Consider the following 107,297-nt stretch of genomic DNA (forward strand, 5'->3'; position numbering starts at 1 on the left):
TGAGGAAATGAGCAACATAACACCAATTCTCCAAAATTGAGCAACTGTTGCTGAATCAAAGTATGAAATGCCAGCAATACCTTTCTTTTCCTTTGTTCCTTCGCGCCTTTGCGCCTTTGCGTGAGACAATTCATATTCTCAATCAGCAACGCAGAATTTTGAATTGGTATAACTTGTCAGCTTTTGCCCTCTAACTCTTAGCTTTGTTTGTCAGTATCTATCAACATGGACTCGATGGCTTTAGAACCTAGTCAGATTTTCATCTATCTTGGCCCGACTCTCTCAGTTACCCAAGCTAGTCAAATTTTACCAGCCCGTTACCTTGCTCCTGTCCGTTGTGGTGATATTCTGGCTTGCTTGCGGTTGCAACCTCGTGTGATTGCGATTATTGATGGTTTTTTTGATCGCAATGCTTCAGTGTGGCATAAAGAAATTCTTTGGGCGATCGCCGCAGGGGTACGGGTGTTTGGCGCAAGTAGTATGGGCGCACTCCGAGCTACTGAACTAGAAACCTTTGGTATGGAGGGCTTTGGGGAAATTTTTACTGCTTATCGAGATGGTAAGTATATCGGGGACGATGAGGTGGCGATTTTACATAGCAATGCAACATCCCAATACAAACCCTTGACGGATGCTTTAGTTAACATTCGCGCCACAGTTAACCATGCGGTGTCCCAAAACATTCTTGAGCCAGCGATCGCCAATTTAATTATCAATTGTGCTAAAAAGCAATTCTTCAGTCAACGATATTTGCGCCAAGCAGTGGCCGATGCTGAGGCACTGGGGGGTGATGCCAAAGTTTTAGCTCATTTTGGGGATTTTGTCGAAAATGGTGGCTATGTAGACCAAAAAAAATTGGATGCCATTGGACTGCTGAAACATCTGGTAACGATGGTTGGGGAAAGTCTTGAGCAGAATCAGGTCAACTTTCAACTCAGCAAGTCAATGTTTATAGAGGAACTCCAGGCTAGAGTAGCCATCCGTCCCCTAGCAAAAGCATATTCTTGGCTACCTCTAACGGAAAAAGTCTGTCAAAAAGCCCGATTGCTGGGCAGAGTTTACATTCAGTTACGTAATTTGGCTGGATTAATGCGATGGTGTGATGCTATAGCTCAAAGTCAAAATCTGCTACCCCTAAATGTGAATTTAGCTGAAGTGAATGTTATTTCAGATGAGTTAGAACCCGCTTTAGGAGAACGTTGGGGACGAATTCAAGCATTGCTGAAAATTTATAGTGAAGATGATGGATTTCACCAACAGGTTGAGCAACTACATGGATTTATTCTGACGATGGTTGGTAAAAATCTTTCTGTGGAAGAGGAAGAAAATCAAACTCAATCAGTATTAGTAAGTTGTGAGCGGCAATTGTACCGTTTGGTTGCGACTCTCTGGACTTTAGCAGAACGGACTCACAGCGAGTCTGAGGTAAATTTAAGACCTAGTATTGTGCAAAAAGTTACCCAAAATTTTTTACAACAACAGGGAGTGACTAACGAGGCTGAATTAGAGACTTGGCTGGAGAATAAAGGCTTGAGTGCAACTGAATTTTCGCAGATGATGACAGCGATCGCCCGCTTAGAGGGATTTGTGAATGTACCCCGATGGTGGGGTCGAGGGATGAGCGAATATTTCTCTGTTACTGAGTGTTTTCTGGCCGATGCCTTAAAGTTATCTGGGTTTTACAGCATTTTAAGCAAAACAGTACAGTCAATTGCCCAAGTTGAGCTAGAGGAAACTGAACTGAGAGATTTTTATCAACTCAATGCTTTTCCCCCAGTATGTAACAGCACCCAAGTAGCTTTTTGGTTAGATTTTAGTGAACCAGAAGATTTTGTCACGTCGCTTCTCTCTGAATTTTGAATTTTGAATTGATATTAAGCTGGTAGCCAGGTGTGTAACCAACTATCTCGACGCTGGGCAAAGTCATACAGCAAATCTGGTCTTGTTTCCCGCAAGCATTTGAGGGCTTCGTGTTGAGACATGGCGGTTTTAGCCAGTCCTTGAAGAATTGCCATTTGGCGTTTCCAGGTGGCTGCATCTTCTACCTGTTCTACAAAGCGTGTGGGTACTTGTTGTCCAACTAATAAAGTGTCATAGGAGTGATCATCCGAGAAAAATTCTGGTGGATGCAGTGTATAAAATAGGGAATTTCGGTAAGACAGAGGTGCGCGTTCTTGATACAACGCTAGACGTTCTGCTGCACCAGAAATATCTGTGTCTTTATTGGCTGCTTCCCAGAAGGGGGTAGAGAGACGGTGATTAAATTTGTAGTGAATTCCCAAAAACCAGCGTAGCGCGTCCCAACGTTCATTAATTTTGCGATTGAGTGTAGATTTAATCGCCTCATCTCTTTTGGAAGCTGGTAGGTTATTCATCAGAAGTTCTAATTCCAGCACAATCATATGTAGTGCTGTTGATTCTAAGGGTTCGACAAAACCATAGGAATTACCGATCGCTACAACATTACCACGCCAAAAATGCTCATGTCGTCCAGAGCGAAACTTCACTACCCAAGGTTCACTCATCCCTGGATTTTTCGCCCGCATTTCTGTTACTGCTTGATCCACACTACAGAATGCAGATGAAAACACATAGCCTCGATGGTCGGCATCTTCAAAGGGTATATTCCAACACCAACCATTATTCATGGTTTCCGCTAGGGTGTAAGGTTTGATAGTGCCGTTATGGGGAACAGTGGCGGCGATCGCCTGATCAGTGAAGAGTGTATCCTGATAACTGACGAATTTTGAACCAAGTTTCTGCTCTAGTAAGAAGGAACGAAAGCCAGAACAATCAATATACAAATCGTAAGCGAGTTTGCGCCCATCGTCGGTGATTAAATGGGTGATGTTTTCGCCATCAGCAGCAAGTTGAGCATCACAAATCTGCACATCTAAATGTTCAATCCCAGATGCTAAGGCTTCTTCCTTGAGATAGCCAATGAACCGCCGATTATCTAGGTGATAAGCCCAGCGCACCAGATGTAGTAATGATAACGGCTTACCATCACCCCGATCAAAAATAGGGGCGCGATCGCTACTCATTAACATTGCCCCCAAGGACTGATTATTCAACGTGGCATCATAGAGGACTGATTCTAGCAAGCGTCCCCGTTGAAAGGGAAATGTAAAATCGTAATCACCTGGTAGTCCCCATTGAAACTTAATGCCCAATTTCCAGGTAGGCGCAACCCGCCGATAAAAATCAACGATGTCCAACCCTAAAAAGCGGGGACTATGGAGGAATTTCACCAGTTCAGGGGTTGTGGCTTCCCCCACACCAATGACTGGGATGGCACTCGATTCCAGCAATGTCACTTTAATATCGGGATGGAAGGCACGAAAAGCCAAAGCTGTTAAATATCCTGCCGTACCACCACCTAAAATTCCTACTGTTTGGTAACTATCGGCGGCTGGACGGATATTAGCTTGCAGGGGATTAGGCCAAATTCTACCGATTTCCTCAGCCGCAGCTGCGATCGCACTTCGTTCTAACACTCCCAACGGTGCATCTAATTGGGGTGTACACTCTTGACATTCACCACTAGGAAACAGCCTTTTGACAATGCGATCGCCCTGACGATTAATTTTGACAACGCTAGTAGCGCGAGTTGGGGTGAAAGTAGCCAAAACTGCGATCGCTTCTTCAATACAAGTCTGGGCTATGGATGGGAAGGGTGTAGGGGTGTAGGGGTGTGGGGGTGTGGGGGAAAGAATAGGGGTTGACAGGTGCGGCAAGATATCTTTTAAAACGGAGGGAATCGCTTCCAAGGTGACGACTCGACAACCAAAACAAGCGGTTACACCTTTAATCACTGTGGGGCCGATGAGTGCTGTGTCTGGGGAAGCCGTGACAAATAAACACGGTTTCCCAGTGGTTAAGGCTGATTGATTGACATCGAAAAGGGCTTGATATGGCACACCTTCCAATGCACAGATAATAAAGTCAAATTCTGCTAAAATTTCACAGAGTTGAGCAACAGTCACAGCGTCTACATTATTGTGGGGTACTGTGAAAGAGCCGTTAAAAATTATCCGTTCTTGCTGGAAAGTAACGAATTCTGGCGTTTTACAGGAAGCGAAATCTGTAAGGTTTAAAGCACGACAGTTTTGAAACCCTGCGTCAGTAAAACTGTGAGTGAGAGTATCTAGTAATTGGTGATTGCCTAAAATAGCGATCGCTTTTTGCTTGATATCATCGGGGACTGTGGGCAATTTCCAGCCTTGATTTTGGGGTGTGACTTCAGTTGTCTGCGATTCCTCTAAGATATGCAGTTGAGTTAAAGCGGAAAGAATTTCCTGTAGGTAGTGGCGATGATATTTATTTGCTAGTTCAGCATAAATTGCTTCTAGGGTTTGCACGCCATCAATTAGTGTGAGTAACTCGCGGATAGTATCGGGCTGAATGCCTTCGAGGGCGAATACATCATTATCTACCCAACTACACACCTCACCCGCCGGATTGAGGAGTAAATGAGCATTGGGATTAATGCGAGGTACTGAGGGAATAGTATTTACGAACTCAGCCATTGACATTTCCTTTCCTTCACAACCTGAATTGCCTCATGAATTGATAAGGCGTTGTCACAATTTTTCATGAAATAGTTTTTGACTTGTCGCCAATAATCTAAATCCAGGGTTTCATGTTTGTTTTGATACTTTGTTGCTACCCGTTGACCCATCAGTAGATTCAGATAACCGTTATACCCAAAAACACTATTAGGGCGGAGGAGAATTTGACCTATGGGTGACGGCCCATTGTTTTGAAAAAAGTCTACGATCGCGGCTGCTTCACCAATATCAGTGTGCTGTTGACAGTGTTGCCAAAATTCCGATTCTACATAGTGATTGAACTTAAAGTGAATCGATAAAAAGTCACGAATATCATCCCATTTTTGAGCGATCGCCCGATTTGCCAAATTAATTAACGCTGGGGTGGGTCGTTGGTCTGAATCAATTAATACATCGCATACACATTTAATGGTTTCGCCAATCATGTGTAATCCCGTTGATTCTAGGGGTTCTACAAAACCTGACGCATTACCCACTGCGACAACATTCTTCACCCAAAATCGTTGATGTCGTCCTGATTTAAACCTAATCTGACTAAAATCATCCCTCATCAGGGGATTTTTCTGTCTCATCTCTTGCAGTGCTGCCTCATCACTGATAAAAGCAGATGAATAGACATAGCCACGATTGACACGATCCTGTAAATCAATTTGCCAACACCATCCCGCCTGCATAGTTTCGGCTGTGGTGAAAGGATAGATCGAATCATCTCGCATCCATGTGCCTGTGACGGCAGAATCACAGAATAAGCTAGTAGCGAAACTGCAAAAAGGTTCTTGGAGAATTTCCCCTAACAACGTAGAACGAAACCCAGAACAATCAATAAACAAATCACCAGTTACACTTGTTCCATCTTGCAAGCATAGTTGGTGAATATCGCCATTTTCTGCAACTGTAATATCTACAACAGGCTGATCAATAATCTTAATGCCAAGTTCTAAAGCTAGCCTTTCTAGATACGCCACAAAACTAGAATTTTCAATATGGTAGCCAAAGCGTTCATCAATGACAAATTCCCCATCTTGGCGACGGAAGCAAGGCGATTTATACTGCTCCATCAACAGAGAGTAAATACTAGAGTCTGTTGTGGAGTCTAGACAATAATAAGCCGTGCTTTTTTGCAAAACAGCCAATTTATCAGCCAAATGAGTCACAAAAGGATAGTTGAAGTGAGACTGGCTAGGATCACCCCAAATAAACTTAATTCCCAATTTCCAAACGGGTTGGGTTTCCTCGTAAAATTGCTCACGATTTAATCCTAGATACTGATGGAGAAACCAAGGTATCCAAGCGGTAGTTGCTTCACCAACTCCAATAATGGGGATTGTTTTGGAATGAACTACCACCACGTTTAAAAATGGCATTTTGAATTTGAGAGCTAAAGCAGATAGAAACCCTGCACTACCTCCGCCGAAAACTACAACATTTTGTATTATCTTTTCCACATGAATAACTCAAAAATATCAACTTATTTATCAAAAATTTTTAAGAAAAGTAGACAATTTTTGATGTCTATGTATTCATATCAGACTGACATTTGAGAAGAGAGCTAAATATAGCATAAATAAATATTTTTGCTATAACTTCATCTCACTCAATAGAAATTTTAGCTGCGGTTAAACACAACTTCATAACTTAAAATTCATTTACAAACGCTCTCTAATTAGATTTAGCAATTGTTTGTCACCAATCTTATCAATAGATTCTAGAATTTCTTCTTAAATTACTTAAAGATTTGTACTGTTCATGAGACAAATCGGCTAGGATTTGCTGACAGTATAAGATACGGAAATAACTATAATGCGTGTCACTATCTGTGGTCATGCTGCTTTATATATCGAAACTATTGATCAACGCATCTTGCTTGATCCATGCTTTGCTAATGAGCTTGTGGGCGGGACACTTATCTACTATCCCGGTCGAGTGTTTAACTTAGATAAACTGCCCAACCTGACGGCTATAGTGGTGACTCACGGACACTTTGATCACTTTCATCGTCCCACACTGGAAAAATTGCCCCGTGAACTACCTGTCATTACAGCCGATGAGCCAGAACTGTTGGCGCAGTTACAACAGATGGGATTTGCTGATGTGAGAGTCTGTCAACCTTGGCAAGCGATCGCCCTCGGACAAACTCACCTGCTCCCCACGCCTTCCGACCACGAAGAACCAGAGTTTGGGTTAGTGGTGCGGGATGTGACAGGAACATTTTGGCACATGGCAGACGCAGAAGTAACGGTAGAAATTGGCGATCGCCTCACCCAAGCCTATGGTGCAATTGATCTGATTTCTACTAAGTATCAGCCAGTAGTCCGGGCTAGCATGGGCTATCAGCATGGTATGGGGGCAACGTTTGACCGGGAAGGGGTAGTTAGTTGGTTAGAAGCAGCTTGTGCTTGCAACCCGGCTTTAATCTTCCCCTACGCTTCTGGGCTGTGTTTTAGTGGTCGTCACGCCTGGTTTAATCGTTATGCCTTCCCCTTAAGTGCAGAAGAGACGGTGCGCTTGTTGCAACGTCGCCTTGGCTCTCCAGAACGAGCAACAACGGTGCGTCCTGGTGATGTGATTGAACTTCAGGCTGGTCAGCATCCCCAGCGACATGAACAAGCAGCCGATTTCGTCCAAGTCAAGCCCTCTCCGGTATTGCGTTGGCAACCCGTCGATATCAGCACCCTCACAGGAGTACCAACACAGCAAGCACGACAGACTCTACAAACACAGCTAGAGGCATTATTACTCACAGGAAAATTTGTCTCATGGCTGCAAAGCATAGTCAAGCATACTGATACTATTTGGGCTAAGTTTCCCTCTGAGCAGGTTGTTTGGCAATTGGTAGTTCATGCTGGAGATGGCGAACTGTTAAACTATGCCATTGATTTTCGCTCCCAAGATTTGGCTGTAGTTTCCGGTGAACATCCAGAAGCTAACTTTTTTACCCACATAGCCGGACAAGCTCTAGCAGAGGTGATGACTGGTGCCAAACCAGGGCTAATTTTTTGGCTAGCTGGGGAGGTGCGGAGTTATGAAAAAGTAATCTGTCTCCGCAATGGTTGTTTTGCCGCTCCCCAGTGGCCGAATATACCTGAAGATTTCCCCTCAGATCCCCTGACTTACTATCTCCGTCATTTTGGGGCGGGAAACATCCCCAGTGAGCAGCTAGAGACAGCAGAAAATTCTCTAGCAAGTCCCGATGATATTCAGATTTTGACGCGTCTGGGGGAAAACGCAGGAGTCATCAGCAAAAAAGTTCTCTTGGCTTATTTGGCGGTGAAAGAAGCAGAACGTTTAGGGCTGAATATTTCTGATGCGGAAATTCAAGCCATGTCTGACTCCTTTCGAGAGCAATTTAATTTGCAAGATAGCCAAGCAACTGAGCAATGGTTAAAGGCAGCAGGATTAAGTCTAGAAGCATACTCAGCCGTGATGCGAGACTTTACTGCTGTCCTGAAGTTAGAGCAGCATTACACTAGCGTCATTGAGCCGTGGCTGGCCAATCATCGCCGCGTGGCTACAGCTCGTTATGCGCGATCGCATCCAGACTCAACAGACAATGAATAATCAGCCAAGATTTGAGTTTGCCCCGGCGGCTATCTTACGGGCTGCGGCTTGGCCTATCGAAACTATTCAAGGTTTCGGCAATCCAGAACTCGCCCAATTGGCACTCGCAGCCAGCCGCAGTCAGGATGCTCACATCTGGAAAGCATACACAGATGCCTATCAACAGGTACACGCCCAAGAGCGGGAAAGACTGTGGCAAATTACCGCAGGCGATTCTTGGTTTATGAAAGCATTGCTGTTGTCCAATCCATCCCTTTTTACAGAGGTACAACGTGGGCTACCACTCAGAGAAGGGAAACGCACCAAAAAAATTCGCCATTTAGAAACAGCACTGTATCGTTTTCTAGCAAGGGCGGCGGGACGCACCACACCCTATGGTTTATGGGCTGGTGTGGGTTTAGTCGAATTGGGCAAGACAGCACAACAGGTATCAACAAAGGCAGAGTATTCCTTTACACCTGATTTGCGTCCTTGGCAAAGGATATTGCGAGCGATCGCCTACCGTACAGAATACCGTCAAGCTGCAACTTGGCGAATCAATCCTACCTTAAAGCAGCAAACAGACGGCTCTTGGCGTTTTTGGGCAAGAAAGCCTGATGGGTTAGTCGAACAGCGTGAAATTGATTCCCAAGAAATTGTAGATGTTCTTTTGGAGGAACTCACAAAATTAGAACTGGGAACATTAGATCAACTGTCCACAACAGTAGCAGCTTCACCCCTATGGCACTATGCAGCTAAAATACAAGATATTCTGAATATTTTCATCGATGAGGGTGTACTTGTAGGCGGACTCGACCTACCCTATCAATTTGCAAATCCCTGGCAAGCCTTAGTTCTAGTAGCAGACAACCTGATTGAGTCAGATCGCCATCTCTGGCGCACAGCTATTCACCATCTTCAGCAACTGAGCGATACTCTAGCAGCGCAGCTTGAGGTCATGTCTGTGGATACACTAGCAGAGTGTCTACAACAAGCCAAGAGATATATTCAGGAACTCGCCCAAGGTCTTGGCGTTGAACTCATCCAGCTACCTGATCCAGTGCTGCACTGTGATTTGGGGCTACCATTGCAGATTACCCTTGATCAGACACAGCAAAATATTTTACTGCAAACACTCCGAGACTACGAAGACGGCTGGATTCAAGGCATTAGTCCAGCCTCAGCCTTGCGGATAGCCTTCCGTGAACGAATGCAACAGGAATTTGCAATGGGTGTGGCTCTTTGTGATCTAAAATCCAGCTTAACTTCCGAAATGACTAAAGCTCATAGTCATCCCGCAGTTGTCACCCGCATAGCAGAGTGGGAAAGCTATTTATCTCACGACACAGAGGAAATAGTTCTAGAAACTAGTAACAATAGGCTCAACTCCCCTCTTTCTCAAGCCCCTTTTGGTTGCTTGTTTGTCAATTTATTTGCAGGAGCAACTGTAGAGACATTGCATACAACGTCTCTACATATTCCCCTTCCCTTGTAGGGAAGGGGGTTAGGGGGTTAGGTTCTTTTAGTCACACCCCCACACCCCCACACCCCCACACCCCCACACCCCTAGAATTTTTAGTTCATGGCATTGGTGATGAACCCGTGCGAATCTTTGCCCGATTTAGCGAATTACTCAAGTGTGATCATGTACTGCATTCTTGGTTTCAAACCAGACTGGAGGATTTGTCCACCCAACATCACATTCAGGTGGCAGAACTACAAACACCCTTTGAGCATAACCCCAATGTTCTAGCTCGTCCTAATTTCGGGATTGCGCCGATTGAATTGTGGGGCGCAAGTGCAGAAACTCCATCCCTAGCTAATGCCAAAATTTTTCTTGATGCTCAAACACAGCTACCTTTCTTAAAACTGTCTGCCTTTACCAATCCAGTAGCAGTATTTTGGTTTTCCTCAGCTGCGATCGCAAATTTTGACCCCATCTGTGAACAGTTACTTTGGACTACCTTTCAGGATCACCCGATGGCTGTTTTTCGTGCTGCTACACAGCCAATGCCGATTGAACTCACCGCACCCCGATTTACTCCGCGTGTGCGACTACCAAAAAACGCTATTGTACGTCCCCGTCGGACTGTTTTGAGTGGGCAAATTTTAACAGAACTTGCTCAAATGCCTGCAATAGAGCGTTTTGCTAAGTGGCAGCAATTAGCAGCTACATATGGCTGGCCGATGCTGCTGAATCTACAAATTTCTGGTCAATATTCACTTTTAATACATCGAGATAGCCCCCTAGCAATAGAGTCCTTTTTCAAAAAAAACTTACCAGCACAAACTCCCTGGCTGATTGTCGAAGAGTTAGTCAATCAACCCTGGCTAGTTGACTCCCAAGGACAACATTACATGGCAGAACTAGCCATACCGTTTACCCGAAGTGAACACGGTTGGAGGAAATTAAAAATCTAACTTGAAAGTGCTGAGTGATGAGTGCTGTTAGCGGAAGCGGGGCGTTAGCCCGTGCTGAGTGGGGAGTTAAGAGTAATTAGTCAATTAGTCTTTGCTGCTTCTGCTCCCCATGCCCAATGCCCAATGCCCCATACCCAATATCATCTATGACACTTCGCAGATTAAGTAACAAAATTAGATTCCAACTGATTTATCAGGATGAAACAAAATTTGGCAGTGCTGTCACTGGACAATGCGACACGACTATCCGGCGTTACTGCAAAAGCATCATGGCACATCGTCAGCAATATGGACTGGCAGATGTGGTGGCGCATTCACGGGAATTACTAGCAGCAACTATGATTCCTGGTGGACTAGCAGATTTGTATACAAGTCCTGGGGTACTGCGGGAAGATTGGCTTTATCCCGATAGTCAAGCTGTTCAACCCGTCGCATTGCAATTAGAACACAATATTGGTGAAAGTATCGCCACCCTCAAACTCTCGCCCTATCTCTTATCTGATTTAGCATTGTATTTAGGGGAATGGCAACAAGGAAGTCATGCTCCGACTACAACCCTGGCTCGTGAGTTATGGGATGTGTTAAATGATTATGGCGCGCTGGTTCAAGAGGCTATGCCAGCAACGTCTCTATCAAGTCATGCTACCTTTGTGGGTCACTCAACTCTACAATTCAGTGATGGCAACTCTAGTATTTTGTTTGATCCATTTGTGTTGCCCAAGTCTGAGGTTTATCCACCCAACTATCAACCCCTCAGCCTAGAGGAACTAGGACAACCTGATGCCGTATTTATCACCCATTCTCATCCTGATCATTTTGATTTAGGCACATTGCTCAAACTTGGTGCTAACACAGCAATCTTTGTTCCTGAAGTGCAGCGAGAATCTGTATTGGCAATTGACATGGCATTGCGGCTGCGTCAGTTGGGGTTTGATAATGTTCACACCCTGAGTTGGTTTGAAGAAAGGCAAATTGGCGGGATGAGAGTTATCGCCTTGCCATTTTACGGGGAACAGGCTACCGTCGGGGATGTCCTCCACCCAGAGATTCGTAATCAAGGTAACACTTATTTGGTTGAGTATTGCGATCGCCGTGTGGCACTGACTGCCGATTCTGGACGTGATTATCTGGGAAATGTCAAAGAACTAGCAGCTACAGCCAAAGAGCGTTATGGTTCGCTTGATACTCTCTTTGGTGGTTATCGTGGTTTTGGACTCTATCCAATTCAGTACCTATTTTCCTCAGTGGCTCGGTATTTGACTTTTGTACCTGAAAAGATTTGGCAAGTCCGGCAAAAAATGATGTGCGATGCCGATGATGTCATTGATGTAGCGGAAATCTGGAATGCTCAACGTCTTGTACCGTACTCAGATGGGGGTGCGCCTTGGTTTTGGCAGCGTGGTCTTGGCCCTTGTCTAGATGGATCACAACCGCACATTATGGCAGTTGATCCTACCCCAGACCATGTTTGTCAGGTAGCAAATCAGCGTTCAGGGACTCGCAAAGATGGAGCGATCGCGTCTCCCGTCTCAATTTGTCTGCTGCGCCCTGGGGATGCTCTCATGTTTTCACAAGCAGATATTTCAGTTAAAAATCAGTCTTGGCCTTATGTAAATTATTCAGGTTTTAAAACTAGGTAATCTTAATATTTCAAACCAAGAAAATATCCTACCAATTAATTATTAAAGCTACAATACAACCCTGATTTTTTACCATTTTGATTGTAAGTAAAAACCACGAATTCCTCCACCAGCAGTAGTTTGAGGTGCGCCTCTATTGGGAGCAATAAATGGTTGATTAGTTTTTAGATGGGGCATTTTTAGCACAGGCGTTAACCCAAATTGCGGCTCTGGATTTGCTTTTGTGGATACACCAGAAATAACAGATAATCCCAAAAAAATAGAAATTGATGTCACACTTAAAATTTGATTTAGAGTATTCATATATTTTATTGCTATTAATAAACACAACACTCTTTTGCAGAGATGCAATGTCTTGCCCCCTACATAAGCGCATATTTTGTGTAGTTGAAAATCTCTATAGGAATCCGCTTTGATTCCTGAAATCATTTGCGTAGGAAGGGAACAGGGAACAGGGAACAGGTAAGAAGGAATTAAAGTGTACTGAGTTCTTTTCAAAAATCAAATAGGAATCCTATATATATTTAAATTCACCCGATAAGAAAGGTTTTACGCAAACAATAACTACCCTCTATACTTTCGGCAATAAAATATGGGCATGGGAGCAAAATTTCTCCTACACCCCCACACCCTTACACCATTTCACGAAAAATATGATACAGATGTAAATCCTGAAAACCTTGCTGCATCTGAGTTTTTTAATTGCGGTAGCGTCTCGGAGAGAAGTGGGACGTACCTGGAGGGGAAGCAAGCTACGCGTTAGCGTCTCGGAGAGAGTTTAAATAACAACGGTGACACCGATAACAATACCAAAAAAACCGACGCGAGTATAAAAGAGGACGCGTCGCTTCCTTCTAAAGCGGTTTTTCCAGAAGCACCCAACCAGGTATAAGCAATCGTCCCTGGAATGACTCCAATTAAAGTTCCAAGGGTATAAATCTTCAGGTTGATTGCGGTTAGTGCCAATAAAAAGTTAATAATATTAAATGGAGCAATCGGGGCAAAGCGCAGAGATAGAACCAAGAAAAAGGGATTGCGTTCAAGTGCTTGATGCCATTTTTGCAGCAGTTTATGTTGACCAAATTTTGCTACTGCCCAATCCCGAAATAGGTATCGAGTCAGACAAAATGCTCCTACTGCTCCCAATGTTGCGCCTAATGTAGACCAAAGGCTTCCCCATCCCAAACCAAAAACTACACCTCCAGTTAATGTATGAATTGTTATCGGTAAACCTAAGACTGTAACCAATACGTAGGTGAATATAAATAAGGGAACAGCCCAAATACCTAATCTTTGCAACCAAAATGAGAGAATCTCTTGATTGAGCAAATTCCGTAAGGGAGTTGTGAAAAAGAGTAAGATTGCACTCAGCAGTAGTAATATCTGGAAATTTTTGCGGAGTAGACGCTTTAATCTCACTGAACTACACTCCGTCCTGACTGGTTGACGAGTGCATTAATGTTTTACGTAAATCAACTGCGTGAAAGATACTCAAATATCACATTGCCAAGTTGGTAACAACAGCGTCATAGCAATTTCTTCTAAACTATTGAGCCAACAAAGTGCGATCGCAAACCAAAGGGTGTTTACGTAACCAAAACCAAATAGCCCCACTGTCGCCGCAAGTAGGGCTAATCCCCATGCTTTAGCAGTGTAGGTATGGAAACTAGGGAATTTCTGAAACTTGATTAAACTAATCGCGAACAATATTAGTTGGATAGCGATCGCGGATAATAAAGGTACTCGAAAAGCGATGATTACTTGGGGATATACTAACCAGGTACTAATAGCCACACACAAATACAAACAAATATCAGCCCAGCTATCTGCTTGACGAAGTTGGGTTGTACTAACCTTTAAGCGACGGGCAATAATACCATCAAAAATGTCTGAAAGTACGGCAATAACGTAACCAATGATGAACCAAAAACTGGTTTTATGGTCTAAAGCATCGAAAACTAGTAAAGGAGCTAGAGCGAAGCGCATCCCCACTAAAATACTCGGAAGATGTGATAGTTTGATCATCGTTCCCCACTTTCCTGAAGTTAATTAAATTAGGATAAAAACTGTAATAAAATCGACAAATTTGCTATAAGTATAACAATACAGCCGTGCAAGAGCGATGGCTTTTCCATGCTTGGCAACGCTACCGCGTTTACCACGCTTCAATAAGGCTCAGTTACTACCATAGCCTACCCCCACACCCCTTACCCTAAGCCATCTGTCGCGCCATCAAATTCGCAAATAACCCCTTTTGAGAAACTAAGTCCTCAAACTTACCTTGCTGGACAACTCGACCGGCTTCAATCACATAAATTCTGTCAGCATTGCGGATGGTACTGAGGCGATGGGCAATTACTATACGCGTGACTCCTAAATTGTCTAAGCTGTTGCTGACTATAGCTTGGGTACGATTATCTAAGGCACTGGTGGCTTCATCAAAAATCAGGATTTTGGGTTTCAATACTAAAGCACGGGCTATTAATAGTCGCTGTCTTTGTCCACCAGACAGGTTTGTACCACCTTCGGAAATGACTGTGTGCATTTCCATTGGCATTAATTGAATATCATCCGCCAACCCGGCCATGCGTGCAGCTTCCCAAGCTTCATCCATTGTTACCAATGCGCCGCTAGAAATATTCTCAAACATGGAAGCACTATTAATGCGCCCATTTTGCAGAACAACACCAATCTGTCGGCGCACTGCTGATATATCTAATCCTGATAAATCTTGACCATCGTAGTAAATTGTCCCGTCTTTTGGTGTTTCAAACCCCAACAACATCCTCATAATTGTCGATTTACCACTGCCAGAAGGCCCTACTAAGGCAATAAACTCTCCCGCTTCGGCTTCAATGGTGACATCATCTAAATTCAGGGGGCCGTCTTCTCGATAACGAAACGTCACATGATCTATCTTGACTTTACCTGTTAACCGTCCAGGATCACTTTTGTTGAGGTCAATTTCTGGTTGTGCTTGAAAGATTGGTTTGGCTCGTTCCCAAAAAATGCTGATGTCTAATATGCTAACTATGGTGTTACTCAGTTGTGTTGCACCCAAGATAAAGATAGCGAAGGCTGAGTTAAACGCTAAAAATGTCCCTGTAGATAATCCTGCGCTGCCTTGAAATGGGGCTTGTGTAATTAATACCACTGCCAGCCAAAAGATGATGATGGAAGTGATTGTTGGCATGACAGTATTAAATATAGCTAAGATGTCTTCTACTATTTCTGTACTTAGTTTGAGTTTGAGTTGCTGACTGTACTTTTTTGCCCAGTAAGCAAAGGCTCGGTCTTCGGCACTGCTAACACGCAGTTTAGATACGCCTGCAACCATCTGGACAGTAAAACCAAAAATTTCTCCTTCTATTTCTTCTAAAATACGCAATTTCTGGCGGGTAAGTATACCAGAGACAGTGGTAAAGATGATTGTCACAAGTGCTACTGCTAACACAACTAAAGCCAAACTAGAACTGTAGACAAACAACAATCCCAAATTCAGCAGGGAGAAGAAACTAGTAAAGATGGTGCGTAATACTGTGTCACCGAGTTTCTGACGAATTTGAGTGATAGCGGAAACACGAGATTGTAAATCCCCTATGGAATACTGCCGAAAGAAAGATACTCGCAAATTCAACAATCTATCCCACAGGGCAGCTTGGGAATCTAAACTACCTTTACTGTCTAGTCGCAGTCCGGCAAACCCTTGGGCAGTTTGAAAAACTACTGTGCCGAAAGTGGCTGCTAACAGACCTAAGCTGATTTGAAATAACAAGCCTCGGTCGGCATCGGGAATGACTGCATCAATGAGAATGGCGGTGGCTAAGGGCGTTAACATCCCTAGTAAGGCGGCGATTGTCCCTGTCAGGAGGATGATGATTAGTTCTCGTATCTGCCCTTTGAAAGCAAACTTTAACAAATCGATCGCAGTTAAATTTTGCTCAGGTAGGGAACGATAAAACACATAGGCAAAGGGAGCTAGTTTTTGAGCCGTATAATCATTGACAGGGATACGAGTATGATTTTCTGGGTCAAAAATTTCGTATTTTCTAGTTCCTGCTGGTAAAATCGCTACTGGGCGATTATCTTGATGCGTATATGCCAGTAGAGGACTAGTATCCTTTAGCCACCATTGATTGTTCAGTAATACTCGCCGAATCCGAATGCGGGATGCACGGGCGATCGCTTCTAGGGGTTCTTTAATCCGATTCATATCTTCGGAACGCGCCGGAGGCAAAATCTTCATCCCTAATGCTCTACCTACTGCACCTGCGGCAATTAACAGGGGTGTCCCGGCTTGTAACAGTTCTGCTTGTTTGGGTTTGAGAACTGATGCCAAATTCCCTAAAGCACCAACTTTGACTTGATGGTTAAGTTGTTCTCGTGCTTGGAATTGCTCTAATTTAGTGGCTAACTCCTCTTGTTCTATCTGCACGAGAATTTGACAAAAATCGCTGTGCAGTTGATTGAGAGTTACTTGGATGCTATCCCAATTATTCACCTTATCAGGATGGGAGAATATAGGAGGAATGACACAGCGATCGCCTACACAACTACAAATATTTTTCCCCCAAGTCTGCACTAACTCCAGCGAACCTTGAGACTGATCAGTTAATTGCCACAGTACAGTCTCTTCCATTGCTACCGCTAAAATTTTATGCGTCTGAGTGGCTATGCCAAACAATGCTTCCCCTGGATTGACAGTAAATAGATAACGGCGTATTCCGTCAATTCCTTCGTGAATGGGAATCGCAAACAGCGCGATCGCACCTGATTTCATCTGCCACACGGTGTGCGGATCGTCTAATAACAAGGACTGATTGCTGGTGAGCAATAACTGGGAATCATTCATTTGGACTTATGGCATTTTGCAATTGCACTGCTACTTCTGGGGGTATGTTAGTAAAGCGAATATAAAAACTATTTGGTTCTGCTGTTTTGTCTAAGACTTTAGCATAGATGTCTTCAGTAATTGTGGTATGAGGGGGTAGAAAAAAGTTTAATTTTAAATTGGTAAATGGTGGCAAAATTACTGAATTTGCGATGGAATCATGGCATATTTGCGCTCCTGTGGCTGACAGCTTAACTAAGTTCCCTCTGCTCACAGTTTTATCTACGTCTTTACCATCCAAAATTGCGTACTGTAGGGGAATTGCGGCTGCTAGTTGCGAAAATATTTCTGCTGCTTTTGCCAGATATAAATTGTATTCTCCAGCGATGCCACCAATTTCATATATTTTTATGGGTTGTGTCACACCTTTGGCTTGTACTTCTTTAATGTCCAAAATTTGGGCGATCGCACCAACTTCATTAATAGTTGATTCGGAAACGAAAATTTGTCCGCCCACTGTATAAGATTCAATACGATAAGTTAAATTTACTTGACTACCAATAACTCCATATTTAGTGCGTTTTTCTGAACCAATATTACCGACTACTACTTCTGCTGTATTAATCCCAATGCCCATTTCTAGTTTTGGGAATCCCATTTGCTGAATTTTTTGATTCACATCTGTCATTGCTAACTGCATGGCTACGGCACAAGCAATTGCTCTACTTGCATCATCATTTCTAGTAATGGGCGCGCCAAATAAAACTAAAATGCCATCACCCATAAACTCATCAATAGTACCTTGATATTGAGTAATGACATCTGCCATACATCCCAAATAAATATTAATAACTTTAATCACTTCTTCCGCCGATAATCTCTCAGATGTAGCGGTAAAACCCCTTAAATCAGAAGTGAGAATTGTGATTTTTTTGCGTTCTCCACCCAGTTTTAAACCTTCAGGATTTTCTAGTAAATTAGCAACTACTTCATCAGTCAGGTAACGACCAAAGGTTTTGCGAATAGCTCCCGCAGTCCTAGCAACATAAGCAGTTACAGCAATTCCCGAACCGATTAATGTCATGAATGGTGGGACGAAAGGAATCCACCATCCTGCCAAAAAAGCTAGATAACTAATACCTATGAGACTACATCCAGCCAGTGATAAGCTAATAATAGGTAACAGTGATTTTCTTTTAGAAGTGCCACTATATCTTTGTTGCCATCTTAAGGTTGCTCCTATCAATGCCCACAGAAAAATCCATAACCATTCTTGCGGTTTATTCCAAGTTTTAATTAACGGCCGATTATCTAAAGTCGCACTTAAAATTTGACTGATAGCATGAGCATGAATTGCTACGCCTGCCATGCGTTTTGGTGCTGTTAATATTGTGCTGCTGGCAGGTGTATAGAATAGGTCTTTGAGACTTTCGGCCGTGGAGCCAATTAACACAATGCGTCCCTTGAATAAATCCTGGGGTATGCGATTTTCTAACACATCTATAATTGATATTTGCTGAAAACCTGGTTGAGCATGACGATAATTGATTAGTACCTGATAACCTTGGTCTTCGGCTCGCACATAACCACCATCATTACTTTTAAATAATGGGTAAATGACATTACCTGTTTTGACTAAAAAATCATCGGTTTGTCCGACCTCTATATGGCGATCGCTCAAATCAAGATAAGCTAATTTAAAAGCAAAACTAAATATATTTTCTCCATTTTTATCAGCTAAATACAGTAAACTACGACGAACTTTTCCATCCCCATCTAAAGGAAAATCATTTGCACCTACTTGTCCGAGTTTTTTCAGTGTTGGTGGTGGTGCAACTGCTGAACTGTCATCATTTTCCGCAACTTTCTGTATCCCAACTAAATTGGGTGTAGTCTCAAAGATTTTCACTAATGAATCATGGCCAGAACCCACTGGCAAATCTCGATATAAATCTAGACCAATTGCACTGGGTTGTTGTTGTTTGATATTTCCTAAAATCTGGGAAAGTAAGCCATCTGGTAACGGCCAATTACCATTTTTACCGAGCTTCTGCACATCCGATTCATTAATTTCCACAATGACAATGCGCGAGTCTAGAGATTCTGGAGGACGTAACAGAAACATTTGATCCAGTGCAGCTAATTCTAACATCTGCAATAGTCCACTCAAGCGCAGAATGAACACAAATATACCTACGCTGGGAGCAGTAATTAAGATACCGCGCCATTGCCAAATTTGTTTCTTAATTTGACTCCACATGAGATTAAATCAAAATTTAAATAAGAGCATTTAAAGCTGACTCCCACATTCACCTTTGTGGTTTTCTTTTAGAGTCTGGACATTTTCTAGATATTGATTGAGCAAAGGTTGGGAAACTAAATCTTTTAACCCGACTGACTCTAGAAAGACTTGCCAATTGGCTGCTACTTTACGATCGCTAGGATGTGCTAAACGTTGTTGTACTAAGGTATGCAATGCTTCATGCCAAATGCCGGCATTTGCGTACACTTGGGATAGTTGCTGGGGATTTGTCCTGGCTAGCTGCTGGGATAAGGCTGGCGTGGCTGGGATACGTTCTACCCAACCATCTACAGTCATTTCTTTTTCTGCTTCTGGATTGCAGGCGATCGCCAAATACCAGTGATACTTTTTACCAACTTTCAGGCTAGATGCGTTAGATGGCAGAGTAAAACCCACAATTCCCGATTCTTTAGGAAGTTTAACAGTTGTTTCGTAGACTACACCTTGATCATCTAGTAATGAAAAGTGCGCCTTTTGTACGCTAACTTGCGGCACAAACCAGTAAAAACTAGGACGTTCAGCCAAAGTTAAACCGAATTTATTTTGCGGTATTAAGGGCTGTATAGTTTCTTTACTTGCTAACTCACAGAACCTTCCACGGCTTCCCCCACCAGCAGTTGTGCGGGGTGCTTGGCGATTTGGAGGGATAAATTTCTGGCTGATTTGCCAGTTTTGCCATCTTCGTGGTGATTCAGCTATGCCTTTGGGCAAACTAGAAATGCTTAATAATCCTAAAGAGAGGGAAACTGCTGTCAGATTTATAAATTTTTTTATCAAATTCATATTAAGTTAGGTTAATTTTCCAGCCTCTAAAAACAACAACTATATTTGCTAATGCCAAAGGTGATATTAATTTAAATTAATTACCTATATTAAAACTAATACTACCTGAATGTCCAAAAAGAAATTTTAACTTAACTATTATGACAACTTTACAAGCTGACATTTGATTGCAATAGATAACTTCATTTCACTCATCATCAATTTTAGACAATATGCTCAGACAAATACTAGCTAATTTCCCTCATTTCCTAGCTTTGGGAGATAGAGATATTGATTGGATGCTTAGTGTAAGTAAATTCATAGAATATCATACTGATGAAGTTCTTATTCAAGAAGGTCAAGCAGTTATCAATACGGTAGAAATTTTATTAGCAGGCGCATTAAGTGTTCGTGTTTCTCCCACTGGAAATATAGAAGATGCGGTGGAAATTGATCGGGTAGCGGTGGGAGAAATTGCCGAATCTCTATCTTTTATAGATCATCGTCCCCCCTCTATTAGTTGCATAGCCTTAGAAAACTCACGCGTGTTATCTCTACCTCGACTGGCATTAATTCAAAAGTTAGAGCAAGATAAAGCGTTTGCTGCTCGTTTTTATCAAATGCTGTCTCTGTCACTATCAAAGCAATTGCGACGATTAACTGATTTTCTCGCTAAAACTAACGTTTTTCCTGGTGAACCGTTACGTAAAGTTTTATTTGTATTTGCCATCTTGAATGATAGCGATATTGATTGGATGATTTCCCAAGGAATCAGAAAGCAAGTTAATCCGGGAACGATGCTAATTGAGGAAGGTAAACCTGTTGAGGCATTATATATATTATTAGATGGTAAATTAGGAATTTTTGTTAGCACACCACAGAATGAACTGGCTCAAAAGGAAATTGCTAAATCAGTCAAAGGTGAAATTTTAGGAGAAATGTCTTTTGTAGAAAATACAAATGCTTCTGCCACAGTCAAAGCCGCAGAATCTTCAGTATTATTGGCACTACCACAGGCAATATTAGCAGCAAAATTAAAGCAGGATACAGGATTTACAGCCCGTTTTTATCGAGCGATCGCGGTAGTTTTAACAGATAGAATCCGTGATCGATTATTCCGGCGAGGATTTGGCAAATTAGCTTACCAATTAGATGAACTTTTATCTGAAAATATCGAAGTTGAAGATGAAATCGACTTAGATACATTAGACAATACTGCCCTAGCAGGTGCTAGATTTGACTGGATGATTAAACGACTGAATAGGCAATCTTGAACAACAAAAGGTCAACTATACCCAATTCCAAGCTCCAAATAAATGGCTGATAAAGAGAGTATATTTCGCAAAGAATCACTGGAGCGGTTATCTTCTCCAGAAAGATTGGATCAATTAATGCAAATAGTCAACCCTTTAGATTGGCTACCTTTGGCCACTTTGGGTGCTTTTATCGTTTTGGGGTTAGTTTGGAGTATCTTTGGCCGGATTCCCATTACAGTGTCAGGTAAGGGAATACTGATTAAACCCAATCAAGTTGTCACTTTTGAGTCTCCCATCTCTGGACAATTGAAAAGTCTGAATGTGAAAACCGGACAATGTATCGAAAAAGGACATATTATCGCCACAATTGATCCTACTGATCTCAAACAACAATTGCAGCTCCAACGCTCCAAATTGGCGCAGTTGCAAACACAAGAACGGGATTCTATTTTACTTCAGCGACAACGTACCGCCAAGGAAAAAGAAGCGATCGCATCTGCTAGAGTTAGCTACATTCAACGTTTGCGAGACACCCAAACTCTCACACCTGCATTTTATGAAAAAGGCTTAAATGCGATTCGTCAACAGCGTATTAGTTTACAGCAACGCCTCAAAGATGCTACGGAACTTGTACCAGTGCTGCAAGATAGATTTCAAAAACGTCAGCAACTTTTAGACGCAGGCGCAATTGCCAAAGATACCGTGTTACAAGCAGAGCAAGAATATAAACAAGGGTTACAAACCGTCTATGATATCCAAGCACAACTCAAGCAGTTAGATGTGCAAGAAACGGAAGCACAGCAGAGATACTTAGGAAATCTCAGTTCCGTCGGTGAATTGCAAGCGCAATTAAAAGACTTAGAAACGAGGAGTAAACGTATTGATCAAGAAAACGCAGAAAATATTAATACTAAAGTTAATCAAGTTCAGGATACCAATCGAGCGATCGCCCAACTAGAAAAACAAATATTAGATAATAGTCAAATTATTAGCCTCAGTAGTGGTTGTGTATTAGAAATTTCCGCTTTTGTTGGTCAAGTTGCTAGTCCCGGAACTCCGCTTGTATCTGTCAACACCAGCGACCAAAACACTCCCCTCATTGCCATCTCTTACTTTAACGTCAAAGATGGCAAACTGATTCAACCAGGAATGACCCTACAAATCACCCCCGACTCCGTCAAAAGAGAACGCTTCGGTGGTATTGTGGCTCAAGTCACCTCCGTTTCGGCTTTACCTGTGACTAAAGAAGGTGCAAATTCGCTGATTGGCAATCCTGACTTAGTGGCAAAAATCTTACCGACTGGCGGCGGAGATATGGAAGTGCGAGCAGAAATGGTCATTGACCCATCCACCTTTAGCGGTTATCGTTGGTCTTCCTCCCAGGGGCCAAAATTAGACATTTCTGCGGGAACAACCACCACTGTGCGGGTAAAAGTAGCAGAGCAGGCCCCCATTACTTTTGTTTTGCCCATTCTCCGTGAATTTACTGGAATTAACTAAACAAATCTAGCGATTCTGTTCCCTCCCTTGAGCAATGAATTTAATCGTCTCACTTTCCCAACTCAATCCCTTTCGCAAACCAACACCACCACCAGAATTAGGAACAGCACAAAGTCAAATCCCCTCCCGTGTCAAAACTCCTACCCTCTTGCAAATGGAAGCCGTGGAGTGTGGAGCGGCGGCTTTAGGAATTATTTTGGCGTACTACCGTAAAATTGTCCCCTTAGCTGAACTGCGCCAAAGTTGCGGCATTTCCCGTGATGGTAGCAAAGCCTCGAATATGATTAAGGCAGCCAGAAATTACGGAATGCAAGCTAAAGGCTTTAAAAAGCAGTTAGAGCAATTAAAAACAGTCCGTCCCCCATATATTGTTTTTTGGAATTTCAATCATTTTTTAGTAGTTGAAGGATTTAAAAACCATTGGGTTTACCTGAATGACCCAGCCACAGGGCCAAGACGAGTTTCCTATCAAGAATTTGATGAAGCTTATACAGGGGTTGTCCTGGTCATGGAACCAGGGACAGAATTTCAACAAGGTGGTCGTAAACCTAGCTTAATTGGCTCTTTGGTAGATAGATTACAGAGTTCTTGGGGGGCTATTCTCTATTGTTTACTTGCGGGATTTTTCCTAGTTATTCCAGGTTTAGTTTTACCAGTATTTAATCAGATTTTTGTTGATAGAGTTCTTGTGGAAAACCGCACAGATTGGTTGCGTCCACTGATTTTGGGCATGGGCATCACTATATTTATTCAGGGATGGTTAACATTTTTGCAAAGACGGTTTTTAAGAAAATTAAATATTAAGTTATCAGTGGAAATGTCCAGCCAATTTATCCACCATATTTTGCGCTTGCCAGTAGGATTTTATGCTCAAAGATTTGCCGGAGAAATCAGCAGTCGGATTAATATTAATACCAAAGTCGCAGAAGTGCTATCAGGTCAATTAGCGAGGACTGTAATTGATACGGTCATGGTAGTATTTTATGCCATAGTGATGTTTGCTTATGATGGGGTATTAACGGCTATTAGTGTGTGTTTTGTGGCAATTAATATCCTGGCATTACAGTGGGTTTCGCGGCAACGCACAGATATGTATATGCGAACTATACAAGACCGGGGAAAAGTCGCAGGGACAGAAATTGCTGCACTCCAAAGTATGGAAACCCTAAAAGCCTCAGCTTTAGAGTCAGATTTCTTCTCACGCTGGTCTGGTTACTATACAAAATTGATTAATGGTCAGCAGGAACTAGGCATCACCAATCAAGTATTAGGCGTTTTACCGCCATTTTTGACTAGTTTAAGTTCACTATCAATTTTAGCGATCGGTGGACTGCGGGTCATGGATGGACATCTCAGTATTGGGATGTTAGTTGCTTTCCAAAGTTTAATGACTAGTTTTTTAACTCCGGTCAACTCTTTAGTTAACTTTGGCAGTACCCTACAAGAATTAGAGGGTGATTTGACTCGTTTGGATGATGTATTGCGAAACCCGACTGATCCAGAATTGGACAGTCAAAATACAGATATGCAGCAGGTACAGTATGCTTTACCCTGTCAACTCCGGGGATACGTAGAATTTAAAAATGTCACATTTGGCTATTCGCGCACAGATGAGCCACTAATTAAAGACCTGAGTTTTCAGCTACAACCAGGAGAAAGAGTTGCTTTAGTTGGTGGTAGCGGTTCAGGTAAATCAACAGTTGCTAAATTGTTAGCCGGACTTTACCAACCTTGGTCGGGAGTAATTCTGTTTGATGGTATTCCCAGAGAAAACATCCCCAGGTCAGTCATGTCTAATTCTCTGGCGATCGTAGAACAGGAGATTTTTTTATATGCTGGTACTGTCAGAGAAAATTTAACATTATGGGACGATACTGTACCCAATGCCCAATTAATCCGGGCTTGTAAAGATGCTGCCATTCACGAAGCTATTTTAGCTTTACCTGGGAGCTATGATAGCTACTTACTTGAGGGTGCAGCTAATTTAAGCGGAGGACAACGTCAGCGTTTGGAAATTGCTCGTGCATTAGTCCATGATCCGACAATTTTAGTCATGGATGAAGCAACCAGTGCTTTAGATGCAGAGACAGAAAAAATTATTGACCGAAATCTACGCTATCGAGGATGTTCTTGCATTATTGTGGCTCACCGTTTAAGTACCATCCGCGACTGTAATGAAATCATTGTTCTAGAAAAAGGTCAGGTAATACAGCGAGGTAATCATCAACAGATGTCACAGATGGATAGTCCTTATGCAAAATTAATTCAATTAGAGCAAACTAGTGGGTCATTCGGCACGTTTATAGCCACAGAAAAAATTTAATAGCTGATTAATGAACATATTTGCGTAGGGAGGGAACAGGGAACGGGGAACAGTAAAAAAGGGATTTATGAGTATAGTGAGTTTTTTCAGAAATCAAATATGAGTCCTATCTCAAAAAAAATCGTAACAATAGAAGGCGATCGCTATAAACTCTAATTCAGATGACAGTTACTCATAACCTACCCGACGGGCCGAAACTCCCTTATTTTGTGCGGTTGTTTAAATTCATTACTCAGCCAACTGGGTATTTAGAAGATTTTGCCCGTGTTTATGGTGATAATTTCACCATCTGGAGACAGAATAAAGAAAATCAAATAGTCTATTTCAGTCACCCCCAAGCTTTAGAGCAGATTTTCACGGCTGATGGTAAATACTTTCAAAGTGGGGGAGGGGCGGTAGTTTAAAAGTTTTGTTGGGTGATAATTCTCTGATTTTATTAGATGGCGATCGCCACCAGCGTCAACGGCAATTACTCACCCCGCCTTTTCATGGTGAAAGAATGCGGGCTTACGGTCAAGCCATTCAAGAAATAACGCAACAAGTCAGCAGTGAGTGGGAAATATTTTTACCAAAAAACTGGGTTGAAAGCCCCGTCCTTCCAGGATGGCTCTGAGTAATTGTGCTAAAATACGTTGCGTAGAAGTTTTCCACGTAAGATGCTCGTTCTAGAATTCAAAGCCAAAGGGAAAACAACTCAATACACCGCTATTAATGAAGCCATCAGAACCGCGCAATTTGTCCGCAATAAAAGTATCCGTTTTTGGATGGATAACCACGGTGTCGGACAAAAAGACCTATATCGTCTGAGCAAGATTCTTCGAGATGAGTTCCCCTTTGTCAAAGCTTTGAATTCCAGTGCTTGCCAAGCGGCTGTCGAACGTGCCTATAGTTCCATTGCTCGGTTCTACGACAACTGCAAGAAAGCCATTCCAGGTAAGAAAGGATATCCCAAGTTTAAGAAACATTCTCGCTCAGTAGAGTATAAAACCTCTGGCTGGAAACTATCTCCAACTCGGAAACAAATCACTTTCACCGACAAAAAAGGAATTGGCAACCTCAAGCTCAAAGGAACGTGGGATTTAAACTTCTACCAATTAGAACAGATAAAACGGGTGCGGTTAATTCGTCGTGCTGATGGGTATTATGTTCAATTCTTAGTTAGTGTAGACAACAAAGTAGAAACACAACCCACCGGCAAAACCATTGGTTTGGATGTGGGATTAAAAGAGTTTTACACGGACAGTAACGGATATAGTGAACCTAACCCACGGTTTTATCAAACAGCAGAACAACGACTGAAATTTTATCAACGTCGTGTATCTCGTAAACACAAAGGCTCTATCAACCGTAAGAAAGCCATTAATCAATTAGGGCGAGTACACCTCAAAATAAGTAGGCAACGTCAAGAACACGCTAAGAGAATGGCGCGTTGCGTTATCCAATCTCACGATTTGGTGGCCTATGAAGATTTGAGGATTAAAAATTTAGTGAAAAATCAATGTCTGGCGAAATCGATTAATGATGCTGGTTGGTATGAATTCAGAAAATGGTTGGAGTATTTTGGGGTGAAGTTTGGCAGAATCACTGTGGCAGTGAATCCGCGCTTCACTTCTCAAGAATGCTCTAATTGTGGTGCAGTCGTCAAAAAATCTCTATCGACAAGAACTCATGTTTGTGAATGTGGGTTGGTGATGGATAGAGATTGGAATGCGGCGATTAACATTCTGAAATTAGCCTTGAGTACCGTAGGGCATACGGGAACTTGGGTCTTAGACCCGAACGCTTCTGGAGATTCGACCGCTACTCATGCTGGAGAAATCTTGTTTGAGCAAGTTGGTTCTGTGAAGGAAGAATCACCGCCCTAAAAGTGCGGTGAGTGTCAAAAAGGCAATTTTCCCCTTATGAATATTTACCATTTAGGGGCGGGAATCGTCGGTGTATAGGTTTGGCTTTTGCTCAGTATGAAATGAAAATTGTTTTGGCGACAGTTTTAGCTCAATATCAAGTTTCTCTAGTGAATAAACTTCCTGTGCGTCCTGTGCGCCGTGGTTTAACCTTAGCTGCACCAGCCGGAATGCGAATGGTTGCAACACGGCAATTAATCTCCGTAATTAGGGGTACAAGGGTATAAGGGTGTAAGGGTATAGGGGTTGAAATTGTGGGACGGGTGTTGAAAAAGAACCCAACACGGATACCCCAGGGAGCAGGCAACCTATTCTTCCCCCTACACCCCCACACCCATGCACCCGCTTGGTAATAGTGTAAACACCGTAGTTTGACGATCGCTCTAGGCGAATGATGGCAATTGCTTCTACCCTTAAAATAAGAGGCAGGGGGCAGGGGGCAGGGGGAAATTAAAGTTACAAACCGAACTACTTTCTTCTGCTCCGCTAACACCCACAAGCGGTGTTATTTTGCTCTCTGCTCCCCTACTGTCTCATGGCGAGCATGAACTGCGTAAACCAGCACAGATGAAAAATTCCTCACCTCACCGCCCCCGATTTTTCCGCTTCTCTATCAGCAGAAGCAGGAAATCTCTGTTACTAACTTTGAGTTGGATATTGCTGTCAATTGGTACGTCAATTCTGATTATTTTGACACAACCAATAGCACCAGCCCCCGCCCAAACGCCAAATACTGAAAATAGCACCCCAGCCAACTCAGAGACATCATCGGACGAAACACTTCGGGATACACTCAGGCGATCGCGTCAATCTCCAGATATTCCCCCACCTGACCCAGCAGAAATCGCTCGGTTGCTCAAACTCCAAGAAGCCGACAAACTATATTTAGCAGGTAAAGTTGCAGAGGCGCAAAAGCTTTACCGCGAAGCCAAAGCACCTTTTAACAAAGCAGGTGAAGCCTCTCCAGAACTCAAACCAGCCATCACCGACCCAGCCCAACTTTCACCCGCAGGTAGGGTATACTGGCGCGAAGCACAAGACGGTATCGCTAAAAAGCTGCAAACCAAAGCTCTAGTACCTCTGCAATTATTAGTTGAGCAGAATCCCGAATTTATTCCTGGTCATATCAGCTATGCTGAGGTTTTAACTCAATACGATCGCACTAAGGAAGCATTAGACGTTTTAGAACGGGGTTCTTCGCTGTACCCTGACCAACCAGAATTAATTAAAGCGAGGGTGACAGCCTTAGCTAATGCAAAGAAATGGATGGAAGCATCCATCGCCGCCCGTCAATTTGCCATTCTTTACCCCCAAAGTCCCCAAGCGTCGGAATTTAACGAACTAGCAGACACCAACCTCAAACGTTACAAATCGCATATTCGCTCAGAAATTCGAGGTAATGTGATTAGTAATGTAATTACGGGTGCATTAGGTTACGCCGTTACTGGTAGTTTATTGGGGCCATTTTCCGCCCTGGATTCGACGATTTTGCTGTTACAGGGAGAAGGTTCTGTGGGGGAATCGGTGGCGAAACAGGCGAAAAAGCAGCTACCTTTAGTCATAGATGAGCCGACATTAGCTTATGTCAATGATATTGGGCATAAATTAGCCAAAATCGCAGGTAGAAACGAATTTAAATATGAGTTTTTCGTCATTCCTGAAGAAGACCTCAACGCCTTTGCACTCCCAGGGGGGAAAATCTTTATTAACGCAGGTGCGATCGCTAAAACTAACTCCGAGGCCGAATTAGCCGGATTAATCGGCCATGAATTATCTCACGTAGTTTTATCCCACGGCTTTCAACTAGTTACCCAAGGTAATCTCATTTCCAACGTTACCCAATATTTACCTTTTGGCGGCACCATCGGACAACTATTTGCATTAACTTACAGCCGGGAAATGGAACGACAAGCCGATATTCTTGGTACACGCTTAATAGTTGCTAGCGGTTATGCGGCTGATGGCTTGCGTAACTTAATGGTGACATTAGACAAACAAAAGAAATTTAGCATTCCTACTTGGTTATCCTCCCACCCAGGCGGAAACGAACGAGTCGATTATCTAGAAAAAATGATTACTCGTAATAGTTACAACCGTTATGCTTTTGAAGGTGTAGAACGTCACACAGAAATTAAAGCTAGGGTGAAGAAACTCCTCAAAGAAAGAAAAGAACAAGCAGAAAAAAAGCAACCAACTGATGAATCAAAAGACAAAATTTTGCGTCAATGAAGATATTAAACCAATTCGCAATTCGCAATTCGCAATGGACTAGCGTCCCGCTACGCTAACGCAATTACGTTTTGTAATGGGGACTTAAAACCCAGTGATCACTGATAACTGATTTAATTCCCTATTCTGTGTCCACTGGAGGAGCATTTTATGTTGTCAAAAAGCTGGAATTTAGCCTGTTTGGGTGGTTTGGGTTTGTCTTTGTTGTTAGGTAACGGTGTGGCATTAGCTCAGTATGATACATCTAGTGATGTAACCGTACCAACTGTACCTTCAGGTTCATCCACACCCACAACTACCCCTACTACAACTACACCTTATCCCACAGACACCAACGCCACCAATACACCTAATGCTGTCGGTGGCGCAAGATTTTTCTGTCAACAATATAACGGTCAATACACCGTCATGTACCAGCCAGAAAGTCAACCCGGACAATACTTCCCTTGGGCTGCGCCTGGTACTTTAGGCGGTGGTTGGAATCCCCAAGCACGTTGTCAAACTATTGCTACCCGCCTAGAATCATACCGCCCAGATGGACTGCAAGAACTCCAGATTAGTCGGGAAAATAACGAAAATATCGTTTGCGTCACCACCGAAGCCAATTCTAGATGTCGAATTGTGCTAACCGTACCTCGCAACAAAGACCCCTACACAGTCCGTAATAGTATTTTCCAAAACCTCACGTCTGCTGATAGCGGTCAACAAACCACAGCAGTCAACACCTATACTAATCGTGGCGGAGACGAACTATATAATATAGGTCGTACCTTACTAGGTAGCGGAAATCAAGTCACTTCCTTAAGAAGTGGAATTAATCTCAAGCCTTACCTTGATGTAAAAGACGGCGGAACAGGTACAAATTTAAGAAATGGCGTAGCTATTCGTCGTCCATCTCAAACAGGTGTTCGCTTAAATCCTAATAAATTCCGGTAAGGATGAAACAGGGTAAAAGTCAAAAGACAAAAGAAAAAGCAATTATTGATAGGTAAATACTGTTCACATCAGACCACAATAGTCATGAAACGATGCAGTCAAAGCATTTTTTCATGACTTTTTAATTTTTGCCTAAGTGTTGTTTCAAATCGCGGATAGCTGCGCTGGTGTTACGTTCATAAGCTATCTGCACACAACGAGCAATCAAACTTGCTAAATCAAAATCGGGAAAATAGCGGCTGTAAGTTTGCAATTGATATTCTGCACCTTGTAATTGGTAAATCAATAATTGTTGTTTTTTGAAAAACCAAACTTCAGGAACTTTAAAAGGAAGATAATCCTGTATATCAGAATAACTGGTGACATCAATCTCAATCACTAAATCGGGTGGTGGATCTTCTCCCCAGTCAATGCGTTTTTTTACCTGATACCACTTCCCAGTTGTCAATATAAAAGCAATAATCTGGCTCAATTCCGCTTTCTTGGGGTAAGCTCATAGTGACGGGGGTAAACGCATCATATTCTTTCCCATCGTGGTCTAAAAGGGTTTTAACAATATCAGCCAGTAGATTAGCATCTCGGCCGTGTACTGGTAATGGCGACATGAGCAATACTTCTCCATTGCGATATTTGAGGCGCGGGATTGAACCGTCTCCCCGTTGTTCACACAAACGCTGATATTCTTCCCAAGTCGCAGGTAAGCGCACTACAGAACCAGGAGGTAATTGAGTTTTTTCTGGGGAAACGAGAGCAAACATGGCTGATATTTCCTTTGACAGTCGCTTCTTTTCATGATAACGGCTAAAGTCTGGTGAAAAAATCAGCGCGTCAGAGTAGTGACTAATGAATAACTTTAACCATTTGCTAGCAATTTCTTAATCTAGCTGGGATAGGTTGAAATTTAGCAATCCGAATAAATACTGAATTAAGGTATATCGCTGTTTTTTGGCGATCGCCTTAATTTTCTGTGAGGGTTGAGCGATCGCCTTTGATGTCAACTGCATTTTCAATTACCCAGACGCATGAAATTTACACTTCAAATTCTCCCCAGTTCGGACTTTGAAGGTAGCATTTGTGCTGCCAATCTCCAGTCTCGTCAATGGGAATTTCCTCCCCAGCTAATGCAGATATCTACAAGGTTTAACTATCGCTCTTGTTTGCCCTCAAGCCATAGATGAAGATTTACATCCATTCCTACGTAACACTCTCTTATTTGGGGATTTTTAATTGATATTATGACTAACCCAACAATCCGCTTTTCTCAATTTAACGCGTCTCTCAACCGCAATGCGGAAGGTCAGTTAGTGAGTGATTTATCTACTCCTAATAATGCTCAAGCCAAGGCTGTGGCGGAAATTATTCAGCGCAATAACCCAGATGTGCTGTTGATTAATGAATTCGACTATGTTGCAGCTAATCCTTTAGAGCCAGTCCAATTATTTCAACAAAATTACCTCAGTGTCAGTCAAAACGGTGCAACTCCTGTTGAGTATCCCTACGTTTATATTGCACCTTCTAATACAGGAATCGCTTCAGGATTTGACTTAGATAATAGTGGCTCAGTTGGTGGTGGAAATGATGCCTTTGGCTTTGGCACTTTCCCTGGTCAGTTTGGGATGTTGTTGTTATCAAAATATCCTATAGACACTGCCAATATCCGCACCTTCCAAAATTTCTTGTGGAAGGATATGCCGGGAAATCTATTAACTAATGACCCGACAGTAGATAATCCTAATACTTCTGTAAACGAAAATCTCAACGGCTTTTATTCACCAGAAGAAATTAATATACTGCGTCTTTCTTCTAAGAGTCATTGGGATGTACCGATTCAGGTGAATGGTGAAACAATTCATGTATTAGTAAGTCATCCCACACCCCCAGTTTTTGATACTACAGAAGACCGCAACGGTAAGCGCAACCATGACGAGATTCGCTTTTGGGCAGATTATATAACTCCAGGTCAGGGCGATTATATCTATGATGATGCGGGGAATACAGGCGGTTTAGCGGCTGGTTCAAGTTTCGTGATTATGGGTGATCAAAATGCTGATCCTTACGATGGAGACAGCTACGATAACGCCGTTCTCCAACTGTTGCAAAATCCCAATATCAATACTAATTCCATTCCCACTAGTCTCGGCGCACCCCAGCAAGGGGCTTTACAAGGTGGTGCAAACGCAAATCACCAAGGAAATCCGTATTTTGACACAGCTGATTTTGCTGATGGGACTCCTGGTAACTTGCGTGCAGATTATGTTCTACCCTCTACAGATTTGCAGATTAGCAACTCAGGGGTGTTTTGGCCTGTGAATAGCGACCCAACATTTGCACCTGTAGGAACTTTCCCTTTCCCCAGTTCCGACCATCGTTTAGTGTATGTGGATGTAGAATTAGGTGCGACACCAGCAGGTAATACTGTCCCGGAAGCGGAGTTTGTAGAACAAGCAACCTTTCCTACAGGTTTTATTCCAGCAGGTACAGCAGGAACAGTTAATGGTGTACCAACTCAGGTAGGGGGTTTATCTGGTGTTACTTACGATGCGGTCAATAATGTTTATTATGCAATTTCAGACGATCGCTCGCAAATCGCCCCAGCCCGTTTTTATACATTTACTAATGATGGTGAAATTGAGTTTACCAATGTCACCACCCTTAAAGACAGCAATGGTAATACTTTTCCCACCCTCAGTCTTGATCCTGAAGGAATCGCCTTAACTAAAAATGGGACTGTATTTATCTCCTCTGAAGGGGAAGCAAATCCTAATGCTGGTCGTGTAAGTAACCCCTGGATTAAAGAATTTGACTTAATTACAGGTCAAGAATTACGCTCATTATCTGTACCTGTGAAGTTTTTACCAGTCGTCCAAGACACTAACAATGATGGGATTGTCAATGCAGGTGATACGCAGACATTAGGGGTAAGAAATAACCTAGCTTTTGAAAGTTTGACTATCTCCCCTGACCAGAAAACCTTATATACAGCTACCGAAAACGCCCTATTTCAAGATGGTGCGAGGGCTTCATTAGCTAATGGTAGCCGTTCTCGCATTCTGCAATATAACTTAGTTAGCGGTCAGCCAGAAAAAGAATATCTCTATATTACCGATGCGATCGCGGATGTTCCTAACCCATCTACAGGTGCAGCAGATAACGGTTTGGTAGATTTATTAGCCATTGATAATCGCGGTACTCTTTTGGCTGTAGAACGTTCCTTTGCTCAAGGTGTGGGTAATACCATCAAAATCTATGAGGTATCTTTGCAAGGGGCGACAGATATCAGCACTATTGACTCCTTAGCTAGTCTCACTGAAGCAGAATTAACAGCCCTCAGACCCGCTAGCAAGCGTCTGGTGTTGAATTTAAACGACCTTGATTTACCGACAGGTACAGATAACATCGAAGGGATTACTTTCGGCCCCAAATTAGCTGATGGTCGTCAATCAATTGTGTTGGTAAGTGATAACAACTTTAACTCAGCCCAATTTACCCAAATCCTTACCTTAAGTGCAGAGGTAATTCCCACCGTTACCCCGACTGTAGAAACTCGTCCCGACTTGTTCGATGATGATGATGGCAGTATCCCCGAAGTTGACCAGAACGCGGATGCTGATGACCCAGCCATTTACGTTAACGCTAACGACCCCTCAGCCAGTCTAGTGTTAACTGTGGTGAAAAATGCAGGTTTGCGGGTTTATGACTTGTCGGGAAATCTCCTACAAACCTTTAACCCTGGGGATATCCGCTACAACAACATAGATTTGCAGTATGGGTTTAACTTGGGTGGTGAATCTATCGATATCGCCGTGGCGAGCGATCGCAATAACGACAAGCTGGTAATCTTTAAAATTAACCCCAATCCCACCACCCCTGGCGAATATCTCGAAGACATCACCGATAGCAGTATCGGGACTCTCTTCCAAGGCGCACCTTTTGAGCCTCCCTACTCTTCAGATGAACGCAGTGCTTACGGTATAGCTTTATATCGCAGTCCTGTGACCAATGATTACTACGCCTTTGTCAACCGTCGGGAAACTGGCGATGTTGCCCAATTTAAACTCATCGACCAAGGTAACGGTAAAATTGGCGCGGAACTGGTGCGGGAGTTCACCATCCCCACTGAGGAAGGAATTGACCCCCAAACTGAGGGAATGGTAGCTGACCAAGAAATGGGTTATCTCTACATCGGTCAAGAAAATGTGGGGATTTGGAAATTTGATGCTGAACCAAACGGGCGCAATACCGGTAAACTCGTTGATAAAATCAAGGATTTGGGCGGTTCTTACCTCACCGACGATGTGGAAGGCTTGACTATTTACTATGGACAGAATGGTCAAGGTTACTTGTTGGTATCTAGTCAAGGTGACAATACTTTTGCAGTCTACAACCGTGGCGGTGATAACGAATATTTAGGTAGGTTCGCTGTTGGAAATAATGGCTCAATTGACAGCGTACAGGAATCTGACGGTGCAGATGTGGTCAACGTCCCACTGGGGGCGAATTTCCCCTATGGTTTATTCGTCACTCAAGACGGTTCTAACGACCCCGCCAGACTGGTAGAAGATGACGGCGAACTCGAAAACGTCAACACCAACTTTAAATTTGTTCCTTGGGAAAATATCGCCCAAGCCTTTACCAATTCCTTAATTATTGACACCGAAAGTTACAATCCGCGTAATCCCCAAGCGATGATTCCCCCAAAATTAACACTCAAAGGTTTTGCTGTCCTTCCTGCTGATAGCTTTGCAGCAGGCCCACCATCCGGTAATTTCATCACAGGTACTACTAACGGTAGACCGATCCCATTTGCTAGCCAACCCATCCAAGGCTTTAGCGCAGTCCAAGTAGCTGATGATAATTCCTACTGGTTCTTATCAGACAATGGTTTTGGTAGTAAAGCTAATAGTGCAGATTATCTACTGCGGATTCATCGCTTAGACCCCAGTTTCCAAGGTACAGAAAACGGCGACAAATCCGTCAATGTCTTAAGTTTCATTCAACTATCTGACCCAGATCAGAAAATACCCTTCCAGATTGTGAATGAAAATACTAGCGATCGCCTCCTCACTGGTGCAGATTTCGATATTGAATCATTAACGATCGCCGCCGATGGTACACTCTGGGTTGGTGATGAGTTTGGCCCCTACCTACTGCACTTTGATGCTACAGGTAAATTATTAGATGCACCCATCCCCACACCCAACATTACTAATCTCAATACTCTGACTGGCGAAGCACCGTTAGTAATTGGACACCGAGGCGCAAGCGGTGAACGCCCAGAACACACCCTGGAATCCTACAAGTTAGCAATTGAACGCGGTGCGGATTTCATCGAACCCGACATAGTGACCACCAAAGACGGCGTATTAATCGCCCGTCACGAACCCAATTTAATTAATACTACCAACGTTGCAGACTTACCACAGTTTGCAGACCGCCGCAAAACAAAAGTTGTCGATGGGTTTGCGGAAGAAGGTTTCTTTGCAGAAGACTTCACCCTCGCGGAAATTAAGACTCTACGCGCCAGAATTCAGCCGAGTTTCCGTGACCAAAGCTTTAATGATTTGTATGAAATTCCCACACTGGCTGAAATCATCGCTTTGGTAAGACAGGTAGAAGCTGATACAGGCAAAAAAATCGGCATCTATCCCGAAACCAAGCACCCGACCTACTTTTTACAGCAAGGCTACGATATCAGTCAGAAATTAATTGATACTCTCTTAGCTAATAATTTCACTGACCCAACCCGGATATTTATTCAGTCTTTCGAGACAGCCAATCTCAAAGCACTGAACAATGTTATTATGCCTGCGGCTGGGGTTGATATACCTTTAGTGCAGTTACTAGACGCATCTGATGTTAATCTTGATGGTTCATTGCAAGAGGTTCGCCCCTACGATTTTGTAGTTAGTGGTGATACTCGCACCTATGGAGATTTACGGTCAGCCGCAGGTTTAGCGGAAATTGCTACCTACGCCGATGGGATTGGCCCTTGGAAACGGATGATTAGATCAGTGCAAGGTGTCGATGCTAATGGTGATGGTAAAGCAGATGATGTTAACGGTGATGGTACAGTTAACGATGCAGATAAAACCCTGACTGCACCTACAACCTTGATTCAAGATGCACACACAGCAGGTTTATTTGTCCATGCTTACACCTTCCGTAATGAAGGCCGTTATTTAGCAGCAGACTACAACAACAACCCCGAAGCTGAGTACAGAGATTTCATTCAGCTAGGTGTTGATGGCTACTTCACAGACTTTCCAGGTACAGGCGATCGCATCCGTGATTTGTTAGCAGGTGATTTTGTGCGATCGCCTGACAACCCTGATTTCCTCACCGAACCCTCTAATCCTAACCTGTCTCGCTCCCGTGGCTTTGAAGGGATGGCTATCAGCTTAGATAAGCAAACCCTATACCCCATGTTGGAAGGGACGGTGACTGGTGATCCTGCTAATTCCCTACGGATTTATGAATTTGACGTTGCATCCAAACAGTATCAAGGTTTAGTCGGCTACTACTACCTAGAAAATCCCAGTCACGCCATTGGGGATATTACTGTTATCAACGAGAATGAGTTTCTAGTCATTGAACGTGATAATGGTCAAGGTGCGACGGCACAATTTAAGAAGTTATTTAAAGTTGACTTCTCCAAAAAAGACGCAAATGGTTTTGTCAGCAAGGAAGAAATTGGTGATTTATTAAATATCGCCGACCCCAATGATTTAAATGGCGATGGTAACACCAAATTTACCTTCCCCTTCCAAACCATCGAGTCTGTAGTAGTGCTGGATGAAAAAACCATACTCCTGGCTAACGATAATAACTATCCCTTCTCTATCGGTCGTCCTCCAGGAATTGATAATAACGAATTCATCATTCTGGAACTAGACCAACCCCTCAATATTCCTACCCCAGTAATTAGTCTCACTGCTACCACAGCAAACATTACTGAAGGTGATTCGACACCAGGAATTTTCCGCATCGCGCGTGTAGGTAATACCAGCAAATCGCTGACAGTGGAATACACTGTAGAAGGTACTGCTAGCAATGGTAGTGATTACAACAACCTCACAGGCACAGCTACCATCGCCGCCGGACAAACCTACGTTGAGATTGCCATTACCCCTGTTGATGATGCTTTAGCAGAAGCGACGGAAACCCTAATTCTTAATATCACTGATGGCAGTAATTATGATTTAGGTGCTAACGCCTCTGCCACCATCAACATCTTTGATAACGATTTCAATAACATCAACGGTAACGGTAAACGTGACCCCATTATTGGAACTGATGCCAATGACCGAATTGTTGGTGGTATTGGTCGCAAAACCATCACCACAGGCAGAGGTTACGACGAGTTAGTTTACACCAGCCTCCGAGAAATGGGTCATACCATCACCGATTTTGAGGTAGGTAAAGACAAGATTGTGCTGACACAATTACTAGATAGCATCATCCGTGGTGGTTATCAGGGAACCAATGCGATCGCAGATGGTTATGTGCGTCTAGTCCAAGGTAGCACTCCTAACACCACCTTCGTGCAAGTGGATAACGGCGGACTTCCCGGCCGTGGCGTTCTCAGTCCATTCATAGTTCTGGAAAACGTCACCCCAGCAGCAATGAACAATCCTGAAAACTTCGTGTTTTAGGGACTGGGGACTGGGGATTGGGGATTGGGGACTGGGGACTGGGGACTGGGGATTTTACCTCAATGCCCCATGCCCCATGCCCTATGCCCCATGCCCCATTCCCTATGCCCCATGCCCCATTCCCGTTTTTAAAAGCCAATTTCAATGGTCAAACTGCGAATCTTACCGGTGTCGGCTTGGGCTTTGTCTGCTACTTCTAAAGTCCAGTTACCTTGGGGAATTTTGCCTTTGAATCCTGCTAGTTCGGGGACGTTGATTTCGTCATAGGTTGTTTTGATGTTATCTGCTGCACCACCCAGGCGATTATGCAGAATTATCGATGATATTCCTGTTTCTGTGGGCGGGATGAGGGTAACAATTAAATCTCCTATGTAGGTATGCTCAATGTCTACCGTTACTTTGATAGATTTAATGGGGTTGGTGTTAGCGATCGCTAAACTAAGTGTGGATGTCTGCAAATCTTGAATGGGGACATCCTGCACAGCTGTGAAAATTCCCACTGGGTCGATTTGGGGCGGGGAAGCTAATTCTACGGCTTTCAGGGCATTGACGCGACCGTAACCGTAAAAAGGGCTGCGTCCATCAGCATCATAATTACCGCCACTTTCATCAATGCGATCGCAAGAGCGTTTAATGATATCTTTGACTTCATCCCAGCGTAAATTCGGGTTACGGGAAAGAATCAAAGCCGCCACTCCAGCTACCCCAGGACAAGCACTAGAAGTACCACCAAAACTATTGGTATAGTTGCCTGCTTGGTCGCCCTGGCTAACACTGCCATTATTGTAACCAGATCGTCCGGTGCGATCTGTTGTCCAAATGCCGGGAGTTTGGGAACTGTAGCCGTTATTGCTGGGGAAAGCACACCAGACGGCTTTACCAAAATCACTGAAAGCACTTCTTCTGTTAAAGTCATTACAAGCAGCCACGGCAATTACTTTGGGGTAGCTGGCGTAACCGTCGTTATCAACACTCTCATTGCCATTTCCCGCCGCAAATAAAATTACACAGCCTTTCCCATTACGCCCTTTTGTGAAGGCGTATTCCATCGCTAACCGTGTAGAGTCTGGGAGAGGGACTTTTTGCAGGTGTCCGGGGTCGGTGGGTTCCCACCAAATCCCATCCGGTGGCCCCCAACTACAGGAAATCACATCTGCACCATTTTGCGCCGCCCAGACAAAAGCCTCAGCTTCATCTACAGAACCCAACGCCGATACAAAGCGAATTGGCATTAATTTGGCTTTTGGTGCTACACCCGATGCGCCGAAGTTCCCATCCCCACAGGCTACCCCTGCACAGGCTGTCCCGTGATTGTCTGAGTTACCTGGTCTGGGGTTGTTGTTTCTGCGTGTCATATCCCTGGGGGCGACAATCTTACCAGAGGAACGAAATTCCTCATGGTCAATATCGACACCATCATCAATAATGGCGATAGTTGTGCCTGCACCTTCACTTAATTTCCAAGCTGCTTCTACATAGGCATGAGCATTAATATTCTTACCATTAATTGTGGTTTCCTTGAGATGCCATTGCTGCGGGAAAGCTTGACGTTGACGAAATTCTCTGACTAATTCAGGATGACAAAGTTCTACTGTTTCCTCATTGAGTAGTGTTTCAGCGAGGTCAAATATCGCTAAACCCGTATTGGCTGGCGCACTCACAAAATAAGCATTCCGGGCATATTCTAGTTGACGCTTAATCGTCAAATTATAACGTCCTAAAACTGCCTCACAGGTGCTAGCTTCTTCTTCATCATCAAACTTGACAAAGAGGTTTTCAGTGTAGACTACTGGTTGTCGCGACTGCGGGTCAATCAATACCCGTCCGGCAAATTGGATTTCAGGTTCTTGATTTAAAATTTCCTTGGCTTGGTCACGTAAAGCACCGTCTTGATTTGGTGCTTTTAATTGCAAAACTTCTACACCTGCTTGCCGAAATCGCGTTACTAAGTCAAACTGATTGAGGATACTACGGGCTTCCGGTGATACAGACGCTACTTCAAACGGGCGATCGCCTACAAGCACACTGCGGTTTTGAGTACGAACTACAATATGGTCATCACTAATGACCAGTTCATACTGCTCACCATTCTGTCCGCCATAGCGAACCTGAACCATAAAATTCATCTCCTGAGATTTAGTTAAATCTAAGCCTCTGGCTAGCGTGTGATATCTGGAAAGCATCACCCGCTAGCCGCAGCTTAGAAAACATTTAGTATTAACCACTAAATACAAACTAGCCCCCGATTTTTCCAGAATATCGCCCAAAAAAGTTACAAACTGTAAGTAAACAGTAACTTTAGCCCACTTTCTGCCGTCTACACAGACAGTCCCTATTCCCTATTCCCTATTCCCTATTCCCTATTCCCTATTCCCTATTCCCTATTCCCTATTCCCTGTTCCCTATTCCCTGTTCCCTGTTCCCTGTTCCCTGTTAGTAGAATTGAAGCAAGATGATCGAATTTTTTCTCCAGGCTTATTCTCTACCCCTAATTGCTGAAGTGAGATTTTCATCAGACTACTTTAGTGAATATCCCCAACAAATTTCTGTTGGCAAAGATGCAGTGAGTTTATTTAGCCAACAGCCTGGATATTATGCTATGCACTACAAACAGCCAAACGCAGCAAATTCCACAGCAATTTTATTGTTGAATGAAGGTAAAATTGCCGTCTTTACAGGTGAACCAAAACCGACAATTGAAGATACAATCAGCCCCGTTTATACCTTACCAGGAGGTTTACTAGCAGTCCCTACAGGTTTAGTCTTCATTCGCTTTCCAGAAAACATTCTGATTGAGTCACAACAAGCAGCCATAGAACAGGCTGGTTATGAAATTACTCAAATTTTAGCTTACGCACCTCATGCAGCTTGGTTAACTGCTAAATCAGGTAAAATCAGCGATGCTTTGCAAGGAATTACGCAACTAAAAGCAATAGCAAATATAGAAAATGTCGAACCTCAATTACTGATGGAAAGAAGACAGCGTTAAGAAGCGCAAAACAGAGGAAATAGGGGGGAGTAATGAGTGCTGAGTGCTGAGTGCTGAGTGCTGACTATTGACTAATGACTATTGACTATTGACCATCAAGCAATAAGAATAGGGTTATCAATGAGTTGGTGCTGGGGGAAATCAAAACGAATAGTGTTGGCTGACCAATTTTTTAAATCAGGTGCTAACCACACTAATTTATTGAGGATTTCATCATTGAGCCATAACACCACGGGGAAATGAAAAGATTTACGAAACTCATCCCGCATAATGTTGGTACTAGCAATGAGTTGGTTAATAGCCACTACAGATTCTAAACCCGTAATCATCAATACTTCTGGGTGAAGATTGCCAATTTTATCTTGAATGGTTGTGTATAGTGTTTCGTCAGTCGCTTGCAGCACAATCTCTTGTATCTTTAGTGCTGAAGACGGAGTTAATAAATTTAAAATCTGCTGTTGCTTTTGAGGCGAGTTACAACAAGCTAATATCAACGCAAAATCACCCGCAGCAAGCATAATTGCCCTCTCTAACCTCTGAGTGGCTGCTGTTGTTTGTGCAAGATGATCTGGTGAATTAATCAAGGTTTTCATTACTAAATTTGGGATTTTAGGTGAAAAGCTGTCAGCATAACCGTGAAATTACTACTTACAAGCTATTTACTGTTTAAGTATCACTCAGTAGGTAAATGGAGATTTATTCATTAATACATAGCATAATCATAAATATACATTGATAGTCAAGTATAAGTTGTATTATTCACATTGTCGAAACAAATATGTAGAGGATGTATCGGTATTAACAGATAAACAATATGAAAATTTTCAATAACAATGTAAAAACAAGATAAAGATTCTTCAGTTTCGCATCATCTCCAGAATTTTACCCTTGTCTATAAATCTTCGCCAGAGCAACTTTTAGCTATTAAACGCGTCCATTTAATTAAGTTATTCCCTGCTCATGTAAAATTTTATGGAATACTTAGAAAGTGGTGTATGAGGTTTTTGTTACATAATTTTACCCAAAAAAATAAGCCCGTATTTTTAGCAATGATGTGGCTTTTAACTGCGGTGGCTACGGTAATTTTATCGTTACCTTTAAACGCCCAAATCAGCCCTAACTCATCATCAGCAACAGAATTGAGAGGGGTATGGCTCACGAATATTGATAGTGATGTGCTGTTTGGGCGCGATCGCCTGCGTCAAGCTGTGCAAAAATTAGATGAACTCAACTTTAACACCGTTTATCCAGCCGTATGGAATTGGGGATACACTCTATATCCTAGTCAAGTTGCAGCCAAAGTAATTGGTCGTTCCCTTGACCCCACCCCAGGATTACAAGGGCGAGATATCCTCAAAGAAATCGTCTCTGAAGGACATAAGCAAGGTTTAACCGTCATTCCCTGGTTTGAATTCGGTTTTATGGCTCCTGCTGATTCCCTCTTAGCCAAAAATCGTCCCCAATGGCTCACCAATCGCAGTGACGGTACACGCATTGTCAAAGAAGGTACACATGACCGTGTATGGTTAAGTCCATTTCGCCCTGATGTACAGCAATTTATCCAAGATTTAATCGTCGAAATCGTCAGAAACTACGATATTGATGGTATTCAATTTGACGACCATTTTGGCTTACCTTCAGAACTCGGCTATGATGCCTACACTGTGGCTTTATACAAAAAAGAACACCGTGGGCAAGCACCTTCTAAAAATCCCAAAGATGCAGAGTGGCTAAGGTGGCGAGCCAGCAAAATCACTGACTTCATGAAGCGAGTATTTACAGCCATCAAAGCCGCGAAAAAAGATTGTTTAGTTTCCGTCGCACCCAACCCACAGCGTTTTTCTTACGAATTTTTCCTTGCAGACTGGCAAAGATGGGAACGAATGGGACTAGTGGAAGAATTGGTATTGCAGATTTACCGTGATGATCTCAACGTCTTCGTCAAAGAATTAGAGTATCCAGAAGTCAAAGCCGCCCAGAAACATATACCTGTGAGTGTGGGAATTTTAACTGGCTTAAAAAATAAACCCATTACCATACAGCAAATACAAACCCAAGTCCAAAAAACACGCGATCGCAATTTCGCCGGAGTTTCCTTCTTTTTCTATGAAACTCTGTGGAATTTAACGAAAGAACAACCCCTAGAACGTCAGACAGCCTTACAAAAAATCTTCCCCAAACCAGCTAAGTATCCTAACTTGTTGACAGGGTGGAAAGCGTAGATTGGGGAATTGGGAATTGGGCATTGGGAATTGGGAATTGGGAATAGGTGACAAGGTAGACAAGGTAGATTTTACCTCAATCCTCAATGCTCAATGCCCCATGCCCCATGCCCCATGCCCCATGCCCCATGCCCCATGCCCCATGCCCCATGCCCCATGCCCAATTACCCAATTCCTAACTTACCAGCTAAACCAGGAGTTAAGGGTAAAAGGGTGGTAATCATTAAGAACAATACTAATAGACCAATTGCAGCTCTAGCGTCGTCGGGTTCGCTCACTTCGTTTAAACTGGGGCGTTCTAAGTCCCGTTGTAGGAAGACAATCACGATGAGCCAATATAATGCTAGAGGATTCGCCAAGCCTACCAAACCTAAGACAATTAACGTGGCTATGGTGGCTCGATTGGCGGTTTTGCGTCCGTAAATGGCTTGGACAATGCGTCCACCGTCTAATTGTCCGGCTGGCATTAAGTTTAAAGCAGTGATGACCAAACCTAGCCAACCAATCACTACGAGGGGGTGAATATTGACTAAGGGTGATTGCAATGCTGAACCTAAAACCACCCTTGCTAGGCTACCGACTAAAATCGAACCTTGGAAAAATTGATTGGGTAACTGAAATAAACTGCCAGGATGAGATAACAACAAACCTGCAATTAACATCAGTAAAGATACGATACCACCAGCGATCGGCCCGGCTACGGCAATGTCGAATAAAGCTGTGCGATTAGGTAACAACGACTCAAAGCGTGTAATTGCCCCAAAAGAGCCGATTTGCACCGCAGGTAAGAAGAAAGGCCAGCTAAGACGCACTTGATAACGACGCGCCAGTAACCAATGCCCAATTTCATGGGCGATTAAAATGGCAAATATGCCTAAACCGATGGGTAAAGTCTCTTGTAACCTTTCTGGATGCGCCAAGAAATCAAAATTGAGTAATAATCCCCCTGTTTCTAGGCTAGTGCCAACAGTGGCGATTCCCAAAATAGCCGCAAAAGCCTTTTGCGCTAACATGGCGGGGCGTGGATCGTTGCTGCTAGGAAGAACAATCACTACAGGTTTACCATCGTTGTTTTCCACTAAGAACAAACGATATTTCTCACCCAGCTTTTCTTTTAAACTCGCAGTTAAACGAGTGTGAACTTCTTGGGGTTCGCCGCGCAGATTCCCTTTGAAGATAGCACCTTCTTGGTAAGCGATCGTTTCTGTGGCAAAAAACGTATCAATGCCAAAAACACTTCTAATCACACTCAAGTCTTCTTCTGGAATTGGCATGATTTCCACTACCACGGCTGCTGGTTGTGGAGGATTTTCTGTTGCAGAGGAGGATTCTGTTGCCGTTAGCCTGTCTGTGGCGCGTTGCTTGAGGATAGCATCTTGACCAGCAGCACGTAATTGTCTACCCAAGTAGATATACAGTCCAGCCGAACCTACCACCAAGAATAAAATTCCGACTATGTTGATGTAAATTCCGGCTGCAAATAAACCGAAGAATAACAGCCAGGGAGTCATTAACACCACCGACTGCAACCAGGCCAAGATTCCCAGTTTTCCAAAAGGTCTGGCGCGATAAAAGCCCCAACCTAAAATGGCAAAAGCCACTAATAAAATTGTCCCAATAATAGGAGTCTCTGACGAAGTAAACATTTCCAAACCCTTCGCTGTGAAAGACCAAGCCCGAATTAGTCAGGTGATACAGATACATTACTAATCTATAACGGACGCTGTAGTCTGCCCAAGGAGATTGGGGAATTGGGAATGGGGAATTGGGAATTGGGCATTGGGAATTGGGAATGGGAAAAACGGAATGGGTTCCTGTGTGGTTGTAGATACTTAGTGATTAATCTCGGTTTGTGGCTTGATGTTGCGCCAAAGTTAGAGATTGATACAAAAGCTTAATGTCTTCGTCTCTACCTGAGACACCTAGACTAGACTTATAACCACAGGATACTAAATTTAAGGGAAATTATGATGAGCGATCGCGACTACACATTAATTATCGACAAAAGCGGCAGTATGTCTACCCCTGACCAAGCTGGTGGTAGAAGCAGATGGGAAATCGCCCAAGAATCAACTATCGCTTTAGCTAGAAAGTGCGAACAGTTTGACCCAGATGGCATCACTGTATATGTTTTCTCTGGTAGATTTAAACGCTATGAAGGCGTTACCACCGCTAAAGTCTCCCAAATATTTCAAGAAAATGACCCAGCCGGAACAACCAATTTAGCAGGTGTCCTCCTGGATGCGACCAATAATTACTTTCAACGCAAAGCCGCCGGCAAAACTAAACCCAATGGTGAAACAATCTTAGTGATCACCGATGGCGAACCAGACGATCGCAAAGCCGTATTTGAAGTTATTATTAATGCTACACGCCAGATGGAACGTGATGAAGAATTAGCCATTTCCATTATTCAAGTCGGTTCAGACCCCCAAGCTACAAAGTTTCTCAAAGCATTAGATGACCAATTACAAGGCGTAGGGGCTAAATTCGATATTTGCGATACTATCACTCTAGATGATTTAGAAGAGATGAGTCTTGCAGATGTCTTAATGAATGCAATTACTGATTAGTCTTTGGTCATTAGTCATTAGTCATTAGTTGTTAATTATGAGTTGAAATAAAGACTATGCTAGATAATCGCGATTACACTCTCATTATTGACAAAAGTGGTAGCATGGCTACTCCAGATCAAAAGGGTGGTAGAAATAGGTGGGTCACAGCTCAAGAATCTACTTTAGCTTTAGCCAGTAAGTGCGAACAATTCGACCCAGATGGCATTACCGTATACGTCTTCTCTGGCAGATTTAAGCGATATGAAAACGTTACTGTTGCTAGAGTAGCGCAAATATTTATGGAAAATGATCCTGCGGGAACGACTGATTTAGCAGGAGTTTTAAAACACGCCACAGATGATTATTTTCAACGTAAAGCATCTGGTCAAACCAAAGCCAATGGTGAAACAATTTTAGTGGTGACTGATGGTGAACCAGACGATCGCAAAGCAGTAATGAGAGTCATTATTGAAGCTTCCCGACGGATGGATAGAGATGAAGAACTAGCTATTTCCTTCATTCAAGTCGGTCAAGACCCCCAAGCAGCTCGCTTCCTTAAAATTTTGGATGATGAATTACAAAGTGCTGGCGCAAAATTTGATATTTGTGACACCATTACAATGGAAGATATGGAAGATATGAGCTTGTCAGAAGTGCTATTAAATGCAATTACTGACTAATAAGTAAGGGTTTAGGGGTGTAAGGGTGTAGGGGTTAAAAGTTTTACGGGAAGGAATTTTGACTGTTGACTAATGACTAATAACTAATAACTAATGACTAATAACTATGGACTCTATTGATAAATTGTTGGAGCAAATTAAAGCAGAATACAACGGGGATAAATCACAACAGACACAACCACCACAACCCAATTTTGATCAACCATCGACAAATTTACCGATAAATTTACCCGTAAATTTGTCTATAAATTCAGCAAATGCTCTTATAGATGAGATTTTAGGAGATACCAATCAACCAAATTCTTTTATAGATAATATTTTAGAAGAAGTTAAAGCTGATATTGAAGCCCAAGCACAAGCTGAGGAACTGAAAAAGCAACAAGAATTAGAACAAGAAAGAATTAAACAAGAAAAAATTAAAGCAAAACAAAAAGCCGCTTTGAAAAAACAAGCACAAGATTGGCTAGCGAAATTAGATCCTCTATCTGTTGAAGGACTTTGGTTTGAAAGATTCGCTGAAAGTTATCCTTCCAAGCTAGAAGCAGCAATTGAGTATCTAAAATCTAACTAAATTAATTAATATTTCCAATACCCAATGACGGCAGTTGCTACAAGTCGGGAAACCCGCCCATCGCACTGCCTCCCCAATGCCCAATGCCCTATTCCCCATTACCCATTCCCTTATTTTGATAAAAATGCTTAACAGCCCACTCGTGCATAGCATAGAGAATTGGTTGTAAACTTAAACCTAAAGGTGTTAAAGAATATTCTACCTTTGGGGGGATTTGTGCATATACTTCTCGATGTATTATTCCGTCCTCTTCTAATTCCCGTAATTGTTGAGTGAGCATTTTTTGTGTAATTCCAGGTAGAGAACGCTGCAATTCACCGAACCGTTTCATCCCCGATAGAAGTTCTCTAATAATCAAAACCTTCCAGCGTCCGCCAATGACTTTTAAAGTAGTTTCTACTTCACAAGTGAGCCTTTCATAGTTTTCTGCTTCAGCTTTCATAGTTAATTTTTTAGTAAGTACATAGCCTTTTATTGCGTACTTGTCCCTGTCAAATTATTTTATCAATAAGGTATCTGTGTAGCTTGCTTCCCCTCCAGGTACGTCCCGCTTCTCTACGAGACGCTACCCCGAACGCTAACATTAGATGATCTAAAATGTTTTACTCTTGATTTGTTATTCCCCAATCCCTATTAATGACGTTGACAGACTTGGCACAGTTCTATAACTTTAGTTTGCAGCACAGTGATATCTCCAGAGCCTCTTTTAAACATAAACTCCAACTCTAGCAGTAGAGGTAAACAAGAGATGAGTTGACGTAAGGATAGAGATTGCACCTCTTTCTGTAAAAAGTAGATACGGTTAGGATTACCGACTTCAGCCGCTTTGGCGATCGCTTGGGGATTGCGTTCACCACTTTCCATCATCAGTTTTACCCATAGCCAAGTACGAAATTGACCCACCAAAGTAGCGATAATTCGTAATTCTGGCTCGGCTGCATTCACCAAATCAGCAACAACAGTTAACGCTTTTACGGTATCACCCGTTCTAATGGCTGCGGCTAGTTGCAAACTATTTTGAGTAGTATTTCTGACTAACAGCGTCACAGTATCCATATCTACTGGTTGATTACTACCTCCTGCATACAAGCGTAATTTCTCCATTTCATTGTAAAGGAGGCGTGTATCATTACCTACAGCTTCCGCTAAAACTTCCGCCGCCTTAGCTGTAAGTTTCACTCCCACTGTTTGCGCTGCTTGGTTAACAGCTTGGATGATTAACTCTGTTTTCCACGGAGGAATTAAGGGAAACTCACGAAAATCAGCGTATTGCTTGAGTAACTTCGTAGATTTGAGGCGTTCATCTGGTTTATTCTGGGAAGTCAATAATAAATGGGAATTATCAGGGATTACTGATAAAGTCCGCGTTAATTCTGTCAATACATTTTCAGGACACTGTTGACAAATATTAGTATTAACTAACCAAACTAAACGTCCCCCAGCCCCAAAAGGTGGAGTCATCACTTGATTAAGAGCCGCAATCACCGCATCGCTTTGATCTGGGAGGAAAACAGTATAGTTAAAACTAGTCCACATAGAATCGAGGACGCGATCGCGCAAAGTCGCCACCGCCCTTTCCATCGCAAAATCATCCTCGCCCCAATAAAAGTAAATAGGCATTGGTCAATAGTCAATAGTCAATAGTCATTAGTCATTAGTCATTAGTTTTTCTTCCCCTGCCTCCCCTGCCTCCCCTGCCTCCCCTGCTCCCCTGCTCCCCAATCCCCAATCCCCAGTCCCCACCCCCTACTATTTAATTCAAATTTTCCCTAAAATCAATCAAGTTAGAGCGCGAGGCAAAGAAGATTGGACGACAACTACCAAACTTATCTGAATCGGGTAGCAAGGCTGACACTACCGGAAGCTTATAAATCTCAGGTGCAAAATATTCAGGAATCTTATAAATTTCAGCCATCTGAGGGAACTAGAGTTGCAGTACCTTTTCCTGGTTATACTTTGATTACTCCTCCGGCGGCGGAAGATGGGGAAAACTCTGATTTCTACTCCACTTTACAAGGGTATCAACAGGAAATTTTACAATTACCCAGCAATCAAAATCTGATTGTCCCTTTACCTGCTGAGAGTTTCCACTTAACCTTAGCAGATTTGATTTGGGACAGTGCTTACCGTCATGCTTGTGAGAAAAATCCTGAGTTTGAATCACAATTACAAGCTTGTATTGCCGAAACATTTCAACAATATCAAGAACTCCTGACACAAGTCAGTCAGGCGATCGCATGGCAAGTGTTAGGAATAGTCATGATGCCTAGAGCTATAGGTGTATGTCTAGTACCCAAAGATGAAAGTTGCTACGAACAGATTGTGATGTTTCGCCGCACCATTTATCAAAATCCCAAATTAATCGCCTTGGGAATTGAACAACACTATCACTTTACAGCCCATGTCACCTTGGGTTATTTCGGTGATATCTCGCCAGATTTAGACCGGATAAAACTTGCTGATGAACTAACTGAGTTAAATAAAAAGTGGATGTTTAACCTGCCACAAATTTCTGTGCGCCGACTAGAACTGAGAAAATTTGACGATATGACCCGTTATTATCGGGAATCACATTGGCCTAGTTTAGAGTTTTAATTGGGGGCTGGGGATTGGGGACTGGGGACTGGGGACTGGGGAATAAATAAGAAACTTGATTTATGTATTTTGTCTACCTTGTCTCCCTGCCCTCTGCCCCCTGCACCCCTGCCTCAAATCCGGTTCTGATACGCCAAGTAAACGGCTTCTAAAACAATATCGGGGTGAATTGCTGCTGGTAATTCGTCTATATGCAAAATTTCTTTGACCTGCTGGGATAATTTTAGAGCTAACGCGCTTCTAGCTTTTGGAGACATAGCTTTACGTCGCTGTAAATATTCCCGAATGACAGCAAAATCGTCAGGTAATAATACCGATAAATCCGCAATCTGCATTAATTCCTGATGCCAAACTTGAGCTTGTTCGGAAATCATAATTGTTGCTGATGTAGTTGCGGCTTCAGCTTGAATTACAATTGTCCCGGCGGCTAAATCGCCAAGACGTTTTTCTTGGCGACTAAACATAATTAAAAAAGCTCCGATAAACATGAACTCATCAAATGGTCGCATTAGTGCGCGGAGGGCTGCCTGCGGCATTCCTATGGGTCTTCCGTCATCACGAACCACACGAATTTTTGCAGCTTGTTTACCTGGGGTTTGTCCTCGCCATAGAGTTTCAAAAAAAACAAAATAACCGGCGTAAATGACAAAACTGACAATTAATGTAATGGCTACTAACCAGACTCCAACAGCATCACCAAAAATTTGTGACCAAAAATCAGATAGTTGACCAACAATAATCGCCCACACAATTAAAAAAGCGGTCAATATTGCTGCTAACACCAAGTAGTCAATTAATAAAGCCCAAGCACGATTTCCAATACCTGCAAGGGTAAATTCTAACTCTACACTTTCTGGTGTGCGGTACTTAACACGGTTAAACAGGTGCATAATTTCAATTCATGCTTGGGGTTAAATTTCGCGATCGCGTAGTTTTAAGCCTAACCCTTCTCGGCGACTCCGCAGATCGTAGTAAATAACTGCTTTGGTGGTGTGGATAAATGGCACAATCAACGCCCCACTACCGAAGCTGACAGCCATGATCAACGCAAAATAAATCAGGCTGAATACAGCAGATCCATCTTGAATTAGGGGTGTAAAAATGATTTGCAAAATAGTTGTGAGAATCTGCACCACAATCTGCACTGGTGTGGTGACTAAAACACTCACAAAGGAAATTAATAAAATGCGCCAAACGTTGCCTTGGCTTAGTTCCCAACTCCGACTAATTGCTGTTGCGCCATCAACGTTGTCTTCTACCGCCAAAGGTAAATTGACTAGGTAGAATCTGGTTGAGAGCCATAATATTGCTACTATAGCCACAATTACGATCACAAAGGCAATTAAACCCAAAAATATGTAAATAGCAGGATTGTTTTGCGAACCTGTGCCATTAACTATGAGTGCAGCTATTAATCCCAATATACCGAATACTATAATTACACCTATTACCATTCCTATACTAATCAGAAACAGTAACAGCATGGCCAATAAAAACTGCCACAAACGCGAATTCACAAAACGTTGTCCAGAGGAGATGCTTTCTGGTTGATTAACTAAGTCACCAAAAGCTAAACGGGAAATCAGGGATGTGAGAGCATAAAATTTAGCCCACCCATAAACAGGAACAAACAGCCACACATAAGCTTTGAGTGCCAGTAAATAATAGTCCTTAAGGTGAGCGCGATACAAGCGCATTCCTGCACTGACAACATTGCCCACATCTAATGGTTGTATAGGAGATGAACCAAGATTTCCTGCCATAAAATCAAATTTTCCTGAAAATTACGGGTATGAATTTGAGGCTATCTTAAGGTACGTTAAAAGCTAATATGCCCAAAATTTATGAATATTCAACGTTGGATTGCACGGCGAGAATCAAATTGGCAGCGTTTAGATGCTTTACTTAGACAATTAGAACGCAAAGGGTTAAAATCCCTCAAATCTGCGGAAATCAGAGAATTAGCGAGTTTATACCGTTCCGTAGCAGCTGATTTAGCACGCGCCCGTACTCAGCAAGTCAGTAATGTTTTGGTTCATAATTTACAATCTTTAACAACCCGTGGTTATTCCCAAATTTATCAAGGTTCTCGACGACAGGAATGGCAAGCCGTATGGGATTTTTATCTTTGGGGGTTTCCTGCGATTGTGCGGACGACATTTTCCTATACGCTCACAGCGACAGCTTTGTTTTTTTTAGGCTTAATCGTGGGTTGGTGGTACGCTTGGCAAGACCCGACTTTTTTGTCCTTAATTGTGCCAGAAAGCTTAATTTCCCAGGTACGAGATAAAGGTGAATTGTGGATGGGGTCAATTGTCGGCGTTGAACCCTTAGCATCTAGCGGCATCATGATTAACAATATCAAGGTGTCCTTTGGGGCGGTAGCTGGAGGGATTACAGCCGGGGCTTTCACAACCTACATTATGGTATTTAATGGATTATTAATTGGTGCGATCGCCACTTTAGTCGGTCAAAATAATCTAGCCTACCCTTTTGGGCATTTGTCTTTCCCCACGGTGCTTTAGAATTACCCGCCATCTTCTTTGCCGGTGGGGCTGGTTTATTAATAGCAAAAGCGATTTTATTTCCTGGTCAATATCGTCGAGGTGATGCCTTAAAATTCTACGGTTATCAAGCAGTACAGTTAGTATTTGGCATTGTGCCGATGTTAGTAATTGCCGGCATTATTGAAGGCTTTTTCTCTCCTAATCCTATAATTCCCGACCCGTTTAAGTATCTATTCGGTTTAGGATTATTTATAATTTTAGTTATGTATTGTAATCGCAAACGTACATCAGCCAATAGATAGAAATTTTCCTAACTTTCTTTTACCTTTTGCCTTTCAATGTACGGTTATTGCTATCTATAACGTTCATCAAACCGAACCTCCAGCTATTTTACCTGATCTAGTGTGGTAGTGAGGAAGCTTAAACAAAAGCTTTAAAACACACAACACTGAACTATAAATCTATTGCTGTGTATCCAGTAAAAAAGCTCAAAATTATACCAATTCACCCAAATTCAAACTCCATAATCTTACTTTCTGAATTTTGAATTTTGTAGGCGCAAGCCTTCCCGTAAGGGTATTTTGAATTTTGAATTTTGAATTGGTATGAGGCTTCCTAATACTAGGTAGTGCATTTTTAGAGGTGATATTATGGCACTTATTCGTTGGGAACCTTTCAGAGATATTGAACGCTTAGAACCATTCCGTGAAATTGACACCTTGCAACGGCAAATGAATCGTCTGTTTGAAAGATTAATGCCAACAGACGGTGCAGAAAGAATGGGGTTTGCATTCATACCTGCGGCTGAAATCGAAGAAAAAGAAGATGCAATTCACCTGAAATTAGAAGTACCTGGCTTAGAATCCAAAGATATTACTGTAGAAGCTACACCAGATGCGATTGTGATTAGCGGTGAACGCAAATCCGAAACCACAACTGAAGAAGGCGGCGTTACCCGTTCTGAATTCCGTTACGGCAGATTCCAAAGAGAAATTCCTTTACCTTGTCAAATTCAAAACGACAAAGTACAAGCCGAATACAAAAATGGCATCCTACGCTTAACGCTACCAAAAGCCGAATCAGAAAGACAAAAAGTGGTGAAAGTTAATGTGGGATGAGAGTGAGTGTTGAGTGCTGAGTTGTGAGTGCTGAGTGCTGAGTGCTGAGTGCTGAGTTGTGAGTGCTGAGTTGTGAGTGCTGAGTGCTGAGTGCTGAGTGCTGAGTTGTGAGTGCTGAGTTGTGAGTGCTGAGTTGTGAGTGCTGAGTTGTGAGTGCTGAGTAAAAATGTTTTACTCGGCACTTTAATATATAGGAATCCAATTTGATTACTGAAGTTATTTGTGTAGTTACACCCTTTCTTGATGGAGATGAAATTTATCGGTTGTTGTAGAGACGTTGTATACAACGTCTCTACTCAGAGAATTGGTATTAGGAAATGTCTCAAGCAGGAACAGGAAACAGTATTTTGTGGTAATTTTTGTTCAAAAATTAAATCTAAATCGCATAAATACTTATATCTACTTTTTACAGGACAAAATTCACTAAAACTTTTCCCTCAAGAAACTTACTCCCAAAGTAGCAAGATAAGTTTGGTCGAATACTTTAGGTACTGCCCTTGTATCTTGCTATGAGCATAAAACTTGATAACTAAAAGTACAATGTTTACAATCGTGAAAGTTTGTCATAAATCTTTGTGAAGAAAGTTTTCAGCTACCTAGTCTCTAAATTTTTGGTGTTTAATACGCCAAAAATATGGCAGTCAATAGTACCTAAATGTCGATAATGAACTATATGCTAATAAAACAACTAATTGATTGCTCCTGGTTTTTACTATGGCTACTTTACATCTATCCTTCTGCACAAGATTGCTGATGAGAATCAAGTAGACGACGAAACACACACGGATCTCAATTTGTTTGCTTGAATAGCTATATTGATAGGATTGCAACTTCACTTTTTTGATTATGCCCAGTAAGTTAATTGATGTTAGAGAATATACAGTCAAAGCTCATCAAAGACTGATTCACACTCGCGTGTTTAATTTTGTCTGTAAAGAGTGCAACGAAGCTACAAAACGTGAGACTTTTGGCCCTCGTCCTTTATATTGTGAACGATGTCGTCCGCCACAACCACCGAAAAAATCTCAACAGCCATCTCGCAAGGCTAAACCTCGACCCATGTCTTATAAAAGTGATACTGATTTAGGTTGATTGAGAACTACACAATGAATAATCAATTAAATTTAGAACCCCCCCCGCAGGACTTCATCTCACCATTATTAGAACTCAGGGACTACTACAGTCGTCTTGTAGAAGAGTATGAAACTCTGTACACACAGGCGCGATCGCAACTTGATCATGTACAAGCTTTGTTAGCAAATTGGTCTGTGGCTACAGAAACTAAAAGCCAGGTTGCTACCCTCGAAGTTAGTCAAGATGTATCCAAAAATCATCAAGATGAGCCTTTGTTGTCTTCGTCTGATCAAGTTTCCCAGGTAGCTATTAATTCAGTAGAATCCAGCGCGGATAGTGAAGAAGACGAAGACGCAGCGACCTTTGGAGAAACGGAAACTGCATTTAGTCAACAGGTGACAGCAGAAAGCATTAAGGGAATTGATTTCCCTATGCTACCTGAGTATAAAGCGATGAGTCGGATGGAAGCTATTCAAAAGTTACTACAGGAACACTTGGGTGCTGTCTGTCATATAGATTTCATCGTGCGATCGCTCTATGGTGAGTTAGATCCACATATTTTTAAAGTAGTTAAAGGTAGAGTCCAATCTTCCCTCACCCAAGGTAGAGAAAGAAAGGTATGGTTTGGGATACCTGACGAACCTGGTTGTTACACCATAGACTTAACTTTGGTTAATTCCAATCGCACTCATACTTACTCTCGCAATGGCAAAAGTAAGAGGAAGCCACCTTTAATAGTTCCGAAAGCCAGAGTTGTACCGATGCTCAAACCCTATGAAGGCCAATTTTTAATTGATGCTCTCACTGTTTTCTTTCGACACAATCCAGGAAAAGTATTTAGTGTGGCGGAAGTCGTCACAGGTTTATATGGAGACATCAATGATGAAGATTACCGTGAGGTTAAAGGCAAAGTTTTAAATGAACTATCACGCGGTTATCGCATCGGCAGATTCGACAGAATGCCGGAAAAGGTTGGTTTCTACACTTTGGATGTAGATTTGGCGAATTAGGGGGAGAGAAGAGGCAGGGGGGCAGGGGGCAGGGGGAAATAAGGAAATTTTTCTCCCCCTTGCCCCCCGCACCCTGCTCCAATTCCTCTTCTATGCCCAATCTAAGGTGCGTTTGACGGCTTTTCGCCAGGTGGTAAAGTTATGTGCGATGGGGTTGGGTTCAAATATGCGGTCAATTTGTCTTTGGTTGACTAATGCTGTGTAACTGTCCCAAAATCCTACGGCTAGACCGGCGGCAAAGGCTGCACCTTGGACGGTAGTGTCGCGCATGGTGGGACGTTCTACCGGAATTCCTAATACATCGGCTTGGAATTGCATCAGGAAATTATTCTCGCAAGCACCACCATCGACTATTAAACGCTGCATGGGATGACTACATGAGGTGTTAATGGCTTGTACTACTTCTACCACTTGATAGGCGATCGCTTCTAATACGGCTCTGACTAAATGCTGGGGTTGGACGCTGGCGGTAATGCCTAAGAATGCGCCTCTAGCGGTCATATCCCAGTAAGGCGCGCCTAATCCACTAAAAGCTGGGACAAAATAAACTCCGCCGTTGTCTGATACCTGCGTCGCCATTGTCTCTGTTTCCGCCGCCGTTTTAATTAACTTCAGACTGTCTCGCAACCATTGGATACAAGCACCACTAGTAAACATACTGCCTTCCAAGGCATAACCAACATTTAAAGGCTGACTGGTATTGGTTTGCGTCCAGGCAATTGTAGAGATTAATTGATTTTGCGATCGCACAATCTCTTTTCCAGTATGAGCCACTAAAAAGCTACCAGTGCCGTAAGTACATTTCATCAAACCAGGGCGATCGCAGCCGTGACCAAATAAAGCGGCTTGCTGATCACCTAAAATAGCTGTGATGGGAATTGCTGCACCGAGTAAATCAGCATCGGTAACGCCAAAGTCGCCTAAGCTGGGTTGGATTTGCGGCAATATCTGCGTCGGAATTTGGAAAATATCTAATAATCTCTCATCCCACTCGCAGGTTTGGAGATTCATTAACATGGTGCGGCTAGCGTTGCTGTGGTCAGTGGCGTGGACTTGTCCACCTGTTAATTTCCACAATATCCAGGTATCAATTGTACCTGCTAAGACATGACTTAAATCAACGCTGTTCATCTGGTCTAATAGCCATCTGAGCTTAGTTGCCGAGAAATAAGCATCGATAACTAAACCAGTGCGATCGTATATTTCCTGGGCATAGCCTTGCTCTTGTAATTGATTACACAAAGGAGCAGTACGCCTATCTTGCCAAACAATGGCCTTGTGTAACGGTTTCCCTGTGGTTTTATCCCAGAGTAAACAAGTTTCTCGTTGTACAGTCAAACCAATAGCAGCAATTTCTGATGGGGTAATTTGAGCGTGCGAGATAGCAGTTTTGATTACCCAGCAAGCATCATCCCAAATTTGTTGCGGGTCATGCTCCAACCAGCCCGGCTGGGGATAATATTGTGTGAGTTCTTTATATGCTTGTCCGACAATCTTACCGTCTGCGTTGAAGATAAAAGCGCGGTTGCCTGTCGTACCTAAATCCAACGCTAAGATATACCGTGATGATGTGCTGCTCAATGTCTGCATTCTCTCTTCAGGGAATTCAAAATTTGGCGTTGCTGATTGAGAATATGAATTATCTCACGCAAAGGCGCAAAGACGCAAAGGTGCAAAGAAAAACAAGGGTAATTTTTGCATTTCATACTTTGATTCAGCAACGCCAAAAATTTTGAGAATTAATATAAATAGTTAGTGTGTGGGTGCAAGCCATCACACGTCACAGGCATCGTTGTTCAACTCACTATTTAAGCTAATGACTGTTGGTTTAGGCGATGTAAGTCGGTACGAGACTGAAATTGATAGACAAAACTTGGAAATTAAAGCCCTCTAAGCATTTGGGTGATTGCATTCTCCTACTCTGACAAAAGAGGGATAGTATGGTTTTTAACTAAAAACATCTCAATTAGTCGTATTCGGCTGTACGAAACGTTTAATTTCGCCACAGGCAATATAAGACTTGCCATCAGGAGCAGTTTTCACCTCATCGACAACGTACAGCATTCCCTCCTCACGCACTGAGCGAGGGAAACGCATATTCCAATCGGGTTCATACCCATCAGAAACCACTCTAGCCCGTAACTTGCTGCCATCTTTGACACACTGCACCAAAATGCCATCATTAACAGCGTCAGTGGTAGGCAAATCTGCCGCACTGGCGGGGCCTTTAGAGGCTTTACCTGTACTCACAGACCTTGATTGTCCGGGTGCAACGAAAATATCAGCTTCACCGGGTTTAGTTAAACGGTTAATTTGACCAGTTACACGATAAAAACTACCATCAGTTGACAGTTCCACCCCTTCCACAACGTAGCGCGCTCCCTCTGCACGAATGGCGCGGGGAAATTGGACATTTTTGCTAGCATCATAACCAGCAGACAGGACTTTGACCCGCAGCTTACCACCTTCCCGCACACACTGTAATTCCACACCTGAACCCACATCATTGACAGTGGGCATAGCGTATATTTCATCACCCGCAGTCACGCCACGACCCACCAAATCGGTACGGGTGCGGTTCATCGCCTGATAGGTTTGATCTAATAGTTCTTTTCGTCCTGCGTTACCTAAAGTTCTTTGGGCAATGCGGCTAGCAAAATACTCTAGTTGGTCGATCTCCTCAGCAATTTCAAAGTTTTCATTCAAGCCTTTGTTTCGCAATTCCTCAATTAGAGAACGTAAGATTTTCTCTGCTTCTTGATGCTTACCATGTTCTGCTAAATCAAGGGCAGTTTCTTTCGCCTTGGCAATAGTCAAACGGCTCAAGTCAAGGAGAATATCACTAGAAGCCGCAAAAGCAGATTCCTCAACTGTACCGACTTTAGCGATGACATCGGTTATACCTGACGCACTTTGAATGACATTATTCTGCACCACATCGGCACTGTAATGCAGTTTCATCAAAGGTAATTCACCAATTTGAGCCGCCGAGACTTCTAAACTTAACCCTAAAAGTTTATCTTCACCCTCGTAGAGTTCCCCTAGAGTAATTACCGATTGACCTTTCTGATTTTGGCTGACTTTAGCCAGGCTTAAAATATCAACCAGCTTCACACCATTAGCTAGTTCTAAGGTAACTTTGAGATTCTGCCCGACTACGGCTCTAAGACTATCTAATTCAATGCTAAATACTTCTGAGGCTTCATCAACACTTTGAATAAAATAGAAGTTACCACTAGCAGCCCTTGCCATTCCAATCAGCAAATCTTCATTAAAACCCTGGGCAAATCCTAACGTAGTTGTGATTACACCTTCCTCAGCTTTTTGACCGGCTGTCGCTGTGAGGATTTTGGGGTCTTGAATCCCCATATTAGCGTGACCATCGGTAAGCAGCAGTACACGGTTGATTTTTTGTGGGTCAAGTTTCTGCTTCACATATTCACAACCCTTAAGCCATCCCCCAGATAGATTAGTAATACCACCTGCATGAACCCGACGCAGAGCATTTTTCAACGCAGATTTATTAGTGACTGGTTGGGGTGGAACTACTGTATCTACAGCATCATCGTATACAACTACTGAGAGGATATCATTAGCCTCTAGTTGGTCTACCACAGATTCAGCCGCCCTGAGTGCGTGAAATAAAGGCGCGCCTGCCATAGAGCCAGAACGGTCAATTACCAGGGACAAGTTAAGATCCCGTCGGGGAGACTCTGGTATATCAGCCCGAAACCGCAGCAATGCGTTTGTTTTTAATGCAGATCCGACAGTTAAGATAGCTGGGTCAAATGCGTAACTTGTTTTAATCATATTTTCCACCTTGAAATGATTGTTAAACAGTAGTTAGCTTGATCATATGCTCTGTTTTTCAGTGTACCCAGTAAAAAAAAGTGTTTTTAGGGTATGGGGCATTGGGCATGGGGCATTGGGCATTAGGCATAAAGTAAAATCTCCCTTGTCTCCCTTGTCTCCCTTGTCTCCCTTGTCTCCCTTGTCTCCCAATCCCCAGTCCCCAATCCCCAATCCCCAATCCCCAATCCCCAATCCCCAGTCCCCAATCCCCAATTCCTCTATTGCTCATAGGTAAGCATTGCACTATAAAGGAGTATTGGATTTTACTGCAAGAAAATGCCTATGCTCATTGCGATCGCCAGAATATTTCGCCTATTTATCAATAGTTTTAGGCGATTGGTCACTCCTACTACTCAAAAAGGTAGGCGTTCATTAATACCACCTATTAGTCTAGGGTTGGGAAGTTTCATACTAGTTTTGTTTTTGGTAATACACCCAGGTTTGACTCAGACACCAACACCTACACCTACAGTCACGCCAACACCTACAGCTGCCAATACAGATAAAATGTTGGTGGCTACACGAGTTATCCCACCTTTTGTGATTGCAGATAAGGATAAAAGTAAACTATCAGGATTTAGTATTGACCTTTGGCAAAGTATTGCTAAGGAAATAGGTCTAAATTATCAGTTTGTGGAATATCCCAATGTGGCAAATTTACTGTCTGCGGTGAAAGATGGTAAAGCCAATGTCGGAATTGCAGCTATCTCCATTACCGCCGAACGCCAACAGCAATTTGATTTTTCTTTACCCATGTTTGCTGGGGGTTTACAAATCATGGTGAGAAATTCTGAGACTGGCGGTGGTGGTGGTGTTCCCAATATTTTCCAACTGTTTTTCTCTGCTTCTTTGTTGCAGGTTATTGGTTTGGCGTTGGTGTTAATTGTTTTTGCAGCTCATGTAATTTGGTTATCGGAACGGAATCATGAAGAAGGGATGATATCTAAATCATACATTCCTGGGATTTTCAAAGCTTCTTGGTGGGCGGCTGCAACTTTAGCGACTCAAGCCGATGAAATGCCCAAAGGTGCTATTGGTAGGTTTATCGCCATTATCTGGATGTTTATCGGTGTTTTATTTGTCGCTTACTTTACAGCCAGTGCTACTACTTCCTTAACTGTGCAGCAGCTACAGGGAGAGATTAGTAGTGTAAGTGATTTACCTGGTCATATCGTCGCTACTACTGCCGGTAGTACGGCTGCAACTTACCTCAAAGAACACAGAATTCCTGTGCAGGAAGTTGCCAAAATTGAGCAGGCTTACGATGCTTTACTGAGTAAAAAAGCAGATGCTGTGGTGTTTGACTCGCCAGTGCTGCTGTTTTATGCAGCCAATGAAGGTAAAGGGAAGGTTGAGGTTGTGGGTAGTATCTTCCGTGAGGAAAATTACGGCATTGTTTTGCCTAATGATAGTCCCTACCGTAAACAAATCAATAGAGTTTTACTGAGTTTAAAGGAAAATGGCACTTATCAAGCACTCTATGATAAGTGGTTTGAGGTTGATAAATCTTGATGGTGAGCCAACATTAGCTTTAGCGGCTAATGTTGCTCGTTTACGCGCCTGGTTGGAAATAATCAAGGAGGCGATCGCCTGAATCAGCGCGAATCAGTGCCACAATCACATCAGGTAAAGCAGTTAAACTGGGATAAATCAAATAACGTCCTTCCCACTGGGGATGAAATTTGTCTTTGTAGGCGTGTAGTCCCTGAAAATTATAAAAACTGTTTAAATGTTCGGATAAATAGCGCAATCCCTTCTCTAAGCGTCGTGATTCTGGTTTTTCCCCAACTCCCGCCAATGCAGATAACCCAAAGTTAAAACTGTCGTAACCCTGATTTTGCAGATGTTGTAGTAGGGATGTAAATAAAAAATCCATTGTGCCATTTTCCATTGATTGGCGATGGCGCATCAAATCAATAGTTCCTTGGTTACGTTGGTATTTGGGCATAATATTGATAAAAGCATCGACTCCCCCATTGGGATTGTGTACAATGCCTATCTCACAGCCGCATAAGTAAGCTTCATCGAACCATCCCACAGAAAAGCGTTTTTCTGAACCTTGCACCATTTTTAACCATTCATCACTCACCGATTTGAGTTGCTGTAATAATTTATCTGTAATTGGTGGTGGATAAAAACTGACTCGATAGCCTGATTTTGTTAAACGGTTGATAGATGAGCGAAAGTTTTTACCTGCTTTACCTTGTAATGTAAAGGTTTTCAAATCCACGATCGCCTCTTCGCCAATTTTGAGAACTCTAAACCCCAATGAGGTATATAGTTCCAGATGATCAGGTAAAGTCTGGTAAAAAGCTGGATACCAGTCATTGCGTTGACAGAATTCTTGGAAACTCACAATCACTTCTTTTCTGTCTGCAATGGGGCCAATGGGATCACCTAAAGCGATCGCACCCCTACCTTTGGGAACGTAAGCAATGACACTCTGGCCAGAAGGACTGAAATAATAGCTTTTGTCATTTAGAAGTGCGATCGCTGCTAAAGAAGAATGTCCATATTGCCGTACAATATCTTCAGCTTTTCTGTGTTCTTTTACGGTAGCTGGATTGCGTAAAAATACTGGTTGTAACAACATCACCACAGCAAATGTGATTGTACTAGCGGCAATAATATAAATAGAATCAGCAAAAAATCCCCCAAACTGACTTTTGGGTTTTAACCCCCAATTATCTTCTGTAAAAAACATGGCAAAGGTTTGCAAAATAGCTTCACCCCAATTAAAATTTTCGGTGAATTTGCCATCTAATAAATAAAATCCCACTGTGCCGTAAGCGAGGGTAAACAGTAATGCACCCATCAATACCCGCACACCCCGCGCCACTGAAGGACGGTCAGATTGTGCTGTAAAAAGCTGACGCATCCAAATTAACTGCACTAATAAAACACCGGATAAAATACTTTCTTCATAATCCCATCCTTTAATTAAATGACTGATTATAGAAATAATTAATAGACAGATAGTCAGTATCCAAGCTACTTTTTTCCTGCGCCATAAATTAGTAGCTAATGTTAATAAAATGAACCCCGTCAACGCAGCAAAGATATGACCAGTCGCCCGAACTTCAAAAGGCAGAAATTCTTTTAACCAATGATTTCTCTCAGCTAAACTAGGAGTAACTGCTGATAACAAATTGACGATTCCCACTATCCCCGTCAAGATAGCAATACTCCACAAACTGAGTTGAGTTTTTAATTTACTGTTCATAATTTCAGAGATTGTTCTTCAGTAAATAACCTGTAATTTTAATTACATTTTTACCATGATATTGATGTGAACAAAAATCAGCGCAATACTATAAATGTAATTTTGATGACTCAGTATTTTAATTAAGATATGTTGCAGTACGACTGGCAAAATTGATCTACTTAGGGATGATAGTGATGAGTTAAAGTTATTGCCTTGAGGGAGCGGTAGGCAATTTGAAAAGTAGTGCAGAAAAAATTTTGGTGGTAGACGACGAAGCAAGTATTCGCCGCATTTTGGAGACTCGTCTTGCAATGATTGGCTACGATGTCGTAACGGCTAGCAATGGTGAAGAAGCATTGACAGTTTTTCGCTCTTGTTCGCCAGACTTAGTAGTTCTAGATGTGATGATGCCAAAGTTAGATGGTTATGGTGTTTGTCAAGAACTACGCAAAGAATCTGATATTCCCATTATTCTCCTGACGGCATTGTCAGATGTTGCAGACCGCATTACTGGTTTAGAATTGGGGGCTGATGATTACATAGTTAAACCATTCTCGCCCAAGGAACTAGAAGCGCGAATCCGTTCAATATTACGTCGGAGAGTCAGTAAAACAAATAGTAGAGGTTTTCCCAGTTCGGGGGTAATTCAAGCAGATACGCTGAAAATAGATACGAATAAGCGACAAGTTTACAGAGGTAATGACAAGATTCGCCTCACAGGTGTTGAGTATAGCTTGTTAGAGTTACTGATCAGCAACAGTGGCAAATCGTTCTCTCGGAAAGAAATCTTACAACAGGTGTGGGGTTACAGTGCAGAACAAAATGCAGATACTCGTGTAGTCGATGTGCATATCTCCAGATTGCGCTCCAAGCTAGAAAAAGACCCAGACAATCCAGAATATATACTGACATCTAGGGGGAGTGGATATCTGTTTCAACGAATTTCTGCAACAGATCATGAGTAAAGTAATTGGGATAGAAGAGTATTAAAAGCTACTGATGGGGGAATAATAAATACGGCACAGAAAATTAGTCATGAGTTAATGAAAGTCACTTTTGTTATCTTTGGTTTTATTACCGCGATCGCAGCGTTTGATATTTACAACACGAGAGTGTATGCTCAGGTGATTCCTGACAGCACATTGAAAACCACTGTACAAGGGACTGGTAATTATACCATAACTGATGGTAGTCGCGTCGGTAATAATTTATTTCATAGCTTTAAGGAATTTTCTATTCCCAATCACGGTTCTGTATTTTTTGATCATGCTAACGACATTCAAAATATTTTTAGTCGCGTGACTGGCGGTAGCATTTCTCGTATCGATGGGTTGATTCAAAGCAATAGTAAAGCCAATGTATTCCTACTCAATCCCAATGGAATTATCTTTGGTGAAAATGCCAGGTTGAGTATTGGCGGCTCATTTGTAGGGACAACTGCCAATAGCATTAGATTTGCCGATGGAACAGAATTTAGTGCCATCAATGCGAGTAATCCACCTCTATTAACTGTGAGTGTACCCATTGGGTTACAGATGGGTCAAAATTCGGGAGCAATTACAGTCTACGGGTTAGGACATCCGATGCAGGATGAGCTATTTTTTCCCCAAGATCGCAGTAATAATCCCAATGGGCTAGAAATCAAAGCAGGCAATACCCTAGCATTGATTGGCAATCAAGTAAATTTTGCAGGTGGAACTGTAGCAGTTACTGGTGGTGGACATTTAGAAATAGGGAGTGTTCGCCAAGGACAAGTTGAACTTCATCCCACTGTTACAGGATGGAAAGGAAATTATTCACAAGTAGAGCAATTTAATGATATTCATCTAGCTCAACAGTCTCTGCTAGATGCTAGCGGCAGCAATGGGTCAATTCAACTACAAGGGCAAAATATTAACTTAACAGAAGGTTCTTATGTATTGATTCAAAACTTAAACACGCGATCGCAAGGAATTAACATCTATGCCACAGATTCACTGTATTTGGCAGGCTATACCTCAGAACAAAAATCGGGCAGTGTCATCAAAATCGAAAACTTAGGAACAGATTCACCAGGAGATATTTTTGTTTCCGCAGCGAACCTTTCTTTACAAGATGGAGGAAAAATTTGGACAAAAACCTTTACTACAGCAGCTAGTGGTAATATCACGATCAAAGTACAAGACTCTATTGACATCAATGGTTTTACCCCTATCAATCCCAATCTTCTCACCTTAATTGGAACAACTACACTCAACTCAGGTAATGCAGGTGATGTTACTGTTTCATCTGGCAACATCAAAATTGTGGATGGAGGTAATATTACTTCTGGTGTTCTGAGTTCTGGACAGTCTGGTAGTCTGCTAATCAATGCAGACAACTTAATAGAAGTTGTTGGTCTTAACCCGCTTACATTATCACCCAGCACTATCGGTTTAGTAACTTTTAGTACAGGCAATACAACTAGTGTAGTAGTTAATACATCCAAATTAATTTTGCGAGAGGGGGGTGCGCTAGGAGCTAATACTCTCAATCAAGGCTCATCAGGAAGTGTAATAGTTAACGCCTCAGATTTTATAGAAGTTAGTGGTCAAGCACCTGGTTCAATTACATCAAGCCGCATTGCTTCGACCTCTGCGTTTGTCGATCCCGTTCTTCAAGCATTATATGGAGTGTCCTCTATTCCCAATGGCGATGCCGGATATTTGACAATTAATACTCCATTGCTGTTGGTTACTGATAGCGCATTAGTTAGCGTCAAAAATGATGGGCCAGGCAAAGCCGGGGATTTACAAGTTAATGCTAAGGCAATTTTTCTCAATAACCAAGGCAATATCACTGCATCCACAGCCTCTGGTAACGGGGGAAATATTAACTTAAATCTGCAAGATTATTTGCTGATGCGTCAAGGTAGCTGGGTTTCTGCTACTTCTGTGGGTACAGGTAATGGTGGTAATTTGTCGATTCACTCACCTGTGATTGTGGGGTTAGAAAACAGCAACATCATTGCCAATGCAGTTCAAGGTCGTGGTGGTAATATTGACATCACTACTCAAGCTATTTTCGGAATCAAATATCGCCCTCAATTGACAAACGAGAGTGATATTACTGCTAGTTCTCAATTTGGCATCAACGGTACGGTAGATATTAATAATTTTGGTGTTGATCCCAATTCTGGCTTAGTGCAATTACCTGTAAATATTACTGAACTATCACAGCAAATTGCTACAGGTTGTGCTGATACCACTGGGAGTAGTTTTATTGCCACGGGACGGGGTGGTGTACCACAAAATCCGCTTCAACAAGTGAGGAGCGATCGCACTTGGTCTGATATCCGCGATTTGGCTGCATACCGCAAAACTGAGTCAGTAAAAGCACAAATTCCCTCACCGCCTAAAGTTCCGCTACAAGCAACATCTTGGTATCGTAATTCCCAAGGTAAAATTGAGCTGGTAGCAGTTAAATCTTCTATGAGTGGGCAACCATCATTTACCTGTGGATTTATTCCTAAAAGTTAATTTTAACACTAAAAGTAAAGTGATAAAATTTGCGTTGTTTAACCAAATAAATTTGCACAAATGAATAATTTATACCAGAAAAACGTTGTGATTATCGGAGGAGGCCCTGCGGGATTAGGTGCAGCTTTAATGTTAGCTAAAAGAGGCTGGAAAGAGATTACGGTTATTGAAAAAAGACCATCAGCAGATTATTATGAACCAGATAAATCATTTAGTTATCAAATTGATGGTCGAGGTCAGAAATTCACCGATTTATTAGAGCTAACTACTAAACTCGCTGAGTTGAGCGTCCCTAACACTGACTTTTACTTAACCATTATCCAAAAAGACGGCACACGTAAAACAAGTAAACTACCCATTGCCGATTCTCAACGCAAAACTGCCTACTGGCTACCAAGAGCATCGTTTGTACAATTACTTTATCAAGAAATTCAACAGCGTTGGTCAGATAATATTCAGGTTATATTTAATACTGAATGTGTAGAGATTAAACAAAATCTAGAGCGTTTAGAAGTTGTTACCCAATCTTCCACAGGGGAAAAACAGACCTTCATGCCAACCTTGATAGTAGGTTGTGATGGATTAAACTCTATTGTCCGTCAAACTCTTAATGAAATGACAGGTCAATCAGATTTATTTGAGATGCAAAAATTTTCCTCTCCTAGTGCTGGTTTAAAATATAAAGTCCTTACCTTACCGCCTCAATTCCCTTTATCAGAAAGCGAAGGGGATGTATCACAATCTACGATGGCTTATGCTATTAGATCCGCTTTTAAGGAACGTAAAAAAGCCATTTCTTTGGGATTATTACCATTAAAGAATCAGGATCAGCCAAGAACTGCAAATATTATTACCTATGGAGATCATCACATCTGGCAACTAAAAACCAAAGAAGAAGTTGAAGATTTTTTCAAACGAGCTTTTCCCCAGTTACCCATAGAAAAGATCATGCTTCCTGAAGAAATAGCTAGGTTCACATCCAGTGAAGGGGGTAAATTTCCCATGCCTCAATACTGTTCAGGATTGTATAAAATCTGGGGTAAACCGGAAATCAACCAAGGTACAGCCGTAATTTTATTAGGAGATGCAGTTCACTGTTTTCCTCCTGACATCGGGCAAGGTGTGAATTCTGCCTTAGAAGATATCTATATTTTATGGGACTTATTAAATGTCAATCAAGATAATATTTCTCAAGCACTGCCTCGCTATCAAGACATAAGACATCCAGATATTAAAGCCTTAATTCGTTTAGTGCAAATTAGTTATCCTTGGCAATATAATCAAGATGCCTTGCAAAAAAGACTGTGGAGTATTAATTTTTTCGCACGCTTAATTTTAAATCGTTTATTACCTTTTATATTCAGTAACCATTCCTTTTTACTGATTCAGAATCATGAACTTTCTTATTCAGAAATTCTCGCTAAAAGTGAGCGTACTACTCAATTGTTATGGGTGTTGGGAGGATTAATCATATTGATTTTATTCATGGGTTTGATGAATTTAATTAACCTCATATAATACCGACTTTAGATTTGGAATTTTGAATTTTCATGATTGATTATCAATACCACAACCGTAGCTTCTTTTAACATTACGAGGAATAGAAGGACGACACCAAACTCGATTATTGCCAACCGCATGATTAATTACTAAATCTTGAGGATTGATATCTACTTCCTCTAGCTTGTTTTGGTTATATTTTTCTGGAACTAAGAAGTAATTATCGTTGCCGCCACCATCAATAAATAAGCCTAAAGTGAGTATAATTTGGCGCAAACCAGATGCACCCTCAACAAAAGATTGTCCATAGGCGGGTTCGGCAAAAGTTAGATAAGTATCATCACCTTTTTTATCCCAGAAAACGCCAATGCCATTAATATCGGCACTACCTAATATTCCGTGATGTCCTAAGTAATAATCGTTGCCTGCACTGTCTTCAAACCAACCTATACTCCAATCACGACCTTGACCTAAACTCTGAGAAATTCTCACATTATAGCGATCGCTGCCACTATCATCTTGATAAATACCGATGGCAAAGTGGGGTGAACCTCCCAAGCTATAGACTCCGCTACGGTGGTAATCATCTCCGGTTTTGTCTACTAATACGCCTAAGCTATACCAATAACCTGTTCCTTGGCAGTAAATATCACATTCGTAGCGGTCATTGCCTGTAGCATCTATTAACATCCCGATACCACCAGCCCAGCTATGACCATCATTGTAATCTGCGCGTCTACCATAGGCAGCACCTTGAGCAAAATGGATGTGTTTTTCTGAACCGAAGGGGCCACCATTAGGATATTTATCTTCCATGCCAATGTAATGATCATCTCCGTCGCTATCTAAAAGTAGCCCTACTCCTTTAGTAAAGCCGTAGCCTTGACCGTATCTATATAAAGAATAGCGATCGCTGCCTTGATGATCAATTAGCACTCCTGTGCCGAAACTACCACTACCTTGCAAGTTAGCCAGGCCGCGATAGGTGTCTTCACCTTGCGCGTCATTCAGAATGCCTGTACCAAAAATCCCTACACCTTGGCTGGTATACTCTGCCTCGTAAGTGTCATTACCTTGCATATCCATTAGCACCCCATAGCCGAAGATCCCTGCACCAAAACTGGCAACTTTTCCCTGGGGACTGGAATAATGATCATTACCTGCTAAATCAATGGTGACACTGACACCGTGGCTGATATTTCGATTTGCCGCACCACCAGAGTAAGTATCATTACCCGCAAAATCGACAATGAGTAAATAATCGTCAGCAGGATAGACATGATCACCTTGACCACTGATGATAATTTTACCTTGGGGTGTATCTACAATGTAATCATCATCACCCACCAAACTGAGATTTTGTTGACTCAATTGAGTCTGCAATCGTTGTGTGGCACTAATAGCTAAGATAGCTCCTGTATTGAGAAATTTAAAATCAACGTTATCAAGTAGAGATTCTATTAAAATTACCTGTTCTGGAGTCTCATCTTGTGCTTGAGCAGTGCTTTGGTTGACGGTTTGAAGTACGTAGTCAACCACATTACTGTAAGTCGTGTCTGCATCCAATTGTAATTTTTTGAGCGATCGCAAAATTCCCAATTCTCTGTAGTGCAGAACATCGGGTATCGTGAATAAAAACTGAGCTACCTCAGAGCGTAATTGTGATGGTAAGGCTTGATATTGCTTAGTTTTGAAACTCTCAACAGATTTACCAGTTAATTGACCTAAACTCACAGCCAAGGCATCATCGCCCAGTGTTTTAACTTGTTTTTGGTATTTGCTTAATAAATCTCGATTCAACGCCGGATTCATACCAGCATCAATCCTTCTGTGGACACTAGCAGCTACTAAAGCTAAATCAGATTTAGCCGCTAATAAGTCGTTACTCATGGTGCGGGTGTAACTACTAATTTTCCAAGGATTGTCAAAAAACAAATCCAGCATTTTAACTCGATATTGATCGCCACCCCATAAAGCCATATCTTTTTGATCTCGCCTGAGATCATCAGGCGTTAATTTAGCGGATGCTAATGCTTGTCGAAACAATGCACCTTGTTCGGTTAAATATTCCGTAGTTATGGCATTAGCACCGTATCCAAAAATTACAAGCCAGCATACCAGTAAGCTAGTCAGGATTAATTGGGTAATTGGTTGTGGCAGCGATCGCCTGAGTTGGCGGAAAATCATTGATTATATAAAATTGATCGAGGTTTCGTCGGTTATATGCCACACATGGGGATAACCGCAATGAGATGTTGTACTTGATTAGTATTCGCAGGGGAGCAGGGGAGAGAGTGATTATTTTTACTTTTTTATGCGTACATAGGAAGAAAACAGGCGTGATTAAACCATGCAAGACTACCTACTGCTAGTTTTCATCGTCAGTCCCTTGATTGTCGCTGGAGTCATTGCTTTTATAGCTAGTCAATCTCTGGTGTCGGTGATGCTGGTGCTGTTAGGAGCGATCGCCGGAGCAATTTTGACTGTGCTGTCGGGGATTTTCTGGCTGCAAATGCTTCACGCTGAATGGATAGAATCCCAAGCTGCGGGGTTTATTTTCCTACCTGTTGTACTACCTTTTTTTGCTTATACGGGGGCGATCGCTGGAGCTTGTCTGGTAGCTATTTTAGCTATTTACAGCAGACATCATTCTTCATCTTGTTTATTTCAGGCGATCGCCATTGGTTTGACCATTGTACTGGCTGGATTGATCCCATCTGCGATCGTAAAGCTGCCATTATTTTTTGGAATAACAACAGATGTGAGTGGAATCGCTAGTAATTTTTTGCTTGTACCTGTTTGTGCAATGGTTGTTGGGGTAGTCAGTTCCTCGCTTGCAAGTAAATTGGCGAATTTGTTTGTAGGCACTACTTAAGAGTTTTGCTTATAACTATAACTGCTGACGCAAGGTATTAATAAACTCAGTAACTTCTCTTTGTCCCTCTTTTTCTCCTCCGGCCTTCAGTATGTTTAAAGCTTCTTCGGCTGTGCGTAATGCTTCCCGAATTTTGCCGCGTTTTTGTTGTGTAATGGCTATGAGATAAAGACTTTGGGCATCTTTTCTGATATCTGGTTGTGCCGGTTTTTTATCAGGTCTCTTTTCTACATCACCTATTCCAGCAGTTAGGGAGCCTATGCGGATGTTTTGGATTTCGGCTATTTTTCTGGTAATATTTAACACTTGGGGATAATTCCCCTGATCAGCATAAATAGTTCCTAGAGCAATTAGTAATTCGGGTTCAATAAAGGATTTTTTCTCTGCCGATAAATTGGATTGCTTGAGTTTTGATTGAGCTAAATAGGAATATTCAATTGCTTTGGGATAGTCATTAATTTCGATATAGATAATTACAATGTTATTTAGTGTTCGTATTTCTTTCTCAATATCACCACTATTGCGATATTTTTTTAAGTCTTGTTGTAATATCCCTAATTGTTGTTGCCACTGATTTTTTTGAGCTAATAGATTATTAGCGTCTTGGGGATTTTCAGGTGATGAGTTGACTTTTGCGACTGAGGTGGGAGAGATTTTCGTTGCTTCTTCACCATTGTTACTGTTACTTAACAGCGTTTGACTAGTTAAAAATAAACTACCTGTGATAATCGCAGTTATGGAAAAGATGGTGATATGGTATTTGCTCATTGCTTTTATTTATGATCAGGGGTTCGTAGTTGCGATTTATCGCTTAAATAAATGGCTAAAGCCCAACTACAAACTTTAAAATCAATGCGATAGACCGATAGCTTGTATTTTTATACTACTGATCCCAAGGCATTCAATTCAAGTTTAGTTAAGTAATTTAACTCTCAACATGATTTCACGCTACAAAATAGAAATATTGTTGGGTATGGCAATTTATGAATCAGCCTTTGCGGATGTTGGGAGTTGCGCCGAATGCGTGGATGGTGAATCAAGCGATCGCAGATATCACCCGTCCCCCAAAAACCCCATATCCTGTCATCCTTTCCACAGAAACCAAAACCCTGCGCTTAGACTTAGCAAAAACCGCCATCCTCGTCATTGATATGCAAAACGATTTTTGCCACCCTGATGGGTGGTTAGCGCATATCGGTGTGGATGTGACTCCTGCACGTCAAGCGATCGCACCTTTAAAAAATTTACTCCCAGAACTACGGGCAGTCAATGTACCCGTAATTTGGATTAATTGGGGGAATCGTCCCGACTTACTCAATATCAGTGCAGCTTCTCGCCATGTCTACAATCCCACAGGTGATGGTGTGGGTTTGGGTGATCCATTGCCGAAAAATGGTGCTAAGGTACTAACAGCAGGGAGTTGGGCGGCGGCTGTAGTCGAGGAACTTACGCCATTACCAGAGGACATTTGTGTTGATAAATACCGCATGAGTGGCTTTTGGGATACGCCTTTAGATAGCATCCTCCGCAATTTAGGAATAACAACATTATTTTTTGCTGGTGTGAATGCGGATCAATGTGTATTAACAACACTCTGTGATGCAAATTTTTTAGGCTACGACTGTATTTTAATTCAAGATTGTACAGCTACAACATCTCCCGATTATTGTTGGTTAGCGACGTTATACAACGTCAAACAATGTTTTGGTTTTGTCAGTGATTCACAAGCAATTTTCACAGCTATAAATCATCCTGAAAGCACAGGAGAGGAATGATCAATGCGCGCTACTCGTTGTGTAATTCCTATTATTAAATCTCCCCAAGATTATCAAGTATATCGCATTAGTCCCCACGATACGAATCGGTTAGCAATTATCTTTGATTCCACAAATGCTAACACTTCTTTGACTTGCTGTTTAGAGATTTTTGATGTGGGCGGACAAACACCGCCAAACCGCCATCAATGGGCGATAGAAATGTTTTTCGTTTTAAAGGGCGAAGGGATGGCAATTTGCGATGGGAAGAGAGTTCCGATTCAAGCCGGTGATAGTTTATTAGTACCGCCAACTGGAACTCATTTAATTAGAAATACAGGTAATAGTCGATTGTACACATTAACAATTATGGTTCCTAATGAAGACTTCTCCGAACTAATTCGCAGTGGTACACCCTTAGAATTAGATGCAGAAGATATGGCAGTATTGGGGAGATTAGATGCTTTAGTTTCTTGTTAATGTAGTTGTATCTTTACCCTGCCCGCCTGTGTTCTCAATGCGTATGATCAAGCCTCAATTAAGGGCTGATAATCATCGGGTTGATCAAATCCAGCAATCCAGGCTGCTGCTTGATGGCAAGTCTGCATATAGGGGGGAACACGTAATACATGAATGTGTCCAGTGGATGGGCAAATGACTTTTAATACCATGAGGGGTTCGTCATCCTCGAAAGGAATATAGATGAGTTGGCGTTCTCCTCCTGCATCGCGATCGCGGTGACGGATTAATCCTCCCACCTGCTGGATAAATCTTTCGTATCCCACACGCTCAATCAGCACACGGCGTAATTCCACATTCTCCGTGTTGAGGATATCTTGCCCAGTGATACTATCTCCAGCAAAGGCGATTTTGTCACTAACTTGCACACCCCGCCACCGCAAAACAAAACCATGTCCAGGTTCTAAACTAGTAATCCCACTTCCGGCTAACTCAATCCAATGGGTGACATGAAGGCCTAGAGGAAGCTGAGTTAAATTGACACAATCGCTAATATCCAAACTTTCACAGGTGAGATTTTCCGGTAGATGGTAAAGCTGTGGCGCATCGCTTAAATTCAAATGACCTAAAACCCGCATCCCTGGCTGGGCGCGATGTTCAAGAATTAGTCGGCGTGCAAGCTCCGGTGATACAGGCTCATTACTGGCTTGTGGTTGTGATTTCGTTACTTTTTTGGGTATACGCCCATTTGACATGAATCTGAGCATTAATCTTCCACCTCTACATAAGCATCAGGACGATATTCCCGTTGTTTCCAAACACGGTAAATACCTGGGGGTAATTCAATTGTCCGATGCTCTTCATGAATCAACGTCGCGCCTGTTTGTTTCACCTCCAAAACATCTCATTTCCATGCGCCCATAACTGTACAGCATCAGATGGCTGGACACGATGGCTGTGTCCTGTAACTTCACCATGAGCCAGAACAGTACCTAAACGCTTTTGGGCATGATTGGGTATAGTTCCTATCCGCCTCAATAAAACGTCACCATGTCTGTAAAGGGCATTCGCTGAATTAACTGGGGAGTTTTGACGATGATTCAGCATATTTACGCAATATTTTGGGTAATGGGGAGGAATAATTTATTATAGTACATTAATACTAAAATGTCTGGTAATTTTTTGTTATTCTCTCCCCAGATCCCCGACTTTTTCAAAAATTCGGCGTTCTGAACACCCGCAACCCATCAAAATTAATAGAATCTTTCTCCCTGCCCCCTGCCCCCTGCCCCCTGCCCCTGCCTCCTACCCCTGCCTCCTACCAGAAGTCCCTAAAAAACTTCTGGTGGGGCGATATCGTTACCGACACGAATACCAGTTGGGGTAGTTGTAATTCCTGGTTTATTAGTGACTCCTGGTTGAGATTTTGGCGAATCGGATACTGACGGAACAGGAGGATTTACCGGATGCGGATTTAATAGATTGGTAGTTGCTGGTGGCTGAGATAGATGGAATAATCCCCCTACTGCTCCAGCAACCAAGGCTGTATAACCTAGATATAAATGTAGGGGGCGAATTTCCCACCTCAAATCTAAAGATGGTTTCTGAGGCTGACACCACAGGGGTAACATTGATTTGACTCTATCCAGTGGAGGTAGAGAAGCCGCTAAAATTATCCCATTCATTCCCAGTGCATTACCCATGAGGCGGATGCAATCACGCAAATATACATCCTCTGATAATAGTTCTAAGTCAGCATTTTCCACTGCTGCCATCTGGGGAATCGGAATATGAGTATATATATGTAGTTGCGCTAAAGTTTTATTTTGCAGTTCACGGGCTTGTTTGAGTTGTGAACCGATTTGGCGCACAGCCTCTAGACGCTGTTGTTGTGCTAGTTGCTTAACTAATTCAGTTTTGGGAGGTTTACTATTGGAAGTTAAATGTTGAATAAATTTACTGATAGAGTTATCAGTAGTCTTATTTGTAACTTCTGTGATTGTAGGAATACTAGTATTTGTATTTAAACTTACTTGCTGTGTAGTTGATAATGCCTGCGTTGGCAAATCAGATAAGTTATGCTCATCAACCGTTGCAACATTAGTTGAAGTATCAAGATGATCTTGCTGAGGAAATTCTTGAGAAAACTGTTGAAATGTTAAACCAATAGCTTCTCTACCTAAAGCTTTACATAACACCTTAGCTTGTTCACCAGCATCACCAAGTAATGTTTGTAATCTGGTTACTATGCGGCGATAAACTTGACTACGATGAAGTTGAGCTTCAATTTGACCTAATAGCGATCGCAATTCATCTTGAGAAAGTGTAGCTACCGACTTTCCCGGCATATCTAATAAATATACAGATGCAGTAGACATAATTAAAGTAGATTTAAGTACGCAAACCAGATGATCCTGTATATTTTCTCCCCTCGTCCTCAAATAGATCCGGAAGTTTCAGTATTAATTTGCAAAATTTCTCAATACCCGATACAGGTTATGGGGGTTGGGGACTGGGGATTGGGGATTGGGAGACAAGGTAGAAGTAATGAGTAATGAGTAATGAGTAATGAGTAATGACTATAGGATTCCTATTTGATTTTTGAAAAGAACTCAGTACACTTTGATTCCTTCTTTCCTTTTCCCTGTTCCCTGTTCCCTGTTCCCTGTTCCCTCCCTACGCAAATAATTTCAGGAATCAAAGCGGATTCCTATAATGACTATTGACTATTGACTGTTGACTGTTGACTTCTCCACAAACTCTTCTATCCATTGAAAATATTGCTTTCCTGCTAATTGTGCTACGTTGTTATGTCCTGCACCTTCAAATAAAATTATTTTTTTGGGTTCTGGTGCAACAGCATATAATTTCTGACTCATAAAGGATGGTACGGTTTCATCAGCAGTACCATGAATGAATAAAACTGGCATTTTTAATTGGGGTAGTTTCTTAATCGATTCAAATTTCTGATTCAAAATTAAATCGATGGGGAAAACGCGAAACGTATTACGATAATCGATCATTTCTCGGATAGATGTAAATGAGCCTTGAACAATTAAACCTGCGGCTTGGGGTTGTTTGACTGCTAAATCAATGGCTACTGCACCCCCTAAAGAATGACCATAGATAAAAATATTTTTAGGGTCGATTTTTCTTTGATTTACTAAATAATTCCAAGCTGTTGCAGCATCTTGATAGATGTTCATTTCGTCAGGAAATGCTCCTTCACTGCGACCATATCCGCGATAATCAATTAACAGTACCGAAAATCCTAGTTGGTGGAATCTGTTGGCATGACTGACGTTAGCACCAATATTTTCACCATTACCATGCAAATATAATAAGACTTGATCATTTTTGGATTTAGCTGGTATCCACCAAGCATGGATACGTTCTGTCCTTCCTGAATTAGCTGTTACAGGTAGCCACACATCCTCATAGGACAGACTAAATTCTTTTGGTGTAACTTCGATAACACTGGAGGGAAAGAAAATAAACCGAGTTTGTTGGCGTGCGAGAAATATACAAATTGTCAAATAAGCGATCGCTGCTACTGCTGCGACTAAAGGTAGCAATTTGAAACACATTTGTAATATAGGCGGCATTTTTTTAATGATTGTGGCCATAGTGTGGTTGTTTCACAAAACTTGATGCAAAAATTATTCTGGAATAACGAAAAAAGGTTAATATTTTCCGATTAGAATTTCTCATTAAAATTAAAATCAGTTAAACCCCTTACTATTTTAGTCAAAAGTAATATTATTTACTTTGGTTCAGTAGTCTCACTGGTGAATAGTCAACATTAGCTAAAACTAGGAGCATACCATGACGCTATTAAGTCAAGCACAACAAGAGAAACTACTTGAAATAAGTAGAGATTTACGAAAAATCAGAGAGGAGAAATCTATACGTATAGAAGAAGTAGCTATAAAAACCAATATTCGATTAGCATTTCTCAAAGCTTTGGATACAGGCTATTTTGATGAGTTACCAGAACCCATATATGTCCAAGGTTTTATCCGTCGTTATGCAGATATTCTGGGGTTGGATGGTAGTGCGATCGCCAATTCGTTTAATGTTAATGCTTCGTCATCTCCAGAGTCGCCTAAAGATGTAAACTTAAAACACGAAGATACCAACGTAGACAAAAAGCCTAAAATTCGCATACCTCTTGTTGTTCCTTATGTTGTGTTGATAGGTGTTGCTTGTACCGGGCTAATTTACATCCTTAATCCTAAACTCATAGCTGAATCATCAGCAAGCAAAAAAGGCTCATCATCTACTCAGGTAGAACAAGTCTCCCCATCATCTCAAGAATCTCCATCATCAGATCAAACTGTCGCTGACGTACCCACACCCATAACTACAGCTTCACCACTTTTACCTGAAATTACCAATAATTCCAATCTGAAAATTACTTTAGAACTCCAAGGCGAATCATGGTTACAAGTCAAAGCAGACGGTAAAACGGAGTTTGTCGGTAATTTAACCAAAGGAGAACGCCGCACTTGGGTAGCGCAAAAAGAGTTGACTGTACGTTCTGGTAATGCTGGTGCTGTATTAGTCGCTGTAGATAACCAACCCGCACAACCCCTGGGAGGACAAGGAGAAGTTAAACAGGTAACATATAGTGCGGAGAATAATAGTGAACAGTCAACTGTCAATAGTCAATAGTTATTAGTCATTAGGGAACAGGGAACAGGGAACAGGGAACAGGGAACAGAATCTTGCGTTCTGAATTTTGAATTGATTAGTCACTACTCATTACTCATTACTCATTACTCATTACTCATGAGTTATTGAACATGGGGTTTTTCTTCTTATGCTTTCTACTCCTGCTTCCGTTTTTTCAACGGAGTAGGAAAATGAGTTTTTAGTTTCTTTTCGATTTTTCCCACATTCTCTAATACAGGGAGAAACTGTCAACAATCGCCGACTGTAATACAAATCGGTACTCTTTTATAAGCAGGTGTGCCACTTTGTGGGTCAATTTTTGCTGTAAATAAAACATTAGCTTCAGGATAAAACATGAAAGCTACACCCTCACGAATTGCTCCACAAATAATCTCAATATTGTCTAATTTTCCCTTATCACCTTTGACTGTAACTCGTTGATGTTCTCGAAATCCTGCTTTTTTGACATCCAAGGGATTCATTAAAATACAGTGCCGATGGGGCATTCCTCGATACTTATCTTCACTACGATAAACTACAGTATTATGTTGACCGTAACTGCGTCCTGTGCCTAAAATAACTACAATCCCTGGCTGATTTTCGCTGATTCCAAAGGCTGCTTTATTTGGTATAGATAATTGTGGTAAAGGTGTCACAAACATCTGTGCTTTACCGTCTGATGTAGGAAACTTTGGTTGTTCTAAAATTCGCCCTTCAATGAAAAATTCTTGTTTTGTTTGGTCAATTGTACCAATTTTTTCGTAACCAGGAATGGTTTTAGCAATCAATTCTCTAACATAAACTGTATCTTGGAGTCTGTGCCAATTTATCGGCGTTTCGCCATGTAAACGGTGAGCAATTTCTGTGATGAATTCTATTTCTGAAATCAAGTCAGCATTCGGTGGTTGCAGATGACTTTTACCTTCATCATTTAACCTCACAAAGTTATTACCTGATTCTGTTGTGGTTTTGTGGGGATTTTCAAAGCGATTAAATACAGGTAAGATTAAAGTGTGTTTTTTACCTAATCCGTGAAAATGTCCTAAATTTGGCTTAGTAGATATATAAAAAATCGTTTCTATTTGCGATAATGCCTGTTTTGCTTGTTGCAAATCGGGGTTAGCTGCATAGAGATTTCCACCTAAACATAATAGTGTATCTATCTTGCCTAATTCTGCGGCTGTGATTAAGTCACGGGTATGATAACCAGGAGTTTCATTTAGGGGTTTTCCTAATAATTGAGATAGTGCTTGTTTGATTTCTTCGCGCAAGTTGACGGTGACACCCATTGAACCAAATCCCTGCACGTTAGAATGACCCCGAATAGGCATTGTCCCAGCACCCACTTTACCAGCGTTCCCTGTAATTAAGGCTGTATTAGCAATACTAAAAATATTGTCTACACCGTTAGCTTGTTGAGTTATGCCCATTGCCCAAGCAAAAACTACACGGTCTGATTTCCCAATTATATAAGCTGTGGCTGTAATTTCTTCTTGAGATATACCACAGGTGTTAGTTATGTCATCCCAAGATAAATTATTGGCGTAGTCGATAATTTTTTGCCAATCATTTGTGTATGATTTTAAATATTCTGTTTTGATTAAATTTTGTTCAATTAGGGATTTTTGCAATCCCACAAATAATGCCACATCACTACCAGGAATTGGTTGCAAATATAGAGAAGATATATCAGAACCACCTGTGAGCAAAGATTTGATGGGGAATGCAGGAGAAGCGAATTTAACTAAACCGATTTCAACTTGAGGATTAATAATAATCACTTTCCCGCCTCTTTCCCGTAATTTAATTAATTCATTCATGAGTCGGGGATGGTTGGCGGGTGCATTAGAGCCGATTAAAACAATACAATCGCTGTGTTTGAGGTTTTCTAGGCTCACCATTGATGTACCTGAACCGAAAACCTTTTTCAAACCCACAGTTGAAGGTGCGTGACACAAATCGGAACAGTCTGCTAGGTGATTACTACCGAGCGATCGCATGAATAATTGTAATAAATAAGCCGCCTCATTAGATGAGCGTCCAGAACTATAACTAGCAATGCGCGCTGGTGGTACATTAAAAGCCTGGGTAGCGATATGATACACTTCTTCCCAGCTAAGGCGTTGATAATGGGACGAACCTGATCTGAGAATCACAGGATAAGTTAATCTCCCCAAGCGATCGCACTCTTGAGAAGTCAGTTGTTGTAGTTCACTAATACTATATTCTGTGAAAAAATCTGGCTTAATTCCGGGTTGTAATTCTGCGGCGATCGCCTCTACACTTTTAGCACAGCGTTGTAAATATTCTCCCGCTTCATTAACAAATCCCCCCTTCTGTCCACCCGTACCCCAAGCACAAGATAAACACGCACTTTTATGGTTCAGAGTTTGCCATAATTTTAAGCCCTGGGGTGAGAGGGTTTGTTCAACCCAATACTGAATCACAGGAAAACCACCGCCAGCCAGAGAGTCAGAACTGCTTTGAGATAAGTTATCCATAGTTAGCTCCATCTCAACTCACTTTATTCACTATATTGACATAGTCCCAGCTTGAGAACATGGGCGAGTCTAGGGTGACATCGCTTTGCTCCGAATTCAAATCACCTTACTGTTTCATGAAAAAAACACTAGACAAATAATTTCCTTATGATACAATTAGAAATCGGTGAGTGACTAAAACAAACTCTCTAGCTTGCCAGCATAGCACAGTGGTAGTGCATCCGACTTGTAATCGGAAGGTCGCAGGTTCAAATCCAGCTGCTGGCTTTATCCAAGAAACGGCATTTAATTAGTTAATGTGCATCGGGTTGTTGAGAAAAGACTTCAAAAAATAAGACTCTAGGCAATATATATTATATCTACCAGATGAAGGGGCTATCGAGCAAATAACCAGAAGTACCTTCGTAACAATTCATGATACTCATTGGGGAATTGCAAGTTCTCATAGAACTATCAAGCAAGTATGTGGAATTTGTCGATTTATGGTGAGCCAGTGCGTTGGGTGGGTTTCCCGACTTGTTCGCGGAGCGTTCCCGTAGGGTAGCCACTGGCTAACCCGCAAGGGTTAGAGATAGTCAAGCCATCAGAACACACATATTTTGTTCACTTCAAGCATTTGTTCGTTTAGAACAAATGCGCTCCCTCAACATAATTTCTCATTAGTATGAAGTGCAGAGAAACCTATTTACTTTAGTTGTGCGCGACTACTTTATGGACAATCTTACCAATGCCTCTGCTGCTTAAACCACATAGATTAGTTTTTTTTGTCAATGCGTAACTCCTATATAAAAATCATATAGGATTCCTATTTGATTTTTGCGAAGCTAGGTACACTTTGATTCCTTCTTTCCTGTTCCTCCGAAGTTCTGAACGGAGGAAACATCCGCTCAGACTTCTCTCTGTTCCCCGTTACCTAAGATTAATATGGGAGTAATTACAGTTTTGTGGAACTTATTGCCCCTCAAATAATTCAAAGTTACTTAAATCATCATGCCGTGGTTCTGTGTCAGGTCTTATGGAGTCTATTAATAATTGGTTTTTCCCAACAATTCTGCACAAGAGAATAACTCATAGCTTATTCTTGGGATTGATAACTGCTACTAGTTTGTTCGTCAGTACATGGAATACAAAAGCTTTAGCACAAAATCTCTCAGTTAGTAACAATGAGATTGTGAGCTATGCTCAGGCTTTATTGGCGATAGAACCTGTGCGTCAACAAGCTTTTAGAGAAATTAAAAGAATAATTGGTAGTGGAAATATTCCGCAAATAGTTTGTAATGAACCTGATAGTATAGATAGCTTGCCTAAACAAGAAGCTAGAGATGTTGCCAGAAGTTACTGTAAAAATTCTCAAGAAATTGTTGAAGATAAGGGTTTGACTATTGAGAAATTCAATAGAATTACCGTGGAAATTTCAAGGAATAATGGCTTGAAAAAACGGGTTTATGATCAATTACTCCAACTTCAGCAAAGAAAATCTCTCTCTTAAGATTAAAGATGAGACTTTGCTAACAATCTATCTAACACCAATTCAAAATTCAAAACAGTTGGAGATTTAAACCCCAAATCAACTGATATTGCGTGCAGACAATGGGTCTTAAACCCTTGAATTTAGGATAAAGGGTTCAGAATCCAAAATCCACAATTGTTTTATCTACCTACTTTTCTGTTCCCTATTTCCTGACTATATCTCAATCAAAATTTATATTTTGTATTAAAAATCAATCTGAATTAGGAACCACTACTGATATCTTTTTGAGTACCATTCCTATCACGTTTTAGACTTTCTTCTAGGGCTTGAATTTGTTCTCGACGCGCTTCTAATTCTAGTGTACGGCGGGCTAAATCTTGATTTTGTAAAGTTAGAGATTGTCGCCATTCTTCGGCTCTTTCTGTCTCTTGTTGTAAAAATTCTGGAGTTATACCTGAAGAAAGATAAGTTTGCACTAAATTTAGCACCCAGTCACAAGCATCTTCTAAACGTTCAATTTCACCTGTGGGTGAAAGCTCGACTAAAACAAGCAATTTTTCACTCATGGCATTACTTTTACCCAGTAAAATCAAGGCTTCTTCTGGGATAATTGTCCAGAGATAATCTTCTTCTTGGCGTGCTAATAGACGTAGATGATACTGGTCTAAAAATTCGTTTTTATGTACTTGGGCAAGATATCGCATAGCATTTTGGGTTTTAAGGGTGTAGGGGTTTGAGGGTGTAGGGGTTTGAGGGTGTAGGGGTGTAACGGAGTGAGGGATGATTAATACCAAATTGGGATAGGTAGTATTGTGATGAGTTTCTGGAACAGCCTCTGAATCTCGGTTTTCAATCCAAAATTCCAAATCCAAAATCCAAAATTGACATGATTGGTATTTTTATTACCTCTGTACCCCTATACCCCTATACCCTTATACCCCCATACCCTTAAATTTATGCTAAACCACGCAAGCGATCGCGTAAAATCTCTGCTTGTTTTTCGGCTTCGGCTAAAGCGTCTCTGGCTGCTTGGACGACATCGGGTCTAGCTTTATCAACAAAGTTGGCGTTGCTTAACCTACCTTTGAGAGATTGGGCTTCAGCTTCCACTTTACTCAAGCTTTTCTCTAGCTTGGCACGCATGGCTTCTATATCGACAACGCCATCTAAAGGTATAACTACCTGCACTGTACCAATTACACCCGCAATGGCTTTTTCTGGTTCTTTGGCTGATGGTGGTTCTTGTGCTACAGCAGTCGTTGCTGTGGTGGGTGGGAAGAACTGCGCCCAGAATTTTTGTCTGGCTTTAGCTGACAATAAAGTGGTGACAACAAACCAGGCGGTATAGCCTAAACCAACCATTTCAAAGAAAATACCCAGGACGGGAACATTATCTAGGGTATCGCCTACGGCTATGGCGAGACGGAAGAAGATGAAACCAACGACAAGCCAAACAATTGTCCGCCAGTTACTTTTGGTTTGTGGCTGGATGGTGGTTTGGGGTTGGGTTTCTCCACTGATGGTCAAATTCTCTACCTTAGCCAAATCTTTGATGTAAGATTGTCCAGCCGTGAGAATTTCTCGTTCTTGGGGATTTTCTGACTGTAAATTGGCGGTGACTTTCACCCCTGGCTTGACTTCCGCCTCGGCGCGTAAGTTGCGGATGGTGCGGATAGTGCCAATTAATAGTTCAAACTGTGCTTCTAGGCTGGGGTTAATTAAGCTTGTATCGGCTTTGGGATAGGCTTGTAAAGCTAAAGTTTGCTGAGAATTTTCTGGTTGTTGGGTGAGAGTTTGCCAAATCTCTTCGGTGATGTGGGGCATAAAGGGATGTAGTAGCTTTAATATCCCTTCCAGTACGTAGGCTAAAGTTTGTTGAGCGACTCGACGCGATGCTGGGTCTGCATTTTTTTGCAGTCTGGATTTGACTAACTCAATGTACCAGTCGCAAAAATCACCCCAAATGAATTCATAAATTCCCTTAGCTGCTTCCCCTAAACCGTAGTTATCGATGTAGTTTGTGGTTTGCTGGATAACTTGATGATAGCGGGAAAGAATCCAGCGATCGCTTAATTCAGTGCTGAGTTCTGAGTTTTGAGTGCTGAGTGGTTGACCTAGTTGTGCGGGGGTTTGTCCGTCGAGATTCATCATTACAAATCTCGCAGCATTCCACAACTTATTGGCAAAGTTGCGGGAAGCTTCTACTGATGATGACTCATCTTTTTTGCGGTCATATTCTAGGCGGATATCTTGACCTGCACCGGCCACTTCCTTAACTAAGGTATAACGTAGGGCATCAGTACCATATTTATCAATTAGCAACAGTGGGTCAATCCCATTGTTAGCCGACTTCGACATCTTCTTATTATTTTCATCCCTCACCAAACCGTGAATGTAAACAGTTTGGAATGGCATAGTGTCAGTAAAATGGCCAGCCATCATAGTCATTCTGGCTACCCAGAAAAAGATGATATCAAAGCCTGTAACTAAGGTTGTTGTGGGGTAGTAAGTAGCTAAATCTTGGGTTTTTTCAGGCCAGCCTAATGTGGAAAATGGCCATAATCCTGAAGAAAACCAGGTATCTAATACATCTGGGTCTTGTTCAAGTTGGACATTCTCTCCAAATTGGGCTTTAGCTTTCTCCCATGCTTCCTCATTTGATTTAGCGACAATAAAGGGGGTCGTGTCGGTGATTTGTCCGCCGGTTTCGCTGACAGCATACCAAGCGGGGATTTGATGACCCCACCATAATTGACGAGAAATACACCAATCTCTCAAGTTTACCAACCAATCACGGTAAACCTTTGTCCAGCGTTGGGGGACAAATTCGGGGGTGTTTTTCTGGTCGAGGAAGTCTAAAGCTTTATCCGCCATTGGGCGAATTTTGACGAACCACTGAGTAGAGAGTAAAGGCTCAATGGGAACTTTACCGCGATCGCTATAAGGAACGGTATGCTTATAATCTTCTACCTTAACTAACACGCCGTCAGCTTCCAGGCGTGCAATTACATTTTTTCTAGCTACAAAGCGGTCTTGTCCTTGGAACTCTCCGGCGTTGGCGTTAAGTGTGCCGTCTTTATTCAAAATATTAATAAACGGCAGATTGTGACGCTTACCCATTTCAAAGTCGTTGGGGTCATGAGCGGGAGTCACCTTCACACAACCTGTTCCAAAACTGGGGTCTACTAACTCATCACCAATGATGGGAATTTCCCGTTGCATAATGGGCAGAGTCAAAGTTTTCCCAATTAGGTGTTGATATCTTTCATCATTGGGATTTACAGCTACACCCGTATCACCCAGCATAGTTTCTGGTCGGGTTGTCGCCACTTCTACATAACCAGAACCATCACTCAAGGGGTAACGGAAATGCCAAAGATTACCCTCAACCTCTTTATTTTCCACCTCAACATCAGACACCGCCGACTGCGAAGCGGGACACCAGTTAACTAAATATTCACCGCGATAAATTAAGCCCTCATTGTAGAGACTGATAAAAGCTTCTACCACAGCTTTCGATAAACCTTCATCCAGGGTAAATCTCTCCCGTGACCAGTCTACCGACACACCCAAACGGCGTAGCTGATTAACAATTGTCCCCCCTGACTCCGCCTTCCACTTCCAAGCACGTTCTAGAAATTGGTCGCGTCCCAACTCATAGCGAGTTTTTCCCTCAGCTTTGAGTTGTTTTTCGAGAATCGTGTGGACAGCAATACTAGCGTGGTCAGTTCCCGGTAGCCACAGGGTATTTCTTCCCTGCATCCGGTGATAACGCACTAGCGCATCAATCAACGCACTTTCAAAGGCGTGACCCATATGCAGACTACCAGTAACGTTAGGCGGCGGAATTACCACACAATAAGGTTCACCACCATGATTAGGGTCAGCTTTGTAGACTTGGTTGTCTTCCCAGAATTTTTGCCACTTCGCTTCAGTAGAAAAAGGGTCATACAAACTGGGAAGATTCGGTATAGTTGCGGTCATTCTGGGAAATTTACGTTTGAAGGACTATTAAATTTTGCCACAGGAATGAGGATTGGGGACACTTCGACAAGCTCAGTGCATCGCTGGGGATTGGGGATTGGGGACTTGTACTGAGCTTGTCGAAGTATTGGGAACTGGGGACATCGCTAATCCAAAATGGGTATAAGCGATACATCCGATGGGCTATACCTACGTATCTATTCAGCGTAAAATAAATGTCCGCACCAAAGTAAATCGATAAATAATGCCAAAACCCGCAGATACCAGCACTAAAAAACTCATTAGTCTTGCACCTGATAATTGGGTGCGATGGGTGACAAATATACCCAATATTCAAGCAGGGGAAATTTTATCTGGCGAATTTCAATGGATTAGTCGGGAAAGTGATGTTTTAATTCGGGCGAGAAGTCCAGAATTAGGAGAATTTCTCGTATTAAATGAATTACAGTTACGTTACAACCACAAAATGCCTCGGCGAGTGCGTGCTTACACAGCATTAGCAGAAGAGAAATATGAATTACCAACCTATCCGGTTTTAATTAATATCTTACCAACGGGTGATGTAGAAATCCCCACAAGTTTTACATCAAATATTTATGGTTTAAGAGCAATTCAGGATTACCGGGTAATTAACTTATGGGAAGTAGATGTTAACATCCCGTTTCAACAACCTTTACCATCATTATTGCCGTTTGTGCCGATTCTGCAAGGAGGAAACGATGAATCTATAATCAGGGAAGCATTACAAATTTTGCGTCGGGATGAAGACTTAAACCAGTTGGAAACGGTTTTAGCCTTTTTTGCTACCTTTGTATTAGAGAGTGCCGTTGTTCAAGAGATTATGAGGTGGGATATGGGCGTTCTACGAGAGTCACCTTGGTATCAAGAAATATTACGAGAGGGTGAAGCACGCGGTGAAGCACGCGGTGAAGCACGCGGTGAGATCAAGGGAATCATTCGCAGTATTGAAATGAGTTTAGAAGCAAAATTTGGGAGTCAAGGACTAGAGTTAATGTCCCGAATTTCCCCTATTCAAGACTTGGAACAATTGCAGCGAATTTTGCGGACTGTGCTTTTAGCAAATTCTGTTGATGAAATACAGCAAATTTTATAGGACTGACATAAATAGCCGGTGTTTTCTGTAGAGTATGTGTTGATTTTTCACTTTTGATTTCTGGCATCTACAAATTTTAATTGGTGGTAGAGACAGCTAATTTGTGGTAAATCTACTCCCAGGGATTGGGCTGTTCTTAGGGGATTCCCGATAATTGCTTCTATTTCTAAGGGACGGCGTTCATCATGGTCGATTTTCATGCTGGTGCGGTATGGGGTCATCTTGACGGTGTAATCTAGCATGGTTTGAATGAAGCTGTCAGGAATTATTCTCCCCATACTGTTTGCCCCTGCTTTCACTTCATACATGATTTGCTCTACTAATGTGCGGGTGTGGGGATTTGCCATTAATTCATTTGTGCTGGCGTTGAGAATGACGGACAATCCGTTGTAGGGGATGTTCCATACTAGTTTCTTCCATCTGGCTAATAATAAATCAGCCGCTAATTCCATCCCAATGCCGGCGTTTTGAAAGTCATCAGCAATTTGCTGCATTCTCTGGGTGATTCCGGCTTGAGAATATTCAGGAAGATATTCCCCTAAAGTGATGTGTCCGTAATCTAAATGTCGGATATGTCCCAAACCTACTTTATTGGAACACAGGAAGCATAAACCGCCGATTACGTGAACTTTTGGCAGCATTTGGTTGATTTCTTCTTCTATACCCAACCCATTCTGCAATACTAAAACTACACCACCCTCTTTCACGACAGGCGGTAATAAATGGGGTAGTAAATGATTTTGTGTGGTTTTGAGTGCCAATATTACTACATCGCATTGCGGCATCTTGTTGACATCGTTGTAAGCGTTGACTTGGGGGAGGGTAAAGTCACCGTCTTTAGACTCGATGATTAAACCGTGCTGGCTAACGTGTTCATAGTCACTCTTGAGTAAAAAGTGAACATCTAAACCCGCTTTTTGCAGTTTTGCGCCGTAAAATCCACCTAATGCACCAGTGCCTATGATGGCATACTTGCGATCGCCTAGCGTAGTTTGCTGTCCACTCATAATTTTTCACCTCAGATTTGCTGATGATGATCATAGGGCAGTGTCTCAAAACTCACTACACTGACCCTGTAATTAACTGTCAGTTAAGAATATTTTTTTTAATAAAAATTCAATTTGTTTCACTTTAATTTAAAATTCTTTGCAGGAGATAAGGTGAAAAACATGGCTGATATTGTTGATATTGCTGTAGGTGCCGGTGCTTTTAACACTCTAGTAACTGCTGTACAAGCGGCTGGTTTAGTAGAAACATTAAAAAGTCCAGGGCCTTTTACTGTTTTTGCCCCTAATGATGATGCTTTTGCCAAATTACCACCAGGAACTATCCAAACCTTGGTGCAGAATATCCCTCAATTAACTAGAATTCTCACGTTTCATGTCGTACCAGGAAAGCTGAAACAGGCTGATTTAGCCAAACTGGGTACAGTCACATCGGTGGAAGGTTCGCCTATCAAGATTGACTGTTCTGATGGTTTTGAAGTTAAAAATGCCACGGTGTTAGCAGCAGATATCGAAGCTGATAACGGCGTAATTCACGTTATTGATACGGTGATTTTGATGGGCTAATCATTGTCTAGGTGGGCATTACCCACCTCTAAAATATTGCTCAACTATTGGTGAATATTTATTACAAGCATAGTTAAACACTTATGTATTTTAATTTATGTTAAATATATGCAGCAGTATTTACTTTAGATATATGCTGAATTAAGTTGATATATCTAAAAATAGATTAAGTTTTTAGATGCCAACATTATCCCAACAAAATTAATGCTTGATATTCATCACTTAGCTGAGTTCTCTCGTCATAACTGTATTGGTATTTGCGCGTTTCTCATCCCAGCCAATTTACTAGCCACATTGTTAACAATTATTTTGGCTGTCATCGGTCGCCCCAATTTTCAAGTTTTCCTAGCTGCTATTGTTGCCAGTATTTTCGCCGCCTTCATGATGCTACACGTGCATAGTTGGTCTATCGTTGGTGTAGTGATGTCCCCACTTATATTTTGTCAGGGTTAGCAATTACTTGCCTAGTTGTTAACGTGACGGCAATTATTTGGCCTAAGCGGCTCAGTGCTGAGTGCTGAGTGCTGAGTGCTGAGTGCTGAGTAAAAAATCTTAGCACCCCAGTCTCCAGTCCCCAGTCCGCAGTCCCCAATCCCCAATCCCCAGTCCCCAGTCCCCAGTCCCCAGTCCCCAGTCCCCAGTCCCCAGTCCATCACTACTGCGTAAACTTTGCGGTAATTCGCTTCATTGCTTCCTCTACATTTTCACGGCTGTTAAATGCGGAAATGCGGAAGTAACCTTCACCCGCAGCACCAAAACCAGAACCAGGTGTACCGACAACATTGCAGGTATTGAGTAATTTATCAAAGAAATCCCAGCTAGAAAGGCCGTTGGGAGTTTTTACCCAAACATAAGGCGCGTTGACACCGCCGTAGACAGCGATACCTGCGGCTGTAAGTTGTTCGCGGATGATTTTGGCATTTTCTAGATAAAAACTGATTAAAGCGTTGATTTGCGCTTGTCCAGCTTCCGAGTAGACTGCTTCCGCACCCCGTTGCACAATGTAGGATACGCCGTTAAATTTGGTAGACTGACGACGATTCCACAGTTTCCACAGTTCGACATCAGAACCATCGGCGGCTTTCGCTGTCAAGGTTTTGGGAACGACAGTTAAGGCGCAACGTGTACCGGTAAAGCCTGCGTTTTTGGAGAAGGAACGAAACTCAATGGCGCAATCTCTCGCACCTTCAATTTCGTAGATAGAATGGGGCAGAGATGGATCTGTAATATAAGCTTCGTACGCAGCATCAAAGAAAATAATCGAGTTATTGGCTTTGGCGTAGTCTACCCACGCTTGGAGATGTTCTTTAGTGGCGATCGCACCTGTGGGATTATTGGGGAAGCAAAGATAAATTAAATCGACTTTTTGGGCAGGAATTTCGGCTGTAAAGTTGTTTTCGGCGGTAATGGGTAGGTAAACTAAGCCCTCAAACTCACCTTTTTCATTAGCATTTCCCGTATGTCCCGCCATGACGTTAGTATCAACATACACGGGATAAACTGGGTCAGTAACGGCAATAGTATTGTTATCACCGAAGATATCGAGAATATTGCCTGTGTCGCATTTAGAACCATCAGAAATAAAGATTTCTGACGCATCAATATCACATCCCCGTGCTTGGAAATCTTGAGCAGCGATTTTTTCCCTTAACCAAGCATACCCTTGTTCTGGTCCATATCCTTGGAAAGTAGCGCGATCGCCCATTTCTTCCACAGCTTTAATCATGGCAGTACGGCAAGCTTCTGGTAAAGGTTCGGTAACATCCCCAATCCCCAGGCGGATAATTTTAGCATCGGGATTGGCTTGAGCAAAAGCATTTACCCGCCGCGCAATTTCGGGAAACAAGTAACCAGCTTTCAGTTTTAAGTAGTTGTCGTTAATGGTTGCCATAGTCAAGTTGAAAATAAGGCCTAGATAAAACAGCTTACCAGTCTTTGTAAATGGGTATAGAGGTGTAGGGTAAGGGTTTTGCTACGTAACTAGCAACAAAGATTAAATACTAGAATTAAGTGAATACAAAATTATTATCCACAAGAATTTGGTTATGAGCATTCCACTTGTAGACCAAGCCACAGAAGAAAAACTGGTGACTCTCAAAAATGTTTCTTGGGAGCAATTCAAAGGTATTGAAGCACACCTCCAAGACAACCGCAATGTCAGACTGTCTTATTTGTCAGGAGTTTTAGAAATCATGTCCCCCATTGGAGAAAAGCATGAAAAAGTAAAAAGAACTCTCAGCTTGCTGTTAGAAGCTTACATGAGAGTATTGGGTATTCGCTTCTATGCTCGTGGAGGTTTCACACTGGAAGAACCAGGATATGCTTCTGGTACGCCGGATGAATCTTACAGCATTGGTCAAGAAAAGGAAATTCCTGACATTGTGATTGAAGTGATTGTCACCAGTGGCACTATTGACAGAAAAGAGTTATTCAAACCCAAAAAAGTGCCGGAAGTTTGGTTTTGGAAATCTAATACTATAAAAATATTCCGTTTAGGTGTGAATGGTGAATATGAAGCAGTTACCAGAAGTGGATTTTCCCTGATTTAGACCCTACTTTATTGCTGCATTATCTGACTATAGCTGACCAATATGATGCAGTGGTTGAATTTGAACAAGTTATCCATAGTCAAAACAGTTAATTGTTTGATTTATTACGACTAATATATTGACCGTGAATATTGACTAAGTAAGGTACTATATAAGTTAAAGTTGCAGCAATCCAGCGATCGCGAGTCATTTTCCCTGTAATCACTGCTGCCCCATGATTAATGGTAAATAAAATAGAACCAACTACGACAGCTACTTTTACAGCCGTTGGCATCATATTTTTATCACCAAGACACAACCAATATTCTCTAATAGCTTTCATCTGTTACCTAAAAATGGAATCATGACCCAAAGAAACAAAAATTTAGTATAAGTAATGATGGGTCAACCAATTTTGGATTTTAGATTTTAGATTGACCCTGACCACTCCTTGGGTACGGGGCTTGGAGATTTAAGATTGACGACATTTTACATTCTAATTAGATAAAGTAGTAATTTCTTATGTCTGAGTCAGATTCCTCTTCTACAAACAATACTTTTAACATTTCTGGTGGCTCAATTACTAACTTGACTGGTTCTGGTGCAATTTATTACAACGAGGCTGTTCAAGCTGCAAAAGCCGATAGTTCACCTGTTGTCAACCATACATCTGCAACAAAAACCATCTTATTTTTAGCAGCTAACCCTAAAGGTACAACCAGACTACGTCTAGATGAAGAAATCCGAGAGATTGACGCTGGGTTAGAAAGGACTAAACGGCGGGAACAATTTGTACTACAGCAAAAATGGGCTGTACGTGCTAGAGATGTGCAACGTGCTTTACTAGACTTCAACCCTCAAATTATTCATTTTTCAGGACACGGAGGTGGCGAAGAAGGTTTGGTATTAGAGGATGAGACGGGTACACCAAAGTTAGTAGACACAGAAGCTTTAGCCGCTTTATTTGAATTATTTTCCGATAGATTAGAGTGTATTATACTTAATGCTTGCTACTCAAAAGTACAAGCTTGTGCGATCGCTCGTCATGTTCCTTACGTCATTGGGATGAGTCAGGGAATTGGCGACACATCTGCTATTGAATTTGCTGTGGGTTTTTATGATGCTTTGGGTGCAGGTAAATCAGTAGAATTTGCTTACAAATCTGGTTGCGTCAATATCCGCATGGCAGGAGTTGCCGAACATTTGACACCAGTATTGCAACCGAAATTAATAAAGTGAACTTGGAATGTAAGGTAATTGTTGTAATATGTGGATTTTGTCTCCAGAAATGTTAGCAATGTTTTGTAAATTGGGTAGTTGTGGAATTTTATCTTTTGACTCTCGTAGTTGAACAAATTCCTTCACGAAGAACCAAAGTTCAATAGTTATTTTTTGCTTCTCATTGTCAAGCGTCGAATATTTTTTGATATCTGATTCTAGTTGATTAATTAATTTTTTGACTATTTTATAAGTTCTGACACCAATTTCTTGATCAATTTCCACTGATTCTGAAGGTGATTGATTTTTAGGTATTGCCCCACAGTGTAACCCAACTAGTTGCCACTGTTGATTCATGACTGGACTACCTGATGAACTAAAATCAGCATCAGCTTCATAAAGAATGAAGTCTTCAAGCAGTTTTTGCACTCTATTATTAGACAGCACAACCTCTTTGTATCTGCCTTTAGGATGTTGAATAATATTAACAGGATCACCAACTTTAGCTTTCTTTTTTAATAATTCTATAACATCTTTAACAGTAACGTTTTCTTTATCTTTTAATTCTTTTATATTCTCAATCTCTTTCGGAACATCTTCTAAGATTTCCTCTAAGAATTTAAGATCATCTTTTGTTCCTATATCTGTCGATTGTTCAAGGCTTGAAAGAAGTGGCGGTGCAATTAGGCTATCATCTTCTATTAATGGAATCCAACCAAATTGATCACCTGCTTGTCCTGCATCTTGGTATTTACTATTTTTCGGTTCTCGTTTTAGTCTGATCAAAGCAAAGTCTAAATCGGGATCATAAGTAACTAATTTTTCAAATCCATACTCTAAAGATTCAATTTTCCGTCCTAAAATGTCTTGTTCATAGTTAAATTCAGCAGTATATTCACTACTTACTAATGACTCATTCAATTGTGTTGTGGAGTCGTTATCATCCTTTAATGGAAAGACATGATAACTAGTTAACAACTCATTTCTTCCCACTAGAAATCCTGTCGCCACAGGAATTCGCTTCATTTTTTCCACAAAATACTCCGGCTTTAAGATAATTTTATCATCCGCAATAGTCTTATCCTTGAACTCAAATATATTTTCCGCTTCCTGAATAGAAATACAACAAATTTCAGCTAATTCTGCTAGCGAAAAATACTTGTTTCTCGATTTCTCAACTTCGGAAATAGCATTAATAAAACTCTCAGCACTAGTTACCGATGAAAATTCTCTAATTAAGCGGCACACAGCGACTCCTCGCCTGATCCCCAATGATAGAAATGGGAATGGCAAAAAATCTGGCTGACCAAAAACAGTCGTCATGCTGGGATTAGCATTAATATCTGGATTTTGCTTATAGGCAATTCTTTTAAGTATTATTTTTAATAATTGTTGAATATCAATATCTTTATCTTTGAAAGGAAGGTGAGTCAGTGTAGGTGAATTGCTTGTTCCGAGAATGCGCCCCAAACCACCAATTGATGAATTAGGAATAAATTCAATAATCTGAGACATACTTTGCCTTTATGTAGTTTTACAGTATGATTATGTAATAAATTTGCTAAATATTCTAACATAATAATACTGGCAGTTAAATCATGGACAAATGTAAAAAAATATATAGAGGAAAAAAGTTTTTGCAACAATCCGTAATAAATGACTTACATAGTATTGTTACAGGTAACTCCATAATCGTCAAAATTTTATTAATTACTAAATGTATTTTACTGAACATAGTTGCAGCTATTTTAATGGGGACAATAGGTGCAATGATTTGTAAAAATATCTTTGTTGTGGAATCGCCAGATGATTGGATTGGGAACCTTTTTGCTGTCATAACAATTATATTTTGGACATTAATCACTTTAAGTAAGGGTTATGTACAATCTTTTTTGTCAACAGGATTATTAATATTATTTTCCAGTACAGTTATAGTCACAATTTTAAAATTTATAGGAATCTTAAAATCTGATGTAAATTTAGGAGTTTTATTAGGTACTATTATTTGGACATCTATTTTTATAATATGTTGTTTAATTACGATGTTATCACTAACTATATCTGACGTTTTGATCAACAGCAAATATCAAAAATTTGTTGATTTATTATATATATTAATAATTATCTTACTTGCTAGTTTTACGGCTGCTCAGTTGAATTATTCACTGTATGAAGATATTCATAAATTTAAATTAACTATCCCAACCCTATCAGTTAGTCAAATTAAGACTTTTGGAGTTTTATTAAGTGCATTTTTGGGCTTTGGTATAGTAATTTCCAGTGTACGAATAACTCATTTTCAAGCACCGCCTTGGCAAAATTTAGATTTTTTGAGAAATTGGGCGATCGCAATTGGTTCTTGGGGTGGAACTTCGTTTTACAATTTAGATTTAAGTAGTGTCAACTTTGAAAATGCCCAACTAGCTAATACAGACTTAAGGGCCCGAAAACTCTACCGCACCTGTTTTCAAGGTGTCACTGGACTAGAACGTGCTAGGGTAGATAGTCGATATTTAGACTTAAAACTCCCCAAAATCCAAAAACTCCTGACTCATGCTTGTTCAGAAGATCCAGACTTTAGTAATTTGAACCTAAGAGGGGCTTATTTGCAAAGGGCTGACTTGCGACGGATGAAGTTTATCGACACAAATTTAATCGGTGCTGACTTGCGAGATGCCGATTTACGAGGTAGTATTCTGGCTAATGCTCAAGTCATAGATGTTGACTTTACAAACGCCAATTTAACAGGGATTTGTATTCAAAATTGGAATGTCAACAGTCAAACTCGCTTTACTAACGTTCAATGTGATTATATATATCGCAAACTAGATGAAAAAGGCGAACCAATTGATCGTTATCCACTAGACCGCAACTTTGAACCTAGAGAATTTGAATCATTGTATCAGGAAGTAGGTAATATTGTAGAATTGGTTTTCAAAGAGGGGGTAAACTGGCGTGCTTTTGCATTTAGTTTGCAAAAACTGGAATTAGAAGATGAAAGTTTAGGATTACAACTCAAAGGAATTGAAAAGAAAGGTGATCTTTGGGTTGCTAAGGTGACTCACAATGAAAATATTTCTTCTCAGGAAGTTGAGCAACGTTTATATGATTCCTATGATGATCTGAGACAATTACTAGCTACTAAAGAACAACAGATTAACAGTTTACTAGGAATTGCTAGTAGTCAAGCAGAAGCGATTAAAGAATTTAGTAAGCGTCCCTTGGGTAACAGTTTTGTAATTAATGGTAGCACCATTACTAATTTAACTGGCTCTGGACAAATAGAATATAATGAAGCGGCAGAGCAAGTGCGGAGTATTGTGGCTAATAGTGATGCACCAATGCAAGTCTCAAATAAGGTACAGCATTTTTTGGCTCAACTCACAGGAAAAAGTGTGGCTACGACAACAGCAACTCAAGCGGAACTGATTAAACAATTACTCTTGCATGAAGCCGAAAAAGATAAAATTTTTAAGCAGCTTTTAATTTTACAAGGTCAACAAATAATTGATAATCTTGCAGAAGGAACTATTGCCAGTGCCATCAAAGAAGCGATCGCACAACTGCAATGATCATAAATCATGAGTCAAACTCTCACTGCAACCAAGATTTCCATTATTATTCCTACACTCAACGAAGCAGGGAATATCAAACAAACTATAGCCACGACTCAACCTAGCACGAATATAGAAATCATAGTCGTAGATGCAGGCTCTCAAGATGATACCGTAGCTATAGCTGAATCATTGGGTGTAAAAGTCATCTTATCTACTCCTGGGCGGGCTGTGCAAATGAATACAGGCGCGGCTGTGGCGAGTGGGGAGATTTTGCTGTTTCTCCATGCAGATACGCGCTTACCTCCAGGGTTTGACGACATGATTCGCACCAGTCTACAGCAAGTAGGAGTTAGAGCCGGGGCATTTACTTTACAAATAGATGCGTCTCCTTTCGCGTTAAGATTAGTAGAGTGGGGAGTAAAATGGCGATCGCACTTTTGGCAAATGCCCTACGGTGATCAAGCAATTTTTATTACCAAAGCTGTATTTCAAGAAATCGGCTGCTTTCCAGAACTTCCCATCATGGAAGATTTTGAGCTGATGCGACGCTTAAAACACCAAGGTAAAATAGTTATTTTAGCTACACCCGTCATTACTTCAGCCAGGAGATGGCTGCAAAAAGGTATCCTTCAAACTACACTCATCAATCAAATTATGATTATTGGTTATCTCTTTGGTGTAGCACCAGCACGACTGCGTAATTGGTATCGCCAAATCAAAATTATGTGACTAAGTGATTTTGTTAACTACTGATATCAGACTCCTATTTGATTTTTGAAAAAATAAGTATAATCGTACTACTTTCCCCAATATCTAATCCCATTACCTTCAATCATCAAATCGGATGACCATGTCAATTATTATTGCCGAAAATTTAAGTAAATCCTATCCTGTGGCAGTAAAAGAGCCGGGAATTAAAGGTACAATTAACCATTTTTTCCGTCGTGTTTATCGTTCCATTCATGCAGTTCAGGATGTTTCTTTTGAAATTGCGCCTGGGGAAGTTGTGGGTTTTTTAGGGCCAAATGGCGCAGGAAAAACCACCACACTTAAAATGCTCACCGGACTCATTCACCCCTCTGGCGGTACAGTCAGAGTCGCTGGTTATGTTCCTTTTTTGCGCCAAGAAGCATTTCTACAAAAAATTACCTTGGTAATGGGACAAAAACAACAACTACTTTGGGACTTACCAGCTATAGATTCCTTGAAAATTAATGCTGCTGTCTACAACATTTCTGATAAAGAATTTCAGCGACGGCTAGGAGAATTAACAGAAATGCTGGCCTTAGAAGATAAACTTAAACAGCCAGTGCGGAAACTGTCTTTAGGCGAACGGATGAAAGCTGAATTATTAGCAGCATTATTACACCGTCCCCATGTTTTATTTTTAGATGAACCCACCTTGGGGTTAGATGTCAATGCTCAAGTAGCAGTACGAGATTTTTTGCGAGAATACAATCAGCGTTATCAAGCGACTGTATTATTAACTAGCCACTACATGGCAGATATTACAGCTTTATGTCAACGTGTGCTGCTCATCCATCAAGGTAGACTTATGTATGATGGCAGCTTAGATGGACTTTTAGAACGTTTTGCCCCTTATAGAGAAGTTTATGTAGAATTAGCCCAAGCGTTACCGTTAGAAAAACTTCAACTTTATGGTGATGTGCAACATTTAGAAGGTCGTTCTGCGTGTTTTATGGTACAACAAGAAAATCTAACGCGCACAGTTACCCAGATTTTAACAGACTTAGAAGTGATAGATTTAACAGTTACAGAACCACCGATAGAAGAAGTCATTGGACGTGTTTTTCAGGCGGGAGTTGTGTAAACAAGTAGAACGACTGGAAAAAACAAACTATGTTAAACAATGTAAAAATACTAGAATTCAGTTCGTAGTAAGGACTTTAGTCCTTTTCTGTTCGCGGAGCATCTGTCTACGACACGCTACGCGAACGGAGAGAGAACTAAAGTTCTCACTACCAACCTTTAATTATTTACCTTGTTCTACTTAATTGAAAATACCCTACAGGAAGCTAAAGCTACAAAATTCAAATTTATATGAAAAGCATTATTAGAAAAGCACTGACTTTACTGACAGTTTATTACGCTTATATGGTGGAGTACCGAGCAGAACTGATTTTATGGGTTCTGTCTGGTTCTTTGCCGATTATTTTAATGGGGGTTTGGATTAAAGCTTCCCAAAGTGGACAGTTTGGTTTATCTTCTGTTGACTTTGCGCGTTATTTTTTGACAGTTTTTGTTGTCAGACAAATTTCCGTTGTTTGGGTAATTTGGGAGTTTGAAAGGGAAGTGGTAGAAGGTAAATTATCTCCCAAATTATTACAACCTCTAGATCCAGTGTGGCATCATGTCGCCTCTCATCTTTCAGAAAGAGTGGCTCGCATACCCTTTGCAATTATCTTAATATTCCTGTTTTTCTTTCTATATCCTCAAGCATTTTGGCTGCCTAATTTGGGTCAGGTGTTGTTATTTACCTTAGCTGTGAGTTTAGCTTTTATTTTAAGGTTTGTGATTCAATACACCTTTGCTATGTTTGCTTTTTGGACAGAAAGAGCTAATGCAATAGAGAATTTTTGGTTTTTATTTTATCTTTTCTTATCAGGTTTGATTGCTCCTTTAGAAGTTTTTCCCGCACCTATTCGAGAGGTAGTTTTATTTACACCCTTTCCATACCTCATTGATTTTCCCGCTAGTATTTTGGTAGGTCTGCCGGTAGATATAACAAGGGGATTTCTATCACTAATTGCCTGGATATTAATATTTTTAGGTGCAAATCGTTGGTTATGGCGTGCGGGATTAAAACGCTATTCTGGTATGGGAGCGTAATTAATAAACTCCATACAGTTTTGGCTGAGAAAAATAATCAAAAACAGGGAACACTAAATCAACAAATACAGAGTTTTATTCAAAAACACCGGATGAATTCAGATGAATTTTTCAGCATTTTATTCGGGGATTTCAAACTTATAACCGTAACCCCGCACAGTTTTGATAAACTCCGGCACACTAGTATCAGCTTCTAATTTTTTCCGCAACTGACCAATGTGAACATCAACTACCCTACCATCTCCCACATAGTCGCAACCCCAAATTTTTTGGATGAGTTGGGGACGACTCCAGGCTTGACCAGGATGACTAGCTAAAAAGTGTAAGATATTAAACTCTAAAGCTGTTAAGTTTAGGGGTTTATCATTTAGGGTGACTTCTCTACCATCTGGGTTAATTGCTAGTTGTTTGAAAATTAAACGTTGCGAGGGAGATGGTTTAATAGAACGAATGCGTCTTAAGAGTGCTTGGACTCTCACTTCAATTTCAGCGAGGCTGAAGGGTTTAGTAATAAAATCATCAGCACCAGCAGCCATGATTTTGATTCTGTCGTTTTCTTCTGTTCTCCCACTGAGAATCATCACTAAGACGTTATTCCGACTCTGCATTTCTTGGCACAGTTTATAACCACTTGTATCTGGTAAGTTCCAATCCAGAATTACTAAAGCAGGCTCAAACTGCTCAAATAACGCCAAAGCTGTTTTACCATCAGCAGCTGACTCGATTTGATACTTGCGACCTAGAAAGCGATATATCAGGTTACGAACACCAAAATCATCGTCTACAACAAGAATTTTAGGATTTGAAGCGGTCAGCGTCACCATATTGTTTTAGCCTTATGTTAACTTGGCAAGTTAATTAACTGTATAGAAAACAACGAATTGGGAATAAGTATTTTTAAATCTTAGATTTTGGATTCTAGATAACAAGCTAATCCAAAATCTAAAATCCAAAATTTTCTTGCCCAACGTCTATTTGTTTGTTCTGGTGTACACGGTTCATGATCGCCTACTTCTGCAATTACTTAAACTTACAGCCAGTTGTCGCTATGCACTGCCTCTGTACTACTGAACTACACTTAATTTTCCATTAAATTTCTCAAAACTTCAGCTATCATACTGCATACCAAATGTATGAGTTTTGTATGAGTTTGGTATGTTTTTATGCTTTGATGCTATAATTGATAATCTTCACAGTTAAGAGAAACTTTAAATTTCAGTGTGTTCCTCTACCCATCAATCATTCTCTAACTGCTGGTGGATGGCTGAAAATTTCCAGCCATTGAATCGTTTCAACTCAAAATCCATCTACCATACCCTACTCTGAAATATCCGATGAAGAATCTTTCTCAGGATATATACGAGTCTTTGTCCGGAGTGCGTCTACGTACAAGGCCATATCTTTAGCGTTTAATGAAATATTTTCTGGGAGTATGACAAGCCGAGGACTCAAAGCATCACCAGAAGGGATTAAAGCTGCAAAGACAGCTTTAACAGACAAAACCTTGAGTCAGCAAAAATTAGCCACAGCATTGGGTATCACACGCCAACCAGTATCTAAGTTTTTTGCGGGTGAACCTGTTTCTCGTAGTTGTTTTGTGCAAATTTGCCAACAACTAGGACTGTCTTGGCAACAAGTTGCTGGCATGGATTATTTTGATGTATCAGAAATTACATCTTCTCTGACTTCTCAAAAAGCTGATATCAATGCTTTAGTCGGCGAACTACGCCAAAAATGTCAAGAAAAAATTCAAGATCAGTGTAGTACGCTACAAATGCTAGATGTGGCACGAGCAGTACCGCTAGATGAAATTTATACTTCTGTGGAAGTTTTGCCAGAAGTAACTAGCCAAAAATGGCGTGATATTGCTGATTTCAAGGATAATTCAGCTTTGGATGGCAATAATAACTGCAATACATTACCAGGGTTAGAGGTTGTATTGCGATCGCCTAAGTTGATGTTACTAGGGAAATCTGGTTCTGGTAAGACTACATTTTTACAGTATTTGGCGATCGCTTGCAATCAAGGTAAATTTCAACCACATCTTGTTCCTGTGTTTGTGCGGTTAAAAGAATTTGCCGAAGATGCTCAAGATGAAGGGGAATTCAATCTTTTACAATACATCAGCCAAAGCTTAAATTGCTGTGATGTCGATGAGAAAGCCACTGTATCTATACTTAGTCGCGGCAGTGTCCTCATTATCTTAGATGGACTCGATGAAGTACCTTTAGAATATACAGATATAGTCACCAGAGAAATACGTAAATTTACTCAAATTTATTACAAAAATCAATTTGTTATTAGCTGTCGCATTTCTGCTTATAAATATCGGTTTCCTGGATTTACTGAAGTTGAGTTAGCAGATTTTAATGACAAACAAATAGAGATTTATGTTAAGAATTGGTTGGTTGTAGTTGCTCATCAATCTGTTATTGATGGAGAGACTAATAGTAAATTATTTCTTCAAAATCTCAATTTACCTGAAAATCAGCGCATTCGAGAATTAGCCAGAGTCCCTTTATTACTCCATTTAATATGTTTATCATTTCAGGCTAAGGGACAATTTACATATAACCTAGTCAATTTATATGAACAAGTCTTGAATGTTTTACTGTCTCGTTGGGATGAAACCAGAGGGATTAAGAGAGATGATTTTTATACTAACTTGAATTTGGGTAGTAAGAAAAAATTGATTGCTCACATTGCTGCTACCACCTTTACGAATGGAGAGTATTTTTTTGAACAAGAAAGAATTCAACAATTGCTATTTGAATTTTTACCGAATATCAATAATTCTAGCCTACAACAATCATTAACACCCTTAGACCACACATCAGCTTTACAAGGACTGATTTTTCAAGATAGCTTACTAGTAGAAAGAGCTAGGGGTATATATTCTTTTACCCATTTAGGTTTATTAGAGTACCTCACCGCTAGAGATATTTTAGGAAAGTCCTGTAACTTAGTTAATGAATCTTTAATTAATCACATCACCCAAGAGCGTTGGTATCATGTATTTTTGTTCATCACAAATATGCTTTGCAGGGCTGATGAAGCAATTATTTATATGAGCAATTATATTGCTGACATTGTAGCTAACGATGAACAAATACAAGCTTATCTTGCCTGGTTAAATCAAAAAGCACAGTTGGTAAAAACTAAAAATAATGCCAGTGCGGTACGTGCCTTTTATTTTGTTTGTAGTGTGGGTTTAGGTGATAGTGAAAATTATCTATTTGAGTGGGAGTTTTTAGGTAATTTAGCCTTTCAATCAGAATTAGCACTGGATGAACTGCTGTTTAATATTCTCAATTATGTTGATGATTTAAAATTAGCTTTTGGCAATAACTGTAGTTATACCCATATTTTTAATCAGGCTCGTCTCTTGAATATTACTTTTGACGAAGCCATTGATTTAGTAGGAGATGGAGAGTTTAAGCAAGAAATTTACCAGATTAAGAAACAATTACCTTGTACAGAAAGTAATCCTGAGAAATTTTATTTATGGTGGCAAATAAACTATCATCTTTGGCAAACCAGATTAAGAGATAATCTCATTAAATATCGAAATATTGGGCATGATTGGCAGTGGCGAGACTTACAATTAGAAAAATTAAAAAAATACCTGTATGCTAACAAATTAATCATCGATTGTTTGCGAAGTAAGGTAAATATTCAACAGGAACTAAAACAGCAAATAGAGGATAAATTATTTTTATCACTCACAGACAATCAACTGCAATAATCACTCGATTAAATAACAATCTAAACAGCTACATTATCATAAATCTATCTTGAGAATTTACCGTTGTTCATACCGTAGCCAGAGAACTGAAATCGAGATAATTAGGTAAATTGCAAATAATGCAATTAACAAGTAATAGTTAAGGTATGAATAATAATTTATTCGGTGGTGTAATTCCTCCACAACCCCCTGTAGAAGCAAGAACTGACGTTCATGTAGTTAAATCCCGTCTCGAATGGGGTGAGCCAGCTTTTACAATTTTGGATGTCCGCGATCGCCCCGTCTATAATGAAGGTCATATCATGGGTGCAATGACAATGCCAATAGATCAATTGGTAGATCGTGCTGTACCATCTTTAGATAAAAGCCGTGATATCTATGTCTACGGTGCAACAGAAGAACAAACCGCCGAAGCAGCAAGAATGCTTCGTTCGGCTGGTTTTGAACACATATCAGAACTAAAAGGCGGTTTAGCCGCATGGAAAGCAATTGGCGGCCCGACAGAAGGTATTATCGAATCCCAAACCCCCGCCGGCGCAGACGACTATAATGTTGTTGATCGCCTCAAAAATCATGTAGATACACAACAAAAGGATGTGTGATTAGTCAATAGTCAATAGTCAATAGTCAATAGTCATTAGTCATTAGTCATTAGTCATTAGTCATTAGTCATCAGTCATTAGTCATTAGAATTATCCAGGAATTAAACTTTAAATCTTGGCTGATATTGCCTATAGTTGATTTCCTAGATATGTTCTATCTAAAGGATATCGTTGACTGTTGACTATTGACTGTTGACTGTTGACTATTTGACTAATGCTCAAACAAATCTTTGAATTGTAATAAATCCAGAGCAACAATAGTGGGTAAAACTTGAAAGCATTGTTGAGCAAGTTCCCATCTATCTTCCCTTTGTAACATGGCAGTTAACTTCTGTTGCACACCAATTAAATAACGGACATCATTAGCAGCGTAACTCAGTTGAGCCTCAGATAAATTGCTGGCGTTACCCCAATCAGAACTTTGAGCAGATTTATCGAGTTCTACATTTTCTAACTCCTGCACTACATCCTTAAGTCCATGACGATTGGTGTAAGTACGCGCTAATTTACTAGCAATCTTAGTACAGAAAACTGGTTGCACATGAATGCCTAAATGGTGCCGTAACGTGGCAACATCAAACCGTGCAAAATGAAATATTTTGAGGATATTATCAGCTTCTAGCAGCGTCTTTAAATTGGGTGCTGCTGTTTGTCCTTTGGCTATGCGAATGGCTGTTACTTGGCCTTGGGAATTACACAACTGGACTAGACACAAGCGATCGCGCTGTGGTAACAATCCCATAGTTTCCGTATCAACAGCCAATACTTCCGATTGTAAATATTGGGATAACGCAGCGTCACTCAAATCGCGATCGCTTACTTGAAAATCTTGTAATGTCATGAATTACGTAAAATAATCTATGCAGTTAGACAATACATCATTATTGTGCAGAAAAGCCCCAATGCCGTCTAGTACAGCACTGCATAAATTCAGCCATCCCTGAAAATAGGCGAAAAACCAGCAAAATCAAGCTTTACTTCTTTCTTTTGCCTTTTACCTTTTTACTTTTGCCTTTCCCTCTAGGGAGTACGCAGAAAAATCTGTGTGAGATAAACTTCTCCTTTTTGGTTCGTAGCGACACCAATTCCTGTAAGATTGTAATTACCTTGGATATTCTTCAAGTGTCCTGGACTTTCTAACCAGCCAACCACAGCTTGATTAGCAGGATCATTGTATCCTCGATTAAAAGCGAGATTTTCCGCAGCACTCTTGTACCTCAAGGGAAGAGCGTAAACTCTCCTCTCAAATCCTTCATGACTAAATGGTGCTTTACCTCTAGCCATGTTGCGGCTGTGAATTCTAGCTTGGCGAGTGATGTTAGCATTTAAGGTTAGCCTTGGCAACTTTCTTGATACCCGATAACGATTAATTTGCTCAAACACTGATTTTTCTAAAGCAGTAGTTTGATAGCTGTTGGAAGTAGCCACTTGACGAGAAACAGTCGATAACGATTGCTCATTATTAGGTGACTGTGTAGACGTATGGCCTGGTATCGAAGGAGCAAGTAATACTCCAGAAAGGACAAGCGTACTTAAAGCGATGCCAAAAGCAGGTTGTCGGGACATGCGAAATTACTTTGTGTACATACTATAAGACCTATACTCTAACTTCTATATCCTGGAATATATAACAGGATACTTTTGAATATTTATTCAGTGGCGGGAGATAAAGGAATTTTAGATTTTGAATTATTCAATAGCAAAATCTAAAATTCCTTATTCTAGTTTATGAGCGCATGAAAATTTGTGTGAGATAAACTACACCTCGGCCATTGACTGCAACACCAATACCAGTCAAATTAGTATTGCTTTTGATGTTAGTCAGGTGTTCTGGACTGTTTAACCAGCCTTTTACAGCACTGGTTGCTGCGTCTCTATCTTGGTTGTAAGCAACATTTTCACCGGCGGTTTTATAAGCAATACCAGTTGCTTGAAATCTCTGTGTAGAACCCTGATGACTAAAGGGAACTTTACCGCTAGCCATATTTTGGCTATGAATTCTAGCCTGTTCATCAATAGCAGAATTGCGTGTAAGTGCCGGTAGATTTATGGAAGCTCTATATTGGTTGATTTGGTTAAAAACTGAATCTTCGATAGCAGCAGTATTCGAGTTAGATTTTCCACCAGAAGAACTGGGATTTGATGGTTCACTCGGAGAACCTTGATTTGGCTGTCCACCAGAAGAACCTTGATTTGATTGTCCACCAAAAGAGCCAGGATTTGATGTTCCTGGATTATATGGTCTTTGGGGAAAAGACTGTACAGGACGATTATACGGTCTAGGAGGACGATTATATTGTCCTGGGAAAAATTGTCCTAGAAGATAGGTAGTAGTTGTAGACTTTGACTGAACAGGTTGAGTTTTTAGGGAAACAGCACTTGCTCCACTGGCGAGAACAAAACTGCCTAAAGCAAGACTATAAATTGTCGTTCGGAGCATTTTTCCAGCCATGTAGTTGTTGCAACCATATAACCAGACCGTTATGGATTGCACAAACTCACTATGTGTCTATATATCTTTGGTTACAGTTACCTAACTACGAATATTCTCTGCTCACGTTTAAATTCTTAGTTTTTCATAAAAGAAAAGGCGATCGCCCAGGATCGCCCTCTATCATTAGAATGATATTTCCTAATTTTTGGTGGAAAATTGATTTTATTTTGTCATTTTCCACCTCAATTTTTTGAGACAAATTTATGTCTTGAGATAGATTTATTCTTAGGTTAAAAACTTAGCTACAGTTTGTACATCCTTGTCACCACGGCCAGAGCAGTTAATCACAATGCGGGGACTGCCACTAAGTTGAGGACATAGGGTTTCTAGATAGGCGATCGCGTGGGATGTTTCCAAAGCTGGTATGATTCCTTCTAGGCGAGATAATCTTTGGAATGCCTCCAAAGCCTCAGCATCAGTCACACTGTAGTATTCAGCACGACCAATATCTTTTAAATAGCTGTGTTCAGGGCCGACACCAGGATAATCTAACCCTGCACTAATAGAGTGTGCTTCCGTTACTTGTCCGTCTTCATCTTGCAACAGGTAACTCATCGCCCCATGTAATACACCAACTCGTCCTTTTGTCAAGGTAGCGGCGTGTTTTTCTGTATTTACACCTTCCCCAGCCGCTTCTACGCCTATCAACCTGATAGAAGGCTCATTGACGAACTCATAAAATAGTCCCATCGCATTAGAACCACCACCCACACAAGCCATGAGGATATCAGGTAAACCGCCCCATTTTTCCATAGCTTGATTGCGAGTTTCTTGACCGATGATCGCATGAAAATCGCGTACCATCATCGGGTAAGGATGGGGGCCTGCCACCGAACCTAAAATGTAATGTGTAGTTTCCACATTTGTCACCCAATCTCGGATAGCTTCAGAGGTAGCATCCTTGAGAGTACCAGTCCCAGCAGCAACCGGACGGACTTCAGCACCCATCAGCCGCATTCTAAACACATTCAAAGCTTGGCGTTCCATATCGTGAACACCCATATAAATCACACACTCCAAGCCAAAACGAGCGCAAACTGTAGCAGTTGCGACACCGTGTTGTCCTGCGCCTGTTTCCGCGATGATGCGCTGTTTACCCATGCGCTTGGCTAACAAGACTTGACCGAGAGCATTATTAATTTTGTGCGCGCCGGTGTGATTTAAATCTTCACGCTTCAGATAAATTTGTGCGCCTGTACCGTCTGGTCTAGCATAGTGAGCTGTTAGACGTTCCGCAAAATATAACGGTGTGGCGCGTCCTACATAGTCTGCTAAAAGTTGTTGGAGTTCAGCTTGAAAACTGGGATCATGGCGGTATTGCTGATAAGCTGCTTCTAACTCCGCTAAAGCAGGCATTAAAGTTTCCGGGACGTACTTACCGCCAAAGCGTCCAAAGCGTCCTTGAATATCGGGAACTTGAGTGGTAGAGGGAGAACTTGGAGAAAGGGGAGTGGTAGTCACGGAAATTACTTTTGTGATGAGATAGCTTCATTATTATATTGAAAGTCTGAAGCAGAGAGAATAGATTAGAGAAGTCGGAAGAGATATGTAATGTTAGTCTAGAATTTGATTCCTAGAAGCATCTGCGATCGCATCTCCAGTATTTTCCCACTAAAATTTTTATGTCTTCCTCCAATTCCAAGTCTGACAAAAAGCAATACGCCTACCGCGAATTTGGTCACGATAACCCCGCCGCCACAGAACGACCCACCCCAGAACTACCACCAAATCAACAAAACGTCAGAGTCCAAGCCACCCGCGCCGGACGTAAAGGTAAAACAGTCACAGTCATCACTGGGTTTCAAACTAAACCAGAAACCTTAGCTGATTTGGTCAAAAAGCTCAAAACCCAGTGTGGTACAGGTGGCACAGTTAAAGATAATGAAATTGAAATTCAAGGCGACCACAAGCAGAAAATTTTAGAAATTCTGCTTAGTCTAGGTTATAAAGCCAAAATTAGTGGCGGCTAGTTGGGGACTGGGGACTGGGGACAAGGTAGACAAGGTAGACAAGGTAGACAAGGTAGACAAGGTAGACAAGGTAGACAAGGTAGATTTTATTTCTTAACTCACCACTCAGCACCGGCTAAACGCCGCGCTACCGCTAACACAACTCAGCACTCACCACTTTCAAGCCAAAATCTACTAAAACAACTCACAAAAAAACAGTTAAATAAAATTCAGGAATCGTAACCTTTTCTAGAGTAGTTAAAACCAAGAACAAAAGACATCTTGATTAGCGTATCTTCACAGGGAGATTGATATGGATTTAGTGCGAATTCTGTGCGCGATTTTCTTCCCACCCTTGGGAGTATTTCTACAGGTAGGTATTGGTAAGGATTTTTGGATTAATATCTTGCTGACTATCTTTGGTTATATTCCAGGAATCGTTCATGCAGTGTGGGTAATTGCCAAGAAATAATTATACCAATTCGCAATTCGCAATGGACTAGCGTCCCGCTACGCTAACGCAATTCGCAATTCGTAATGGTTTTCAAGCTTTGCATCTGTTACGTAATTTTGGATAATTGGTATTAGGTGTTAGGAGTAGGCGGCTTTAGGTTTGATAATAGAGACATGGATAAAAACCTAAAGCCGCAAAATTTAGATTATTTCAACCTAAATTCATCAAATTTGACCACTTCAGAATCAGGCTTGCGGG

The 107,297-nt window shown here is 41.4% G+C and carries 88 protein-coding genes, 1 tRNA gene and 5 pseudogenes; 52 read left to right on the plus strand and 42 right to left on the minus strand.

Annotated features, from left to right (window positions below):
• Positions 1-234 precede the first annotated feature (234 nt).
• Positions 235-1,860 (plus strand): TfuA-like protein, encoded by a 1,626-nt coding sequence (locus tag CV014_RS07800; protein WP_236141519.1) that lies wholly within the window; start codon positions 235-237, stop codon positions 1,858-1,860.
• 14 nt (positions 1,861-1,874) lie between these two features.
• Here CV014_RS07800 and CV014_RS07805 read toward each other — a convergent pair whose 3' ends face one another.
• Positions 1,875-4,529 carry a tryptophan 7-halogenase gene (locus tag CV014_RS07805; RefSeq protein ID WP_236141520.1) on the minus strand — a complete coding sequence of 885 codons (2,655 nt, stop codon included), beginning with the start codon at positions 4,527-4,529 and terminating at the stop codon, positions 1,875-1,877.
• Positions 4,514-6,016, minus strand: coding sequence for a tryptophan halogenase family protein (locus tag CV014_RS07810; protein ID WP_236141521.1), 1,503 nt, complete (start codon positions 6,014-6,016; stop codon positions 4,514-4,516). Before CV014_RS07810 ends, CV014_RS07805 begins: the two co-directional genes overlap by 16 nt.
• Before the next feature lie 355 nt (positions 6,017-6,371).
• Here CV014_RS07810 and CV014_RS07815 point away from each other — a divergent pair, with 355 nt between their 5' ends.
• The 4 genes from CV014_RS07815 (at position 6,372) to CV014_RS07830 (ending at position 12,169) form a co-directional block, all read left to right on the plus strand.
• Positions 6,372-8,129: an MBL fold metallo-hydrolase gene (locus tag CV014_RS07815; RefSeq protein ID WP_236141522.1), complete on the plus strand. Its 1,758-nt coding sequence runs from the start codon at positions 6,372-6,374 to the stop codon at positions 8,127-8,129.
• Positions 8,047-9,603: a lantibiotic dehydratase gene (locus tag CV014_RS07820; RefSeq protein ID WP_236141523.1), complete on the plus strand. Its 1,557-nt coding sequence runs from the start codon at positions 8,047-8,049 to the stop codon at positions 9,601-9,603. The genes CV014_RS07815 and CV014_RS07820 overlap by 83 nt, the downstream gene beginning before the upstream one ends.
• Before the next feature lie 107 nt (positions 9,604-9,710).
• The gene (locus CV014_RS07825) at positions 9,711-10,529 is read left to right on the plus strand and encodes a hypothetical protein (RefSeq protein ID WP_236141524.1); all 819 of its coding nucleotides are present in this window, start codon (positions 9,711-9,713) and stop codon (positions 10,527-10,529) included.
• A 146-nt stretch (positions 10,530-10,675) separates the two neighbouring features.
• The gene (locus CV014_RS07830; protein WP_236141525.1) at positions 10,676-12,169 is read left to right on the plus strand and encodes an MBL fold metallo-hydrolase; all 1,494 of its coding nucleotides are present in this window, start codon (positions 10,676-10,678) and stop codon (positions 12,167-12,169) included.
• 69 nt (positions 12,170-12,238) lie between these two features.
• On the opposite strand, the gene CV014_RS07835 is transcribed toward CV014_RS07830, so the two are convergent.
• From CV014_RS07835 to CV014_RS07860, 6 genes are all read right to left on the minus strand, one after another.
• Positions 12,239-12,472, minus strand: coding sequence for a hypothetical protein (locus CV014_RS07835; protein ID WP_236141526.1), 234 nt, complete (start codon positions 12,470-12,472; stop codon positions 12,239-12,241).
• A 456-nt stretch (positions 12,473-12,928) separates the two neighbouring features.
• Positions 12,929-13,588 (minus strand): TVP38/TMEM64 family protein, encoded by a 660-nt coding sequence (locus CV014_RS07840; protein ID WP_236141527.1) that lies wholly within the window; start codon positions 13,586-13,588, stop codon positions 12,929-12,931.
• Positions 13,589-13,660: 72 nt separating this feature from the next.
• Entirely contained in the window at positions 13,661-14,194 is a 534-nt protein-coding gene (locus CV014_RS07845; protein ID WP_329608357.1) for a CDP-alcohol phosphatidyltransferase family protein, read from the minus strand.
• Between the two features lie 187 nt (positions 14,195-14,381).
• Entirely contained in the window at positions 14,382-17,021 is a 2,640-nt protein-coding gene (locus CV014_RS07850; RefSeq protein WP_236141528.1) for an NHLP bacteriocin export ABC transporter permease/ATPase subunit, read from the minus strand.
• Positions 17,014-19,260, minus strand: coding sequence for a CHASE2 domain-containing protein (locus CV014_RS07855; RefSeq protein WP_236141529.1), 2,247 nt, complete (start codon positions 19,258-19,260; stop codon positions 17,014-17,016). Before CV014_RS07855 ends, CV014_RS07850 begins: the two co-directional genes overlap by 8 nt.
• Before the next feature lie 30 nt (positions 19,261-19,290).
• The gene (locus tag CV014_RS07860) at positions 19,291-20,085 is read right to left on the minus strand and encodes a DUF928 domain-containing protein (RefSeq protein WP_236141530.1); all 795 of its coding nucleotides are present in this window, start codon (positions 20,083-20,085) and stop codon (positions 19,291-19,293) included.
• Positions 20,086-20,297: 212 nt separating this feature from the next.
• On the opposite strand from CV014_RS07860, the gene CV014_RS07865 reads away from it, so the two are divergent.
• The 9 genes and pseudogenes from CV014_RS07865 (at position 20,298) to CV014_RS07905 (ending at position 30,212) form a co-directional block, all read left to right on the plus strand.
• Entirely contained in the window at positions 20,298-21,338 is a 1,041-nt protein-coding gene (locus tag CV014_RS07865; RefSeq protein WP_236141531.1) for a cyclic nucleotide-binding domain-containing protein, read from the plus strand.
• Positions 21,339-21,380: 42 nt separating this feature from the next.
• On the plus strand, positions 21,381-22,820 hold the full coding sequence (locus CV014_RS07870) for an NHLP bacteriocin system secretion protein (RefSeq protein WP_236141532.1): 1,440 nt from the start codon (positions 21,381-21,383) through the stop codon (positions 22,818-22,820).
• Positions 22,821-22,854: 34 nt separating this feature from the next.
• Entirely contained in the window at positions 22,855-25,143 is a 2,289-nt protein-coding gene (locus CV014_RS07875; RefSeq protein ID WP_268964549.1) for an NHLP family bacteriocin export ABC transporter peptidase/permease/ATPase subunit, read from the plus strand.
• Between the two features lie 161 nt (positions 25,144-25,304).
• Complete coding sequence (locus CV014_RS07880; RefSeq protein WP_236141533.1) at positions 25,305-25,547, plus strand: cytochrome P450; 243 nt, start codon at positions 25,305-25,307, stop codon at positions 25,545-25,547.
• Positions 25,548-25,555: 8 nt separating this feature from the next.
• The gene (locus CV014_RS07885; RefSeq protein WP_236141534.1) at positions 25,556-25,756 is read left to right on the plus strand and encodes a cytochrome P450; all 201 of its coding nucleotides are present in this window, start codon (positions 25,556-25,558) and stop codon (positions 25,754-25,756) included.
• Between the two features lie 43 nt (positions 25,757-25,799).
• Positions 25,800-27,008: an RNA-guided endonuclease InsQ/TnpB family protein gene (locus tag CV014_RS07890; RefSeq protein ID WP_236141535.1), complete on the plus strand. Its 1,209-nt coding sequence runs from the start codon at positions 25,800-25,802 to the stop codon at positions 27,006-27,008.
• A 17-nt stretch (positions 27,009-27,025) separates the two neighbouring features.
• Positions 27,026-27,274 (plus strand): annotated as a pseudogene (locus CV014_RS07895) (cytochrome P450); the annotation flags it as partial.
• A gap of 385 nt (positions 27,275-27,659) precedes the next feature.
• The gene (locus tag CV014_RS07900; protein WP_236141595.1) at positions 27,660-29,276 is read left to right on the plus strand and encodes a M48 family metallopeptidase; all 1,617 of its coding nucleotides are present in this window, start codon (positions 27,660-27,662) and stop codon (positions 29,274-29,276) included.
• 150 nt (positions 29,277-29,426) lie between these two features.
• Positions 29,427-30,212 carry a COP23 domain-containing protein gene (locus CV014_RS07905; RefSeq protein ID WP_236141536.1) on the plus strand — a complete coding sequence of 262 codons (786 nt, stop codon included), beginning with the start codon at positions 29,427-29,429 and terminating at the stop codon, positions 30,210-30,212.
• A gap of 121 nt (positions 30,213-30,333) precedes the next feature.
• Here CV014_RS07905 and CV014_RS07910 read toward each other — a convergent pair.
• Positions 30,334-30,970, minus strand: a pseudogene (locus tag CV014_RS07910) (Uma2 family endonuclease).
• 117 nt (positions 30,971-31,087) lie between these two features.
• Positions 31,088-31,216 carry a hypothetical protein gene (locus CV014_RS29920; protein ID WP_268964550.1) on the minus strand — a complete coding sequence of 43 codons (129 nt, stop codon included), beginning with the start codon at positions 31,214-31,216 and terminating at the stop codon, positions 31,088-31,090.
• 231 nt (positions 31,217-31,447) lie between these two features.
• Between CV014_RS29920 and CV014_RS07915 the strand changes: the two genes are divergently transcribed.
• Positions 31,448-37,864, plus strand: coding sequence for a phytase (locus tag CV014_RS07915; protein ID WP_268964552.1), 6,417 nt, complete (start codon positions 31,448-31,450; stop codon positions 37,862-37,864).
• Positions 37,865-37,992: 128 nt separating this feature from the next.
• Here CV014_RS07915 and CV014_RS07920 read toward each other — a convergent pair whose 3' ends face one another.
• The gene (locus tag CV014_RS07920) at positions 37,993-39,981 is read right to left on the minus strand and encodes a S8 family serine peptidase (RefSeq protein ID WP_236141537.1); all 1,989 of its coding nucleotides are present in this window, start codon (positions 39,979-39,981) and stop codon (positions 37,993-37,995) included.
• A gap of 335 nt (positions 39,982-40,316) precedes the next feature.
• Between CV014_RS07920 and CV014_RS07925 the strand changes: the two genes are divergently transcribed.
• On the plus strand, positions 40,317-40,853 hold the full coding sequence (locus CV014_RS07925; RefSeq protein WP_236141538.1) for a hypothetical protein: 537 nt from the start codon (positions 40,317-40,319) through the stop codon (positions 40,851-40,853).
• A 95-nt stretch (positions 40,854-40,948) separates the two neighbouring features.
• On the opposite strand, the gene CV014_RS07930 is transcribed toward CV014_RS07925, so the two are convergent.
• On the minus strand, positions 40,949-41,446 hold the full coding sequence (locus CV014_RS07930) for a hypothetical protein (RefSeq protein WP_236141539.1): 498 nt from the start codon (positions 41,444-41,446) through the stop codon (positions 40,949-40,951).
• 456 nt (positions 41,447-41,902) lie between these two features.
• Between CV014_RS07930 and CV014_RS07935 the strand changes: the two genes are divergently transcribed.
• Positions 41,903-43,075 (plus strand): glycoside hydrolase family 10 protein, encoded by a 1,173-nt coding sequence (locus CV014_RS07935; RefSeq protein WP_442946894.1) that lies wholly within the window; start codon positions 41,903-41,905, stop codon positions 43,073-43,075.
• A gap of 1 nt (position 43,076) precedes the next feature.
• Positions 43,077-43,295 (plus strand): hypothetical protein, encoded by a 219-nt coding sequence (locus CV014_RS07940; RefSeq protein ID WP_236141540.1) that lies wholly within the window; start codon positions 43,077-43,079, stop codon positions 43,293-43,295.
• Here CV014_RS07940 and CV014_RS07945 read toward each other — a convergent pair.
• Positions 43,240-44,721 carry a site-2 protease family protein gene (locus CV014_RS07945; protein WP_236141541.1) on the minus strand — a complete coding sequence of 494 codons (1,482 nt, stop codon included), beginning with the start codon at positions 44,719-44,721 and terminating at the stop codon, positions 43,240-43,242. The genes CV014_RS07940 and CV014_RS07945 overlap by 56 nt on opposite strands.
• 111 nt (positions 44,722-44,832) lie before the next feature.
• On the opposite strand from CV014_RS07945, the gene CV014_RS07950 reads away from it, so the two are divergent.
• The 4 genes from CV014_RS07950 (at position 44,833) to CV014_RS07965 (ending at position 46,881) form a co-directional block, all read left to right on the plus strand.
• Positions 44,833-44,973: a hypothetical protein gene (locus tag CV014_RS07950; RefSeq protein WP_236141542.1), complete on the plus strand. Its 141-nt coding sequence runs from the start codon at positions 44,833-44,835 to the stop codon at positions 44,971-44,973.
• A gap of 69 nt (positions 44,974-45,042) precedes the next feature.
• Positions 45,043-45,648 carry a vWA domain-containing protein gene (locus tag CV014_RS07955; protein WP_236141543.1) on the plus strand — a complete coding sequence of 202 codons (606 nt, stop codon included), beginning with the start codon at positions 45,043-45,045 and terminating at the stop codon, positions 45,646-45,648.
• A 56-nt stretch (positions 45,649-45,704) separates the two neighbouring features.
• Positions 45,705-46,310 carry a vWA domain-containing protein gene (locus CV014_RS07960; RefSeq protein ID WP_236141544.1) on the plus strand — a complete coding sequence of 202 codons (606 nt, stop codon included), beginning with the start codon at positions 45,705-45,707 and terminating at the stop codon, positions 46,308-46,310.
• Between the two features lie 106 nt (positions 46,311-46,416).
• A complete protein-coding gene (locus CV014_RS07965) occupies positions 46,417-46,881 on the plus strand; it encodes a salt stress protein, Slr1339 family (RefSeq protein ID WP_236141545.1) in 465 nt (154 codons plus the stop codon).
• An 88-nt stretch (positions 46,882-46,969) separates the two neighbouring features.
• On the opposite strand, the gene CV014_RS07970 is transcribed toward CV014_RS07965, so the two are convergent.
• Together CV014_RS07970 and holA are read right to left on the minus strand one after the other, a co-directional pair.
• Positions 46,970-47,323, minus strand: a complete 354-nt coding sequence (locus CV014_RS07970) for a winged helix-turn-helix transcriptional regulator (protein WP_236141546.1) — start codon at positions 47,321-47,323, stop codon at positions 46,970-46,972.
• 191 nt (positions 47,324-47,514) lie between these two features.
• Entirely contained in the window at positions 47,515-48,501 is a 987-nt protein-coding gene (gene holA, locus CV014_RS07975; protein WP_236141547.1) for a DNA polymerase III subunit delta, read from the minus strand.
• A gap of 186 nt (positions 48,502-48,687) precedes the next feature.
• Between holA and CV014_RS07980 the strand changes: the two genes are divergently transcribed.
• Entirely contained in the window at positions 48,688-49,476 is a 789-nt protein-coding gene (locus CV014_RS07980; RefSeq protein WP_236141548.1) for a DUF1868 domain-containing protein, read from the plus strand.
• Between the two features lie 113 nt (positions 49,477-49,589).
• On the opposite strand, the gene CV014_RS07985 is transcribed toward CV014_RS07980, so the two are convergent.
• On the minus strand, positions 49,590-50,366 hold the full coding sequence (locus CV014_RS07985; RefSeq protein ID WP_236141549.1) for an RDD family protein: 777 nt from the start codon (positions 50,364-50,366) through the stop codon (positions 49,590-49,592).
• Between the two features lie 21 nt (positions 50,367-50,387).
• Complete coding sequence (locus CV014_RS07990; RefSeq protein WP_236141550.1) at positions 50,388-51,239, minus strand: glycerophosphoryl diester phosphodiesterase membrane domain-containing protein; 852 nt, start codon at positions 51,237-51,239, stop codon at positions 50,388-50,390.
• 81 nt (positions 51,240-51,320) lie between these two features.
• Between CV014_RS07990 and CV014_RS07995 the strand changes: the two are divergent.
• A pseudogene (locus tag CV014_RS07995) lies at positions 51,321-52,285 on the plus strand (stage II sporulation protein M).
• A gap of 348 nt (positions 52,286-52,633) precedes the next feature.
• The gene (locus CV014_RS08000) at positions 52,634-53,101 is read left to right on the plus strand and encodes an Hsp20/alpha crystallin family protein (RefSeq protein ID WP_236141551.1); all 468 of its coding nucleotides are present in this window, start codon (positions 52,634-52,636) and stop codon (positions 53,099-53,101) included.
• On the opposite strand, the gene CV014_RS08005 is transcribed toward CV014_RS08000, so the two are convergent.
• A complete protein-coding gene (locus CV014_RS08005; protein ID WP_236141552.1) occupies positions 53,088-53,303 on the minus strand; it encodes a hypothetical protein in 216 nt (71 codons plus the stop codon). The genes CV014_RS08000 and CV014_RS08005 overlap by 14 nt on opposite strands.
• 644 nt (positions 53,304-53,947) lie before the next feature.
• On the opposite strand from CV014_RS08005, the gene CV014_RS08010 reads away from it, so the two are divergent.
• Together CV014_RS08010 and CV014_RS08015 are read left to right on the plus strand one after the other, a co-directional pair.
• Positions 53,948-54,193, plus strand: a complete 246-nt coding sequence (locus CV014_RS08010; RefSeq protein ID WP_103137138.1) for a hypothetical protein — start codon at positions 53,948-53,950, stop codon at positions 54,191-54,193.
• A 14-nt stretch (positions 54,194-54,207) separates the two neighbouring features.
• Positions 54,208-55,185: a hypothetical protein gene (locus tag CV014_RS08015; RefSeq protein ID WP_236141553.1), complete on the plus strand. Its 978-nt coding sequence runs from the start codon at positions 54,208-54,210 to the stop codon at positions 55,183-55,185.
• A 90-nt stretch (positions 55,186-55,275) separates the two neighbouring features.
• Here CV014_RS08015 and glpK read toward each other — a convergent pair whose 3' ends face one another.
• From glpK to CV014_RS08030, 3 genes are all read right to left on the minus strand, one after another.
• Positions 55,276-56,775 carry a glycerol kinase GlpK gene (glpK, locus tag CV014_RS08020; RefSeq protein ID WP_236141554.1) on the minus strand — a complete coding sequence of 500 codons (1,500 nt, stop codon included), beginning with the start codon at positions 56,773-56,775 and terminating at the stop codon, positions 55,276-55,278.
• A gap of 372 nt (positions 56,776-57,147) precedes the next feature.
• Positions 57,148-58,995 (minus strand): vWA domain-containing protein, encoded by a 1,848-nt coding sequence (locus CV014_RS08025; RefSeq protein ID WP_236141555.1) that lies wholly within the window; start codon positions 58,993-58,995, stop codon positions 57,148-57,150.
• Between the two features lie 42 nt (positions 58,996-59,037).
• Positions 59,038-59,250 carry a hypothetical protein gene (locus CV014_RS08030; protein ID WP_236141556.1) on the minus strand — a complete coding sequence of 71 codons (213 nt, stop codon included), beginning with the start codon at positions 59,248-59,250 and terminating at the stop codon, positions 59,038-59,040.
• Positions 59,251-59,319: 69 nt separating this feature from the next.
• On the opposite strand from CV014_RS08030, the gene CV014_RS08035 reads away from it, so the two are divergent.
• Positions 59,320-60,549, plus strand: coding sequence for a transporter substrate-binding domain-containing protein (locus tag CV014_RS08035; RefSeq protein WP_236141598.1), 1,230 nt, complete (start codon positions 59,320-59,322; stop codon positions 60,547-60,549).
• 40 nt (positions 60,550-60,589) lie between these two features.
• Here CV014_RS08035 and CV014_RS08040 read toward each other — a convergent pair whose 3' ends face one another.
• Entirely contained in the window at positions 60,590-62,260 is a 1,671-nt protein-coding gene (locus CV014_RS08040; protein WP_236141557.1) for a phosphatidylglycerol lysyltransferase domain-containing protein, read from the minus strand.
• Positions 62,261-62,475: 215 nt separating this feature from the next.
• Here CV014_RS08040 and rpaB point away from each other — a divergent pair, with 215 nt between their 5' ends.
• From rpaB to CV014_RS08055, 3 genes are all read left to right on the plus strand, one after another.
• Positions 62,476-63,207, plus strand: a complete 732-nt coding sequence (gene rpaB, locus CV014_RS08045; protein WP_236141558.1) for a response regulator transcription factor RpaB — start codon at positions 62,476-62,478, stop codon at positions 63,205-63,207.
• 78 nt (positions 63,208-63,285) lie between these two features.
• Positions 63,286-65,739: a beta strand repeat-containing protein gene (locus CV014_RS08050; protein ID WP_236141559.1), complete on the plus strand. Its 2,454-nt coding sequence runs from the start codon at positions 63,286-63,288 to the stop codon at positions 65,737-65,739.
• Positions 65,740-65,799: 60 nt separating this feature from the next.
• Positions 65,800-67,257, plus strand: coding sequence for an FAD-dependent oxidoreductase (locus tag CV014_RS08055; RefSeq protein WP_236141560.1), 1,458 nt, complete (start codon positions 65,800-65,802; stop codon positions 67,255-67,257).
• Between the two features lie 30 nt (positions 67,258-67,287).
• Here the strand turns inward: CV014_RS08055 and CV014_RS08060 are convergent, their stop codons facing one another.
• Positions 67,288-69,426 (minus strand): hypothetical protein, encoded by a 2,139-nt coding sequence (locus CV014_RS08060; RefSeq protein ID WP_236141561.1) that lies wholly within the window; start codon positions 69,424-69,426, stop codon positions 67,288-67,290.
• A 163-nt stretch (positions 69,427-69,589) separates the two neighbouring features.
• Between CV014_RS08060 and CV014_RS08065 the strand changes: the two genes are divergently transcribed.
• Positions 69,590-70,114: a hypothetical protein gene (locus tag CV014_RS08065; protein WP_236141562.1), complete on the plus strand. Its 525-nt coding sequence runs from the start codon at positions 69,590-69,592 to the stop codon at positions 70,112-70,114.
• Positions 70,115-70,129: 15 nt separating this feature from the next.
• Here the strand turns inward: CV014_RS08065 and CV014_RS08070 are convergent, their stop codons facing one another.
• On the minus strand, positions 70,130-70,882 hold the full coding sequence (locus tag CV014_RS08070) for a tetratricopeptide repeat protein (RefSeq protein WP_236141563.1): 753 nt from the start codon (positions 70,880-70,882) through the stop codon (positions 70,130-70,132).
• Positions 70,883-71,097: 215 nt separating this feature from the next.
• Between CV014_RS08070 and CV014_RS08075 the strand changes: the two genes are divergently transcribed.
• Entirely contained in the window at positions 71,098-71,889 is a 792-nt protein-coding gene (locus CV014_RS08075) for a cysteine hydrolase family protein (protein WP_236141564.1), read from the plus strand.
• 3 nt (positions 71,890-71,892) lie between these two features.
• On the plus strand, positions 71,893-72,348 hold the full coding sequence (locus CV014_RS08080; RefSeq protein WP_236141565.1) for a cupin domain-containing protein: 456 nt from the start codon (positions 71,893-71,895) through the stop codon (positions 72,346-72,348).
• Positions 72,349-72,395: 47 nt separating this feature from the next.
• Here CV014_RS08080 and CV014_RS08085 read toward each other — a convergent pair whose 3' ends face one another.
• From CV014_RS08085 to CV014_RS08100, 5 genes are all read right to left on the minus strand, one after another.
• The gene (locus CV014_RS08085; RefSeq protein ID WP_236141566.1) at positions 72,396-73,082 is read right to left on the minus strand and encodes a DUF6745 domain-containing protein; all 687 of its coding nucleotides are present in this window, start codon (positions 73,080-73,082) and stop codon (positions 72,396-72,398) included.
• Positions 73,083-73,093: 11 nt separating this feature from the next.
• Positions 73,094-73,219, minus strand: a complete 126-nt coding sequence (locus CV014_RS29925; RefSeq protein ID WP_268964553.1) for a hypothetical protein — start codon at positions 73,217-73,219, stop codon at positions 73,094-73,096.
• The gene (locus CV014_RS08090) at positions 73,216-73,434 is read right to left on the minus strand and encodes a hypothetical protein (protein ID WP_236141567.1); all 219 of its coding nucleotides are present in this window, start codon (positions 73,432-73,434) and stop codon (positions 73,216-73,218) included. The genes CV014_RS29925 and CV014_RS08090 overlap by 4 nt, the downstream gene beginning before the upstream one ends.
• Before the next feature lie 224 nt (positions 73,435-73,658).
• A complete protein-coding gene (locus CV014_RS08095) occupies positions 73,659-74,705 on the minus strand; it encodes a helix-turn-helix domain-containing protein (RefSeq protein WP_236141568.1) in 1,047 nt (348 codons plus the stop codon).
• Between the two features lie 348 nt (positions 74,706-75,053).
• Complete coding sequence (locus tag CV014_RS08100) at positions 75,054-75,953, minus strand: alpha/beta hydrolase (protein WP_236141569.1); 900 nt, start codon at positions 75,951-75,953, stop codon at positions 75,054-75,056.
• Between the two features lie 199 nt (positions 75,954-76,152).
• On the opposite strand from CV014_RS08100, the gene CV014_RS08105 reads away from it, so the two are divergent.
• Positions 76,153-77,001 (plus strand): helix-turn-helix domain-containing protein, encoded by an 849-nt coding sequence (locus CV014_RS08105; RefSeq protein WP_236141570.1) that lies wholly within the window; start codon positions 76,153-76,155, stop codon positions 76,999-77,001.
• 248 nt (positions 77,002-77,249) lie between these two features.
• Here CV014_RS08105 and CV014_RS08110 read toward each other — a convergent pair whose 3' ends face one another.
• A complete protein-coding gene (locus tag CV014_RS08110) occupies positions 77,250-79,502 on the minus strand; it encodes an FdhF/YdeP family oxidoreductase (RefSeq protein ID WP_236141571.1) in 2,253 nt (750 codons plus the stop codon).
• 195 nt (positions 79,503-79,697) lie between these two features.
• Between CV014_RS08110 and CV014_RS08115 the strand changes: the two genes are divergently transcribed.
• The 3 genes and pseudogenes from CV014_RS08115 to CV014_RS08125 all read left to right on the plus strand — a co-directional run bounded on the left by CV014_RS08115 (position 79,698) and on the right by CV014_RS08125 (position 80,991).
• Positions 79,698-79,769: transfer RNA gene (locus CV014_RS08115), tRNA-Thr, on the plus strand.
• Between the two features lie 35 nt (positions 79,770-79,804).
• Positions 79,805-80,246: pseudogene (locus tag CV014_RS08120) on the plus strand (hypothetical protein); the annotation flags it as partial.
• A 271-nt stretch (positions 80,247-80,517) separates the two neighbouring features.
• Positions 80,518-80,991, plus strand: a complete 474-nt coding sequence (locus CV014_RS08125; RefSeq protein WP_236141572.1) for a DUF4168 domain-containing protein — start codon at positions 80,518-80,520, stop codon at positions 80,989-80,991.
• A 242-nt stretch (positions 80,992-81,233) separates the two neighbouring features.
• Here the strand turns inward: CV014_RS08125 and CV014_RS08130 are convergent, their stop codons facing one another.
• Both CV014_RS08130 and CV014_RS08135 read right to left on the minus strand, forming a co-directional pair.
• Positions 81,234-81,677, minus strand: a complete 444-nt coding sequence (locus CV014_RS08130; protein ID WP_236141599.1) for a hypothetical protein — start codon at positions 81,675-81,677, stop codon at positions 81,234-81,236.
• A gap of 250 nt (positions 81,678-81,927) precedes the next feature.
• Positions 81,928-84,957: a valine--tRNA ligase gene (locus CV014_RS08135; RefSeq protein WP_236141573.1), complete on the minus strand. Its 3,030-nt coding sequence runs from the start codon at positions 84,955-84,957 to the stop codon at positions 81,928-81,930.
• A gap of 244 nt (positions 84,958-85,201) precedes the next feature.
• Here CV014_RS08135 and CV014_RS08140 point away from each other — a divergent pair, with 244 nt between their 5' ends.
• Complete coding sequence (locus CV014_RS08140) at positions 85,202-86,071, plus strand: Rpn family recombination-promoting nuclease/putative transposase (RefSeq protein WP_236141574.1); 870 nt, start codon at positions 85,202-85,204, stop codon at positions 86,069-86,071.
• A gap of 47 nt (positions 86,072-86,118) precedes the next feature.
• Here CV014_RS08140 and CV014_RS08145 read toward each other — a convergent pair whose 3' ends face one another.
• The gene (locus CV014_RS08145) at positions 86,119-87,078 is read right to left on the minus strand and encodes a putative 2-dehydropantoate 2-reductase (protein WP_236141575.1); all 960 of its coding nucleotides are present in this window, start codon (positions 87,076-87,078) and stop codon (positions 86,119-86,121) included.
• Between the two features lie 162 nt (positions 87,079-87,240).
• Between CV014_RS08145 and CV014_RS08150 the strand changes: the two genes are divergently transcribed.
• Positions 87,241-87,642 carry a fasciclin domain-containing protein gene (locus CV014_RS08150; RefSeq protein ID WP_236141576.1) on the plus strand — a complete coding sequence of 134 codons (402 nt, stop codon included), beginning with the start codon at positions 87,241-87,243 and terminating at the stop codon, positions 87,640-87,642.
• A 204-nt stretch (positions 87,643-87,846) separates the two neighbouring features.
• A pseudogene (locus tag CV014_RS08155) lies at positions 87,847-88,163 on the plus strand (hypothetical protein).
• Here the strand turns inward: CV014_RS08155 and CV014_RS08160 are convergent.
• Positions 88,107-88,298: a hypothetical protein gene (locus CV014_RS08160; protein WP_442946895.1), complete on the minus strand. Its 192-nt coding sequence runs from the start codon at positions 88,296-88,298 to the stop codon at positions 88,107-88,109. The pseudogene CV014_RS08155 and the gene CV014_RS08160 overlap by 57 nt on opposite strands.
• Complete coding sequence (locus tag CV014_RS08165) at positions 88,298-89,533, minus strand: LL-diaminopimelate aminotransferase (protein ID WP_236141577.1); 1,236 nt, start codon at positions 89,531-89,533, stop codon at positions 88,298-88,300. Before CV014_RS08165 ends, CV014_RS08160 begins: the two co-directional genes overlap by 1 nt.
• A 154-nt stretch (positions 89,534-89,687) precedes the next feature.
• Here CV014_RS08165 and CV014_RS08170 point away from each other — a divergent pair, with 154 nt between their 5' ends.
• Positions 89,688-90,191, plus strand: a complete 504-nt coding sequence (locus CV014_RS08170; protein WP_236141578.1) for a Uma2 family endonuclease — start codon at positions 89,688-89,690, stop codon at positions 90,189-90,191.
• A gap of 88 nt (positions 90,192-90,279) precedes the next feature.
• Here the strand turns inward: CV014_RS08170 and nrtS are convergent, their stop codons facing one another.
• Positions 90,280-90,513, minus strand: coding sequence for a nitrate/nitrite transporter NrtS (gene nrtS, locus CV014_RS08175; RefSeq protein ID WP_236141579.1), 234 nt, complete (start codon positions 90,511-90,513; stop codon positions 90,280-90,282).
• A gap of 179 nt (positions 90,514-90,692) precedes the next feature.
• Between nrtS and CV014_RS08180 the strand changes: the two genes are divergently transcribed.
• On the plus strand, positions 90,693-91,409 hold the full coding sequence (locus CV014_RS08180) for a CHAT domain-containing protein (RefSeq protein WP_236141580.1): 717 nt from the start codon (positions 90,693-90,695) through the stop codon (positions 91,407-91,409).
• Here the strand turns inward: CV014_RS08180 and CV014_RS08185 are convergent.
• Entirely contained in the window at positions 91,398-92,903 is a 1,506-nt protein-coding gene (locus CV014_RS08185) for a trypsin-like serine peptidase (protein ID WP_236141581.1), read from the minus strand. The two genes, CV014_RS08180 and CV014_RS08185, sit on opposite strands and share 12 nt — an antisense overlap.
• 527 nt (positions 92,904-93,430) lie before the next feature.
• Between CV014_RS08185 and CV014_RS08190 the strand changes: the two genes are divergently transcribed.
• The 4 genes from CV014_RS08190 to CV014_RS08205 all read left to right on the plus strand — a co-directional run bounded on the left by CV014_RS08190 (position 93,431) and on the right by CV014_RS08205 (position 97,795).
• Positions 93,431-94,960, plus strand: coding sequence for a pentapeptide repeat-containing protein (locus CV014_RS08190; protein ID WP_236141582.1), 1,530 nt, complete (start codon positions 93,431-93,433; stop codon positions 94,958-94,960).
• A 9-nt stretch (positions 94,961-94,969) separates the two neighbouring features.
• Positions 94,970-95,674 (plus strand): TIGR04283 family arsenosugar biosynthesis glycosyltransferase, encoded by a 705-nt coding sequence (locus tag CV014_RS08195; protein ID WP_236141583.1) that lies wholly within the window; start codon positions 94,970-94,972, stop codon positions 95,672-95,674.
• Positions 95,675-95,795: 121 nt separating this feature from the next.
• Positions 95,796-96,776: an ABC transporter ATP-binding protein gene (locus CV014_RS08200; RefSeq protein WP_236141584.1), complete on the plus strand. Its 981-nt coding sequence runs from the start codon at positions 95,796-95,798 to the stop codon at positions 96,774-96,776.
• Positions 96,777-97,006: 230 nt separating this feature from the next.
• Positions 97,007-97,795 (plus strand): ABC transporter permease, encoded by a 789-nt coding sequence (locus tag CV014_RS08205; RefSeq protein ID WP_236141585.1) that lies wholly within the window; start codon positions 97,007-97,009, stop codon positions 97,793-97,795.
• A 119-nt stretch (positions 97,796-97,914) separates the two neighbouring features.
• On the opposite strand, the gene CV014_RS08210 is transcribed toward CV014_RS08205, so the two are convergent.
• Positions 97,915-98,619 carry a response regulator transcription factor gene (locus tag CV014_RS08210; RefSeq protein WP_236141586.1) on the minus strand — a complete coding sequence of 235 codons (705 nt, stop codon included), beginning with the start codon at positions 98,617-98,619 and terminating at the stop codon, positions 97,915-97,917.
• Between the two features lie 608 nt (positions 98,620-99,227).
• On the opposite strand from CV014_RS08210, the gene CV014_RS08215 reads away from it, so the two are divergent.
• Together CV014_RS08215 and CV014_RS08220 are read left to right on the plus strand one after the other, a co-directional pair.
• Positions 99,228-101,540 (plus strand): NACHT domain-containing protein, encoded by a 2,313-nt coding sequence (locus CV014_RS08215; protein ID WP_236141587.1) that lies wholly within the window; start codon positions 99,228-99,230, stop codon positions 101,538-101,540.
• 146 nt (positions 101,541-101,686) lie between these two features.
• Positions 101,687-102,142 carry a rhodanese-like domain-containing protein gene (locus CV014_RS08220; protein WP_236141588.1) on the plus strand — a complete coding sequence of 152 codons (456 nt, stop codon included), beginning with the start codon at positions 101,687-101,689 and terminating at the stop codon, positions 102,140-102,142.
• Between the two features lie 211 nt (positions 102,143-102,353).
• Here CV014_RS08220 and CV014_RS08225 read toward each other — a convergent pair whose 3' ends face one another.
• From CV014_RS08225 to trpB, 4 genes are all read right to left on the minus strand, one after another.
• Complete coding sequence (locus CV014_RS08225; protein ID WP_236141589.1) at positions 102,354-102,983, minus strand: ribonuclease H-like domain-containing protein; 630 nt, start codon at positions 102,981-102,983, stop codon at positions 102,354-102,356.
• Between the two features lie 179 nt (positions 102,984-103,162).
• The gene (locus tag CV014_RS08230) at positions 103,163-103,708 is read right to left on the minus strand and encodes a CAP domain-containing protein (RefSeq protein WP_236141590.1); all 546 of its coding nucleotides are present in this window, start codon (positions 103,706-103,708) and stop codon (positions 103,163-103,165) included.
• A gap of 160 nt (positions 103,709-103,868) precedes the next feature.
• Complete coding sequence (locus tag CV014_RS08235) at positions 103,869-104,582, minus strand: CAP domain-containing protein (RefSeq protein ID WP_236141591.1); 714 nt, start codon at positions 104,580-104,582, stop codon at positions 103,869-103,871.
• A gap of 279 nt (positions 104,583-104,861) precedes the next feature.
• Entirely contained in the window at positions 104,862-106,097 is a 1,236-nt protein-coding gene (gene trpB, locus CV014_RS08240) for a tryptophan synthase subunit beta (protein ID WP_236141592.1), read from the minus strand.
• A 161-nt stretch (positions 106,098-106,258) separates the two neighbouring features.
• Here trpB and CV014_RS08245 point away from each other — a divergent pair, with 161 nt between their 5' ends.
• From CV014_RS08245 to CV014_RS08255, 3 genes are all read left to right on the plus strand, one after another.
• A complete protein-coding gene (locus CV014_RS08245) occupies positions 106,259-106,606 on the plus strand; it encodes a translation initiation factor (protein WP_103137109.1) in 348 nt (115 codons plus the stop codon).
• Positions 106,607-106,828, plus strand: coding sequence for a hypothetical protein (locus tag CV014_RS08250; protein WP_236141593.1), 222 nt, complete (start codon positions 106,607-106,609; stop codon positions 106,826-106,828).
• Between the two features lie 70 nt (positions 106,829-106,898).
• Positions 106,899-107,057: a YqaE/Pmp3 family membrane protein gene (locus tag CV014_RS08255; RefSeq protein ID WP_103137108.1), complete on the plus strand. Its 159-nt coding sequence runs from the start codon at positions 106,899-106,901 to the stop codon at positions 107,055-107,057.
• Positions 107,058-107,297 lie beyond the last annotated feature (240 nt).

Origin of the sequence: Nostoc sp. CMAA1605 (genome assembly GCF_021596505.1) — a bacterium.
Lineage (GTDB): Bacteria > Cyanobacteriota > Cyanobacteriia > Cyanobacteriales > Nostocaceae > Trichormus.

Coding starts and splice junctions, on each gene's coding strand:
- CV014_RS07800 (WP_236141519.1), top strand. CDS start 235: ATGGCTTTAGAACCTAGTCAGATTTTCATCTATCTTGGCCCGACTCTC.
- CV014_RS07805 (WP_236141520.1), bottom strand. CDS start 4,529: ATGGCTGAGTTCGTAAATACTATTCCCTCAGTACCTCGCATTAATCCC.
- CV014_RS07815 (WP_236141522.1), top strand. CDS start 6,372: ATGCGTGTCACTATCTGTGGTCATGCTGCTTTATATATCGAAACTATT.
- CV014_RS07830 (WP_236141525.1), top strand. CDS start 10,676: ATGACACTTCGCAGATTAAGTAACAAAATTAGATTCCAACTGATTTAT.
- CV014_RS07835 (WP_236141526.1), bottom strand. CDS start 12,472: ATGAATACTCTAAATCAAATTTTAAGTGTGACATCAATTTCTATTTTT.
- CV014_RS07845 (WP_329608357.1), bottom strand. CDS start 14,194: ATGATCAAACTATCACATCTTCCGAGTATTTTAGTGGGGATGCGCTTC.
- CV014_RS07850 (WP_236141528.1), bottom strand. CDS start 17,021: ATGAATGATTCCCAGTTATTGCTCACCAGCAATCAGTCCTTGTTATTA.
- CV014_RS07855 (WP_236141529.1), bottom strand. CDS start 19,260: ATGTGGAGTCAAATTAAGAAACAAATTTGGCAATGGCGCGGTATCTTA.
- CV014_RS07860 (WP_236141530.1), bottom strand. CDS start 20,085: ATGAATTTGATAAAAAAATTTATAAATCTGACAGCAGTTTCCCTCTCT.
- CV014_RS07865 (WP_236141531.1), top strand. CDS start 20,298: ATGCTCAGACAAATACTAGCTAATTTCCCTCATTTCCTAGCTTTGGGA.
- CV014_RS07870 (WP_236141532.1), top strand. CDS start 21,381: ATGGCTGATAAAGAGAGTATATTTCGCAAAGAATCACTGGAGCGGTTA.
- CV014_RS07875 (WP_268964549.1), top strand. CDS start 22,855: ATGAATTTAATCGTCTCACTTTCCCAACTCAATCCCTTTCGCAAACCA.
- CV014_RS07880 (WP_236141533.1), top strand. CDS start 25,305: ATGACAGTTACTCATAACCTACCCGACGGGCCGAAACTCCCTTATTTT.
- CV014_RS07890 (WP_236141535.1), top strand. CDS start 25,800: ATGCTCGTTCTAGAATTCAAAGCCAAAGGGAAAACAACTCAATACACC.
- CV014_RS07905 (WP_236141536.1), top strand. CDS start 29,427: ATGTTGTCAAAAAGCTGGAATTTAGCCTGTTTGGGTGGTTTGGGTTTG.
- CV014_RS29920 (WP_268964550.1), bottom strand. CDS start 31,216: ATGCAGTTGACATCAAAGGCGATCGCTCAACCCTCACAGAAAATTAAG.
- CV014_RS07915 (WP_268964552.1), top strand. CDS start 31,448: ATGACTAACCCAACAATCCGCTTTTCTCAATTTAACGCGTCTCTCAAC.
- CV014_RS07920 (WP_236141537.1), bottom strand. CDS start 39,981: ATGGTTCAGGTTCGCTATGGCGGACAGAATGGTGAGCAGTATGAACTG.
- CV014_RS07925 (WP_236141538.1), top strand. CDS start 40,317: ATGATCGAATTTTTTCTCCAGGCTTATTCTCTACCCCTAATTGCTGAA.
- CV014_RS07930 (WP_236141539.1), bottom strand. CDS start 41,446: ATGAAAACCTTGATTAATTCACCAGATCATCTTGCACAAACAACAGCA.
- CV014_RS07935 (WP_442946894.1), top strand. CDS start 41,903: ATGATGTGGCTTTTAACTGCGGTGGCTACGGTAATTTTATCGTTACCT.
- CV014_RS07945 (WP_236141541.1), bottom strand. CDS start 44,721: ATGTTTACTTCGTCAGAGACTCCTATTATTGGGACAATTTTATTAGTG.
- CV014_RS07950 (WP_236141542.1), top strand. CDS start 44,833: ATGGGGAATTGGGAATTGGGCATTGGGAATTGGGAATGGGAAAAACGG.
- CV014_RS07955 (WP_236141543.1), top strand. CDS start 45,043: ATGATGAGCGATCGCGACTACACATTAATTATCGACAAAAGCGGCAGT.
- CV014_RS07960 (WP_236141544.1), top strand. CDS start 45,705: ATGCTAGATAATCGCGATTACACTCTCATTATTGACAAAAGTGGTAGC.
- CV014_RS07965 (WP_236141545.1), top strand. CDS start 46,417: ATGGACTCTATTGATAAATTGTTGGAGCAAATTAAAGCAGAATACAAC.
- CV014_RS07970 (WP_236141546.1), bottom strand. CDS start 47,323: ATGAAAGCTGAAGCAGAAAACTATGAAAGGCTCACTTGTGAAGTAGAA.
- holA (WP_236141547.1), bottom strand. CDS start 48,501: ATGCCTATTTACTTTTATTGGGGCGAGGATGATTTTGCGATGGAAAGG.
- CV014_RS07985 (WP_236141549.1), bottom strand. CDS start 50,366: ATGCACCTGTTTAACCGTGTTAAGTACCGCACACCAGAAAGTGTAGAG.
- CV014_RS07990 (WP_236141550.1), bottom strand. CDS start 51,239: ATGGCAGGAAATCTTGGTTCATCTCCTATACAACCATTAGATGTGGGC.
- CV014_RS08000 (WP_236141551.1), top strand. CDS start 52,634: ATGGCACTTATTCGTTGGGAACCTTTCAGAGATATTGAACGCTTAGAA.
- CV014_RS08010 (WP_103137138.1), top strand. CDS start 53,948: ATGCCCAGTAAGTTAATTGATGTTAGAGAATATACAGTCAAAGCTCAT.
- CV014_RS08015 (WP_236141553.1), top strand. CDS start 54,208: ATGAATAATCAATTAAATTTAGAACCCCCCCCGCAGGACTTCATCTCA.
- glpK (WP_236141554.1), bottom strand. CDS start 56,775: ATGCAGACATTGAGCAGCACATCATCACGGTATATCTTAGCGTTGGAT.
- CV014_RS08025 (WP_236141555.1), bottom strand. CDS start 58,995: ATGATTAAAACAAGTTACGCATTTGACCCAGCTATCTTAACTGTCGGA.
- CV014_RS08035 (WP_236141598.1), top strand. CDS start 59,320: ATGCTCATTGCGATCGCCAGAATATTTCGCCTATTTATCAATAGTTTT.
- CV014_RS08040 (WP_236141557.1), bottom strand. CDS start 62,260: ATGAACAGTAAATTAAAAACTCAACTCAGTTTGTGGAGTATTGCTATC.
- CV014_RS08050 (WP_236141559.1), top strand. CDS start 63,286: ATGAAAGTCACTTTTGTTATCTTTGGTTTTATTACCGCGATCGCAGCG.
- CV014_RS08055 (WP_236141560.1), top strand. CDS start 65,800: ATGAATAATTTATACCAGAAAAACGTTGTGATTATCGGAGGAGGCCCT.
- CV014_RS08060 (WP_236141561.1), bottom strand. CDS start 69,426: ATGATTTTCCGCCAACTCAGGCGATCGCTGCCACAACCAATTACCCAA.
- CV014_RS08065 (WP_236141562.1), top strand. CDS start 69,590: ATGCAAGACTACCTACTGCTAGTTTTCATCGTCAGTCCCTTGATTGTC.
- CV014_RS08070 (WP_236141563.1), bottom strand. CDS start 70,882: ATGAGCAAATACCATATCACCATCTTTTCCATAACTGCGATTATCACA.
- CV014_RS08075 (WP_236141564.1), top strand. CDS start 71,098: ATGAATCAGCCTTTGCGGATGTTGGGAGTTGCGCCGAATGCGTGGATG.
- CV014_RS08080 (WP_236141565.1), top strand. CDS start 71,893: ATGCGCGCTACTCGTTGTGTAATTCCTATTATTAAATCTCCCCAAGAT.
- CV014_RS08085 (WP_236141566.1), bottom strand. CDS start 73,082: ATGTCAAATGGGCGTATACCCAAAAAAGTAACGAAATCACAACCACAA.
- CV014_RS08090 (WP_236141567.1), bottom strand. CDS start 73,434: ATGCTGAATCATCGTCAAAACTCCCCAGTTAATTCAGCGAATGCCCTT.
- CV014_RS08095 (WP_236141568.1), bottom strand. CDS start 74,705: ATGTCTACTGCATCTGTATATTTATTAGATATGCCGGGAAAGTCGGTA.
- CV014_RS08100 (WP_236141569.1), bottom strand. CDS start 75,953: ATGGCCACAATCATTAAAAAAATGCCGCCTATATTACAAATGTGTTTC.
- CV014_RS08105 (WP_236141570.1), top strand. CDS start 76,153: ATGACGCTATTAAGTCAAGCACAACAAGAGAAACTACTTGAAATAAGT.
- CV014_RS08110 (WP_236141571.1), bottom strand. CDS start 79,502: ATGGATAACTTATCTCAAAGCAGTTCTGACTCTCTGGCTGGCGGTGGT.
- CV014_RS08125 (WP_236141572.1), top strand. CDS start 80,518: ATGGAGTCTATTAATAATTGGTTTTTCCCAACAATTCTGCACAAGAGA.
- CV014_RS08130 (WP_236141599.1), bottom strand. CDS start 81,677: ATGCGATATCTTGCCCAAGTACATAAAAACGAATTTTTAGACCAGTAT.
- CV014_RS08135 (WP_236141573.1), bottom strand. CDS start 84,957: ATGACCGCAACTATACCGAATCTTCCCAGTTTGTATGACCCTTTTTCT.
- CV014_RS08140 (WP_236141574.1), top strand. CDS start 85,202: ATGCCAAAACCCGCAGATACCAGCACTAAAAAACTCATTAGTCTTGCA.
- CV014_RS08145 (WP_236141575.1), bottom strand. CDS start 87,078: ATGAGTGGACAGCAAACTACGCTAGGCGATCGCAAGTATGCCATCATA.
- CV014_RS08150 (WP_236141576.1), top strand. CDS start 87,241: ATGGCTGATATTGTTGATATTGCTGTAGGTGCCGGTGCTTTTAACACT.
- CV014_RS08165 (WP_236141577.1), bottom strand. CDS start 89,533: ATGGCAACCATTAACGACAACTACTTAAAACTGAAAGCTGGTTACTTG.
- CV014_RS08170 (WP_236141578.1), top strand. CDS start 89,688: ATGAGCATTCCACTTGTAGACCAAGCCACAGAAGAAAAACTGGTGACT.
- nrtS (WP_236141579.1), bottom strand. CDS start 90,513: ATGAAAGCTATTAGAGAATATTGGTTGTGTCTTGGTGATAAAAATATG.
- CV014_RS08180 (WP_236141580.1), top strand. CDS start 90,693: ATGTCTGAGTCAGATTCCTCTTCTACAAACAATACTTTTAACATTTCT.
- CV014_RS08185 (WP_236141581.1), bottom strand. CDS start 92,903: ATGTCTCAGATTATTGAATTTATTCCTAATTCATCAATTGGTGGTTTG.
- CV014_RS08190 (WP_236141582.1), top strand. CDS start 93,431: ATGTTATCACTAACTATATCTGACGTTTTGATCAACAGCAAATATCAA.
- CV014_RS08195 (WP_236141583.1), top strand. CDS start 94,970: ATGAGTCAAACTCTCACTGCAACCAAGATTTCCATTATTATTCCTACA.
- CV014_RS08200 (WP_236141584.1), top strand. CDS start 95,796: ATGTCAATTATTATTGCCGAAAATTTAAGTAAATCCTATCCTGTGGCA.
- CV014_RS08205 (WP_236141585.1), top strand. CDS start 97,007: ATGAAAAGCATTATTAGAAAAGCACTGACTTTACTGACAGTTTATTAC.
- CV014_RS08210 (WP_236141586.1), bottom strand. CDS start 98,619: ATGGTGACGCTGACCGCTTCAAATCCTAAAATTCTTGTTGTAGACGAT.
- CV014_RS08215 (WP_236141587.1), top strand. CDS start 99,228: ATGACAAGCCGAGGACTCAAAGCATCACCAGAAGGGATTAAAGCTGCA.
- CV014_RS08220 (WP_236141588.1), top strand. CDS start 101,687: ATGAATAATAATTTATTCGGTGGTGTAATTCCTCCACAACCCCCTGTA.
- CV014_RS08225 (WP_236141589.1), bottom strand. CDS start 102,983: ATGACATTACAAGATTTTCAAGTAAGCGATCGCGATTTGAGTGACGCT.
- CV014_RS08230 (WP_236141590.1), bottom strand. CDS start 103,708: ATGTCCCGACAACCTGCTTTTGGCATCGCTTTAAGTACGCTTGTCCTT.
- CV014_RS08235 (WP_236141591.1), bottom strand. CDS start 104,582: ATGCTCCGAACGACAATTTATAGTCTTGCTTTAGGCAGTTTTGTTCTC.
- CV014_RS08245 (WP_103137109.1), top strand. CDS start 106,259: ATGTCTTCCTCCAATTCCAAGTCTGACAAAAAGCAATACGCCTACCGC.
- CV014_RS08255 (WP_103137108.1), top strand. CDS start 106,899: ATGGATTTAGTGCGAATTCTGTGCGCGATTTTCTTCCCACCCTTGGGA.